A 115,343-nucleotide genomic window follows, 5' to 3' on the forward strand; every position below is an offset into this window, starting at 1 on the left:
AGGCGATGAATGCCAGGTGCTGCTGCTCAGTGCCGGGCTCTCGGGCCAGCGCGATAACGCGCGTATCCTCGTGCAAGAGGCCTGCGCCATCGAGTTGATAGAGGGCAGGAAACAGCTTGCGCAAGGCCAGATCGCCAAGGGCGCCGAACAAGGCAAAGGTGCACGGTTCAACCGTAATCGAAGGCATGATGTTTGTTCTTTTATCAAGTTAAGCTACAAATACCTTTTTTCAAGGCATCGCTCAAGAGAAAATGTAGTAATAACCACAACATTTTCGCAAAATACAGATTCCGAGTGGTGGTCGGTCAGAGCCATCAGTAGGATAGGCCACCGTTTGGGGCCGCATCCAAGGCCCTTTTGGCATAGCCGAACTCTAATTTGCGCTGCTGACCCAAGGAACATATATGGACCGCGTGCGAAATTTACTGGAACAGATCCAGAACCGCCTTGAAGACCTTAACAAGGCTGAACGTAAAGTCGCCGAAGTGATCCTGCTCAACCCACAGCAGGCCACCCGGTTCAGCATCGCTGCGCTCGCCCAGGCCTCAAAGGTCAGCGAGCCGACGGTCAACCGCTTCTGCCGTTCGTTCGGCGTCAGCGGCTACCCGGAACTCAAACTTCAGTTGGCCCAAAGCCTGGCCAGTGGCGCGGCATATGTCAGCCGTGCGGTCGAGGCCGACGACAATCCTGAGGCGTATACAAAAAAGATTTTCGGCAGCGCCATCGCCTCTCTGGACAGTGCCTTGCAGGCGCTGGACCCGAACCTGATCAGCCGCGCCGTCGATCTGTTGATTCAGGCCCGGCAGATCCACTTCTTCGGCCTCGGTGCCTCGGCCCCGGTGGCGCTGGATGCACAGCACAAATTCTTCCGTTTCAATCTGGCCGTCACCGCCCATGCCGACGTACTGATGCAACGCATGATTGCGTCGGTGGCGCACACCGGCGAGCTGTTCGTGATCATTTCCTACACCGGCCGCACCCGCGAACTGGTGGAAGTGGCGCGCATCGCCCGTGAAAACGGTGCATCAGTGTTGGGCCTGACGGCCGAGGGATCGCCATTGGCCAAGGCCAGTACGCTGAGCCTGAACATTCCACTGCCGGAAGACACCGACATCTACATGCCGATGACCTCGCGCATCATCCAACTGACCGTGCTGGACGTGCTGGCGACCGGCATGACCTTGCGTCGCGGTGTGGATTTCCAGCCACATTTGCGCAAGATCAAAGAGAGCCTGAATGCGAGCCGGTATCCGATTGGGGATGAGTTCAACTAACGCCGATCGTTCCGACGCTCCGCGTGGGCATGCAGCCCGTGACGCTCCGCGTTACTGGACGCGGAGCGTCCCTTGAGGCATTCCCACGCAGAGCGAGGGAACGATCACCCCAACCCGCGCCTGCAAACTCAAATGCGCCCTCTCCCCCGGCGCCAGGCTCAGGCTGTCGGTGCCGCCGCTGGCCGCCTCCACACATACAAACTCTGAAATCTCATTCCAGCTCACCCCCAACAATGGCCGCGAGCCTGGATGCCAGACCACCGTGTCCGCCTGATCACCGGTATCGATGCATAACTCACGCTGCCAGGCGTGGTCCTTGAGCTGCAATTCGCCGTCGTGCTGGAACACTCGCTGGCACCCGCCATCGACCCGCAACTCACCTTCTTGTTGACACATCTGACGGTTCAAGTGGTCATAGCCGTGCGCGCCCTCCAGCCCAGACAGCGCTACCTCGCCCACATCACCAATACGCCAATACGCGTGCAACGCCTGACTCAATTGGCACGGCAGGCTGTCCTGATGCTCTGTGCTCAGGCGCAAATCCATGCGTTCGCCAAGGTGGGCATGCAGGTCCACTTGCCAGTCGCACAGCTGCAATTGCCAGTGCAATCGCACGCCATCGTCGTCGTGGCTACTGTCGAGCAGCTTCCAGTCGATCAACCGCGCCCAACCATGGGAAGGCCAGGCGTTTTCGCTCGGATGACGGCCGTACCATGGCCAGCACACAGGCACGCCGCCGCGAATCGCACCGACCTGAGGCCACTTCGCCGCGCACCAGAGCCAGGGTTTTTGACCCTTTGGCTGGAAGTGCAGCAACTGCGCGCCCTGGCGACTGAACACCGCCTGACACAGCGGATGGTCGATCACCAACACGTCGCGCTTCTGATAGCGCTCCCACGCAAACACCGGACGTTCGCGCAGGGATTTGAAGAAGCGTTGTAGCGGATGCTCATGCATGTGCTGCGGTCCTGAAAATCATCTGTCACCCGGGTGCGCCACCCCAAAAAAAAGCGGACAGCCTGGGCTGTCCGCAAATATGCGCACATAGAGGGGAGCTTATCGCAACAACGTTAGAACACCGACTGAATTTTCAGGCCGGCCACCAGCGCGTTATCGACCTCATCCACACCGCCTGGGTGAGTGACGTATTGCAGGTTAGGACGCACGGTTAGCCAGTTGGTAACGTGGAAGCCATAGTTGATTTCGTAGTTGTACTCAGTGGTCTGCAAAGGCGTGAACAGTGGGTTTTCGTATTCAGTGACACCGTTGGCAGCGTTGATCGCTTCTTCGTTTTTCTTCACGTCATCGTTGACATGGATACGGGCGAAACCGATACCCATGTCATCTTTTGGACGCGCATCAAACGGCCCCTTGTACACGAACATCAGCGACTGGTAGTTGTCGACGATGTTGGTTTCCTTGTCGTGGAAAGTGGCGTTGGCAGCAATGTTCAGACCGCGAGACTTGTCACCGTTGTGGCTGGTGAGTTGTTGTTGTGCAACGAACCAGTAGCCGTGCTTGCTGCTGTGTTCGCGATAGGGTTGGCCGGTCGTTGCCGCATCAGTACCGCTGTCGTCTTTAAGGACGTCATTGGCCTCGGCCGTGCTTTTGTAGTAACCGACACGGTATTCGCCCGGCAGGTTATTAGGGTTGGGCAGCCAGACCAGTTCGACGGGCAAGACGGTACCTGCAGTACCACTGCCGCTCAGCTTGAAGCCGTTACCGTGCTCCAGTTGCGATGGGTTCTGGTTGTATGCGCCGATCTGCGCATAGAACTCAGGCGAGATGTTGTACTTAACGCGAATCGCGGCCTGCATGACCGGCCAGTTGTACCAGATGTTGGTGGCCCAGTTACCCACTTGGGAACCGCAGAACGCCAGGTTCTGGAACTCGCACGGGAAGGTGTTGAAGTCTTCGCCTTCGCCGAAGTAACCGGCTTTGATGTCCAGTTTATTGTCGAGGAACTGGTGCTTGATCCACAACTGGGTCAGACGGACCATATGACCACGGCCGTAGACTTCCTGGGAGGAGCTCAACGTGCCGGTACGCGGGTCGCCGACACGGTCGTTGGAGATGTTCTCGCCATTACGGTTGGTGAACTGGACCTTGGCTTGGGTGTTATCCCAACCAAACAGTTTTTCCAGGTCCAGCGCGGCCCCCAGGCCAAACTGGTCGGCGTAACGAGCCGTTGTGTTGTCGTTGAAGCCGCCATGGAGGTTGCTGCCGACTTCACCGACGTAGTCCATTTTGATGTCGATGCCTTGCTCGATCAGCCTGGTCCGCTCGCCACCCCAATCGCCGGTCATCCATTCGGAATCGGCGCTGAACGCGTCAGCTGCATGCACGCTACCGGCCAGCATCATTGCTGCAACTGCTGACAACTGGCAGATAAGCTGAGCGTTGTTGTTCTTCTTCATCCCTACTTCCTCGTTTTATTGTTATTAACTTTTTTTTCTAACGCGGTGACATCAGGTGCGACGGATAGCAGGCCATCCGCCGCGGATTCCCCCCTGTAGGAGCCGGCTTGCTGGCGATGGCTGACTGTCGACATCGATGTTGAATGTCAGACCGCCATCGCCAGCAAGCCGGCTCCTACAGTTTTGATCTTCAGCGGCCTTTGAATTGGGCTACGTTGGCGCTGTGTGTCTCGGTTTTTGGTTCGCCGGCCACACCCAGGCGCTCCCCGGTCTTGGCATCGAACAGCAGCACTTTCGACGGATCGAATTGCAGGGTCAGGGTTTCGCCCGGCGCCGGTGCGACGTCCGGTGCCAGACGGCAGCAGACTTTGGTTTCGTTGAGATTGACGAACACCAAGGTGTCGGGACCGGTCGGCTCGGTGACCTGAACTTCTGCGCGAATGGTCGGCAAGCCGTTCGGCTCTCCGTTCGCCAACACGATTTGCTCAGGGCGCATGCCCAGAATCACTTCGCGGTCTTCGAGCCCGGCGTCCTGCATGCCCAGCGGCAATTCACAACGTGCCTGACCGCTGTCGAGCAGTGCGACCAGACGACCGTCCTTGCGTTGCAAGCGCAGTGGGATGAAGTTCATCGGCGGCGAACCGATGAAGCTCGCCACGAACAGGTTGGCCGGGTTGTTGTAGATGTCTTTCGGCGTGCCGAACTGCTGGATGATCCCGTCCTTCATCACCGCCACTTTGTCGCCCAGCGTCATCGCTTCGATCTGGTCGTGGGTCACGTAGACCGTGGTGGTTTTCAGACGCTGGTGCATCAGTTTCATTTCGGTGCGCATCTCGACCCGCAGCTTGGCATCGAGGTTGGACAGCGGTTCGTCGAACAGGTAAATCTTCGGCCGACGCGCCAGGGCACGGCCCATGGCCACGCGCTGTTGCTGACCACCGGAGAGCTGGCCCGGCTTGCGACTCAGCAGGTGTTCGATCTGCAGCAATTTGGCGACGCGAGCGACTTCTTCGTCGATTTCGGCGGTCGGCATTTTGCGGATCTTCAAACCGAAAGCGATGTTGTCGCGCACGCTCATGGTCGGGTACAGCGCGTAGGACTGGAACACCATGGCGATGTCACGATCTTTCGGGCTCATGCCGCTGATGTCAGCGTCGTCCACCAGAATGGCGCCGCCGCTGATGTTTTCCAGACCGGCGATGCAGTTCATCAGCGTGGATTTACCGCAGCCCGACGGACCGACCAGGATCAGGAACTCACCATCATCGATCTTCAGTTCGATGTTTTTCAGGGTGTCCGGCAAACCGGCACCGTAAGTCTTGTTGACGTTGCGTAATTCGAGAGTTGCCATGTTTCTACCCCTTGACCGCGCCGGACGTCAGCCCACGCAGGAAATACTTGCCAGCGAATATGTAGACCAGGAGTGTCGGCAGCCCGGCGATCATCGCGGCGGCCATATCAACGTTGTATTCCTTGGCCCCGGTGCTGGTGTTGACCAGGTTGTTAAGGGCCACGGTAATTGGCTGGGCATCGCCACTGGCGAAGACCACACCGAACAGGAAGTCATTCCAGATCTGGGTGAACTGCCAGATCAGGCAGACCATCACGATCGGGATCGACATCGGCAGCAGGATCTTCCAGAAAATCGTGAAGAAGCCCGCGCCATCCAGGCGTGCAGCCTTGACCAGCGCATCCGGGATGCTCACGTAGTAGTTGCGGAAGAACAGCGTGGTGAACGCCAGGCCGTAGACCACGTGCACCAGCACCAAACCGGTGGTGGTGTTGGCCAGGCCTAACTTGCCGAGGGTGAACGAGGCTGGCAGCAGAACGGTCTGGAACGGCAGGAAGCAGCCGAACAGCAGCAGGCCGAAGAACAGTTGCGAGCCACGGAAGCGCCACATCGACAGCACGTAACCGTTCATGGCACCGATGAAGGTGGAAATCAGAACGGCTGGCACGGTGATTTTCACCGAGTTCCAGAAATAGCCGCCGACGACGTCCCAGGCCTTGATCCAGCCAATACCGTCAATCACTGTCGGCCAGCTCAGCAGGTTGCCGGTGCGGATGTCTTCCGGGGATTTGAAACTGGTCAGCAGCATCACCACCAACGGGATCAAATAGACCGCAGCCGCCAGCAACAGCGTTGCGTAGATCGCGATACGGCTGAAGCTCAAGGCCGGTTTGCCGAGTTGATTACTCATGGCGCTTGCCTCGCAATTCGGAGTACAGGTACGGCACCAGAATCGCCAGGATCGCGCCGAGCATCATCATGGCGCTGGCCGAACCAATGCCCATCTGGCCACGGCTGAAGGTGAAGGAATACATGAACATCGCCGGCAGGTCGGACGAGTAGCCAGGACCGCCGGCTGTCATCGCCGCCACCAGGTCGAAGCTCTTGATCGCAATGTGCGCGAGGATCATGAAGGCACTGAAGAACACCGGGCGCAGGCTCGGCAGAACGATCTTCATATAGATGGTCGGCAGATTCGCGCCGTCGACTTGCGCGGCACGGATGATCGATTGATCGACACCCCGCAGGCCTGCCAGGAACATCGCCATCACAAACCCGGAGGCTTGCCATACGGCGGCGATCACCAGGCAATACACCACGCGATCCTGATCCACCAGCCAATCGAGACGGAAGCCTTCCCAGCCCCAGTCACGCAGCATCTTGTCCAGGCCCAGGCCCGGGTTGAGCAGCCATTTCCATGCCGTACCGGTGACGATCATCGAGAGCGCCATCGGGTACAGGTAAACGGTGCGAATGAAGCCTTCCTTGCGAATGCGTTGGTCCAGCAGCACGGCGAGAAACACGCCGAGCACCAGGCTGATACCGATGAACATGCCACCGAAGACCGCGAGGTTTTTGCTCGCGACCCACCAGCGATCGTTGTCCAGCAAGCGGGTGTACTGCTGCAGGCCGACCCACTTGTAGCTCGGCATGAAGCTGGAACTGGTAAAGGACAGTACGAATGTCCAGATGATGTAACCGTAGAAACCAACCAGCACGATCAGCATGCTCGGCGCCAGTACCAACTTGGGTAACCAGCGTTGCAGCGCATCGAACGGTGAGGCTTTGCTGAAAACCGCCACAGAGCTCATCGGGATAATCCAGTCAGGAATTGAAGAATCACCTGTAGGAGCTGGCTTGCCAGCGATTCAGGCACCGCCGTGTGTCAGGCACACCACCTTCGTCGGCAAGCCGGCTCCTACAGGGGAAAGCGTCGAATCAGGCCGCAGGCAAGCCTGCGGCCGAGGTTTTACTGGGCCGCTTTGACAGCCGATGCCAGTTGGGCGCTAGCCTTGGCCGGGTCAGCATCCTTGTCGTTCATGAAGTTGGTGACCACGTCGAAGATCGCGCCTTGCACGGCCAGGGAGGTGGCCATGTTGTGCGCCATGCTCGGTTGCAGGCCGCCGGTCTTGTCGTCCGCCAGGAAGTCCTTGGCCGACGCTTGAGCGCAGGAATCGAAGCCCAGGCCGCTCATGTCGTTAAGCATGTCGGTACGAACAGGGATCGAACCCTTGTTGACGCTGAAGATCTTCTGGAAGTCTTTACCCAGTGCGACCTTGGCCAGGTCTTGCTGAGCGGCGATGTCGCCCTTGCGATCGGCTTTCAGCTTGAACACCGCCAGGGAGTCGATGTTGTAGGTGAAGGCTTTTTCGGTGCCCGGGAACGGCACGCACAGGTAATCCGTGCCAGCGACTTTCTTGGCGGCAGTCCATTCGCTTTTTGCCCAGTCGCCCATCATCTGCATGCCGGCCTTGCCGTTGATCACGTCGGCAGCAGCGATGTTCCAGTCACGACCGGCGCGGTTCGGGTCCATATAGCCGGTGATTTTTTTCAGCTCGGTGAAAGACTTGGTCATCTCAGGCCCGGAGAGGGTTTTCTGATCCAGGTCTACCAGGGCTTTTTTGTAACCATCGGCGCCCATGACTGAGAGCACCACGTCTTCAAACACGGTGCTGTCCTGCCAAGGCTGGCCACCGTGGGCGAGCGCGATGAAGCCTGCGGCCTTCAGCTTGTCACCAGCGGCATAGAATTCTTCGAGGGTGGTCGGGGTTTTATCGATGCCGGCTTTCTTGAAGACTTCCGGGTTGATCCACAGCCAGTTCACGCGGTGAATGTTCACCGGAACGGCCACGTAGTCACCTTCGTACTTCACGGTGTCGGAGACTTTCTTCGACAGCAGGCCATCCCAGCCTTCGGACTTGGCAACGTCTTTCAACGCGTCAGTGCTGAGCAGGCCTGTGCTGCCCCACTCCTGGATGTCCGGACCTTTGATCTGCGCAACGCCCGGCGGGTTACCCGCTACGGCGCGGCTTTTGAGCACGGTCATGGCCGTGGAACCGCCACCACCGGCAACGGCGCCGTCCTTCCATGTGAAGCCGTCTTTTTCGACTTGAGCCTTGAGCACATCGACCGCTGCTTTTTCACCACCCGACGTCCACCAGTGAACGACTTCCACGGAACCTTTGGATTCGGCGGCAAGCACACTGAGAGGGAGCGCAGACAGGGAAGCGAGAGAAATGACAGTAGCGAGGCGAGAAATCGCATTCATCTAGAAGTACCTTTCTTGTTGTTATGCATGCAAGTCTGGTGCTTGCGCTGCATAGGATTTTAAACAGGAGTTATCCCCTCGCAGGTAACGAAGGGACGCTTGAATGTCACTGCATGGTTACACAGGAGCGCTCTGGGACAACTGCCCCAAGGCCGTGGCCATGCTCGGTGCCAACGGCAATCGCGGGATCAGTACGGCTTGCCAGGCGTGGTACAGGTCAGGTTTACCGGCCCAGATATCGGCGCTCGGGCGGTTTTGCGGATCGAGCTCGTGATGCCAACTGCCGTCGCATCGGTCGATGAAATGACTGTCACAGAATTCCCAGAACAGCCGATACCAGCACTCGTATTGCTCGTCGCCCGTGCGTTTAAGCAACGCGCTGGCGGCGGCGCTGGCTTCGCAATGGGTCCAGTGCAAACGATGGCGAACCACCGCGCGGTTGTCCCAATCCAGGGTGTAGACAATCCCCGGTGCGCCGTCGACATTCCAGCCGTGACGGCAGTTGTGGTCGAACAGTTTTTGCGCGTCGGTGGCCAGCCAGCCCGGCGTGAGCATCCCGGCCTGAACCCGCGCCGCTTCGAGGTGCAGCAACAGTCGCGCCCATTCAAAACCGTGACCGGGCGTGGTGCCGTAGGGGCGAAAACCGTCGGCCGGGTTATCGAGGTTGTAGTCGCGCAGCGGTTGCCAGGCGCGGTCGAAATGCTCGATCAGCAGGTAATCGTTGGCAGCCGCATGACCATGGATCACCCGCTCGACAATGCGCTGAGCGCGGCACAACCAGCGGTTGTCTTGCGTGACATCGGCCAGCGCGAGGAAGGCCTCGGTAGCGTGCATATTGCTGTTGGCGCCACGGTAAGCTTCTTCTTCGCTCCAGTCGCGATTGAAGGATTCGCGCATCGCGCCCTCCTCCTCGCTCCAGAAATGCGTGTCGATGATGTTGATCGCGTCATCGAGCAAGGCTTGTGCGCCGGGACGTCGGGCGACCACGGCAGAACTGGCGGCCAAGGCAACGAACGCGTGCAGATACGCCGCCTTGCCGGTGTTGCCATCAAGCGCATGGGCCACTGCAAACCAGCCACCGGACTCGGCATCGCGCAACGGGCCACTGAGCGCTTTGACCCCGTGATCCACCAGCTCGGCAAACCCCGGCAAGCCCTGAATATGGGCCATGGCAAAACTGTGGGTCATGCGTGCGGTGTTCATGGTTTCGGCGTGGGCATTGGCCGGGAGACGGCCTTTTTCATCCAGATTGCCGAAGCCTTCGGGAAGTTTTGATGCCTTGGCAAACGCCAGCAGGCGCAGGCCTTCAGCGGCGAGCCATTGCTGATGAGCAGGCGCGTTCAGCCAACTGCTGAAGTCCGGTTGGAAGGTGTCCATGGGGTGCCTTTTTTTTTGTTTTGACTGAGGGCAGTCTAAACAACGGGCGGTGGCGGGCTTGTAACGAAGGAGGCGAGTTATGTCACCGCTTTGTGACATTCGCCTTGAGGAATGTGTTGAATGGTCTGACGCCATCGCGAGCAAGCTCGGCTCCTACAGGTATTGCGCCCATCCCGTAGGAGCCGAGCTTGCTCGCGATGAACGATAACGCGGTCTAACTAATCAACACTGCGCGGCAACTGCAACGTCACTCTTAAACCACCTTCACGCAGGTTTTGCAGGCTAACCTCCCCGCCATGGCTATGCGCAATGTTTCGCGCAATCCCCAACCCCAACCCATACCCCTGCTGCTGCCCGGCCAAGCGGAAGTGCGGTTCGAACACTTGCTCCAGCCGTTGCTCCGGCACACCCGGCCCTTCGTCATCGACGTGCAGGACAAACGCACTGTCATCATCGTCGATGTGCAGGTGCGCGTTCTGCCCATACTTGAGGGCATTGTCGATCAGGTTGCCAATGCAGCGTTTGAGCGCCAGCGGTTTGCCTGGGTACGCCGCCAACGCCCGCCCCTGCTGAGTCACGCGACCATTGCCGGAGGGCGCCAGATACGGTTCCACCAGGCAATCGAGCACATGGTTGAGGTCCACCGGCTCGATGTTTTCGTGAATGTCGGTGTCTTTCACGCATTGCAGCGCGCCTTTGACCAGTAACTCCAGCTCATCCAGGTCACGACCGAACTTGGCTTGCAGCTGCTCGTCTTCCAGCAACTCCACGCGCAATCGCAGCCGGGTAATCGGCGTGCGCAGGTCATGGGAAATCGCGCTGAACAGCTGACTGCGCTCGGTCAGGTAGCGGCTGATGCGTTCGCGCATGGCATTGAACGCCCGGCTCACTTCGACCACTTCACTGCCACCCACTTCGGCCACCGGCTCCACTTCCGCCCCCAGCGACATGTCTCGCGCAGCCCGCGCCAGCCGCTTGAGCGGCCGGCTCTGCCAGTGCACCAGCAGGCCGATGAACAACAGCAAAAACCCGCTGGTGAGGACGATGAACCAGACCTGCTGCGCCGGCAGACCTTTTTCTTCAAGACTGGTATAGGGCTCGGGCAACAACGAGGCGATGTACAGCCATTCGCCCGGCGCCATCTGGATTTGCGTAACCAGCACGGGCGGGTTCACGGGCTCCAGCGTCAAGGCGTAGTGCGCCCAGGAGCGCGGCAATTCGTCGAGTTTCAAGCCACCGTTAAAAATCCGCAGGTCGTCGGGGCTGACGAAAGTCACCGAAATGTCGGTGTCCTGGCCCAGCGACTGGCGCAGCACTTCGTCCACCGCTTTGAGCACGGCTTCCTTGCGTGGGGTGATCGGCAGCACTTCCATGCCCAAGGGTTTGTCGTTGAGCGTCACCACGAATCGGGTGCCGCCCATGCTGCGCAACTGATCCAGAACCAATGGCCTGAAGGCGACCGGCAACGAGCGCAAGTAACTGACGCTGGCCGTCATCGAATGCGCCAGGCTGCGCGCACTGGTGACCAAGCCTTGAAGCTGCGTAGCACGCAGTTGCGACACCCAGATCACGCTCGACAACGTCTGTGCAAACAGCACCGCCAGCAACGTCAGCAGCAACATCCGGCCCAACAGCGAACGGGGCACCGGCACACGGTCGGCGAGCTTGCGCAGGAACTCAGTGGCCATTGCGGGCAACCACATTGGCGGCCAGTTGGTAACCGCTGCCGCGTACGGTGCGGATCAGCCGCGGCGGTTTTTCCGTATCACGCAGGCGTTGGCGCAAGCGGCTGACCGCCATGTCGACGATGCGGTCCAGCGGCATCAGATCGCGGCCACGCGTGGCGTTGCCGATGGTGTCGCGGTCGAGAATTTCCTGCGGGTGATCGAGGAACAGTTTCAGCAGCGCGAAGTCGGCGCCGGAAAGAATCACTTCTTCGCCATCGGTGTGGAACAGCCGGTGGCTGACCATGTCCAGACGCCAGTCGTCAAAGGCCAGCACTTCACCGCCGTTTCGATCCTGACCGAACTGCGCGCGGCGCAACAGGGCTTTGATGCGCGCCTGCAATTCTCGAGGACTGAAGGGTTTGCCGAGGTAATCGTCGGCGCCGAGCTCCAGGCCGATGACGCGGTCGGCCTCATCGGAACTGGCGGTAAGCATGATGATCGGCACCTGAGCCTGACGCGGGTGCTGACGAACCCAGCGGCAGAGGCTGAAGCCGTCTTCGTCCGGGAGCATCACATCGAGGATCACCAGATCGCTCGGCGCCTCGTTCAACGCCTGGCGAAAACCGGCGCCATCGGGCGTGGTGCGGACCTGGAAACCGGCGCGGGTCAGGTAGGTGTCCAGCAACTCGCGTATCTCTTGGTCGTCATCGACCAACAAAATCGACTTGTTGACTGAGCTCACGGGGCGGCGTCCTTGTTGTTTGAATTGGGCGGATTATGCCTGATCGATCGCGGATCTATGTTGTCTGTTCTGGCCTCTTCGCTGGCAAGCCAGCTCCTACAGGGTGCTGCGGTGCTTTTGTAGGAGCTGGCTTGCCAGCGAATGGCGGCGACGCGGTCTCAAGCCTGTTCCAGCGCCACGCCCGCGCCCATCAGCCCGGATCTATGTTGCCTGTTCCGGCCTCTTCGCTGGCAAGCCAGCTCCTACCGGGTGCTGCGGTGCTTTTGTAGGAGCTGGCTTGCCAGCGAATGGCGGCGACGCGGTCTCAAGCCTGTTCCAGCGCCACGCCCGCGCCCATCAGCCCGGATCTATGCTGCCTGTTCCGGCCTCTTCGCTGGCAAGCCAGCTCCTACAGGGTGCTGCGGTGCTTTTGTAGGAGCTGGCTTGCCAGCGAATGGCGGCGACGCGGTCTCAAGCCTGTTCCAGCGCCACGCCCGCGCCCATCAGCCCGGATCTATGCTGCCTGTTCCGGCCTATTCGCTGGCAAGCCAGCTCCTACCGGGTGCTGCGGTGCTTTTGTAGGAGCTGGCTTGCCAGCGAATGGCGGCGACGCGGTCTCAAGCCTGTTCCAGCGCCACGCCCGCGCCCATCAGCCCGGATCTATGCTGCCTGTTCCGGCCTCTTCGCTGGCAAGCCAGCTCCTACCGGGTGCTGCGGTGCTTTTGTAGGAGCTGGCTTGCCAGCGAATGGCGGCGACGCGGTCTCAAGCCTGCTCCAGCGCCACGCCCGCGCCCATCAGCCCGGATCTATGCTGCCTGTTCCGGCCTCTTCGCTGGCAAGCCAGCTCCTACCGGGTGCTTCGGTGCTTTTGTAGGAGCTGGCTTGCCAGCGAATGGCGGCGACGCGGTCTCAAGCCTGTTCCAGCGCCACGCCCGCGCCCATCAGCCCGGATCTATGCTGTCTGTTCCGGCCTCTTCGCTGGCAAGCCAGCTCCTACCGGGTGCTGCGGTGCTTTTGTAGGAGCTGGCTTGCCAGCGAATGGCGGCGACGCGGTCTCAAGCCTGTTCCAGCGCCACGCCCGCGCCCATCAGCCCGGATCTATGTTGCCTGTTCCGGCCTCTTCGCTGGCAAGCCAGCTCCTACCGGGTGCTTCGGTGCTTTTGTAGGAGCTGGCTTGCCAGCGAATGGCGGCGACGCGGTCTCAAGCCTGTTCCAGCGCCACGCCCGCGCCCATCAGCCCGGATCTATGTTGTCTGTTCCGGCCTCTTCGCTGGCAAGCCAGCTCCTACCGGGTGCTGCGGTGCTTTTGTAGGAGCTGGCTTGCCAGCGAATGGCGGCGACGCGGTCTCAAGCCTGTTCCAGCGCCACGCCCGCGCCCATCAGCCCGGATCTATGTTGTCTGTTCTGGCCTCTTCGCTGGCAAGCCAGCTCCTACCGGGTGCTGCGGTGCTTTTGTAGGAGCTGGCTTGCCAGCGAATGGCGGCGACGCGGTCTCAAGCCTGTTCCAGCGCCACGCCCGCGCCCATCAGCCCGGATCTATGTTGTCTGTTCCGGCCTCTTCGCTGGCAAGCCAGCTCCTACCGGGTGCTTCGGTGCTTTTGTAGGAGCTGGCTTGCCAGCGAATGGCGGCGACGCGGCCTCAAGCCTGTTCCAGCGCCACGCCCGCGCCCATCAGCCCGGATCTATGTTGCCTGTTCCGGCCTCTTCGCTGGCAAGCCAGCGCCTACCGGGTGCTGCGGTGCTTTTGTAGGAGCTGGCTTGCCAGCGAATGGCGGCGACGCGGTCTCAAGCCTGTTCCAGCGCCACGCCCGCGCCCATCAGCCCGGAATACGGCGCTGTCACCAGCCACACCGGGATGCCTTTGAAGTAATCGCTCATGCAGCCCTTGTCAGCGAAGCACCGGGCAAATCCGCTTTCAACGAAGAAATCGGCAAACCGCGGGATCACGCCACCGACGATGTACACGCCCCCGCGCGCCCCAGTGGTGAGCACGTTGTTGCCGGCCACGCGGCCGAGCCAGCAGCAGAACTGCTCCAGCACTTCCAATGCAATTGGATCGCCCGCCAGCCCGCCAGCGGTGATCGCTTCCGGCGTTTCAAGCACTGGCGTGTGGCCGTCCACCGCACAAATCGCCCGGTAAACCCGTGGCAGCCCGCCGCCGCTCAGTGCGGTTTCAGCGCTGACATGGCCGATCTCATTGAAGATGTGCTGCCACAGCTGCGTTTCGCGCGGGCTGCTCAGCGGCAAATCGACGTGACCGCCTTCCCCCGGCAACGCGGCAAAACGCCCTTCACCGAGATCCAGCAAAGTACCGACGCCAAGGCCAGTGCCCGGGCCAATCACCACCGCCGGCCGCAACGGCTCCGGGGTGCCTTCGCAGACCACCCGAAACTCGCCCGGCTGCAAACGGGTCATGCCCAGCGCCATCGCCGAGAAATCGTTGACCAGCAACAGTTGCTCAACCTGCAAGGTCTTGCAGAAACCCCTGCGGCTCAGTCGCCAGTGATTGTTGGTGAACTTGAATTCATCGCCACTCACGGGACCGGCCACCGACAGGCACACCGAGCCGATCGAACCCAACGCCAGTCCGAGCCCGTTCAGATAGAGGGCGATCGCCTCTTCGGGGCTGGCGTGGTCGGCCGTCGCCAGCACCTGGACCGATTCCAGTTGCTGGTTTTTCCACAACGCGAAACGAGCGTTGGTCCCACCGATGTCACCGACCAAAGCCAGTTTCAATTAAGCGTCTCCAGGGCAGAAGTAAAGGCGCTGGCGCCCTGCTCTGCGGAGCTGAAGGCCATGCGCATGAATCCAAACAGTTCGCGTCCGCTGCCAATGTTGTTGCCCAACAGGCCCTTGGCAGGTTCGCGCGCTGCAAATTCTTCGGCGTCCACCTTAAGCTCCAGGGTGCCTTTGACGCCATCGACGCGGATGATATCGCCCTCTTGCACCCGCGCCAAAGCGCCACCGACATAAGCTTCGGGGCTGACGTGAATGGCCGCCGGAATTTTGCCCGAAGCACCGGACATGCGTCCGTCCGTCACCAGCGCCACTTTGAAGCCGCGATCCTGCAACACGCCGAGGAACGGCGTCATCTTGTGCAGTTCCGGCATGCCGTTGGAGCGCGGGCCCTGAAAGCGCATCACCGCGACAAAATCCTTCTCCAGCAAACCGGCCTTGAAAGCATCCGCCAGGTCCTGCTGATCCTGGAACACCATGGCCGGTGCTTCGACAACCTGGTTTTCCAGCGCCACGGCCGAGACTTTCATCACACCGCGTCCGAGGTTGCCTTCCATCACCCGCAAGCCACCCTCTGGCGAGAACGCACGGGCGACCGGGCGCAGGATGCTTTCGTCAAGGCTTTCGGTCACGCCTTCGCGCCAGACCAGTTCGCCGTTATCGAGGAACGGCTCCATGGTGTAACGGCGCAGGCCATGACCGAGTACGGTGTTGACGTTTTCGTGGAGCAGTCCGGCATCCAGCAGTTCGCGAATCAGGAACGACATGCCGCCCGCCGCCTGGAAGTGGTTGATGTCGGCTTTGCCGTTCGGGTAGACGTGGCTCAGGGTCGGCACGACTTCGGAGAGGTCGGCCATGTCCTGCCAGGTCAATTGAATACCCGCCGCCATGGCGATGGCCGGCATGTGCAAGGTGTGGTTGGTCGAACCGCCGGTGGCGTGCAGCGCCACGATGGAGTTGACCAGCGAGCGCTCGTCGACGATTTCGCCGATCGGCATGAAGTCGCCGCTCTGCTTGGTCAGACGCGTCACCTGATGCGCCGCTTCGCGGGTCAGGGCATCGCGCAATGGCGTGTTCGGATTGACGAAAGAAGCGCCCGGCAAGTGCAGGCCCATGACTTCCATCAGCAACTGGTTGGTGTTGGCAGTGCCGTAAAAGGTGCAGGTGCCAGGGCTGTGGTAGGAGTTCATTTCCGACTCCAGCAGCTCTTCGCGGCTGGCCTTGCCTTCAGCGTAGCGCTGGCGCACATCGGCTTTCTGCTTGTTGGAAATGCCCGAGACCATCGGCCCGCCTGGCACAAAAATCGTCGGCAGATGACCGAAACGCAACGCGCCCATCATCAGGCCCGGCACGATCTTGTCGCAGATACCGAGCATCAGCGCGCCGTCGAACATGTTGTGAGACAACGCCACGGCGGTGGACATCGCGATCACTTCGCGGCTCGGCAGGCTCAGCTCCATGCCCGGCTCGCCCTGGGTCACACCATCGCACATGGCCGGGGTGCCGCCGGCGAACTGGCCGACCGAACCGATTTCGCGTAGCGCTCTTTTGATCTGCTCCGGGAAGACTTCGTACGGCTGATGCGCCGAGAGCATGTCGTTATATGACGAAACTATTGCGATGTTGGCGGAGTTCATCATCCGCAGGCTGTTCTTGTCTTCGGTGCCGCAACCCGCCACGCCGTGTGCGAAGTTGGCGCATTGCAGCTTGCCGCGCATCGGACCGTCGCTGGCGGCACCGCGAATCAGTGCAAGGTAGGCCTCACGCGTGGCGCGGCTGCGGGTGATAAGCCGTTCGGTGACCTCAAGGACGCGGGGATGCATGTGTAGAACTCCAGGCTAACGGATGTGGCGACCTGATTGTCTATGCTGAACAAGGACCGTTGTGATTGGGATGACAGACGGTTTTCTTGAACGGTCGGACCAGTTGATCAGGTCACTCGTTGTAGATTGAACAAAATATTGCCATTAAAAACGCTTGTTTTCTATTTTTATGCGAATAATCTTGTAATTCCAACAACAAAACGACGGCGGCGCTGTAAATGACTCTTCGAATCGCAATCAATGGTTTTGGCCGGATTGGCCGCAACGTCCTACGCGCACTGTATACCCAAGGCTATCGCCAGGATCTGCAGATCGTTGCCATCAATGATTTGGGTGACAGCGCGATCAACGCTCATCTGCTCAAGTTTGACACTGTTCATGGCACGTTCGACGCGGATGTTCAGCACGACCGCGAGAGTCTGACGGTCAACGGCGACCGCATTGCAGTCAGCGCCATTCGCAACCCGGCCGACCTGCCCTGGGCTGCGGAAAAAATTGATGTGGTATTCGAATGCACCGGTCTGTTCACCGACCGCGCCAAAGCCGCCGCGCATATTACGGCCGGCGCCCGCAAAGTGATCATTTCGGCCCCGGCCCAAGGCGCCGACGCCACTGTGGTTTATGGGGTTAACCACGACATTTTGCGCCAGCACCACCAAATCATCTCCAACGCGTCGTGCACCACCAACTGCCTGGCCCCGGTCGCCCAGGTACTGCACCGCGAACTGGGCATCGAGAGCGGTCTGATGACCACGATCCACGCCTACACCAACGATCAAAGCCTCACCGACGTCTATCACACCGACCCGTACCGCGCCCGATCCGCCACCCAGAACATGATTCCGAGCAAGACCGGTGCGGCTGAAGCGGTCGGCCTGGTGCTACCGGAACTGGCGGGCAAACTGACCGGCATGGCGGTGCGTGTACCGGTGATCAATGTGTCGCTGGTGGACCTGACCGTGCAGCTCAAGCGCGAAGCGTCAGCCGATGAAGTAAACGCGTTGCTTAAAGAAGCCAGCCAGCACTCGAAAATTCTCGGTTACAACACCCTGCCGCTGGTTTCCAGCGACTTCAACCACAACCCGCTGTCGTCGATCTTCGATGCCAACCACACCAAATCCAGCGGCAAACTGCTCAAGGTGCTGGCCTGGTACGACAACGAATGGGGCTTCTCCAACCGCATGCTCGATAACTGCCTGGCGCTCTGTAACGCTGAATAACCCGCCGTGAAAAAGCAGGAGCAGCACCGATGATCGGTATCACCTTTATTCAAAAGACCATGGCAGCGCGCAAGCGTATTGCCTTGGTTGCCCATGACCACTGCAAAGTGTTTTTGCTGGACTGGGCCGAGCGGCAGAAAGACAGGCTCGCACAGCATGAACTGGTCGCCACTGGCACCACGGGGTTGTTGTTGCAACAACGCCTGGATTTGCCGGTGGAGAGCATGATCAGCGGTCCGTTGGGCGGCGACCAGCAACTGGGCGCGCAAATCGCCGAGCAGCGGGTCGACATGCTGGTGTTCTTCTGGGACCCGTTCGAACCACAGCCTCACGACCCAGACATCAAGGCGTTATTGCGGGTCGCGGCGGTCTGGAACATCCCGGTGGCCTGCAACGAATGCAGCGCCGATTACCTGCTGAGCAGCCCCTTGATGGATCAGGCACACGAACATCGAATCCCCGATTACGCGACCTATCTGCTCGGCCGCGCCTGACGCTTCAACCTGTTGCCGGAACAGGCTTGCGTCAGCCCCCCCCCGAATCCCCACCTGACTAAAAAGCGCCCTTCTGCGGGCGCTTGTTCCAGCAGGACGACTTGCCGCCCCCTGCCTCACCCTGCCGCGCGGCCCGAATCACTACCGAGAATCTCCTGAATTCCCAGTCTTTTCAGGGCATTTTCCTGCGCAAACGTTCACCTGCTACCGTTCGTCGGTGTGGGTTCATGCAACCGTCACACGGCGCCGATGTGCATTGAATGGCGCTGAATGGATTTGGCGTACCGAGTCGCTGTCGACTCTTGCCAACACTTCATCCATTTGTGAGTTCGCCCTATGTTCGACTCTCTCTCTATCCGTCTGAAAATCGTTCTGCTGTCCGGTCTTTGTCTGCTCGGCGTGGTCGCCTTGATCGTCGGCATGAACATGTACCAGACCAATCAGAACGATGAACTGGTCAGTGACTCCAGCAGCAAAATGCTCACCACCAGTGTGCAGAACCTGCTGCAATCCAAGGCGGCCGAACAAGCGGTGCGAGTGCAGAAGACCTTTGGCGAAAGCCTGCTGGTGGTCACCGCCCTGGCCGATCAGATCAAGGACCTGCGCACCCTGGCCGCCAAGCGCTCGCTTGACCCCGGCGCCCTGCGTGAAGAGTTGAACCAGAGCCTGAAAACCGCGTTCGAGCGCAACAGCAAGGTGTTGGGGATTTGGCTGGCGTTCGAGCCCAATGGTCTGGACGGCAAGGACAGCGAGTTCGCCAATGATGCCGCGCGCCAGTCCAACGAAGCCGGACGTTTCGCCAGCTACTGGAGCCGTGCCGGTGGCCAAGGGATCAACACGATCATGGTCGAAGACGACATGACCAAAACCACCTTGAGCCTCAGTGGTACCCCCTATAACAGCTGGTACACCTGCCCTCGCGACAGCAAACGCACCTGCCTGCTCGACCCGTATGCCGACACCGTCAACGGCAAGGAAATGCTGATGACCACCATTTCCGTACCGCTGCTGGTGGACGGAAAATCCATCGGCGTGGTCGGCGTGGACATTGCCCTTGATGCACTGCAAGCGGCAGCGGTGGACTCCCAGCGTGACTTGTTCAACAGCGCCGGGCACATGCTGATCGTCTCCGGCAGTGGCGTACTGGCTGGTTACAGCGTTGACGCCAGCAAGCTCGGCAAAAGCATTGGCGAAACCCTGGGTGCAGACGGCAAGGCCATCCTGCAACTGCTCAGCGGCGGCGCACCGAAAATTCTCGAACAAGGTGACTTGATCCGCGCGGTGTACCCGGTCAGCCCGATTGGCGACTCCAAAGCCTGGGGGGTGGTGATTGACCTACCCAAGCAAGTGCTGCTGGCCGACTCGGTGAAGCTGCAAGCGCTGCTCGATGACGCCCAGCAAAGCGGCACAATCAAAGCAGTGCTGGTCGCGGTCATCGCCGGCCTGGTCGGTTTGCTGCTGATCTGGCTCACCGCATCGGGCGTGACTCGGCCGATCAACAGCGTGGCCGAGATGCTCAAGGCTATTGCCAGCGGCGACGGCGACCTGACACAGCGTTTGCACTACAGCAAGAAAGACGAATTGGGTGAGCTGGTGAGCTGGTTCAACCGCTTCCTCGACAAACTGCAACCGACCATCGCGCAGATCAAACAAAGCATCACCGACGCCCGTGGCACCGCCGACCAGTCCTCGGAAATCGCCCGTCAGACCAGCGAAGGCATGCAGTTGCAGTTCCGTGAAATCGATCAGGTCGCTACCGCGTCCAATGAAATGAGCGCCACTGCCCACGACGTCGCCAACAGCGCCTCGAACGCGGCTAACGCCGCCAAAGGTGCCGACCAATCGGCCCGTGACGGCATGCAAATCATCGAGCGCAGCACCCGCGACATCAATCAATTGGCCGACGAAGTCAGCAAAGCAGTGACCGAAGTCGAAGCGCTGGCGGTCAACAGCGAGCAAATCGGTTCAGTACTGGAAGTGATCCGCAGCATTGCCGAGCAAACCAACCTGCTGGCGCTCAACGCCGCCATTGAAGCGGCCCGTGCCGGCGAGAGCGGTCGCGGGTTTGCGGTGGTGGCCGATGAAGTGCGCAATCTGGCCAAACGCACCCAGGATTCAGTGGAAGAAATCCGTCAGGTGATCGAACGCATCCAGAGCGGAACACGCGGCGTGGTCGCCACCATGCATTCGAGCCAGACCCAGGCCCACAGCAACGCCGGGCAAATCCAGCAAGCGGTCCAGGCCCTGGGCAAAATCAGTGACGCGGTCACGGTGATCAGCGACATGAACCTGCAAATCGCCAGCGCTGCCGAACAGCAAAGCGCCGTGGCCGAAGAGGTCAACCGCAACGTCTCGGCGATCCGCACCGTCACCGAGACCCTGACCGGCCAGGCCACCGAATCAGCGCAGATCAGCAGCCAGCTCAACTCGCTGACCACCCACCAGATGAAATTGATGGACCAGTTCCGGGTGTAATTCCCGTTCCTGTAGGAGCAAGGCTTGCCCGCGATGAACGATGACGCGGGCGGCCTGATAAACCGAGGTGTCTCAATCGCGGGCAAGCCTTGCTCCTACAGGTTTCATCTGGCCTGTCAGCTAATTTGATCTATGCTCGGGCTCTCGTTCCGGAGGGCCTTCGATGACTGATTTACTCACGTCCATTCAAGCCGCGCTCGGCTTGCCCCACACCCCCATTCCCTTCACGTCGAGCGGCGCCCTGCCCTCGGCGCTTGCCGTCACTGACCTTGCCTGCGCCAGCATTGCCGCCGCCGGACAAGCTGTCAGCGAGTTGTTGCTACAGCACACCGGTCGCTTGCCCGGCGTTGAAGTCGACCGCCGCCTCGCCTCTTTCTGGTTCGCCACCTCGATCCGTCCCGTTGGCTGGAGCATCCCTCCCCTGTGGGACCCGATTGCCGGTGACTACGCGACCAAGGACGGCTGGATCCGTCTGCACACCAACGCGCCCCATCACCGCGCAGCGGCTGAAAACGTGCTCGGCAGCTGTGTCGACCGCACGGCGATGGCGAGTAAGGTGGCGCAATGGGCCACAAGCGACCTGGAACAGGCCGTGGTCGACGCCGGGGGATGCGCCGCCCAGATGCGCACGTGGGCGCAATGGCAACGGCACCCCCAGGGGTTGGCCGTGAACGCCGAGCCGTTGATTCAGTTCAGCGACGACAGTGGCCAGCTCGCGAAACCGTGGCAAGGCAATGTGGCCCGGCCGCTGAACGGGCTCAAGGTACTGGATCTGACCCGCGTGCTGGCAGGTCCGGTCGCCAGCCGTTTTCTCGCCGGCCTCGGTGCGGATGTGTTGCGCATTGACCCGCCGACCTGGAACGAACCCGGCGTGGTACCGGAAGTCACTTTGGGTAAACGCTGCGCACGCCTGGATCTGCACAACAACGAGGATCGCGCGGTGTTCGAAACCCTGCTCAAGGAGGCCGACATCCTACTGCACGGTTACCGCGCGGATGCGCTGGAACGCCTGGGCTACGGCGTTGCCGAGCGCCGAACGCTGGCGCCGGGCCTGATCGATGTCAGCCTCAACGCTTACGGCTGGAGTGGCCCGTGGCACAACCGCCGTGGCTTCGACAGCCTGGTGCAGATGAGCAGCGGGATTGCCGACGCAGGGATGCAGTGGAAGAACGCGAACAAACCGACGCCTTTGCCGGTGCAAGCACTCGATCACGCCACCGGGTATTTGATGGCGGCTGCGGCGATCAGGTTGTTGGGGCGTGGCGGCTCGGCGCGGTTGTCGTTGGCGCGCACGGCGAAGTTGTTGATTGAAAATGGCGCGGGAACAGCCGAGGCGTTGCGGGCGGAAGATGAAAACGACCAGGGGTTAGTGGTTGAACAGACACCGTGGGGACCGGCGCATCGGCTTCATGTGCCGCTGAAAATTACCGGGACGCCGTTGCAGTGGGTGCTTGCGGCAACCGAATTGGGTTCCCATCGCGCGCAGTGGTGGTGACAGGTCTGGCCCCATCGCCAGCAGGCTGGCTCCCACAGTGGATTTATGTCGATCACAAAACCTGTGGGAGCCAGCCTGCTGGCGATGGGGCCCGAACAGACAACTCAGCCTGTCCGACTCAACGAAGCCCAAAGCAGCTGCGCCGCATACCCCCGGTAAGGTCGCCACGCCTCGGCTCGCACCAGTAACTCCCGCGCCGTCACCGCCCCGCCTTCAAGCGCGGTCAGTGCGTTGATCAACCCCACATCCCCAGACGGAAACGCATCCGGCTCGCGCAACTGGCGCAAGGCAATGTACTGCGCCGTCCAGTCCCCAATCCCGTGCAAGGCGAGTAACCGCGCCACACCCCCCTCCCGACCGGGCTCAAACAACAGCGGATCATCCAGCAACGCCTGCGCTACGCCAGACAAGGTTCGCCCCCGACTTTTCGGCATGCCCAACGTCGCCAGATCCGCTTGCGCCAACACGGCAGGCTCAGGAAACACATGGGTCAAACCCGCCTGCGGCGACTGCAACGGCACGCCATACTGCGCAACCAGTTTGATCGCCAAACGGATCGCCGCGCTCACAGTAATCTGCTGCCCCAGCACGGCACGAATCGCCAGCTCCAGCCCATCCCACGCCCCCGGCACCCGTAAGCCCGGACGCTGGGCAATCAAGCGTTTCATCAAGGGGTCCAAGGCCAACTGTCGGTGAATCGACGGCAAATCCGCCTCCAGATCAAACATCCGTCGCAGTCGCGCCACGATCTCAGGCACCGCCGACTCATCCGCAAAACCCAGCGTCAGTTCAAGCGCATCAGCGTCCGCCGGCCCTATCGAAAACGTACCGTGAACACCGTTCAGCCCGATGCTGCGCGAATACACCCCATCGGCCACGGCTTCCATACCGGCCACCGCCCGTGCCGATAAAAACTGCAACATTGCCGGCCAGTCATACGGCGGTTGATACGCCAGCAACAATCTCACAACGACAGTAACCCGCTGTACAACCCATACGCGGCCAGCCCGGCACCAATCAGGACACCTGTAAAAATGCCCTTCTCGATGTGAGTGAACAACGGCTCACCCTGTTCATGCTTGGCCTTGGCAAACAGAATCACCCCCGGCGCATACAGCAACGCCGACAGCAGCAGGTATTTGACCCCGCCGGCATACAGCAACCACACCGCATATCCCAGCGCGATACCGCCGATCATCAGGTCTTTGGTGCGCTCGGCGCTGGCGTGTTCGTAGGTTTCGCCACGCCCGCTCAACAACACCGCATACGCCGCCGACCACAGGTAGGGCACCAGAATCATCGACGACGCGAGGTAGATCAGGCTGGTGTACGTGCCGGCCGAAAACAGTGTGATAAGCAGAAAAATCTGGATCATCACGTTGGTCAGCCACAGCGCGTTCACCGGCACGTGGTTGGCGTTTTCCTTTTTCAAGAAGGCGGGCATGGTCTTGTCTTTGGCCGTGGCAAACAGAATCTCGGCACACAGCAGGGCCCAGGACAGCAACGCCCCCAACAGCGAAATCGCCAGGCCAACGCTGATCAGCAACGCGCCCCAGGGTCCGACGATATGTTCCAGCACCGCCGCCAGCGACGGGTTCTGCAAATTGGCCAGTTCCGGCTGACTCATGATCCCCAGCGACAACACGTTGACCAGCACCAACAGCGCCAGCACTCCGAGAAAACCGATGACCGTCGCCCGGCCCACGTCCGAACGCTTCTCCGCTCGTGCCGAATACACACTGGCGCCTTCAATGCCGATAAACACGAACACCGTCACCAGCATCATGTTGCGCACCTGGTCCATCACCCCGCCGAAACTCGGGTTGCTGCGGCCCCAGATATCCCGGGTAAAAATGTCGGCCTTGAAGGCGACGGCGGCGATGACGATGAACATGATCAGCGGCACGATCTTGGCCACGGTGGTCACTTGGTTGATGAACGCCGCCTCCTTGATCCCGCGCATCACCAGAAAATGCACGGCCCACAGCAGCACCGAAGCGCAGCCAATCGCAACGGGCGTGTTGCCTTGGCCAAAGACCGGGAAGAAGTAACCGAGGGTGCTGAACAGCAACACGAAATAGCCGACGTTGCCCAGCCAGGCGCTGATCCAGTACCCCCAGGCCGACGAGAATCCCATGTAGTCACCGAAGCCGGCCTTGGCGTAGGCATACACCCCGGAATCCAGTTCGGGTTTGCGATTGGCCAGGGTCTGGAACACGAACGCCAGGGTCAGCATGCCGACCGCCGTGATGGCCCATCCGATCAGCACCGCCCCGGCATCGGCCCGCGCCGCCATGTTTTGCGGCAACGAGAAAATCCCGCCGCCAATCATCGACCCCACCACGAGGGCGATCAGGGCGCTCAAGCGTAGCTTTTGCGTCGGTTGTGACATTCCTGCGTCTCCACTTTTGTCCACGTTCGGCCAAGGGCTGTCACGGTCTTGAAACCATCACATGGTTGGCTTAACTAAATAGATACAGCGTAATTACGTTTATTAGATAACGCCATGCCAGGCTATTTTATTTATAACTGAACACGCTATTAGCGTCATGGCAAAGAGCAATTTCGTGGGTGAATCCTGATAATTCAATACGACTCTGAAAACCGGCGCCAAATAGTTGCGAAAATGCCAAAAAGAACTAATTTAAACATCGCCAGTCAAGCTCGCTTATTTCGGATAGCTATGAGCGATCGCTCTGGATTAGGCGTCTTCGGCCATCCGTGTGTGGCCGGGATAACATCCAAAATTCTTTAATTAACAATGGAATGTCCCATCCACTGATCTAAGTCAGATGTTCGAACAGCTAACAGAACTACTCTGTTGTCTCTCTTCTCCTGCACTGGAGTCATGCGATGTCTGAATCCCCCGGAAAACTGAAACTCGGCGCATTGGTTGCACTGGTTGTTGGCTCAATGATTGGTGGCGGGATCTTCTCGCTGCCACAAAACATGGCCGCCAGTGCGGACGTTGGCGCAGTCCTGATCGGCTGGGCCATCACCGCTGTCGGCATGCTCACCCTGGCCTTCGTCTTCCAGACCCTCGCCAACCGCAAGCCTGACCTGGATGGCGGGGTGTACGCCTACGCCAAGGCCGGATTCGGCGACTACATGGGTTTCTCTTCCGCCTGGGGGTACTGGATCAGTGCCTGGCTGGGCAACGTTGGCTACTTCGTTCTCTTGTTCAGCACCCTCGGCTACTTCTTCCCCATTTTTGGCGAGGGCAACACGGTGGCGGCCATCATCGGAGCATCGGTACTGCTCTGGGGTGTGCATTTCCTCGTGTTGCGCGGGATCAAGGAAGCGGCGTTCATCAACCTGGTGACCACGGTTGCCAAGATCGTGCCGCTGGTGCTGTTTGTGTTGATCGCGATTTTCGCCTTCAAACTGGACATCTTCACCGCCGACATCTGGGGCCTGAAAAACCCCGACCTGGGCAGCGTGATGAACCAGGTGCGCAAAATGATGCTGGTCACCGTCTGGGTGTTTATCGGCATCGAGGGCGCGAGCATTTTCTCGGCCCGCGCCGAAAAACGCAGCGACGTGGGTAAAGCCACCGTCATCGGTTTCATCACCGTGCTGCTGTTCCTGGTGCTGGTGAACGTGCTGTCCCTGGGGATCATGACCCAACCGGAACTGGCCAAGCTGCAGAACCCGTCGATGGCCGCCGTGCTCAAGCATGTGGTCGGTGATTGGGGCGCGGTGCTGATCAGCGTCGGCCTGATCATCTCGCTGCTGGGGGCCTTGCTGTCGTGGGTGCTGCTGTGTGCGGAGATCATGTTCGCCGCCGCCAAGGACCACACCATGCCGGAGTTCCTGCGCAAGGAAAACGCCAACCACGTTCCGGTCAACGCCCTGTGGCTGACCAACGCAATGGTCCAGCTGTTCCTGATCATCACCCTGTTTTCGGCCAGCACTTACCTGTCGCTGATCTACCTCGCCACCTCGATGATCCTGGTGCCGTACCTGTGGTCGGCGGCGTATGCGCTGCTGCTGGCGGTGCGCGGCGAGACTTACGAAAACGACTCCGGCGAACGTTCGAAGGACCTGTTGATCGGCGCCATCGCGGTGATCTACGCGGTCTGGTTGGTCTACGCCGGCGGCACCAAATACCTGCTGCTGTCCGCCCTGCTCTATGCCCCCGGCGTGATCCTGTTCGCCAAGGCCAAGCGAGAACTGGGCAAACCTGTTTTCACCAACGTCGAGAAGCTGATTTTTGCAGCCGTGATCATAGGTGCCGTGGTGGCGGCCTATGGGCTGTATTCCGGCTTCCTGACCCTGTAACACCCGAATAATTTGTCATCTGGAGGATCACTGTAATGACCACGGAAAAAGTTAAGTTCGGTGTACATTCCGAAGCCGGCAAACTGCGCAAAGTCATGGTTTGTTCCCCCGGCCTGGCCCACCAGCGGCTCACTCCGAACAACTGTGACGAACTGCTGTTTGATGATGTGTTGTGGGTCGCCCAAGCCAAGCGTGACCACTTCGACTTCGTCACCAAGATGCGCGAACGCGGGATCGACGTTGTGGAAATGCACAACCTGTTGACCGACATCGTCGCCATCCCCGAAGCGCTGGACTGGATTCTGGAGCGCAAGGTCACCGCCGATTCGGTGGGTTTGGGCCTGATCAACGAAGTGAAATCCTGGCTGCGCAGCCTGGAGCCGCGGCATATCGCCGAGTTCCTGATTGGCGGTGTCTCCGCCGATGACTTGCCGGACAGCTTCGGTGGCAAGACCATCCAGATGTTCCGCGACTTCCTCGGCCACTCCAGCTTCATTCTGCCGCCACTGCCGAACACCCAGTTCACCCGCGACACCACCTGCTGGATCTACGGTGGCGTGACCCTGAACCCGATGTACTGGCCGGCACGCCGTCAGGAAACCCTGCTGACCACCGCTATCTATAAATTCCACCCACAGTTCACCAACGCCGAATTCGAGATCTGGTACGGCGACCCGGACCAGGATCACGGCAGCTCCACCCTTGAAGGCGGCGACGTGATGCCGATCGGCAACGGCGTGGTGCTGATCGGCATGGGCGAACGTTCGTCCCGCCAAGCCATTGGCCAACTGGCGCTCAACCTGTTCAAACACAAAGCAGTGGAAAAAGTCATCGTCGCCGGCCTGCCAAAATCCCGCGCCGCGATGCACCTGGACACCGTGTTCAGCTTCTGTGACCGCGACCTGGTCACCATTTTCCCGGAAGTCGTGAACCAGATCGTCGCCTTCACCCTGCGTCCGGACGAGAAAAAACCGGGCGGCATCGACATCCGACGCGAAGACGGCACGTTCCTCGACACCGTGGCCAAAGCCCTCAACCTGAAAGCGTTGCGGGTCGTCGAAACCGGCGGCAACAGCTTCGCCGCCGAACGCGAACAGTGGGACGACGGCAACAACGTGGTGGCCGTGGAGCCGGGCGTGGTCATCGGTTATGACCGCAACACCTACACCAATACCTTGCTGCGCAAGGCGGGTATCGAGGTCATCACCATCAGCGCCGGCGAACTGGGGCGTGGACGCGGGGGTGGCCACTGCATGACCTGCCCGATCATTCGCGACCCTATCGATTATTAATCGTTGAGCCCTGGCCGCGGCTGCCTTCTACCCGAAGGCAAGCACGGCCAGGGGGATAACCGACACCTAAGGAGATCCATCATGGCGTTCAACATTCACAACCGTAATTTGCTGAGCCTGGAACACCACACCCCTCGCGAATTGCGTTATCTGCTCGACCTGTCCCGCGACCTCAAGCGCGCCAAATACACCGGCACCGAGCAGCAGCACCTCAAAGGCAACAACATCGCGCTGATCTTCGAAAAAACCTCGACCCGTACCCGTTGCGCCTTCGAAGTCGCCGCGTATGACCAGGGCGCCAACGTCACCTACATCGACCCGAACTCTTCGCAGATCGGCCACAAGGAAAGCATGAAGGACACCGCCCGCGTGCTGGGGCGCATGTACGACGCTATCGAGTACCGTGGCTTCAAGCAGGAAATCGTCGAGGAACTGGCCAAGTTTGCCGGCGTACCCGTGTTCAACGGCCTGACCGATGAATATCACCCGACGCAAATGATCGCCGACGTGCTGACCATGCGTGAGCACGCCGACAAGCCGATTCACGACATCAGCTACGCCTACCTGGGCGACGCCCGTAACAACATGGGCAACTCGCTGCTGCTGATCGGCGCCAAGCTGGGCATGGACGTGCGCATCTGCGCGCCAAAAGCCCTGTGGCCGCTGGACGATCTGGTCGAGCGCTGCCACAAATATGCGCAAGAAAGCGGCGCGCGCATCACCCTGACCGAAGACACGAAAGCGGCGGTCAAAGGCGTGGACTTCATCCACACCGACGTGTGGGTCTCGATGGGTGAACCGGTCGAAGCCTGGGCCGAACGTATCCAGCAACTGCTGCCGTATCAGGTCAACGCCGAACTGATGAAAGCCACCGGCAACCCGCGCACCAAGTTCATGCACTGCCTGCCGGCCTTTCACAACAGCGATACCAAAGTCGGCAAGCAGATTGCCGAGCAGTACCCGAACCTGAAGAACGGCATCGAAGTGACCGATGACGTGTTCGAGTCGCCGGCCTGCATCGCCTTCGAGCAAGCGGAAAACCGCATGCACACCATCAAGGCGATCCTGGTGTCGACCCTGGCTGACCTTTAACGGCGCACCCGGCTCCCACTGACTGGACCCAGTCAATGTGGGAGCTGGCTTTTGTGGGAGCCGGGCTTGCCCGCGATGGCATCACCTCGTTGTAACTGATTCACCGAGGCGTCTGCATCGCGGGCAAGCCCGGCTCCCACAATGACCGCATCTCACTGTTTTCTGGAAGGATTGCCATTATGCGTATCGTCGTAGCTCTGGGCGGTAACGCCCTGCTCCGCCGTGGTGAACCCATGACCGCGGACAACCAGCGCGCCAACATCCGGATTGCCACCGAACAAATTGCCAAGGTCCACGCCGGTAACCAACTGGTCATCGCCCACGGCAATGGTCCGCAGGTCGGCCTGTTGTCGCTGCAAGCCGCGGCCTACACCTCGGTGTCCCCTTACCCGCTGGACGTGCTGGGTGCCGAAACTGAAGGCATGATCGGCTACATCATCGAACAGGAACTGGGCAACCTGCTGGACTTCGAAGTGCCCTTCGCGACCCTGCTCACCCAGGTCGAAGTCGACGCCAACGACCCGGCGTTCCAGAACCCCACCAAACCGATCGGCCCGGTGTACGCCAAGGCCGACGCAGAAAAGCTTGCCGCCGAAAAAGGCTGGGCAATTGCCCCGGACGGCGATAAATACCGTCGCGTGGTGGCCAGCCCCAGACCGAAACGCATTTTCGAAATCCGTCCGATCAAATGGCTGTTGGAAAAAGGCAGCATCGTGATCTGCGCCGGCGGCGGCGGCATCCCGACCATGTACACGTCCCCCGGCGTACTGGAAGGTGTCGAAGCGGTCATCGACAAAGACCTGTGCTCGGCGCTGCTGGCCGAACAGCTTGAAGCCGATATTCTGGTGATCGCCACCGACGTCAGTGCCGCGTTCATCGATTACGGCAAGCCGACCCAGAAAGCCATCGGCCAGGCTCACCCGGATGAAATGGACAAACTCGGCTTCGCCGCAGGCTCCATGGGACCCAAGGTTCAGGCCGCCTGCGAGTTCGCCCGCAATACTGGAAAAGTCGCAGTAATCGGTTCACTCTCGGACATTGAAGCGATCGTCCAGGGCACGGCAGGTACGCGCATCAGTACGGCGAAACCTGGCATTACTTACTTGTAGGGAGAGACATCTATGGCACAGTTTCAGCCAGGCCACTTGCACATCGAGCGTCACGCGCTGACCCCGGATGATGTCAGTTACAACATTTGCCTCGACTATGAAGTCAGCAAAAGCCCCAAAGGGGAAAAAGGCATTCAGTTCACCATGCATGGCAGCATTCAGGGAAAGGACATGAAAGAGACCTTCTTCCTGCCCAAAGTGGAGGCCTACAACTTCGCCAGCAACGTGACGAAAATCGCCGAGCAGTACGGCATTCCAAAAACACACAGCCAGATCGGCTCGGTCCACAAGCATTACGATTTGATGTTTGAAGACATTCGGGTGCAGCTCGACATGAAATCCGGCGACCCGGTAGACCTCGAGAAATTCGAATAACCCACATTCCCCTTGTGGGAGCGGGCTTGCTCGCGAAGGCGGTGTATCAGTCGACGTAGAGGGTGACTGACCCACCGCCTTCGCGAGCAAGCCCGCTCCTACAGGGGTTCGGTGCAGGCCTGAAACCCTGCGCAGGATTTCACCATTCGCCCGCCCCAAGGCATACTTGCGCCCCTCCGCACTCCAGAACCAAAAACCGCCCCATGCGTATCCACGTCAGCTTCATCGACCGCGTCGGTATTACCCAGGAAGTCCTGGCCCTGCTCGGTGGGCGCAATCTCAATCTGGATGCGGTGGAAATGGTCCCGCCCAACGTTTACATCGATGCCCCGACCTTGAGCCCGCAAGTCCTCGAAGAGCTGCGCGATGCGCTGTTCAGCGTGCGTGGCGTGCAAGCGGTGACGGTGGTCGACATCCTTCCCGGCCAGCGCCGCCACCTGCAACTCGACGCCCTGCTCGCGGCCATGACCGACCCGGTACTGGCGCTTGACAGTGCCGGCAAGGTGTTGCTGGCCAACCCGGCATTGATTGCGCTCTACGGGCGTGAACCGGCGGGTGAAAGCATCGCCGAGCTGTTTGCCGACCCGGCGCTGCTCGACGCGTTGCTGGAACAGGGCTTTCGCTTGCCGCTGCGGGAAATCACCGTCAACGGCCAGACCTTGCTGCTGGACGCCACGCCGATCACCGACGCGGGCGCCCTGCTGACCCTGTATCAACCCAACCGCATCGGCGAACGCCTTTCGGCGTTGCACCATGATCACGCCGAAGGATTCGATGCGCTGCTCGGCGAGTCGCCGGTGATCCGCACCCTCAAGGCGCGCGCCCAACGGGTGGCGGCCCTCGACGCACCGCTGCTGATTCAGGGCGAAACCGGCACCGGCAAGGAATTGGTCGCCCGGGCCTGCCACGCCATCAGCGCTCGGCACAGTTCGCCATTTCTGGCATTGAACTGCGCGGCATTGCCGGAGAACCTCGCCGAAAGCGAGCTGTTCGGCTACGCCCCCGGTGCCTTTACCGGCGCGCAACGGGGCGGCAAACCGGGGCTGATGGAACTGGCCAACCAAGGCACGGTGTTTCTGGATGAGATCGGTGAGATGTCGCCGTACTTGCAGGCGAAACTGCTGCGGTTTCTCAATGACGGCAGCTTCCGCCGGGTCGGCGGTGATCGTGAGGTGAAGGTCAATGTGCGGATCCTCAGCGCGACGCACCGCGATCTGGAAAAAATGGTCAGCGAAGGCAGCTTTCGTGAAGACCTGTTTTATCGCCTCAATGTGCTCAACGTTGAAGTCCCGCCGCTGCGCGAACGTGGCCAGGACATTCTGTTGCTCGCCCGCTACTTCATGCAGCAGGCCTGCGCGCAGATCCAGCGCCCGGTCTGTCGCCTGGCACCGGGCACCTACCCGGCGCTGCTGGGCAATCGCTGGCCGGGCAACGTGCGGCAATTGCAGAACGTGATTTTCCGCGCCGCGGCGATTTGCGAAAGCACCCTGGTCGACATCGGCGACCTCGACATCGCCGGCACCTCGGTGGCACGCCAGAGCGACAGCGATGTCGACAGCCTGGAGCAGGCGATGGAGGAGTTCGAGAAAACCCTGCTGGAAAAACTCTACGTCAGCTACCCCTCGACCCGCCAACTGGCCAGCCGCCTGCAAACCTCCCACACCGCGATCGCCCATCGGCTGCGCAAGTACGGCATACCCAACAAGCCCTGAAATCCCCCAAACACCAAAGAACCCTGTAGGAGCCGAGCTTGCTCGCGATAGCGGTATGTCAGTCACCATTGATTTCGACTGAAACACCGCTATCGCGAGCAAGCTCGGCTCCTACAGGGCTCTATGCTGAAAACGACCTCTATCTGTACTGAAAGCGCTACAGTGGAACGATATCGCTACACCCCTCTTCAATCACGGCTGCACAAGGCTTTGATCCACCTCGGCTTTCCTACCCGCCCCTGCCCGTATCGATTTCGCTACAGAGCGCGAGCTTCACCCGCCCATAAAACCCTATAGAACATTGATTAATAAGGACAAAACCAACATTGGCCGTGTTCTTGCTAACTAGTTCGTCATAACAGGGCTTATTGCCCACGCATTCAATAGCGTCCACCAGACGAGTCTGGCCCCCTTAGGAGTTCTCATGAGCGATTTGCGTTTTACTGAAGATCACGAATGGCTGCGCACCGAAGCTGACGGCACCGTTACCGTCGGCATCACCGCTTTCGCACAGAACGCTTTGGGCGACGTGGTTTTCGTACAACTGCCTGAGCTGCAGTCCTACGAAAAAGGCGCTGAAGCCGCCACCGTGGAATCGGTAAAAGCCGCCAGCGGCGTGTACATGCCACTGGACGGTGAAGTGCTGGAAGTCAACCCGGCACTCGACAGCAGCCCTGAACTGGTCAACGAAGATCCGCTGGGTGAAGGCTGGTTCTTCCGCTTCCAGCCAAGCGACGCCTCGGCGGTCGCCAAACTGCTGGACCAGGACGCCTACGACCGCCTGATCAAAGCCAACGCTGAAGCCTGAGGAGCGCCTGACATGACCCAAGTGAATCTGACCACCGCCAACGAATTCATCGCCCGTCACATCGGCCCGCGTGCCGGCGACGAGCAAGCCATGCTCAACAGCCTGGGCTTCGACTCGCTGGAAGCCCTGAGCGCCAGCGTCATCCCGGACAGCATCAAGGGCACTAGCGTGCTGGGTCTGGAAGACGGTTTGAGCGAAGCTGAAGCCCTCGCCTCGATCAAAGCCATCGCCGGTAAAAACCAGCTGTTCAAGACCTACATTGGCCAGGGCTACTACGGCACCCACACGCCGTCGCCGATCCTGCGCAACCTGCTGGAAAACCCGGCCTGGTACACCGCCTACACCCCGTACCAGCCAGAAATTTCCCAGGGCCGTCTCGAAGCGCTGCTGAACTTCCAGACCCTGATCAGCGACCTGACCGGCCTGCCGATTGCCAACGCTTCCTTGCTCGACGAAGCCACCGCCGCTGCCGAAGCCATGACCTTCTGCAAACGCCTGAGCAAGAACAAGGGCAGCCACGCCTTCTTCGCCTCCGTGCATTGCCACCCGCAAACCCTCGACGTGCTGCGCACCCGTGCCGAGCCGCTGGGCATCGACGTGGTGGTCGGCGACGAACTCGAACTGACTGACGTGACGCCGTTCTTCGGCGCCCTGCTGCAATACCCGGCCAGCAACGGTGACGTGTTCGATTACCGCGAACTGACCGAGCGTTTCCACGCCGCCAACGCGCTGGTGGCTGTAGCCGCTGACCTGCTGGCCCTGACCGTACTGACCCCGCCAGGTGAATTCGGTGCCGATGTGGCCATCGGCAGCGCCCAGCGTTTCGGCGTTCCGCTGGGCTTCGGTGGCCCGCACGCGGCGTACTTCTCCACTAAAGACGCGTTCAAGCGCGACATGCCGGGCCGTCTGGTCGGTGTCTCGGTAGACCGCTTCGGCAAGCCGGCCCTGCGCCTGGCCATGCAAACCCGCGAGCAACACATCCGCCGCGAGAAGGCCACCAGCAACATCTGCACCGCCCAAGTACTGCTGGCCAACATCGCCAGCATGTACGCCGTGTACCACGGCCCGAAAGGCCTGACCCAGATCGCCAACCGTGTGCATCACCTGACCGCCATTCTGGCCAAAGGCCTGAACGCACTGGGCCTGACCGTCGAACAAGCCAGCTTCTTCGACACCCTGACCCTGAACGCCGGCGCCAACACCGCCAAGCTGCACGAACAGGCTCGCGCCCAGCGCATCAACCTGCGCGTGGTCGACGCTGAACGCCTGGGCCTGTCCCTCGACGAAACCACCACCCAGGCCGACATCGAAACCCTGTGGAGCGTGCTGGCTGACGGCAAAGCCCTGCCAGATTTCGCCGCCCTCGCCGCTGCCGTGGTCAGCGCCATTCCGGCCGCACTGGTGCGTCAATCGCCGATTCTCAGCCACCCGGTGTTCAACCGTTACCACTCGGAAACCGAGCTGATGCGCTACCTGCGCAAGCTGGCCGACAAGGACCTGGCACTGGACCGCACCATGATCCCGCTGGGTTCATGCACCATGAAACTCAACGCCGCCAGCGAAATGATCCCGGTGACCTGGGCTGAATTCGGTGCCCTGCACCCATTCGCCCCGGCCGAGCAAAGCGCCGGCTACCAGCAACTGACCGACGAACTGGAAGCGATGCTCTGCGCCGCGACCGGTTATGACTCGATCTCGCTGCAACCGAACGCCGGTTCGCAAGGTGAATACGCCGGTCTGCTGGCCATTCGCGCCTATCACCAGAGCCGTGGCGAAGACCGTCGCGACATCTGCCTGATCCCGTCGTCCGCCCACGGCACCAACCCGGCCACCGCCAACATGGCCGGTATGCGTGTGGTTGTGACCGCTTGCGATGCTCGCGGCAACGTCGACATCGAAGACCTGCGTGCCAAGGCCATCGAGCACCGCGAACACCTCGCCGCGCTGATGATCACCTACCCGTCGACCCACGGCGTATTTGAAGAAGGCATCCGCGAAATCTGCGGCATCATTCATGACAACGGCGGCCAGGTGTACATCGACGGCGCCAACATGAACGCGATGGTCGGCCTCTGCGCACCAGGCAAGTTCGGCGGCGACGTGTCGCACCTGAACCTGCACAAAACCTTCTGCATCCCCCACGGCGGTGGCGGCCCGGGCGTCGGCCCGATTGGCGTGAAATCGCACTTGACTCCGTTCCTGCCGGGTCATGCCCAGATGGAACGCAAGGAAGGCGCGGTTTGCGCGGCACCGTTCGGCAGTGCGAGCATTCTGCCGATCACCTGGATGTACATTCGGATGATGGGCGGCGCAGGTCTGAAACGCGCTTCGCAGTTGGCAATTCTCAACGCCAACTACATTTCCCGTCGCCTGGAAGAGCATTACCCGGTTCTGTACACCGGTAGCAACGGCTTGGTCGCGCACGAATGCATCCTCGACCTGCGCCCACTGAAAGACAGCAGCGGCATCAGTGTCGATGACGTCGCCAAGCGCCTGATCGACTTTGGCTTCCACGCCCCGACCATGTCGTTCCCGGTCGCCGGCACGCTGATGATCGAGCCGACCGAAAGCGAATCCAAGGAAGAACTGGACCGCTTCTGCGACGCCATGATCCGCATCCGCGAAGAAATCCGCGCGGTGGAAAACGGCACGCTGGACAAGGACGACAACCCGCTGAAGAACGCTCCGCACACCGCAGCGGAAATCGTCGGTGAGTGGACGCATCCGTACAGCCGTGAACAAGCGGTTTACCCGGTTGCATCGTTGATCGAAGGCAAATACTGGCCACCGGTCGGTCGCGTCGACAACGTGTTTGGCGATCGCAACCTGATCTGCGCCTGCCCGTCGATCGAAAGCTACGCTTAAAGCAGTGTGGGGCGGCTAATCCCGCCCCCCTGTAGGAGCAAGGCTTGCCCGCGATGAACGATGACGCGATGTAACTGATACACCGCATCAATCCAATCGCGGGCAAGCCTTGCTCCTACAGGTTCGCGTCGCGTCTATAACAAGAAACCGGAGAACAACCATGTCGTTAAGCGTGTTCGACCTGTTCAAGATTGGCATCGGCCCCTCCAGCTCCCACACCGTCGGCCCGATGCGCGCAGCCGCGCGTTTCGCCGAAGGTCTGCGCCGTGAAGGGCTGCTGACGGCAACCACCTGCGTCAAAGTCGAGCTCTACGGCTCGCTCGGCGCCACCGGCAAGGGCCATGGCAGCGACAAGGCTGTGTTGCTCGGCCTCGAAGGTGAACACCCGGACACCGTGAATACCGAAACCGTTGCCGCCCGCCTGCAAGAAATCCGCGGCAACGGTCGCTTGAACCTGCTCGGTGAACACAGCATTGCGTTCAACGAGAAAGAACACCTGGCAATGATTCGCAAGCCGTTGGCCTATCACCCCAACGGCATGATCTTTCGCGCATTCGACGCCGCCGGCCTGCAGATCCGCAGCCGCGAGTACTACTCGGTCGGTGGTGGTTTTGTGGTCGATGAAGACGCCGCCGGCGCTGACCGTATCGTCGAAGACGCCACGCCGCTGACGTTCCCGTTCAAAAGTGCCAAGGACTTGCTCAGTCATTGCACCACCTACGGCCTGTCGATCAGCCAGGTGATGCTGACCAACGAAAGTGCCTGGCGCCCGGAAGCGGAAACCCGCGCCGGCCTGCTGAAGATCTGGCAAGTGATGCAGGACTGCGTCGACGCCGGTTGCCGCAACGAAGGCATTCTGCCCGGCGGGTTGAAGGTCAAACGTCGCGCGGCGGCACTGCATCGGCAATTGTGCAAAAACCCGGAATCGTCACTGCGCGATCCGCTGTCGGTGCTGGACTGGGTCAACCTGTACGCCCTGGCAGTCAACGAAGAAAACGCCAATGGCGGACGCGTCGTGACCGCACCCACAAACGGCGCGGCCGGGATCGTTCCGGCGGTGTTGCATTACTACATGCGCTTCATTCCCGGTGCTACCGAAGACGGCGTCGTACGCTTCCTGCTAACGGCGGCGGCCATCGGCATTCTCTATAAAGAAAACGCCTCCATCTCCGGCGCCGAAGTCGGCTGCCAGGGCGAGGTCGGCGTGGCCTGCTCCATGGCGGCTGGCGCCTTGTGCGAGGTCCTTGGCGGGACCGTGCAGCAAGTGGAAAACGCCGCCGAAATCGGCATGGAACACAACCTGGGCCTGACCTGCGATCCGATTGGCGGGCTGGTGCAAGTGCCTTGCATCGAGCGTAACGCCATGGGTTCGGTGAAGGCGATCAACGCGGTACGCATGGCCCTGCGCGGCGACGGTCAGCACTTCGTCTCCCTCGACAAGGTCATCCGCACCATGCGCCAGACCGGCGCCGACATGAAAAGCAAATACAAGGAAACCGCCCGCGGCGGTTTGGCGGTCAACATTATCGAGTGCTGATGCTCACGCGCACTGCACCCTTTTTCAGGAGCTGAATATGTCCACCGAACAATTGCTGAAAACCCCGCTGCACGCACTGCATATCGAACTCGGCGCACGCATGGTGCCGTTCGCCGGCTATGACATGCCGGTGCAATACCCGCTCGGCGTGATGAAAGAACACCAACACACCCGTGATCAAGCCGGGTTGTTCGATGTGTCGCACATGGGCCAGATCCGCCTGACCGGTGCCAATGCCGCCAAGGCCCTGGAAACCCTGGTGCCGGTGGACATCATCGACCTGCCGGTGGGCATGCAGCGCTACGCGATGTTCACCAATGAAACCAGTGGTATCCTCGACGACCTGATGGTCGCCAACCTCGGTAACGACGAACTGTTCCTGGTGGTCAACGCGGCCTGCAAGGATCAGGACCTGGCGCACCTGCGCAAGCACATCGGCGACCAGTGCACCATCGAGCCTTTGTTCGAAGAACGCGCGCTGCTGGCGCTACAAGGCCCGGCCGCGGTCACCGTGCTCGCGCGTCTGGCACCCGAAGTGACGAAGATGACCTTCATGCAATTCGCCCGCGTGAAACTGCTGGGCGTGGACTGCTTTGTCAGCCGTTCGGGCTACACCGGTGAAGACGGCTTCGAAATCTCGGTACCGTCCGCCAACGCCGAAGCCCTGGCTCGCGCACTGCTGGCTGAACCTGAAGTAGCGGCCATCGGCCTCGGCGCCCGCGACTCGCTGCGTCTTGAAGCCGGCCTGTGCCTCTACGGCCATGACATGAACACCGACACCACGCCTATCGAAGCGAGCCTGCTGTGGGCCATCTCCAAGCCTCGTCGAGCCGATGGCGCGCGGGCTGGCGGCTTCCCTGGCGCTGAGACCGTGTTCGCGCAACAACAAGGTGGCGTCAGCCGCAAGCGCGTCGGTCTGCTGCCTCAGGAACGCACACCGGTGCGTGAAGGCGCGGAAATCGTCAACGAAGCCGGCGACATCATCGGTACTGTTTGCAGTGGCGGCTTCGGTCCAACACTCGGCGCTCCGTTGGCCATGGGTTACGTCAACAGCGCTTATATCGCCATCGACACACCTGTGTGGGCGATTGTCCGTGGGAAAAAGGTGCCTTTGCTTGTAAGCAAAATGCCATTTGTTGCACAACGCTACTATCGCGGCTGATTGACTGTTTCTATAAGTAACGCGGTTGCGTTAACAGTGCACTAATGTGTAACGCAACCGCCATAAAACAGTGCATATCATTACCTGCAAGCTTCGTTTATGAACGCGGCTTATAACGTTCGAAAACAATTGAACAGCAACAAAGAATAAGAACGTACTAGTAGAGCAGCTAGTGCCCTCAACCTGAGCAAAACCGGGCCTCTGACGGGGCTTGTTTTTTCTCCCGTAGTTGGCGTAGAGTTTGTCCACTGTGTTTGCAAGGGTCGCTTGGAATCGTGACCTGGGCAGTAGCCTACAAGTTAGCTACATCCCGTTCGACGTCTTCTTACTCTCCTGCAACCAGCCCCAGTACTCTTTCATGAGAAGGAGACTGTCATTAATTTTTTGCGTCAAAGGAATAAGAAATGTCCACACGTCAGAGCGGTACCGTCAAGTGGTTTAACGACGAGAAAGGTTTTGGTTTTATCACTCCTGAAAGCGGTCCGGATCTGTTCGTGCATTTCCGCGCCATCCAGGGCAACGGTTTCAAGAGCCTGAAAGAAGGCCAGAAAGTGACTTTCGTTGCTGTGCAAGGCCAGAAAGGCATGCAGGCTGACGAGGTTCAAGCAGAAGGCTAATCTTCTGTTACGAAAAAGCCCCTGATGCTGACATCAGGGGCTTTTTTGTGCGCGTAAATCCGTAAAATGGCTTCTTTTTCTGTCCAGAGGCTGCCATGTCGAAACACCTGCTCAACCCCCAGGGCGAGTTTCCCGCCGCCACCCTGGGTCGTCGCCTGGCAGCGATGTTCTATGACTTCCTGTTGTGTACCGCCCTGCTGATCGTCACCAGCGGCATTTACAAGATGATCCAGATGGCGATCTTCGGCGAAGAGAAAATGCGCACCCTGACCGAAACAGGCGCGCTGGACGGTGATCCATTGCTCTCGACCGTGCTGCTGTTTGTGCTGTTCGGCTTCTTCGCCAAGTTCTGGACCTGGTCGGGACAGACCCTCGGCATGCAGGTGTGGTGCATTCGTGTGCAGAACGCCGACGGCTCGTCTATCAGCCTGTGGCAGGCGCTATTGCGCTTTGTGGTGTCGATTGCTTCTTGGCTGTGCGTGGGCCTGGGGTTTATCTGGCCATTATTTGATAAGCAGAAACGCAGCTGGCATGACATGTACTCCAACACGCAGCTCGTTCGGATCCCAAAGAAAACCAAGTAATACTGGAGAGCACATATCAATGTGGGAGCGGGCTTGCTCGCGAATGCGATGCGTCAGTCTACTTTGATGTTGACTGACGCACCGCATTCGCGAGCAAGCCCGCTCCCACAGGATTTGTGACTTGACTGAAAGTTCTCAGGCGTTGCCGGCCAGTTTCATCCGTGCGGCCTGAGTGAAGTCCAGCATGCGCTTCAACGGCCGAATCGCCTGCGGAATCAACGCCGGATCAACAAATATCTCGTTCGCCCCCTCTTTCAAGCTCTTCAGCGTGCGCTCAAGGGTGTTCATCGCCATCCATGGGCAGTGCGCGCAACTACGGCACGCTGCACCGTTACCAGCCGTTGGCGCCTCGATGAAGACCTTGTCCGGGCACAGCTGCTGCATTTTGTAGAAAATGCCGCGATCAGTGGCGACGATCAGCGTTTTGTTCGGCAGGCTCTGGGCCGCAGCGATCAGCTGACTGGTGGAACCGACGGCATCCGCCAATTCGATCACCGCGGTTGGCGACTCTGGGTGCACCAGAATCGCAGCATCCGGGTACAGCGCCTTCATGTCTTCAAGCTGCTTGGACTTGAACTCTTCGTGAACGATACAGGCACCGTCCCACAGCAGCATGTCCGCACCAGTCTGGCGCTGAATGTAGGTGCCCAGGTGTTTGTCCGGACCCCAGATGATGGTCTCGCCGTTATCCATCAGGCTTTCGACGATCTCCAGCGCACAGCTGGACGTCACTACCCAATCCGCTCGCGCTTTGACCGCCGCCGAGGTATTGGCATACACCACTACCGTGCGTTCCGGGTGCTGATCGCAAAACGCCGAAAACTCGTCCACCGGGCAACCCAGGTCCAGCGAGCAGGTCGCCTCGAGGGTTGGCATCAGCACGCGTTTTTCAGGGTTGAGGATTTTTGCGGTTTCGCCCATGAACTTCACCCCGGCGACCACCACGGTCTTGGCCGGGTGTGCATTGCCGAAGCGGGCCATCTCCAGCGAGTCGGAGACGCAACCACCGGTTTCTTCGGCCAGGGCCTGAATCACCGGATCGCAATAGAAGTGGGCAACCAGCACCGCGTCCTGAGCCTTGAGCTCGGCGGCGATGGCGGCACGGTAATAGGCTTCTTCGTCGGCGGTCAGCGGCTTGGGCTGCTTGGCATCGAGGTGAGCCTGAACCAGAAGGCGTTCGGAAATCTGCGTCATGTTCGCAAGACCTGTAGGCGCATTTGCGCGAAAGTCGAGTATACACCCGGCTCCGGACCCTTCAGGGTACCGCCGGGAGAGTGAGTATTCATCAGGCACGGACAGCGTTGAAGCTGCGCAAGGCTACAGAATATCCCGTGGATGCAAAAGATGATTCTGACCTGCGTCACGCGGAGCAGCCCAGAACCTGGACGACCTTAAATCGCGGGCAAAAAAAAAATCCGGAAATCCTCACTTGCGTGGGCCTTCCAGACTTTTAAAACTGCTACAAAAATGGTGGGTCGTGTGGGATTCGAACCTACGACCAATTGGTTAAAAGCCAACTGCTCTACCAACTGAGCTAACGACCCGCTGTGTGGTGGCGCGTATAATACTGATTTTTAAGGACTATTCAACACCTAATTTATAATAAATCAAAAATAAGGTGTTGGGTCGCTAATTCCGGCCGCCGCAAAGCCTTCTGCGCGCAGACGGCAGCTATCGCATTTGCCGCACGCACGGCCGTTATCGTCGGCCTGGTAGCAGGAAACCGTCAGCCCGTAATTGACGCCAAGCTTCACGCCCGCCTCGACGATCTGCGCCTTGCTCAGGTTCTGCAGAGGCGCCTGGATACGGAAGCCATTGCCCTCTACACCGGCCTTGGTGGCCAGATTGGCCATGCGCTCGAAGGACTCGATGAACTCGGGACGGCAGTCCGGATAACCAGAGTAATCCACTGCGTTGACACCAATAAAGATGTCACGCGCACCGAGCACTTCGGCCCAACCCAACGCCAGCGACAGGAATACCGTGTTGCGTGCCGGCACGTAAGTGACTGGAATGCCCTCCCCCAGCTCCTCCGGAATGTCGATGCTGCTATCGGTGAGTGCCGAGCCGCCCATACCGTTCAGGTTGAGGCCGATCACCTTGTGCTCGACCACACCCAAGTCACGGGCAACGCGTGCAGCGGCGTGCAACTCTGCTTGAGACCGCTGACCGTAATCGAAGCTCATGGTGTAGCAGCTGTAGCCTTCGGCGCGAGCCATGGCCACGACGGTCGCCGAGTCCAGGCCACCGGACAGCAGGATGACCGCCCGTTTTTCGGCAGTGTTCAGTTGTTCCGTCATATCAGCGCCCCGGCTCGTCATTCCAAAGATATTTATGCAGCTGCAATTGCAGGCGCACTGGCAGGTTGTCCGCCACCACCCAATCCGCCAGGTCCCGCGCATTCAGGTCATGGTGGCTTGGTGAGAACAGGACTTCGCCGGCGCGTCGATCAAGACCGTACTGGATCAGCTTGGACACGGCCCAGTCGTAGTCTTCCCGCGAGCAGATGACAAACTTCACCTGATCGTTAGGCGTGAGCAGCTCGATATTTTCGTAGCGGTTGCGGTGTGCTTCCTTCGAACCCGGGGTTTTCAGGTCGACAACGCGACTGACCCGGGAATCTACTGCCGAGATGTCGAGCGCACCACTGGTTTCCAGTGACACTTCGTAACCGGCGTCGCACAACTGCTTGAGCAATGGGATGGCGTTAGGTTGTGCCAGTGGCTCGCCACCGGTGACACACACATAACGCGGGCGAAAACCGGCCACTTGCTCGAGGATGTCGTCGAGTGGGCGAATGGTGCCGCCCGTGAACGCGTAGGCGCTGTCGCAGTATTGGCAACGCAAAGGGCAACCGGTCAGGCGCACAAATACTGTGGGCAGCCCGGCAGTCCGCGTTTCACCCTGCAACGAGTAAAAAACTTCGGTAATTCTCAATGTGTCTTGCATAGTCGCCACGGGCATAACAGCTAAACAGGCTGTCCGCCTCCGTCAGGCACTTCAAGGAACCCCGCCACCGCGTTGATCCCAAAAAGCGTGTTTCATAAAAAGGGGGTGAATTCTAACGAAAAAACCCGCGACAGGCGCGGGTTTCTTCAAAACGGGTATGGCAGGCTTACATGCGCTGCAAGTCTCGCTGGGCCAACTGAGCGGCGGAAGTGCCCGGATATTGCGACACAACCTGTTGCAGAATGCCTTTGACCTTGTCGAGATGACCAAGTCGGCGCTCTACATCAGCCAGCTTGTACAACGAATCAGGCACTTTAGCGTGCTTCGGGTACAGCTGTGAAACTTTGGCAAACGCCTGACCTGCACCTTGCAGATCGCCTTTGGCCAGGTTCACTTCACCCAACCAGTACTGGGCATTGCCCGAGTATTGGCTGTTCGGGTATTTGCGCAGGAAGGCAGCAAAAGCCTGGCTGGCCTTGTCGAAATCCTTGGCTTTGATCAGGTCGAAGGCTGCGTCGTAATAGAGCTTTTCCTTCGCCGGATCAGCCGGCTCACTACCTGCGGCAGGTGCATGAGCGGCAGCGGCAGTGGCAGCGGCTCCTGCACTTGCGCCAGCGGCGGCGGCACCGGGGGCGTTCAAATCACCACTGGTGGAAGAATTTTCAGGAGTCGCGGCAGGTACAACGCCGGTTCCTATGCGCCGATCAAGATCCTGATATCGCTCCAGGTTCTCTTGCTTCATGCGCGCTACATCATTTTGCAGAATTTCGATCACACCCTGTTGGCGTGAGATCTGCTCCTGCATGGATTGCAGTTGGTTGAACAGCTCGCCCTGTGCCGAGACAGGGGTCGAAACCCCTCCCCCGGCATAGGCGCCGTTCGTACCGTAACCCGCAGGCGGATAACTGCTCCCGCTATTGTTATAACCGGAGTTGTTATCGACCACAGGAACCGCAGCCCACACCGCAAGCGGTGCGAGACTGAGAGCCAAGACAGTTACAGCACGACGGCACGTTCGCATGACGAATTACTTACGCAGTTCGACGCGACGGTTTTGAGCCCAGGACTGCTCGTCGTTGCCGGTAGCAACTGGACGCTCTTCGCCGTAGGAAACCAGTTCCAGCTGAGCTGGGGAAACACCTTGCAGTACCAGGTAGCGTTGAACGGCTTTCGCACGACGCTCGCCCAGTGCCATGTTGTACTCACGAGTACCACGTTCGTCGGTGTTGCCTTCCAGAACAACGCGAGCGCCGTTTGCTTTCAGGTCTTTTGCGTGAACGTCCAGAGCGCGCATGGCTTCTGGCTTCAGGTCCGAACTGTCGTATTCGAAGTAGAAGATGGTGATTGCGCGCAGAGCAGCTTCTTCGCTCAGGGAACCGTCAACGGCACCAGTGTTTGCGCCGTAACCAGCGTTTGGATCTACTGCGCCTTCACCGGCATTGTCGCCGCCTTTGGACGAGCAACCTACAGCTACAGCCATGGCCAGAGCCAGCGCAGCAAATTTACCAAACTTCAGCATTTCCATCGTGAAACTCCTAATGAACCCCAATGTGTTAAGTACAACGTGTAGCGCCGCGTCAGTTCAGGTAAGGGGACCAGGAAGGTTCTCTGACTTCGCCTTGTGCGGTAGGAAGCGGGAGCCTTACGCGTCCATTAATGGACACGAGCATCAAGACTCCCCGGCCCTGCTGGCGGGTGGCGTAGATTACCATGGTGCCGTTAGGCGCGACAGTAGGCGACTCGTCCAGAGTGCTATCAGTGAGGATCTTTACACTACCGCGCTGCAAATCCTGGGCCGCCACCTTGAAATTGGTGAAGCCATCCTGGCGGTGAATCATCACCAGGGTCTTTTCATCAGCCGAAAGCTTGGGGTTGGCGTTGTAGTTACCCACGAACGTCACACGCTCCGCACCGCCACCACCGACGCTGGTTTTGTAGATCTGTGGCTTGCCGCCACGGTCGGAGGTGAAGTAGATGGTCGAACCATCCTTACCCCAGAACGGCTCGGTGTTGATGCCGGGACCATTGGTGACGCGAGAGATCTGACGCGAACCCAGGTTCATCACGTAGATGTCCGGGTTGCCGTCCTTGGACAATACGAAGGCCAGGCGATTGCCGTCCGGAGACCAGGCTGGCGCGCCGTTCAGGCCTTCGAAGTTGGTGATCTGCTCGCGGCGACCGGTGTCGATGTTCTGCACGAAAATGCGTGGACGCTTCTGCTCGAACGACACATACGCGATGCGCTTGCCATCCGGTGCAAAACGCGGCGACAGAATCGGCTCGCGCGATTGCAACAAGGTCACGGCGCGGGCACCGTCATAGTCCGAACGTTGCAGCGTGTAGCGCGTGTTCTTCTCGGAGAAACGCTCAGCCGTCACGTACAACAGACGCGTCGAGAACGCACCTTTGATACCGGTCAGTTTTTCAAACGACTGGTCAGCGATGTAGTGCGCCATGTCGCGCAGTTGATCAACGCTGCCCGACACGCTGCCGGTCAGCACTTGCTGCTCGGTGGCGACGTTGAACAGAGCGTACTGCACCTGCAGACGACCGCCTGCTGGAACAATGCTGCCAACCATAATGTACTGGGCGCCAACCGCCTTCCAGTCACGGAAAATGATTTCGCTGGCCTGGCTCGGCAGGCTGATCATGTTCTGCTTTGGAATCGGCGAGTAGTAACCCGAGTTGCGCAGGTCGTTACCGATGATTTCGGCCATGTCGTCCGGCAGGACAGTACCGCCCTGGAAAGCGAACGGCACGACTGCAATCGGGGTAGCCCGATCACTGCCACTGGTAACCAGAATGTTTTTTTCATCTGCCGTCGCTAACCCTGCCAAGCAGCAGATAACGACAAGCATTCCTCGAAGAAGGTTTCTCACAAGGCTAAATCCTCAGGTGTGAATGTCATCTTGAATGAACGATACGGAGCGAAATCGCTCGGCTTCATTCCCTGCATTTCTATCAAACGCCCAATATTCTTGACCGCCGCTACAGCAGACGCGTCAAACGGACCGTCACCGCTGGACTTGGCCACGTTGACCGAAGTCACCGTACCATCCGGCAACATGCCGATTTGCAGCACGACTGTCATACCTTTGCGTGCCGAAGGTGGACGAGCCCAGCCTTCCGCCGCACGAGCACGAATCAAATCATCGAAACTGCCGGCGACTTCGTCACCCTGTTCATCCGCCAAGGCCTGCTGGCGCTGCGGCGTGTCGGAAAGCAAATCAGCCAAGGCCTGAGCCTTTTTGTCTTCGGTCGATTTACGTGCCGCATCCTGCGATTTTTTCTTCGCAGCATCGGCAGCAGCTTTCTTCTTCGCGTCTTCGGCGACTTTCTTCTTCGCCTCTTCAGCTTCAGCTTTCTTCTTGGCGTCTTCGGCGGCTTTCTTCTTCGCGTCTTCGACGATTTTCTTCTTCGCTTCTTCAGCGGCCTCCTTCTTGGCCTCTTCTTCAGCAGCTTTCTTGGCTTCTTCTTCGGCTTTCTTCTTGGCTATATCAGCCAATTGTTTCTCTTCGGCCTTTTTGGCTTCGGCGGTCTTCTTCGCTTCATCGGCTTTCTTGGCTTCATCAGCCTTTTTCGCCTCATCCGCTTTCTTCGACTCGTCGGCCTTCTTGGCTTCCTCGGCCTTTTGAGCCGCTTCTTCTTTCTTTTGTTCCGCAGCCTTCACCGCTTCCTGCTCGACCTTCTTCTGTTCCATCTGTTCGACTTCGGTCTGACGCGCAGCAGATTTCTGCGCTTCACCCGCAATCTTCTGATTGGTCTGGGTGGTCGCCCGACTTTTCGATTTCAGCTGGTACAGCGTCGCCTGGACAATCGGCTTGGCCGGCGGCAACTCAGGCGTCATGGCAAAACTGACGAACAGCATGCCGAACACCAGCACGTGCAAGCCAATCGCCCAGACACTAGGCCAGAAGTAGCTTTCCGAGGCTGTTGGCTCTCGTTGTTGCTGCATCAGGGCGCCTCGGTAATCAAGCCAACATTACCGACCCCGGCCTTCTGCAACCCGCCCATGGCGCCCATGACCGAACCGTAGTCGACGGTTTTGTCGCCACGAATGAAGACCTGGGTGTGCTTGCCGCCTTCGTTGCCGGCACGAATGATCTTGGTCACCGCGTCAGTCATCTGCGGCAACGTCATGGCCTTGTCCTGCTGCTTTTCGGTGTCGACTTCGCTGCCAAGGTTCCAGTAGTAGGTCTTGTCAGCCTTGATCGAAATGGTCAGGACCTGGGTGTTGTTGTCCTGCGGCAAGGCTTCGCTGGAAACCTTGGGCAGATCAACTTTCACGCCCTGATTGAGCATTGGCGCGGTCACCATGAAGATGACCAGCAGTACCAGCATCACGTCGATGTAAGGCACTACGTTCATCTCGGCAACCGGCTTGCGCTTTTTGCGAGCTCGAGCGATTAAAGCCATTGGAAATTACCTGCTTATTCTTCGCTGGTGTGCACTTTGCGGTGCAGGATCGCCTGGAATTCATCGGCGAAGGTGTAGTAACGGCCCAGCAGGGTTTCGCTGCGAGCAGCAAAACGGTTGTAAGCGATTACGGCCGGGATGGCGGCGAACAGACCGATCGCGGTAGCAATCAGTGCTTCGGCAATACCAGGGGCCACAGTGGCCAGGGTCGCTTGCTGGGCAGATGCCAGACCACGGAAGGAGTTCATGATGCCCCAGACCGTACCGAACAGACCGATGTACGGGCTGACGGAACCGACGGTCGCAAGAAATGGCAGGCTCTGTTCAAGCTTTTCTTCTTCGCGGGAAATGGCAACGCGCATGGCACGGGCCACACCTTCCATGACCGCTTCCGGATCAACGCCTGGCTGCTGGCGCAGACGGGAGAATTCCTTGAAACCGGCACGGAAGATCTGCTCGACCCCCGAATCCGGATCAGGGTTGCTGCCAGCCTGACGGTAGAGTTTGGACAGGTCGATACCCGACCAGAAGCGCTCTTCAAAGCTCTCCAGGGCACGTCGACCGGCGCGCAGCAGATTGCTGCGCTGAAAGATCATGATCCATGAGGTGACCGATGCGGCTACCAGGATCAGCATTACCAGTTGCACCACGATACTGGCATTGCTGACCAGGCTCCACATGGAGGTATGGTCGACGACGTTAGCTTCCACGCTTAATCTCCTGCTTTGAGTGTGTACCCGCGCCGCTCACGTCGGCAAAGGCCGCACGTAGAGCTTCGGGAATGGCCCGGGGTTTTAAACTGTCAGTGCGCACACAGGCCACCAAAAACTGCCCTTCGCAGAGCAGCACATTATCCGTTGCCCGCCTGACCTGCTGTTTGAAGCGCAGGCTGACACGGTTCAATTCGATTACTTCAGCGCTTACCAGAAGCTCGTCGTCCAGTCGCGCCGGCGCGTGGTAACGCGCTTCGCTGGAATGCACGACAAACAACAGGTCCTCCCCTGCCAGCGCCGATTGGGCAAAGCCCAGATCTCGGAGCCGCTCGGTTCGAGCCCGTTCCATAAACTTGAGGTAATTGACGTAATACACGATGCCGCCGGCATCGGTGTCCTCGTAATAAACGCGACAACGATGTGCGAACGGCTCAAGCCCGTTTTGCGCGCGCATACTCTAGTGCTTACTCCTCAGGTTGCCAATCCGGTCAGGCAACTGTTTTTCATTGATCTGCGGCTTCGCGGCAAAAGTACGGTCCTGGGACCGCACAAACGCCGAATATATCAGTGCGCAAAGATTATTAATCGTCCACGGCATCAAGGAACTCGTCTACGACGGGCATTTCGCCCATTCGTGACGGAATGTTTAAACCGAAGTGCAAATACGCATGCCGGGTCACCACTCGCCCCCGCGGGGTGCGCATGATGTAGCCCTGCTGGATCAGGTATGGCTCCAGCACGTCTTCAATGGTGTGGCGCTCTTCGCTGATGGCGGCGGCCAGGCTGTCCACTCCGACCGGACCACCGTCGAACTTCTCGATCATGGTCAACAGCAGACGCCGGTCCTGGTGGTCGAAACCACGTTCGTCGACGTCTAGCAGGTTCAACGCGAGGTCGGCAATCGGTTTGGTAATGTGCCCCTTGGCGCGCACTTCGGCGAAATCGCGCACCCGACGCAACAGACGGTTGGCGATCCGTGGCGTACCGCGGGCACGACGGGCGATTTCAAAGGCGCCTTCCGGGTCCAGCGGCAAACCAAGAATGCTCGCCGAACGGCTGACAATCGTGGCGAGGTCAGCGGTACTGTAGAACTCCAGGCGCTGCACGATCCCGAAGCGGTCACGCAGGGGATTGGTCAACATACCGGCACGCGTGGTTGCACCGACCAGGGTGAATGGCGGCAGATCAAGCTTGATCGAACGCGCGGCAGGCCCTTCGCCGATCATGATGTCAAGCTGGAAATCTTCCATGGCCGGGTACAGCACTTCTTCGACAATCGGTGACAGGCGATGGATTTCGTCGATGAAAAGCACGTCATGGGGTTCAAGGTTGGTCAACAGCGCCGCCAGGTCACCCGGACGCTCAAGCACGGGCCCCGACGTGCTTTTGATCGACACCCCCATTTCCTGGGCGATGATGTTCGCCAAGGTGGTTTTCCCCAAGCCCGGCGGACCGAAGATCAGCGTGTGATCCAGCGACTCGTTACGCCCACGGGCGGCCTGGATGAACAACTCCATTTGCTCGCGAACAGTCGGCTGGCCGATGTATTCGGCCAGGCTGACAGGACGAATCGCCCGGTCCTGGACTTCCTCGCGATCACGAGGACCGGGCGCGGCGGTAATCAGACGATCAGCTTCAATCACTTAAATCATTCCCTTCAGGGCACGACGAATCATGTCTTCACTGCTCAAACCTTTCTCCTTGATCGCAGAAATCGCCTTGCTGGCCTCCTGTGGCTTGTAGCCCAGGGAGATCAGCGCGCTGACCGCGTCATTTTCGGCGGTGGCGACCGGAGTCGGCGCGTCTGGTCCACCCGGCTGGTTTGGCACCAGAGCGAACATCGCCGGTACGGTATCCCAGGCTTTGAAGCGATCCTTGAGTTCCACCAACAAACGTTCGGCGGTTTTTTTGCCCACGCCTGGCACCTTGGTCAGCGCCGAGGTGTCCTGGGACTGCACGCAACGGACCAGCTCATCGACTTCCAGACTCGACATCAACGCCAGCGCCAATTTTGGCCCTACGCCGTTAAGACGGATCAACTCGCGGAAAAAGTCTCGTTCACGCTTGCCGAAGAAACCATAGAGTAACTGCGCGTCTTCGCGTACGACCAAGTGGGTGTGCAAGGTCAGCGGTTCACCGACCGACGGCAAGCGATACAGCGTGGTCATGGGCACTTCCAGCTCATACCCCAGACCGTTTACATCCAGAATCAGATGCGGCGGCTGTTTTTCAGCCAGTGTGCCGCGCAAGCGTCCAATCACGTTTCAGATCCTTGAGCGTTGGCCAGATCAATGCCTGGCGACGAACAGAGCAAGGGGTCGCGTCGACGACTCAGACACGACAACCCTCATTCCATAAAAAAGACTGTTGATGCTATCAGAGACGCAAGCGCCCGCCACGACTGCGTGCCGTCCCCAAGCCATGAGGCAACAGGCTGGAGCGGGTGTGCGCATGGCAAATGGCAATGGCCAGGGCATCAGAGGCGTCGATTTGCGGCTTGCTGGTCAATTTCAGCATGTGCATGACCATCATCTGCACCTGTTCTTTATTTGCCGCGCCGGTGCCGGTCACTGCCTGCTTGACCTGGGTTGCAGTGTACTCAGCGATTTCCAGGCTTTCTTCGGCACCGGCGACGATTGCAGCACCGCGCGCCTGACCCAGTTTCAGCGCGGAGTCGGCATTGCGCGCCATGAACACCTTTTCGATGCCCATGGTGACCGGGCCGTAAGTCTGGATGATTTCACGCACGCCGCGATAAACGATTTGCAGACGCTCATGCAATTCTCCCGAGCCCGTGCGGATGCAGCCCGACGCCACGTACACACAGCCACGCCCGGTATCGCGCACCACGCCATAACCGGTAATACGCGAACCGGGGTCGATACCAAGAATTAAAGTCATAACGCCTGCGGGTTAGGTAAGAGCACTTCAATACAGCAAATAACCAATGTGGGAGCTGACCCCCACATTTGATCTTAGTCACCCTTAACCGAGCTGTGCAGCCACCGACTCCGGAATATCCGCATTGGAATAAACGTTCTGCACGTCATCCAGGTCTTCAAGCATGTCGATCAGCTTGAGCACCTTCTCGGCGCCTTCCAGGTCCAGCTCGGCACTGGTGGTCGGCAGCATGACGATTTCTGCGTCTTCACCTTTGAAACCGGCCTCTTCCAGCGCATTGCGCACGGCATAGAAGCCAGCGAAAGATGTGAACACGTCAATCGAGCCATCTTCGTGGGTGACCACGTCATCGGCGTCGGCTTCCATGGCCGCTTCTATCAGCGCGTCTTCATCAACGCCTGGCGCGAAGGAAATTTGCCCTTTGCGCTCGAACAGATACGCCACGGAACCGTCGGTGCCGAGGTTGCCGCCGCATTTGCTGAACGCGTGACGAACAGCAGCGGCAGTGCGATTACGGTTATCGGTCATGCACTCGACCATCACCGCCACACCGCCCGGGCCGTAGCCTTCATAGCTCAACTCGACCATGTCGTCGGTGTCGGCAGCACCCGCGCCGCGTGCGACCGCGCGATCAATGATGTCGCGACTCATGTTCGCGCCGAGGGCCTTGTCCAGCGCCAGACGCAGGCGCGGGTTGGAGCCCGGATCACCGCCACCCTGACGGGCAGCAACAGTCAGTTCACGAATCCACTTGGTGAAAATCTTGCCCTTCTTGGCATCCTGACGTTCTTTGCGGTGCTTGATGTTCGCCCACTTGGAATGACCCGCCATAACTCGCTCCGAATTATCTTTGAAACATTGCCCGCCCCACACAGTGTCGGCCAGCAACAAAAAATCTCGACCTAAAGAAAAGGCGCACCCAAAAGGATGCGCCTTTGCGGTCAGCCTTACTCAGCCTTTGGTGTTTCGCGCAGACGAATGTGCAGTTCGCGCAATGCCTTGGCATCCACTTGACCCGGTGCCTGCGTCATGACGTCCGCCGCGCTCTGGGTTTTCGGGAAGGCGATCACTTCACGGATTGACTGGGCGCCGGTCATCAGCATCACCAGACGGTCCAGACCGAAGGCCAGGCCACCGTGCGGCGGCGCGCCGTACTTCAGGGCGTCGAGCAGGAAGCCGAATTTCTCTTCCTGTTCCGCTTCGTTGATACCCAGCAGGCGGAACACGGTCTGCTGCATTTCCTTACGGTGGATACGGATCGAACCGCCACCCAGCTCGGTGCCGTTCAGAACCATGTCATATGCACGGGACAGCGCGGTCGCCGGATTGGCTTCCAGTTCTTCCGGAGTGCACTTCGGCGCGGTGAACGGGTGGTGCAAGGCACTGAAGCTGCCGTCGTCGTTTTCCTCGAACATCGGGAAGTCGACGACCCACATTGGCGCCCACTTGCAGGTCAGCAGGTCCAGGTCGTTACCCACCTTGATCCGTAGCGCGCCCAGGGCTTCGCTGACGATCTTGGCTTTGTCGGCACCGAAGAACACGATGTCGCCGTCAACCGCACCAACGCGATCGAGGATTACATTGAGGTTGGCCTCAGGGATGTTCTTCACGATCGGCGATTGCAGACCTTCAACGCCTTTGGCGCGCTCGTTGACCTTGATGTACGCCAGGCCCTTGGCACCGTAGATGCCGACGAACTTGGTGTAATCGTCGATCTGCTTGCGCGGCATGCTCGCCGCGCCTGGAACGCGCAAGGCAGCAATACGGCACTTCGGATCATTGGCCGGGCCGCTGAACACTTTGAAATCGACTTCTTTGAGTTGATCGGCAACGTCGACCAGTTCCAGCGGGTTACGCAGGTCTGGCTTGTCGGAACCGTAACGACGCATGGCCTCTTCGAAGGTCATGTGCGGGAAGTCACCGAATTCCAGATCCAGCACTTCCTTGAACAGGTTGCGGATCATGCCTTCGGTGAGGCCCATGATGTCTTTTTCATCGAGGAAGCTGGTCTCGATGTCGATCTGGGTGAATTCAGGCTGACGGTCGGCACGCAGGTCTTCGTCACGGAAGCACTTGGCGATCTGGTAGTAACGGTCGAAGCCGGCCACCATCAGCAGTTGCTTGAACAGCTGCGGCGATTGCGGCAAGGCGAAGAACGAACCGGCGTGAGTACGGCTCGGCACCAGGTAGTCGCGAGCGCCTTCAGGGGTGGCGCGGGTCAGGATCGGCGTCTCGACGTCGAGGAAGCCGTTCTCGTCCAGGTAGCGACGGATGCTGGTGGTCATGCGCGAACGCAGACGCAGCTTCTCGGCCATTTCCGGGCGACGCAGGTCAAGGAAGCGATAGCGCAGGCGGGTTTCTTCGCCAACATCGGAGAACTCGTTCAGCGGGAACGGCGGGGTTTCCGATTCGTTCAGCACTTCCAGCTCGTAGCCGAGGACTTCGATCATGCCCGACGCCATGTTGGCGTTGGTGGCACCGGCCGGACGCAGGCGAACCTTGCCGGTGATCTTCACGACGTACTCGCTGCGCACGCGATCGGCGGCGGCGAAGGATTCAGCGCGGTCCGGGTCGAACACCACCTGGGCCAGACCGTCACGATCACGGATATCGAGGAAAATCACCCCGCCGTGGTCACGGCGACGGTGAACCCAACCGCAAAGAGTAATTTCCTGGCCTTCCAGGCTTTCGTTCAGTTGGCCGCAATAATGGCTGCGCATCATGGTAGTGGTTTCACTTCTCGTAATTCGAAATTCGGTTGGAGCCCTGCACATCCTGCCCTTGATAAAGGTGCCCGATGATGCAAACGCTCACGCGTGTCGTTCAACTCAGGCCCTGGACCCTAGTCAGCTTTGTCGCCGCCGGCCAGGTTCTTCTTCGAGCCGGTCTTGAAATCGGTTTCGTACCAGCCAGTGCCGCTGAGGCGGAAGCCTGGCATGGACAGCATCTTTTTAAGCTCTGGCGCCTGGCAGGCAGGGCAGTCGACCAGCGGTGCTGCGCTGATCTTTTGAATGGCTTCCAACTGATGACCACAGGAAGCACATTGATAGTCGTACATCGGCATGGGGGTTGTCTCGGCGATCAGATTGCTACCGCACACGCTGGGTTTTGCGGCAAAGAGCGGGATTATATCCATTAAATGCAGCCTGTGCAGCCGTAAGACTGCACAGACTGACACTCAATCCTTCACGCCACTACGACTAGGGCATCACAATGCTGCCCCCTTCCTTCAAGCTGCGCACGACACAGACAACCCGCACCAGCCCGGTGAAGTTCTTGACTCCGCCGTGACGTAAATGCACTTCGCGGTCCACATGGGACAGCAGCGCACTGACAGAACAGCAATTGACCTTGGCCATATCGCCCAAAATATCCCAGTAGACCTGCTCAAGCCGCAAGCAGGTCGCAAAACCATTCAAACGCACCGAGCGGGATAAAGGCCGGGCCAGCCCCATATCAAATTCGCTGACGAACGGATCAACCCTAATATCCTTGGTTGGGCCAAGACTCCCTTCGCCCGGCCTGTCTTCGTAAACCATATCGCTGACACTCCTTTGCCATCCATGCCTTCTATAAGAGCTACATCTGTTGCCTTATAAAAGCGCAGGTGCAAAGGTATATCCAGATGACTTTATGACCATCGACGTAGGATAAGCCAACAGTTGAATGGGGATCATGGAGCCCGTCCTAGGCCGGCCATTTTCCTACGCACTCAGGTGCGTTTTACCCTGCACAAAAGAGACCTGATGAAGTAGGAAGCCAGAAAGAGAACAAAACCCAAGGACCTAACTGCCTCCCGCCCCCTCGGGAAGCTGCCTGATCATGTCTTCGGTGCCGGGCACGCCGGCTTCTTCTTTAACAAAAGCCATGACCCGCGACAAATCGAGCACCAGAGCACCGCCGGACTGCCTGATTTGAGTAGCCGCAGGCTTTGCTGTTAAATAGGCAGTGTGTCGTTACCGCCTATTTTTCCGGGGGCTGCGCATAGGCTGATACCGGGTACGTGCCCAACGCCTCTTATTGTTCTGAAGCGAACCGTGCTCCATCAGCTCTTCCTTGTGATCCGTCTTAACGCGAGTTAATCAAAATGTTGAAAATCGTCCACCTGCTAACGGGCGCAGCCGCCCTGCTGCTGTCCTTCATCCCTAGCCTGCGAGCTGAAGCGGTCCCTTACCTGCAACAACCCGATGCGCTGTACCTGGCGTTTTTCGGCCTGCTGAACCTCACCCTTGCTCCTGTTATCCCTTACTGGAACAAAGGCCCGCGCCACCAACTGCAAAACCTGGTCAGCGTGCTGCTGGTTCTGGCCGTCTTCCTGCAAGTTCTGACGTTGCTCGCGCCGATGCCTGTCATCGCCGGTCAACCTGCCGTTCTGTTCAGCCTGTTAGCTGCCCTCTCCGCCGTTTTACTGCACCTGGGTGTCAGCTTCTACAAATCTTCACCGGCCGCCGCCTCGCCAAGCTATGACATGAGCAACCGAGATACCGGCACCGTCAAGTGGTTCAACACCTCCAAAGGCTTCGGCTTTATTTCCCGCGATTCCGGCGATGATATTTTCGTGCATTTCCGGGCAATTCGTGGCGAAGGTCACCGCGTTCTGGTCGAAGGCCAGCGTGTGGAGTTCTCTGTCATGAATCGTGACAAAGGCCTGCAAGCCGAAGATGTGATCGCCGCCCTGCCGCGTCGCTGATTCAAGGCTAAAAAAAAACCGCGAACAGCCGGGCTGTTCGCGGTTTTTTATTGCCTGCTGTTAATAATGCGGCGGTGGCGCTTCCTCTTCGAAGCTTTCGAATTGGCCGGCCATTTCCTCCTGCCGCTTGAGCAATGCAGCCATTTGCAGCTGCAGGCGTTCAACTGCACGCTGCTGCGTCGCCAGCACATCACTCAATGACTGAAGGGCGTCATCCTGAAACGCCAACTGGCTCTCCAGATCGGTAACGCGTTCTTCCAGGCTCATGATTCAACCCTCCAGAAACGTAAAGTCTTGGGCTAGTACCAAACGCAGGCGTTCGCGAATCGCTGCGATCTGCTCCGCAGTGTAAGGCGTGGCCGGGAGCTTGCCCCAGACCGGAGCAGGCCAGGCGGCGTCGTCACGTTTGCGCACAATCACATGCATGTGTAGCTGACTAACTACGTTACCCAAGGCCGCGACATTCAACTTGTCGGCATCGAACGAATCCTTCAGCGTTTCTGCCAACGCAGTCGTCTCCTGCCACAGCTGTTGCTGCTCCGAGACACTCAACTGAAATATCTCGCTGATATCGTCACGACGAGGCACCAGGATGAACCAGGGGTAATTCGAATCGTTGGACAACAGCAACCGGCAGAGCGGGAAATCCCCGATCGGTAGCGTGTCTTGTTGAAGCCGTGGATCTAAAGCGAACACTGTGCGCACTCCCGCTTGGTCTCATTTTTCAGCTTAGCGCCCCTTCCGAAGGACGGCGCACCAAGCGACAGGACGGCAGCATACCTGCGAACGGCGCTGGCTTCACGAACAGACACACGCCCCGACATGAGGCATTTTTACCAATTCGCACCATCACAGAACCAACGATCAGGGTAAAAACACCGAAATGACTGATTAACCACGAGGTGTTCGATTCGGACAAATGACAGCACTGTATGAATTCGGTACAGCAGTTAAAATTTTCTGCACCAAAATCGCACAGTTCGTCTACGCTGAGCGCGTCAGCATCCGCCATCTACTCACTTGCGGGGTGGACCGGTAACGTTTTACATTGTCACGCTGGCGACCCGCATGCTGAAACACGATGCAAACCTTTGCGTCAAGTCGAATAAAAACGTGCTTGAAACGCCCGGTTTTATGAGGTTTTTACAGCTAAAGGCAGGCCAGAAGAAAAAAAGCCATCAAACTGCCGATTTGTGCACGTTTGTTGCATTCACACCCACATCGCCTTGGATACCTCTGCGGGATGTGGAAGGCTCAAGGCAAATAAAAACAGCGGCAGGGTTGCCCGATGGAGATTCAAACGTTTCACCAAGGACTCTTTTTACCGAAGTTCAAGCCCTGGAAAACAACGCTAAAGTTGCCGGTTCGCTTGCATTGACGCTGTAAATTTGCGACATCTACCGAGCTGTTTGCGACAGGGTCGTAAAGAAGCCGAAAGGATGGATACGCAAGTATCGCCAATAGAGTCGGCGTGATATAAGTTTGCGCCGACACAAAAAGAAAGAGCCGCCCAGATAATAAATCAGGTGGGACGGCAGTACTCTTCTAAAACCAAAGGAGCAAATCACGATGCGCGTGATGAAGTGGAGCACCATCGCACTGGCAGTTGCAGCAGCAGCCAGTACTCAGTTGGCTACGGCCGCACCTTTCGTAAGTGACCAGGCTGAAGCCAAAGGTTTTGTTGAAGACAGCTCGCTGAACTTGCTGGTTCGCAACTACTACTTCAACCGTGACAACAAAAACGGCAACCCAGACCAGAAAGACTGGACCCAGGGTATCTGGGGCAACTACAGCTCCGGTTACACCCAAGGCCTGATCGGCGTTGGCGTAGATGCATTCGGTTACCTGGCCATCAAACTGGATGGTGGCGACGGCACCAGCGGCACCGGTAACATGAGCCGTAGCGATACCACCAATGCTAATGGTGGTCGCAATGTCAATGACAGCCAAGGCAAATCCGGCGGCGCGGTAAAAGTACGCATCTCCAAAACCGAGCTGAAATTCGGTGAAATGCAGCCAAGCACTGCTCCAGTGTTCGCTGTTGGCGGTTCCCGTATCCTTCCTCAAACTGCCACCGGTTTCCAACTGCAGAGCAGCGAAATCACCAACCTGGACTGGGAAGGCGGTCACTTCTACTCGGCGTCCAGCCAGGACAAAAACGCCAGTGACGGCGGCCTGTTCGCAACCTACGCTGGCGTAGAAGCCAACACCATCGATTACACCGGCGGCAAATGGAGCGTTACCGATGCTCTGAGCCTTTCGCTCTACGGTGCCAAGCTCGATAACATCTGGAACCAGTACTACGCCAACGCGAACTACACCCTCGCACTGGGTGGCACTCAGTCGTTGAACTTCGACGGTAACATCTACAACACTCAGGACACCGGCAACGCTAACGCAGGCGAAATCAGCAACACTGCCTTCTCGCTGGCTGCTGCTTACTCGTTCCTGAATGCGCACACCCTGACCCTGGGCTTCCAGAAGGTTAACGGCGAAACTCCGTTCGACTACATCGGCGTGGGCAAGAACAACCGCGGTGGCGACTCGATTTTCCTCGCCAACTCCATCCAGTACTCTGACTTCAACGGTCCTGGCGAGAAGTCGGTACAAGCCCGTTACGACCTGAAAATGGCTGAATACGGCGTTCCTGGTCTGAGCTTCATGACCCGTTATGTCAATGGTTGGAACATCGACGGCACCAACACTCCAGCGGGCAGCGCCTACGCTGGTCTGTACGGCGCAAACGGCAAACACCACGAAACCAACGTGGAAGCCAAGTACGTCATTCAATCCGGCCCAGCCAAAGATCTGTCCTTCCGCATCCGTCAAGCATGGCACTCTGCTAACACCGCTCAAGGCGAAGGCGATATCAATGAGTTCCGCCTGATCACCGACTACCCGCTCAACATTCTGTAATTGCAGAAAGTCAGCACCCGGTAATCAAAGAAAGGCCCATCTTCGGATGGGCCTTTTTTGTTGGCTGGAACATTGCGTTCAAACAATCAGATCTGTGCAGAACATGCCTGACCAAAGCAGTCAGACATTGATCAAAAAACAATCACTGCACTGCAGATTCCTGAACCACCCGAATAACCCGCTGTGGAAACGGGATGTCAATACCGGCAGTTTTCAAACGATCGCGGGACTGTTCGTTGAACATGAACATTACATCCCAGTAATCGGCTGTCTTTACCCAGACCCGAAGCGAAAGAGTGATCGAACTGTCACCCAGAGTAGAAACCACCGCCTGAGGTGCCGGATCTGCCAACACTCGCGGATCTTTGGCCAGTTCTAACAAAACTTCACGAGCCTTCTGCAAGTCCGCTTCGTAATCCACCCCCACGTCAAACACCACTTTGCGCGTTGGTTGACGGTTGGTATTGGTGATGATGCCATTCGACAAGTTGCCGTTAGGTACGATGATGGTCTTGTTGTCGCCGGTGCGCAGTACCGTGTGGAAGATCTGAATGCTGTCGACTGTGCCGGCAACACCCTGGGCTTCGATCCAGTCACCGATACGGAACGGACGGAACAACAGAATCAACACGCCGCCGGCGAAGTTGGCCAGGCTGCCCTGCAAGGCCAGACCGATGGCCAGACCTGCCGCACCGATGGCCGCGACGAACGACGTGGTTTCCACGCCGATCATCGACGCAACGCTGACGATCAGCAAAACCTTGAGAATAATGTTCGCCAGGCTGCTGATGAACCCTTGCAACGCAAGGTCGGCGTTACGCAACGCCAGCAGGCCGCCGAGCTTTTCCGTCACTTTATTGATCAGCCACCAGCCGACGGCCAGGGTGATCACCGCCAGCAGTACACGGCTGCCGTACTCCATGATCATTGGAATCCAGGCTTGGGAAGCCTTGACCAGATTGTCCACTTCAGCATTTAAGTCCATCTACGTTCTCCTTGATTTACCGGCAATCCGGCATACAAAAAATAAAACGGCAGAAAAACCGAGCCGTCTCCGGCCCGATCGTTTCTGCCGCTGCTTGGCCCTCGGACGCCGAAAGCGCCGAGAGGTTCCCGCGCTAGAGGTCAGTCGCGGAAGTTGTTGAACTGAAGCGGCATATCAAACGTCTTGGCGCGCAGGGCCGCGATGGCTTCCTGCAAATCGTCACGCTTCTTGCCGGTAATGCGCACTTGCTCACCCTGAATGGCGGCCTGGACCTTGAGCTTGGCGTCTTTGACGTGAGCGACGATTTTCTTCGCCAGTTCCTTGTCGATGCCTTCCTTGAGGACCGCTTCCTGCTTCATCAGCTTGCCCGACGCGTAGGCATCCTTGACTTCAAGGCACTGCACGTCGATTTTGCGCTTGACCAGCGCCAGCTTGAGGATCTCGATCATCGCTTCGAGCTGGAAATCGGCTTCAGCGGTCAGGTTGACGGTCAGGTCCTTTTCCTTGAACTCGAACGTGCCCTTGCCCTTCAGGTCATAACGACGATCGAGTTCCTTGACGGCGTTTTCGACCGCGTTGGTGACTTCGTGTTTGTCCAGTTCGGATACCACGTCGAACGACGGCATGTAATCTCTCCAATAAAAAGGCGCACTCGATTGCGATGGCGCGCGCTTGGCTTGCGGTTAAAATCGGGCTCATTATAACGGGTCTTTTCCAACCCATACTGCGAGCGTCACATGCCTGCATCAACCCGAGTAAAAAGCTGATGTCGACCCCTTGGCATGTATTGGGTGCCGGCAGCCTCGGCACGTTGTGGGCCACGCGCCTGGCGCGGGCCGGTTTGCCGGTCAGGCTGATCGTTCGCAATGAACAACGCCTGCACGCCTATCAGTCGGCGGGCGGGCTAACGCTGGTGGAACAGGGCGAAGCCTCTACTTATGACATTCCCGGCCAGACACCGCACGGCCATGAACCGATCCGTCGCCTGCTGGTGGCCTGCAAGGCCTACGACGCCGAGAATGCCGTCGCGCAACTGGCGCCACGCCTGACACCCGATGCTGAATTGATCCTGTTGCAGAACGGCCTCGGCAGTCAGGACGCTGTCGCAGCGCAGGTGCCGCAAGCCCGTTGTGTGAGTGCATCGAGTACTGAAGGAGCGTTTCGCGATGGCGACTGGCGTGTAGTGTTCGCAGGTCACGGTTACACCTGGCTGGGCGATGCAGGCCATCCGGTTGCGCCGATCTGGCTGGATGATCTGACGGCCGCCGGGATTCCCCATGAATGGAGCACCGACATCCTCACACGACTGTGGCGCAAGCTGGCACTTAACTGCGCAATCAACCCATTGACCGTCCTTCACAACTGCCGCAATGGCGGGTTGCAGGCGCATCAGTGCGAAGTCGCTACCCTTTGCGGTGAATTGACCGAGTTGCTGGAACGTTGTGGTCAGCCCGCGGCGGCGGAAAACCTGCAACAGGAAGTAGAACGCGTGATCCATGCCACGGCAGCCAATTACTCCTCGATGTACCAGGATGTAGCGAATATGCGCCGCACTGAAATCACCTACTTGCTGGGTTACGTCTGCAAAGTAGCCTCGCGTCATCAACTCAACCTGCCCCACCTCCATCAATTACAGCAACGGCTGATCGGCCATCTGCACAGCCTTGGATTGCCCAGCGACTGAGCAGCGGCTACGCTGGCCACTTGTTCCTTTTCAGCGACGAACCTGATGCCATTGCGCCAGCGCCTCGAAAACCTCCCCGTCGGCCAAAAGTTACTGGCTGCCCTGCTGGTGCTGTTGATCACCATACTGCTGGTCGCCAACCTGACGTTCATCAGCGCGGCGTATTACATTTCCCAGGAAAGCATGGCGCCCCAAGCCTTGCAGACCATTGGCCGACTGGTGTCGAACCCCAGCCTGGTGGCCGATGCCTTAAAGTCGCCACAAAACGCCGAGCGCCTGCTCAACGAACTCGACAGTTACTCACCCCTGCGTGCGGCAGCCCTTTATGACGGCAAGGGCGAACGGCTGGCGCAGTTGCAGCATGGCGACAAACTTAGCCTGCCGGGGCGCTATCAGCACATTGAAGCCTGGCAAGCGACCGAGTTTCGCAGCAATCAACTGATCACCCTGCCCCGTCCCGGCACAGAGCCCGGCCATTTACTGTTGGTGGCCAGCAGCGAATTGCCAATGGCGTTCTACACCGGCACGCTGACCGCCAGCCTGGGCATTCTGATCTTCAGCGTGCTGTTGTGGCTGGTGATCGCCCGGCAAATCAAACGCCTGATTACACGGCCTATCCATGAGCTCGAAGAGCTGTCCCGGCAAGTGACCCGCGAAGAGAACTACGCGCTGCGTGCCTCCCGTGGCAACCACGACGAAATCGGCAGCCTCGCCGAAGCGTTCAACACCATGCTCTCGCGGATCGAGGCCAGGGAGCAGCAACTCAAGCGTGCCCGGGACGACTCCCAGGCCGCTTATGACCAGGCCCAAGGCCTGGCCGAAGAAACGCGCCATACCAACCGCAAGCTCGAACTCGAAGTTCAGGTGCGCAGCAAGATCGAGAAAAAACTCACCGGCTTCCAGAACTACCTCAACAGCATCATCGACTCCATGCCATCGGCGCTGATCGCCCTCGACGAACAGCTCTATGTGACCCAGTGGAATCAGGAAGCCAGCGCTCTGTCCGGCACGCGCCTGGACGAAGCCCTGAACCAGCCGATCTTCCTCGCCTTCGAACCGCTGAAGCCGTTTCTGCCGCAGCTCAAGCAAACCGTCGAGCAGCACACCGTGGCGAAGATCGAGCGGGTAACGTGGTTCAAGGATGATGAGCCCAAACATTACGCCCTGACTTTTTACCCGCTGATGGGCGGTGCCGGGCGTGGCGTGGTGATCCGGATCGACGACATTACCCAGCGTCTGTCCCTGGAAGAAATGATGGTGCAGTCGGAAAAAATGCTCTCGGTCGGTGGCCTCGCCGCCGGCATGGCCCACGAAATCAATAACCCTTTGGGCGCGATCCTGCATAACGTGCAGAACATTCGCCGACGCCTGTCTCCTGATCTGCCAAAGAACATGGAGCAGGCCGAGCAGATCGGCGTCGAACTGGACACGGTCAACCGCTACCTGAAAGTGCGTGAAGTGCCGCAATTACTGGATGGCATTCAGCAGGCTGGCGCTCGCGCGGCGAAAATTGTCACGCACATGCTCAGCTTCAGCCGCCGCAGCACCCGGCAAATGGCCCCCTGCGACCTGCCCGCACTGATCGATCAAGCGGTGGAAATTGCCGGTAATGACTTCGACCTTGCGATCGGTTTTGACTTCAAGGGCCAGGCGATCATTCGCCAGTTCGACCCGGCTCTGGGCCCGGTGCCCGGCACGGCCAACGAACTGGAACAAGTGCTGCTCAACCTGTTGAAAAACGCGGCCCAGGCCATTCACCAGCGTGAGGACGACAGCGAACCGGGGCGGATCATTCTGCGGACTCGACTGAATCCGCCATGGGCGGAAATCCAGGTCGAGGACAATGGCATCGGCATGAGCGAAAGCGTGCGCAAACGCACGTTCGAGCCGTTTTTCACCACCAAGGAAATTGGCCAGGGCACCGGCCTGGGCCTGTCAGTCTCCTATTTCATCATTACCAACAATCACAAGGGGCAGATGGAAGTGCAGTCGACGCCGGGCCAAGGCACCTGTTTCACCTTGCGCCTGCCCTTGTCGGGCACGGCCGTCGCCTCTCAAGAACTCAATCAGCTATCGAGGTAACCCATGGGCTTTCGCTTGTCGAAGATTTACACCCGCACTGGCGACAAAGGCGAAACCGGGCTCGGAGATGGTCGCCGAGTGCCCAAGGACCACCCGCGAATCGAGGCCATTGGCGAAGTCGATTCGCTGAACAGTCAAGTCGGCGTGCTGCTGGCCGGTCTGGCCGAACAAAGCGTCACTAATCCGGGGTTGAACGAGGTGATCGAGGTTTTGGCGCCTTGCCAGCACCGGTTGTTTGACCTGGGTGGCGAACTGGCGATGCCGGTGTACCAGGCGCTGGACGCGGCGGAAATCGAACGCCTGGAAGCGGCGATTGATCGGTGGAATGAAGAGTTGGGGCCGCTGGAAAATTTCATTTTGCCGGGCGGTTCAGCGCTGATCGCTCAGGCGCATGTGTGCAGAAGCCTGGCGCGCAGTGCAGAGCGACGGTGCCAGCAGTTGAATGCGATTGAACCGCTCGCCGGGGTTGGGTTGGCGTACATCAATCGGTTGTCAGATCTTTTGTTTGTGGTGGCGCGGCTGATTGCCAAGCGCCAAGGAGTTGCCGAGATTTTGTGGCAGCCTGCCGCTAAACCTCAGCGTTAATCAGCGCCTGTCAGGACGCCTTCGCGGGCAAGCTCCTACATTGGATCGAGTGTACTCAGATTAACTGTAGGAGCGGGCTTGCCCGCGAAGAGGCCGGTGCCTCACGCAGGATCAAGCCTCAGGCCAGAATGCCCGAATCCCTGCCACACCCTGTGCCCCTGCTTCCCAGGCTTGTTGCCGCTCTACCGGACCAACACCGCCCAACAGGAACACCGGCTTGCTGAACCCCTCGATCAACACCGAAGCCTGCTCCCAACCCAACGGCTGCGCATCCGGATGAGTCTGGGTCTTTTGCACCGGCGACAGGGTCACAAAGTCCACGCCCATCTGCTCGGCCAACGCCAGTTCTTGCGCGTTATGGCACGACGCTGCCAACCAGCGCGACGCGGGTAGTGGCCGCCCCGCCGCCGCGTACTTACGCAACTGGGCCGAGGTGATGTGCCAACCGGCGGACGGGAAATCACCCAACCATTCGAATGGCCCCTTGATCATCAGCTGCGCCTTGCCGGCACACAGCCCCGCCGCGTCCACCGCCAGGTCGCGGTACTTGGGATCGTAGCCGTTGGGCGCTCGTAGCTGGATCAGTTTGATCCCCCCCGCGATGGCTTTCTGGATACCGCGCAGCAAGGCCGGGGTTTCCAGGTCTTCAGGGGTGATCAGGTACTCGGCCGGTAACCGTGCAGCCGCGACGATTGGCTGGTTAGCCGCCGGGAACTCGTAGTTCAACAGATCGCGCGGTGACACCCATTCCAACGGCTGGCCTTCAGCACCGTGGGGTTCGCCGGTAAAGGCCGAGACTTCCCAGACATCCAGCAACACGTGCTTGTCCGGGTAGTCGTGATGAACCTTGATCAGCGGTCGCGCAGCGCTGACCACAATGCCCAGCTCTTCCTGAAGTTCACGGGCCAGCGCGGTTTCGACGGACTCGTCGCCCTCGACCTTGCCCCCGGGAAACTCCCACAAGCCACCCTGATGCTGAGTGTTGGCACGGCGTGCAATGAGGATCTTGCCACTCTGATCACGGATGACGGCAGCGGCTACGTGGACTCGTTTCACTGCCCAACCTCCTCCAGGCCTGCTTTCTGCCAGGCCTTGAAAGCCGGCCACTGGTAAATCGTTTCGACGTAGGCCTCGTCCGCTGCCGGCAGTTTCACCTGATAGGTGCGCAGGCGTACGGCAATCGGTGCGAAGAAAGCATCGGCCAGGGTCGCGCCGCCGAACAGGAAAGGACCGGTGTCGGTCGCCGCCTCGCGGCATTCAGCCCACAACGCCAGCATGCGCTGGATGTCGGCCTGAACATCATCAGGCGCTTGCGACAGCGGTGCATCGCGGCTCAGGTCGAACGGCATGTTGCCACGCATGGCAAAAAAACCGGCGTGCATCTGCGCACAGGCCGAACGCGCCTGCGCACGGGCGGCGGTGTCTTTTGGCCAGAGACCCGCCTCGGGAAATTGCTCGGACAGATACTCGGCAATCGCCAGGGAATCGGCGATGGTGCCGTGTTCGGTTTTCAGCAGCGGGACTTTACCGGTCGGCGAATGCTTGAGCAGGCGCTCACGGGTGTCCGGTTGCCCCAGCTTGATCAGTTCTTCGGTGTAGGCAGCGCCGGTCAAGTCGAGGGCCAGTGCGCCGCGCAGGGACCAGGAGGAATGCAGTTTGTCGCCGATGATCAGGTGAAGGCTCATGTTCGGGACCTTTTTGATGAGGGGTACAGACCGGAATCTACAGTGTCTGGTCGTCCGTTATCGCGGGCAAGCCTTGCTCCTACAGGGTTGATGTTGTTCACGGGGGTTGTGAACGACACAAAACTGTAGGAGCAAGGCTTGCCCGCGATTGCAGCGACTTGGTCTTAAGTACGGTACTCGGCGTTGATCTTCACGTACTCGTGGGACAAGTCAGTGGTCCAGATGGTTTCGCTGCAATCGCCGCGGCCCAACTCGATACGGATGGTGATCTCTTCCTGCTGCATGACCGCAGCGCCTTGGGCTTCGGTGTACGTCGCAGCACGCGCGCCTTGGCTGGCAATGCACACCTCGCCGAGGAACACGTCGATCTTGCTCACGTCCAGGTTCGGTACGCCGGCACGACCGACGGCAGCGAGGATGCGGCCCCAGTTCGGGTCGGAGGCAAACAAGGCCGTCTTGATCAGCGGCGAGTGCGCCACGGTGTAACCGACGTCCAGGCATTCCTGGTGATTGCCGCCGCCGTTGACTTCAACGGTGACGAACTTGGTCGCGCCTTCGCCGTCGCGAACGATGGCCTGGGCCACTTCCATGCACACTTCGAATACCGCTTGCTTCAACTTGGCGAACAACTCGCCTTCGGCACGGGTTATCTCTGGCAGCGCAGCCTGGCCGGTAGCGATCAGCATGCAGCAGTCGTTTGTCGAAGTGTCGCCGTCGATGGTGATGCGGTTGAACGACTTGTTGGCACCATCCAGCAGCAGGTTTTGCAGTACGTCACGGGAGACTTTGGCGTCGGTGGCGATGTAGCCGAGCATGGTCGCCATGTTCGGACGGATCATGCCCGCGCCTTTGCTGATGCCGGTGACGGTGATGGTCACGCCGTCATGCTGAAACTGGCGGCTGGCACCCTTTGGCAGGGTGTCGGTGGTCATGATGCCGGTGGCGGCAGCTTCCCAGTTGTGGATCGACAGATCATCGAGGGCCGCTTGCAGCGCGCCTTCGATTTTCTCGACCGGCAGCGGCTCGCCGATCACACCCGTGGAGTACGGCAGCACCAGGCTGGCATCAACGCCCGTCAGCTCAGCCAGTTTGGCGCACGTACGCTCGGCGGCGGCCAGGCCAGGTTCGCCGGTGCCGGCGTTGGCATTGCCAGTGTTGGTCAACAGGTAGCGCACCGGGCCTTGCACGCGTTGCTTGGCCAGGATCACGGGCGCTGCGCAAAAGGCGTTGAGCGTGAAGACGCCAGCGACGGTGGAGCCTTCGGCGCAGCGCATGATCACAACATCCTTGCGCCCCGGGCGCTTGATGCCGGCCGAGGCGATACCGAGTTCAAAACCGGCAACCGGGTGCAACGTTGGCAAAGGACCAAGACCAACAGCCATGAATGCGCTCCTTAAAAATGTAGTCATCACCGTCATGCGATGAACGGCGGTATTAAATGGCAAAACGCCGCGACGGCTGATGCCGGTCGCGGCGCGGGTATTTCAGCGTTTGAAACGGGTTTTACTGGATCTGCCCGTGGCAATGCTTGAATTTCTTGCCCGAACCGCAATAGCACAGCTCGTTACGGCCCAGCTTCTGCTCGTTGCGAACCGGTGCCACGGCGAGGGCGACATCAATTTCCTCACCCAACGGTTCAACTTGCTCAAGACCCGGTGCTTCTTCGTGATGGAACTGCATGCGTGCGGCCAGTGCTTCGGCTTCCTGACGCAGGCGTTGCTCTTCGGCTTCCGGGTCTTCGCGGCGAACCTGAACGTGGGACAGCACACGGATCGAGTCGCGCTTGATCGAATCCAGCAGCTCGGAGAACAGCGTGAACGACTCGCGCTTGTACTCTTGCTTCGGGTTCTTCTGGGCATAGCCACGCAAGTGAATGCCGTGACGCAAGTGATCCATGGTCGACAGGTGGTCTTTCCACAGGTCGTCCAGCACGCGCAGCACGATTTGTTTCTCGAAGCTGCGCAGCGCTTCGGCGCCCGCCTGGTCTTCTTTCTCGTTGTACGCCGCAATCAGCTCTTGCATCAGCTTCTCGCGCAGGGTCTCTTCGTACAGGTGATCGTCTTCGTCGAGCCATTGCTGGATCGGCAGCGCCACACCGAAGTCGCTCTGTAATGCAGCTTCCAGACCGGCCACGTCCCACTGCTCAGGCAGCGATTGCGGTGGAATGTGCGCGCTGACGGTAGCGTTGAGCACGTCCTGACGGAAATCGGCGATGGTTTCACCAATGTTGTCAGCGGCCAGCAACGTGTTACGCATGTGATAAATCACTTTACGCTGTTCGTTGTTGACGTCGTCGAACTCAAGCAGTTGCTTACGAATGTCGAAGTTACGGCCTTCAACCTTGCGCTGAGCCTTCTCAATGGCGTTGGTCACCATGCGGTGCTCGATCGCCTCGCCCGGCTGCATGCCCAGGGCCTTCATGAAGTTCTTCACCCGATCAGAGGCGAAGATGCGCATCAGGCTGTCTTCCAGGGACAGGTAGAAGCGGCTGGAACCGGCGTCACCCTGACGACCGGCGCGACCACGCAGCTGGTTGTCGATACGGCGCGATTCGTGACGCTCGGAAGCAATCACCTGCAAGCCGCCCGATTCGAGCACTTGCTGGTGGCGCTTCTGCCAGTCGGCCTTGATCTGGGCAATCTGTTCAGGCGTTGGGTCTTCCAGGGAAGCCACTTCCACTTCCCAGTTACCGCCCAACAGGATGTCGGTACCACGACCGGCCATGTTGGTGGCGATGGTCAGTGCGCCTGGGCGACCGGCCTGGGCAATGATCTCGGCTTCCTTTTCGTGGAACTTGGCGTTCAGAACCTTGTGTTCGATGCCTTGTTCCACGAGCAGGCGGGACATGTGTTCGGAGGTTTCGATGGTCGCGGTACCCACCAGCACCGGACGGCCCGCCGCCATGCTTTCCTTGATGTCCGCCACGATGGCCGTGTACTTCTCGTCGGCCGTCAGGAACACCAGGTCGTTGTAGTCTTTACGTGCCAGCGGCTTGTTCGGCGGAATGACCATGACCTGCAGGCCATAGATCTGATGGAACTCGAACGCCTCGGTGTCGGCCGTACCGGTCATCCCGGACAGTTTGTTGTACAGACGGAAGTAGTTCTGGAATGTGGTCGATGCCAGGGTCTGGCTTTCGGCCTGAATATTCAGGTTTTCCTTGGCTTCGATGGCCTGGTGCAAGCCTTCGGACAAACGACGGCCCGGCATGGTACGACCGGTGTGTTCGTCGACCAGGACAACCTGACCGTCCTGCACGATGTACTCGACGTTGCGATGGAACAGTTTGTGCGCGCGCAGACCGGCATAAACGTGAGTCAGCAGGCTCAGGTTGTGTGCCGAATACAGGCTTTCGCCTTCAGCCAGCAGGCCGATGCGGGTCAGTGTTTCTTCGACGAACTGGTGACCGGCTTCGTTGAGTTCGACCTGACGGGTCTTCTCATCAACGGTGTAGTGGCCGGCCTTGGTGACTTCGCCTTCGACTTCTTCGACGTGCAGTTCCAGCTGCGGGATCAGTTTGTTGATCTCGATGTACAGCTTGGAGCTGTCTTCGGCCTGACCGGAGATGATCAGCGGCGTACGGGCTTCGTCGATGAGGATGGAGTCGACTTCGTCGATCACGGCAAAATTGAGTTCGCGCTGGAATTTTTCTTCCATGCTGAACGCCATGTTGTCGCGCAGGTAATCGAAACCGAATTCGTTGTTGGTGCCGTAAGTAATGTCGGCGGCGTAAGCCAGACGTTTCTCTTCCGGCGGCTGGAAAGGCGTGACCACGCCGACCGTCATGCCGAGGAACTCGTAAAGCGGACGCATCCAGTTGGCGTCACGGCGGGCCAGGTAGTCGTTCACCGTTACAACGTGCACGCCCTTGCCGGACAGTGCGTTAAGGTAAACGCCCAGTGTTGCCACCAGGGTCTTGCCTTCACCGGTACGCATTTCCGCGATCATGCCTTCATGCAAGGTCATGCCGCCGATCAGCTGGACATCGAAGTGGCGCATACCCATGACGCGCTTGCCGGCTTCGCGGGCGACCGCAAAGGCTTCCGGTAGCAGCTTGTCGAGGGATTCCCCTTTGGCGATGCGGGCCTTGAACTCATCTGTCTTGGCACGCAATTGATCGTCCGAAAGGGCCACCATTTGCTCTTCGAAGGCATTGACGAGTTGCACCGTCTTGAGCATGCGTTTGACTTCACGCTCGTTCTTGCTTCCAAAAAGTTTCTTTAACAAAGGCGCAAACATATCGGCAGGATCTTCCACACTAAAGGGATGGAGGGCGGCCCCGTGAGTCGCCCGTGCAGCCCTCATGGCCGCATGCGAACGAGCATTCTACCCGGAAACGATGGTGAGGAAAGTGGCGTTATTCCACGATGCATGCACTGCGCTGTAACGGGGCTCACTTAAAATAAGGGCTTTTTGCTGAACTTCAAGCCATTCACGGCAGAAGTTACTCGTTGATTTAATGGGTAAAGCGCGCGCAAAGCAATGGCTCAGGTGCACGTGGTGCTTTCTGCTACCATGGCGGCTCTGTTACTTCAGGTGTCTGATCATGGCATTTCGCCCCCTTACGGCCAGAGCCCCCGCCGTTCTGCTTCGCGAAGCCAAGCCGCTGAAAGCTATTTTTGGCCACGCTCAACGCCTGGGTCATTTACAACGTCTGCTCGAAAGCCAATTGCAGCCCGCCGCTCGCGAACACTGTCATGTTGCGTCGTGGCGCGAAGGCAGTTTGTTGTTGATCGTCACCGACGGACATTGGGCAACGCGCCTGCGTTATCAGCAAAAGCGTCTGCAACGGCAATTACAGATGTTTGATGAATTCGCCAGTTTGACGCGGATTTTGTTCAAGGTTCAGCCACCGACCGTCCAGCAAGGGGCGGCGGGACACACCATCAGTTTGTCGACGGATGCGGGCGCGACCATTCAGGCGACGGCCGACGGGATCAGCGATCCGAATCTGCGGGCCGCGCTGGAACGCCTCGCGGCGCACGCCAAACCCAAAACCTGAGATCACCGATATCTGTAGGAGCATGGCTTGCCCGCGATGGGAGCGCCGCAGTGCAACAGATATACCGCGTTATCGTTCATCGTGGGCCAGCCATGCTCCTACAGGGTTCAGCGGCTTTTTTTGCCACCGAGCAACGAGCCCATCAACCCGCGCACCAATTGTCGACCCAATTGATTGGCCGCCTGTCGCATGGCCGATTTCAGTGCCTGACCGGCTGCCGTCCCGAGAAACTCCCCAGCCTGTTCGGTAAAACCTGGCTCTTCGGGTGCAGGTTTGGCCGGCGCCGCATCCGGATCGGGTGCCAGCCCCTTGCGCCCCATCAGCACTTCATAAGCCGATTCTCGATCAATCGGCTTGTCATATCGCCCCTGCAACGGCGAACCGGCGATCAGTGCCGCACGTTCGGCCTCGCTCAGCGGTCCGATCCGCGATTGCGGTGGCGCAATCAATACACGCTGGACCCTCTCGGGCGTGCCTTTTTCGGCCAGCGTCCCGACCAGCGCCTCGCCAATCCCCAATTCGGTCAATACCGACAAGGCATCGAACGCCGGGTTCGGCCGGAAACCCTCGGCCACGGCGCGCAAGGATTTCTGTTCCTTGGCCGTGAACGCGCGCAAACCGTGCTGGATGCGTAACCCCAACTGAGCCAGCACGTCATCCGGCAAGTCACCCGGCGATTGGGTGACGAAATACACGCCGACGCCTTTCGAACGAATCAGCCGCACCACTTGCTCCAACCGGTCCTGTAACGCCTTGGGCGTACCGGCGAACAACAAGTGCGCTTCGTCGAAAAACAACGCCAGCAGCGGCTTGTCCGCATCACCGCGCTCCGGCAACTGCTCGAACAGTTCAGCGAGCAGCCAGAGCAGGAAGGTCGCGTAGACCTTCGGCGCTTCGTGAACCAGACGACTGGCATCCAGCAAGTGAATGCGCCCGCGACCGTCGGCGGTCGGCTGCAAAATATCTTCGAGTTGCAGCGCCGGCTCGCCGAACAGCGCTTCAGCGCCTTGTTGTTCCAGCGTTGCCAAACGCCGCAACAGCGCCTGACTTGAGCCGGTAGTCATCAACGCGGCGTCATCCCCGAGCAATTCCGGGTTGTCACGCAGGTGATTGAGCAACGCCTTCAGATCCTTGAGATCCAGCAGCAATAGCCCTTCGCGATCCGCCACCTTGAACACCGCGTAAAGCGCCGACTGCTGGCTGTCGGTCAGTTCCAGCAGACTGCCCAGCAGTAACGGGCCCATTTCACTCAAAGTGGTGCGCAATGGATGACCGGACTGGCCATGAATGTCCCACAGGGTCACCGGATACGCCTGAGGCTTGTGCTTCAGCCACGGCATGCCGGCGATGCGCTCGGCGATCTTGCCTTGCGGGTTGCCAGCGGCACCAAGGCCACACAGATCGCCCTTGATGTCGGCGGCAAACACCGCCACGCCCGCGTCGCTGAAGGCTTCGGCCATGCGCTGCAACGTGACGGTTTTACCCGTCCCGGTAGCGCCTGCGACCAGACCGTGACGGTTGGCCAGACGCATGGCCTGGGCGATGGACTGGCCGGCAAGGTCGGCGCCGAGAACGAGTTGCAATGAGTCAGGCATTTTGTCACCCATGGTTAATCTTTGATCCGGCACGGCCGATACAAAAACCGAGACTGCACAGAAATCAGCGTCGGTAATTCCCTAAGGAAAGAACGGAAATATCAGCTTGTTTACAACATTGCCCACTTTGCGTGCCTTTATAAAAGCACGCCCTGGACATTAAGACCTTAGCGGAACCCCAAGCCATGAACAAAAACCTGCGCTTCAGCCATAAGATTTTGCTTGCCGCCGCGCTCATTGTTATTGCCGCCTTCGCCTCGTTCACACTGTACAACGACTATTTACAGCGCAACGCCATCCGCGAAGACCTGAACAGCTATTTCAATGAGATGGGCGATGTTACCGCCAACGACATCCAGACCTGGCTAACAGGCCGTGTGCTGCTGATCGACAACCTTGCCCAAAACATCGCCATCAATCCAGAACCGTCCACCGTCGCCAGCCTGCTTGAGCAGAAAGCCCTGACGTCGACCTTTATGGCGTCCTATCTGGGCGACGCCACCGGCAGCTTCACGATCCGTCCGGACGCCAAGATGCCCGCCGGCTTCGACCCCCGGGTTCGTCCTTGGTACAAAGGCGCCGAAAGCAGCAGCACAGCGACCCTGACCGAACCTTACGTGGACGCCGCCACTGGCCAAACCATCATTTCCATCGCCACCGCCTCGAAAAAAGCAGGGCAGAACGTAGGTGTGGTGGGGGGCGACCTGAGTCTGCAAACCCTGATCGACAATTTGAGCGCCCGTGACTTCGGCGGCATGGGCTATGCGTTCCTGGTCAGTGCTGACGGAAAAATCCTGGTTCACCCGGACAAAACGCTGGTGATGAAGTCGCTGAGTGAAGCTTACCCACAGAACACGCCTCGCATCAGCAGAGACTTCAGCGAAGTGCAGGTCAACGGCAAGACTCGCATCTTCAATTTCACCCAGATAAAAGGCCTGCCATCGGTCAACTGGTACATCGGCCTGTCGGTGGATAAAGACAAAGCATTCGCCATGCTCAGCGAGTTCCGGACGTCGGCAGTGATTGCGACGGTGATTGCCGTCGCAGTCATCATCATTTTGCTCGGCATGCTGATACGCATCCTGATCCAGCCACTGCACATCATGACCCGCGCGATGGAAGACATCGCCGACGGTGAAGGCGATCTGACCAAACGCCTGACCATCCAGAACAACGATGAGTTCGGTATCCTCGGTACCGCGTTCAACCGTTTTGTGGAGCGTATTCATACCTCGATTCGCGAAGTGTCCTCCGCCACCGGGCAAGTCAACGAAGTGGCGCTACGTGTCGTGGCCGCCTCGAACTCCTCGATGTTCAACTCCGACCAGCAGGCGTCGCGTACCAGCAGCGTCGCCGCAGCGATCAATCAACTCGGGGCCGCCGCCCAGGAAATCGCCCGTAATGCCGCGCAAGCGTCAAGCCAGGCCAGCGATGCCCGCAGCCTGGCCGAAGACGGCCAGCAAGTTGTGGACCGCAGCATTGCTGCGATGAATCAGCTGTCGAGCATGCTCAGCGCATCAAGCACCAACATCGAATCGCTGAACAGCAAAACCGTGAACATCGGCCAGATCCTCGAAGTGATCACCAGCATTTCCCAACAAACCAACCTGCTGGCGCTCAACGCGGCCATCGAAGCGGCCCGCGCCGGTGAAGCAGGTCGCGGTTTCGCGGTGGTGGCGGATGAAGTGCGCAACCTGGCGCACCGCACTCAGGAATCGGCGCAACAGGTGCAGACCATGATCGAGGAGCTGCAAGTCGGCGCCCGCGAATCCGTCAGCACCATGAGCGACAGCCAGCGCCACAGTCAGGACAGCGTGGAAATCGCCAACCTGGCGGGCGAGCGGTTGAACAGCGTGACGTTGCGCATCGGTGAAATCGACGGGATGAACCAGTCGGTGGCCACGGCGACTGAAGAGCAGACTGCAGTGGTGGAGTCGATCAACGTCGACATTACCGAGATCAATACGTTGAACCAGGAAGGCGTCGAAAACCTGCAATCGACCTTGCGCGCGTGCTCCGATCTTGAGCAGCAGGCTTCGCGTCTGAAGCAGTTGGTAGGCAGTTTCCGTATCTAGCGTCCGATAGGGCCTCATCGCGGGCAAGCCCGGCTCCTACATGGTATTCACCGCCCCTGTGGGAGCCGGGCTTGCCCGCGATAGCGGTCTCAAATCACTGCACAACCCCGCTGACACCCCGCCACAAACCCCAACCGAACATCTATCCTTCATAAAGGTCAACCAAGGGAGAACAACAGGCCCGGAGGACTGTTAATCGTGCATATCGCGGACATCACCATGTTCTACGCCCCTGCCAGCGGTGGCGTGCGCACGTATCTGGATGCCAAACACCGTCGCCTGAGCACCAAGCCAGGCATTCGCCACAGCCTGTTGATTCCGGGCGCTCAACTGAGTGAAACGGATGGCGTTTACACGGTTCCGGCCCCTGCCCTACCCTTTGGCAAGGGTTACCGCTTCCCCCTCCGTCTCGCCCCTTGGCGAAATGTCCTGCAGGATTTACAGCCCGATCTGATCGAAGTAGGCGACCCTTATCTCACCGCTTGGGCAGCACTGGATGCGCGACGCCAACTGGATGTGCCGGTCATCGGTTTTTATCACTCGGACTTGCCGCTGCTGGTCAGCAATCGGATGGGCAACTGGGTCACACCGAACGTCGAAGCCTATGTCAGCAAGCTCTACGGCAACTTCGACCGGGTTCTGGCACCGAGCCGGGTCATGGCCGACAAATTGAGCGGGCTGGGGGTGAAGAACGTGTTTGTCCAACCCTTGGGCGTCGACTTGCAAACCTTCCACCCCGATGCCCGGGACCCTGGCCTGCGAGCCGAATTGGGCATTGATGAAAATACTCATCTGTTGATTTTCGCCGGACGCGGTTCCAAAGAAAAAAACCTGCCGGTACTGCTCGATTGCATGGTGCGTCTAGGGCCCCGTTATCACCTGCTGCTGGTGGGGTCGTCGATGCCGGCTGCTGTGCCGGACAACGTCACGGTAGTCGATGGGTTCTGCCCGACCGCACAAGTAGCGCAACTGATGGCCAGCGCCGATGCATTGCTGCACGCCGGCGACCAGGAAACGTTCGGGCTGGTGATACTCGAAGCCATGGCCAGCGGTATTCCGGTGGTGGCAGTGGCCGCCGGAGCCTTTCCGGAAATTGTTACCGAGCAATGCGGTTTGCTCTGCTCGCCGAACAATTCCACGGCCATGGCCAATGCCGTTCGCGAGTTGTTCAGTCAGGGCAGCGTGGCGCTGGGCAAAACAGCGCGCAGTCACGTCGAGCGGCAATACAGCTGGGACACGGTGGTCAACAGTCTGCTGGGGCACTATCACGCCGTACTCGGCAGCCAATCGCTGCTGACTGCCAATGGTTAATCCGATGAGCCCGCCCAGCGTGTTACTGGTGTTGCACGACGTTGCACCGCAAACCTGGGCCGATTATCAACCCTTCGTTGAAGCGGTCGACGCATGGGGCGACGTACCGATGACGTGGTTGGTGGTCCCGGACTTCCACAAACACAACAGCCTTGACGCTAACCCGGAATTTCGACGAGTGCTCACCCACCGTGTCGCCCGAGGGGACGAACTGGCATTGCACGGCTACTTTCATTGCGATGAGGGCCCACCACCCGATAATGCACGAGACTGGTTCATGCGCCGTATCTACACCCACGAAGGCGAGTTTTACAGCCTGTCGCAACACGCCGCGCTCGCCCGGCTGCGCACCGGAATCGAGGTCTTTGATCGTTGCAACTGGCCGCTGAAAGGTTTCGTCGCCCCGGCCTGGTTGATGAGCGAAGGCACGCGCCAGGCGTTGCGCCAATTGCCGCTACGCTACACCAGCGATTCGCAGCATTTGTATCGACTACCGGATTTCACGCCGATTGATGCGCCAGGGCTGGTCTGGAGCGCTCGCAGTGCCTGGCGGCGGGGATTGTCGAAATTGCTCAGCGATCAACGCGAGCAGCATTGGCAGCACGCGCCGGTCATTCGCCTGGGCCTGCACCCGGTGGACATGCGCCATGCGTTCTCGCGCAACTACTGGTTGCGAACCCTCAAACGCTTGCTCGACGAGGGGCGCGTGCCGATGACCAAGTCCCAATGGCTGGCTTTGCAACACGACCCAGTCGGCCGCGCAGCATGAGCCGGGGGATTGTGCTGTTCGTTACCCTGCTGGCTGCGGTGCTGATCCCGCTGTTGCTGGGCGGTAACCAGACCTGGTCGCGACTGCAAAGCTTTCCATTGAACTGGCTGCTGATCATGTTCGGCCTGATTCTGTTGTGCTGGGTGGTGAACACCCTGCGCTTGCGCTTGTTGCTGGGCGATCAGCGCGATAAGGTCAGCCCGGTCAAAAGCCTCGGCGTGGTGATGGCCACCGAGTTCGCCTATTGCGCCACCCCCGGCGGCAGCGGCGGACCGCTGGCGATCATGGCGTTACTGGCGCGCAATGGCGTGCAACCGGCCAAGGGCACCGCGGTATTCGCTATGGATCAACTGAGTGATCTGCTGTTTTTACTTTGTGCACTGAGCGGGATTTTGATTTATGCACTGTTCCAGCACCTCAGCGAACGTATGGAATGGCTGCTGACTGTCAGCGTCATTTCGACGTTCGGCGGGTTGATTTGCTGCGTGTTGGTCGCCCGCTACCATCGGCTGCTGATTCGCCTGAGCGGCCGATTTCTGGTTCGCCTGAATGTAAAAAGCACTACGCGCCTGCGCTGGGCACGAAAACTTCTGCACTTCCTCGCCGCGTTCACTGACACATTGAAGTTGCCTTTTCAGACATTGATCACGGTGTTTGCACTGACCTGCCTACATTGGGTCCTGCGCTACAGTGTGCTGTATCTGGCATTACGCGGTCTGGGGGCGGATTTGCAATGGGCCTGGTGCTTTTTGATCCAGATGGTTTCGCTCAGCGCAGGGCAATTCAGTTTGCTACCGGGTGGTGCCGGGGCGGCGGAGTTGACGTCGGCGGCCTTGCTGGCGCCCATGGTGGGGAAGTCGACCGCTGCGGCGGCCATTTTGATCTGGCGGGCAGTGACTTATTACTTCTACCTGATAACGGGTGGCCCCGTGTTTTTGCTGATGCTGGGACGACCGCTACTGAGGAAGTTGATGAAGTTCAAGCAGGCTTGATCGTGTCTTCACCGTCTTGCTGTAACTGCTCCCACAACTCGGCAGCACCGGGAAACTCCGTGCCGTCTTCGGGGCTCATGTCATCCGGGTCATATCGACTCAGACAACCCTCGCCCACTGTTGCCGGTGCTTTTGAAGTGGCTTTGTCGAGTGGATCGGCCATGTTCAATATCCTCAGTGCAGAAACGGCGAAGGGCCTGAAGCGATTGAACGCCCAGGCCCTTCGAATTTCAACTGCATTGCGGTGTTATCAGAACACGACCGTCTTGTTGCCGTGGACCAACACCCGGTCTTCCAGGTGATAACGCAGACCGCGCGCCAACACCATCTTCTCGACATCACGGCCGAAACGCACCATGTCTTCAATACTGTCACTGTGGCTGACACGCACCACGTCCTGCTCGATGATCGGGCCAGCGTCCAGTTCTTCGGTCACGTAGTGGCAGGTTGCGCCGATCAACTTCACACCCCGCATGGAAGCCTGGTGATACGGCTTGGCGCCGACGAACGACGGCAGGAAGCTGTGGTGAATGTTGATGACCTTGTGCGCATATTCGCTGCACAACGCCGGCGGCAGGATTTGCATATAGCGGGCAAGTACGACCACTTCGGCATCGTGCTGTTTGACCAGACGCGAGACTTCGGCAAACGCCGGCTCTTTGTCCTGAGGATTGACCGGCACATGGTAATAGGGAATGCCGTGCCACTCGACCATGCTGCGCAAGTCGTCATGGTTGGAAATCACGCAGGAGATTTCACAATCCAGTTCATCGCTGTGCCAGCGGTGCAGCAAGTCGGCCAGGCAGTGAGACTCGCGACTGGCCATCAACACCACGCGTTTCTTCTGCGCGGTATCGGTGATGCGCCAGTCCATCGAGAACTCTTTGGCAATCGGCGCAAAGGCTTCGCGAAAGGCTTCGATACCGAAAGGCAGCGAGTCGGCACGAATTTCGTGACGCATGAAGAACCAGCCACTGAGATTGTCCGAGTGATGGCTCGCTTCGGTGATCCAGCCGTTATGTGACGCCAGAAAGTTACTGACTTTAGCAACGATGCCGACGCGGTCCGGGCAAGCAATCACCAGCCGAAAAGTGCGCATGAGGGGGAAACTCCAGAACTTCGCAAAGTCCGCCATTCTAGCGATTGCGCAGCAAAACTACAGTATTGATCACGGTTTGCCCGGTACACCGGTCGTGGACCCGACTCTGAAAGCGCACGCTCCCCGCGCGTTGGTGATCTTTTAGTCGATATCAAGAGTCCAATTGTGAATATCTGTGTTGTCTGCGCTCACCGTTTAATGACCTCTTCAATTTTCGCCCTGTTTATCGCCAGTAAATTAATTAAAACACCGGTTAAATGTTTACTTGATGAAACACCCTGACTATTATTGCCACACTGTTCCCTGCCATCCAGCCTCCAACATAAGGTAGTCCTCATGTCCTTGATCAACGAATACCGTGCCACCGAAGAAGCTATCAAAGAGCTACAAGCCCGTTTGAAGAACCTGTCCCAAGACGACAAACTGCAAACCGAGCTGGAATTCGAAGGCAAACTGCGCACCCTGATGGGCGAATACTCCAAGTCCCTGCGTGACATCATCGCGCTGATGGACCCAGAATCCAAAACCAAAGCACCTCGCGGCGGCGCAGTAAAAACTACTGGCACCAAGCGCGCCCGTAAAGTTAAACAATACAAAAACCCGCACAACGGCGAAGTCATCGAAACCAAAGGTGGCAACCACAAAACTCTGAAAGAGTGGAAAGCCAAGTGGGGCGGCGACGTGGTTGAAGGCTGGGCTACTCTGCTGGGCTAAACCGCAGAGCTTGTCGCAGATGAATCCGTGAAAAAAAAGAACGCCAGCGAATGCTGGCGTTTTTTTATGCCCGTGATGGGGGCATGACTATTTTCGTTTTCAAAGATTCAAACGTTTTCGTAATACATCGACATAATTTTGCCATTCATTCAACACTGCTCGCTGAAACGGTGTAGCAGTTTCGTTCAATTGGGCCGCGGCTTCTGCAAAAGTATTCAGCGTATGAGGTGCCCCCCACTCGGGTGCTGACAAACGTTTCTGACAGAATAATCGCCAGCGCTCTTGCTCCTCGGAATTCAACGTATCGGGGAAGTTGCGTGCGCGATATCGAAACAATAATTCAGGTAAACGTTCGTCATCGAAAGGCCATTGTTCTTGTGCTAGTTGCGCAGGGTCCGCAGTTCTGACTTGCTCGCAAAGACGCCGATCCCGGTCACCGATAAAACCATCGTATAACTGTTGTTCGGGATCCTGGCTTGGCGTGAAATCTTCGCTGCTATAAATTGCCTGCACTTTATCTCGCCAAACTTGTTGTGCGTCGATTAGCCGCAGCGACCTTTCCTGATAAAGCGCCATGTCCAGCCCCAGGCGTTGCTGATCATCGGGGCGAAGTACCGACAACGGTGCGACTACCGGGCACTTGTTGATGTGTATGAGTTTAAGCGGCACGGGCAGTTCGCCATCGGCCAGATCATCACGACGGGTGTACAGCCGCTGTCGCAAGGTCTCGGCATCCAGATCCAGCAAACCCTGGGGATCCAGGTGCAGGTCGCAGACAATCAATGCATTCTTGTTACGCGGGTGCCAGACCAGTGGCAGCACTACACCGACGTAGCTGCGGGCCGCCGAAAAGCGCCCGGAAATATGCACCATCGGTTGCAACAGGCGAATCTGGTCCATCACCTTTTGTTTGCTGCGCAACTTGAATAGCCAGTCATACAACTTTGGCTGTTTTTCACGAATCAGACGGGCCAGCGCGATGGTGGCGCGCACGTCCGACAACGCTTCGTGGGCATTTCCGTGATCAATTCCGTTGGCGGCGGTCAGGCGTTCGAGTTTGAGCGTCACTCGGCCCTCGTCGTCTGTGGGCCAGACGAGCCCATCCGGACGCAAGGCATACGCCGCACGCACCACATCAATCAGGTCCCAGCGACTGTTACCCCCCTGCCACTCCCGTGCATACGGATCGAAAAAGTTTCGATACAGGCTGTAACGCGTCATCTCGTCGTCGAAGCGCAACGTGTTGTAACCCGCACCGCACGTGCCAGGCGCCGCCAACTGGGCATGCACCCGGGTCATGAAGTCGGCTTCGCTCAAGCCCTGTTCGGCCAGGCGGCCGGGCGTAATACCGGTGATGGCGCACGCCGCCGGATGCGGCAGGATGTCATCACTGGGTTGGCAGTAAAGATTGACTGGTTCGTCTATTTGATTGAGATCGAAGTCGGTGCGAATCCCCGCGACTTGCAGCGGACGATCGCATCGGGGGTTGATGCCAGTGGTTTCATAGTCGTACCAGAAGATCGAGGTCACGGGCTGTTCCTGAACTGAAGATCGACGAAGTCTAGGCGCTCACATCCCGCCCCGGCCAGTAACTTGTCATTCAATCACCTCTGGCCACTCACCGAGCAATACATAGTTATGTCGTTTTCCCCCGAGAGGCTGCTAGCATCGAACAGACATCGAATCCCGAACAGGCCACACAGGTTGCCCATGCTCGAGACCACAGCACTGCCAGGGAAAGCGACGCTGTACCCGCCACTGGACACGCGGTATCAAGTCGAAACGCCCGAAGGCATCGACTTGCCACTGCGTCCCGCCGGGTTGATGGTGCGTGCGCTGGCCTTCGCCATCGACCTCGGGTTGCGCGGACTGGTCCTCGGCCTGCTGTTTATCGTGCTGGCGTTTCTCGGAAAGCTTGGCGCCGGGCTGGGCTCGCTCCTGCTGTTCGGGGTGAGCTGGTGGTACATGGTCCTGTTTGAAGTGCTCAATCAGGGCCGCTCACCCGGCAAACAGTGGATGGGCTTGCGCGTGGTGCAGGACGACGGCACGCCGGTCGGTTGGTCCGCTTCGCTGCTGCGCAACCTGCTTAGATTTGTCGACATGCTGCCCTTCGGCTACTTCCTCGGTGCCATCAGCTGCCTGCAACATTCCACCTTCAAACGCCTCGGCGACCTCGCTGCCGGCACGCTGGTGATCTACCGCGAACAACCGCTCACCCGACCGCAACTGCCCGAAGCCCAGCTTGTGCGCCCGGTTTTTGCCCTGACACTCTCCGAACAACGCGCCATCCTCGGTTTTGCCGAACGCCAGCGTGAACTCTCCGAGGCGCGCACCCTTGAGCTCGCCTCGATTCTCGCTCAACCGTTGCAAGTCTCCGCGCCGCGAGCCGTGGCAGAACTCAACGGCATCGCCCGCGGTTTGTTGGGTCCGGCATGAAGCAAAGTCTTTTCGAACAGCGCCACAAGGCCGAGTGGGAACAGTTTTCCCTGATGCTGGGTCAACTGGAGCACGGCAAGGCCACGTCCCGGACCGGCAGTTTCCCCAAGGACTATCGTCGCCTTTGCCAGCATTTGGCATTGACTCAGGAGCGTGGCTACAGCAGTTTTCTGATCGACTCATTGCAGCAGCTCGCGCTGCGCGGGCATCAACAGCTGTATCGGCATCGCATTCGACTGGGCGCCAACGTGGCGGACTTTATCCTGGCCGGTTTTCCGCGATTGGTGCGCGAACAATGGCGCTTTGTGCTCGCTGCCGGCCTGATGTTTTTTGGCAGCCTGATCGGCTTCGCGCTGTTGGTATACCTGTTCCCGGACCTGGTCTACAACCTGATTCCGGCCGAGCAGGTCAGCGAATTGCAGAGCATGTACGACCCGGTCGCCGGCCATTTGGGGCGCACAACGGAACGCGCCGCCAGTGAAGACTGGGTGATGTTCGGTTACTACATCATGCACAACATCGGTATCGCCTTTCAGACCTTCGCCAGTGGTTTGCTGCTGGGTCTGGGCAGCGCGTTTTTCCTGCTGTTCAACGGTTTGATGATTGGCGCAGTGGCCGGGCACCTGACGCACGTCGGCTACGGGCAAACATTCTGGTCATTCGTGATCGGGCACGGCGCTTTTGAACTGACGGCCATCGCCCTGGCCGGTGCCGCCGGCCTGCAACTGGGTTGGGCGCTGATTGCACCGGGACGCCTGCCGCGCGCCGAAGCATTGCGACTGTCTGCGGGCAAGAGTGTGTCGCTGATCTGCGGCGTCATGTTGTTCCTGTTGATTGCGGCGTTTATCGAAGCTTACTGGTCGTCGATGACCGCTCCGGCGCCGATGACCAAATATCTGGTCGGCGCTGCGCTCTGGGCGTTGGTCGCAACCTATCTGCTGTTTGCCGGACGGGCTCGCCATGCGCCTGAGTGATGCCACGGTCGTGATCCGCCCGCGTACCACCTGGGAAGCCATGGACCTGGGCGTGCTGCTGAGCCAGCGCCATCGACGCCTGTTGATGACCAGTTGGGCCATCGTGACCTTGCCGATCTTCGTCTTGCTCAGTGCGATTTTCTGGGATTCGCCGTCCCTGGCCGTGTTTATCTTCTGGTGGCTCAAACCGGCGTTCGAGCGCTTGCCGTTGTTCATCCTGTCGAAAAGCCTGTTCGGCGAAACACCGACGTTGAAACAGGCGTTGCGCGAATGGCCGCGCCTGCTCAAGCCACAACTGCTGGCCAGCCTGACCTGGCGCCGCCTGAGCCTGAGCCGCAGTTTTGTGATGCCGGTGGTGCAACTTGAAGGCCTGAGTGGCGAGGCGCGACAACAGCGATTGCAGGTACTGCTGCAGCGCCACGCCGGCGCGGCGCAATGGCTGACGATCATTGGCGTGCATCTGGAGAGCGCGCTGTGGATTGGTTTGATGGTGTTGTTCTACCTGTTCCTGCCGCAACAAGTAGAACTCGACTGGAGCTGGCAGACCTTGATTACCGCCGCCGTGCAGGACTGGCGCTGGCTGGAACACCTGACCAATGCTTTTTACGTGCTGGTGCTGATTGTCTGGGAGCCGGTCTATGTCGCCTGCGGTTTCAGCCTTTATTTGAACCGGCGCACGGTGCTGGAGGCCTGGGATATTGAATTGGTGTTTCGCCGATTACGCCAACGTCTCAATACAACCGCCCTCACCCTGCTGCTGGCGGCAATCCTGTTGGTGCCTGGCGCGCAACACGCCTGGGCCAGCGAGCCGATCATCACCCCGGACAGTCCTCGTCTGCTCAATCAACCGCTGACCAGCCAGGCTTCAAAAGTCAGCATCAAAGCCCTCCTCGACAAACCACCGTTCAAGAATAAGGAAACGGTCACCCGCTATCAGTTTGACGAAGACAAACCCGAGAGCAAAAGCCCGGATGACGGCAAAACACCCGAATGGCTGAAGGCGTTGTTGGCGCTACTCGACAGCCAGCGTTTCGGCGTCCTCGCCAGCCTGATTGAACTGCTGCTGTGGGGCGCGGTGATCGGCGGTTTGGGCTTATTGATCTGGCGTTACCGTGACTGGTTGCAGGCGTTCGTCAGCCGTCGACTCGCGCTGACAAGTAAAGTCGCTCAGCCGTTACCGCAGCAGGCTTTTGGCCTGGATCTTAACCGCGAAACCCTGCCCGCCGACATTGCCGCCAGCGCTGAAAGTCTCTGGAAAACCAACCCGCGCGCAGCCCTCGGCTTACTCTATCGCGCCCTGCTCAGCCACTTGCTGCACGACCACCACATGGTGTTGAAACCCTCCGATACCGAAGGCGAAGTACTCCAGCGCGTCGAACAATTGCAGCAACCGGCGTTGCTGGCTTTTAGCAAAACCCTGACCGGTCACTGGCAAAACATGGCCTACGGTCATCGCCTGCCACCCGAGTACCTGCAACAAGAACTCTGTGACGGCTGGCGAACATTGTTCGGCCCGCAGGCTGCCCGTTGAACCGGCGTTCAGGGTGGTCGGTCGGCGTGCTCATCGCTGTACTGGTCGGTGCGCTGAGTATTTATCTGTACCTGAAAGCCACGCCCTATCAGGCAGAAATCGATCACGGCCCATCGCCTGAAGCGCTGGCCAATCCCTACCTCGCCGCTGAACATTTTTTGCGCAAGCAGGGCCTGACCGTCAGCCATGCCAATGGTCTTGACGTACTACCCACCCTCGATCCCCATGAGCACAGCCTGTTGCTACTCGGGGATCGCTACAACATGACCCCGCGTCAGATTGATCAGGTCTTGAACTGGACCCGGGCCGGCGGGCGTATTTTATTTGTTGCCCAATCCCTTTGGGATGAAAAGACCGGTCAGAGTAACGACCTGCTGCTCGACCGGGTGCAGTTGCACCAGTCGCTGAGCAAAGACCTCAAGGAGCCGCCGCCCGACATCCTCGACGATCGCTATCCCAAACTGACCAAGCTGTATCTGGAAGATGAAGTAGCACCGGCCTACGCGAATTTCGACACGGCATTCCATCTCGACGATCCAAAAAACCTCGCGCAAGCCTGGGCCAACAGCGGCAAGGCCACGCACATGATGCAGCTCAATCACGGGCTCGGTTCGATCACCGTGGTCACCGATGCCGACCTGTGGAAAACCCCGGCCATCGACCAGTACGACAATGCCTGGCTGCTCTGGTATCTGACAGCGAACACGAGCGTGACGCTGCTGTTCAACACCGGCCACGACAGCTTGCTGACCTTGCTGTGGCGTTATTTCCCGCAGGCTCTGGTGGCCCTGATTGCGCTGATCGGACTCGGCTTCTGGCATGCGGGGGTGCGCCAGGGCCCGTTGTTGGAGCCCGCTGCGAAAGGCCGCCGTCAATTACAGGAGCACCTGCGCGCCAGCGCCGATTTCATGTTGCGCCGCAACGGTCAGCATCACCTGCTGCAAGCCTTGCAACAAGACATCCTGCGCCGCGTGCGACGTCGTCATCCCGGTTTTGAACAACTCGGCGTTGCCGAGCAATGGCTGGTGCTCGCACGCCTGACCGGCCAACCCACACGCGCTATCAGCCAGGCCATGAGCCCGCGACCGAAGCAGCGGCTGTCCAGCGCTCACTTCAGCCGTCTGGTCGCCCACCTGCAAACCTTGAGGAACGCCTTATGATCAGGGGCTTGGAAAAGGTTAAATAGCCGTGATATTAGAAACAGACACTTAGAAGCTCATGCGCTTTAGGGTCGATCTAATGCCCTAACTGGTCAGAGCAGACAAAGTGATTTGAGTTTCTGATTAATACAGAGGGCGGCAGATGGAGCTTGTGTGGGCTACTGCGGATTTGGTGATCGCTGGGCAACCCTATTCAGGGTTCCCCATTTTACTATTGGACTCGATGGAGAGTTGCGTCGGTACAGTTGGTGTCACCAGGGTGGCTCAACGGCACCGGCGACTGGCGCATGGAAAGACGACTGGAAGTAGCTCGAAGTCAAGATGGGACTTCGTTGCGGTATACCCTCATTGACGGCCGGCATTACTACTTCCCTGAGGCGCAGCCAGGCTCTTCAGCAACATTTAGCGTACTGATGTTTCCTTGTCGGCAGGACGACGGGACGTAGCCTTAAGTTTTCTGAGCATTGGATAAGACGAATGAAGAATTTTGACAATGCGCGCCCGATTCAACCTGGCAATCCGAAGCCTCGTGTCAAAAAGAGCAACTGCAACACAGTTACCGTGGTGCACGAAACAGCCCGTGCTGGCGACGAAGATTTCGCCTACTTCGTTACCATTGGAAAACTCCGGTCTGAAACGATCACCAAGAGCAGCAATCCATTTCAGAGCAGAACTCGGGGAGAGTGATCATCACGTCTTTCGAGTTGTCGCCATTCCAATTGCCGTCGAGCCCAACAATCCAACCGTTCGGACATTAGGTTTGTTGCAGTTCGTTCGAGATATCTTCGCCTATAGGGTGAACGCTACCTGTCGTAGAGGTCAGCTATCGGCCCAAGCTGTGTGAAAACGTTTTTGAGCGAGTTTGGCAGGTGGGCACGCAACAGAAATCGCGTTCCTACGCAAATTTCAGTTTTGCTTACCAGACAAACGCCAGCAGATTTTACCTAGCAACGCAGACTTTAAAACGGTGCATGTGTTTTCACACAGCCTGGACCCAAAGCAGGCTGTCAGCACAGATAGAACCCACTCATTTCCCGTCAAAATCAAGGAGGGCACGCTGGCTTAAGCGCGCCTGAATGGGTACTTCACTCCTCGCGCCGGCAGCGTTCATCGCTTCGGACCGGCCGCCATTCGCAAGCCCCCTGACACTTCGGTACGTCCCCCATTATTGCTTAGCAACGATTTCAAAAATAGTGACAAAAACTTCAATATTGATATTTGTCTCAATTTTGCATACCTTGACCCTGCCTGACGATGAGTGCTGTGCGCCTCACGACTTCAATCACAACAAGGGCTCGAGATGAACAACAACAAGAAAGATTCCGAATTGCCTCCCTACGCTGTCGATGTGCTGGTCGTCGGTAACGGTCCGGTAGGTGCGACAATCGCGGCGCTGCTCGGCCGCTACGGGGTTACGACCCTGGTGGTGGACAAGCTCCACGACATCGTACTGATGCCTCGTGCCATTGCCCTGGACAACGAGGCCCTGCGTATCCTCCAATTGGCCGGATTGTCAGAGGACGCTTTCGAGAAGATCGTGATCCCTGAAGTGAAGATGCACTCTCCAATCCTCGGCCAATTTGGTCGCGCCAATACCGAAGGATGCATCGACGGCCATCCCAAGCTTGTGACCTTCTATCAACCCGATCTGGAACGCGCGATGCGTGGGCAGGTTTCCCGACTGAAATCAGTGACCAGCCTGGGTGGTTTCGAGCTGGAGAGTCTGGTCGAGGAAGCGGAGTGCGTGGTCGCCACCTTACGGGATCAAAATGGGCAATCACATTCTGTTCGCGCCCAGTACCTGATCGGTGCGGACGGCGCCAGTTCCAAGGTCAGGGGGCTGATCGGCCAGGAGTTCGAAGGGCAAACCTATGCAGAGGATTGGCTGATTGTCGACGCCAAGAACCGGCATCAGTCGGCCATTGATCACATTGAGTTTATCTGTGATCCGCGGCGGCCAACACCGCACATGCCCGCTCCCGGTGGAAGGGAGCGCTGGGAGTTCATGCTACATCCCGGCGAATCCCGGGAGGAGCTGGAAAGCCCGGAAAGCATCGCCCGGCTCATTGCGCCATGGATCAATCCGCAGGAGCTGGAAATCGAGCGCAAGGCGGTGTATCGATTCCACGCGCGTTGCTGCAACCGATTCAGCAAGGGACGTACTTTCCTTGTCGGCGACGCCGCACACATCACCCCCCCCTTTGTCGGGCAAGGTCTCGTAGCGGGCCTTCGTGATGGCGCCAACCTTGCCTGGAAGCTGGCCTGGGTCCTTCGTGGCCACGCCGCTCCTGCAATACTCGATAGCTATGACGTAGAGCGCCGCCCGCATGCTCAGGCGATGATCAATCTGGCAAAACTCATGGGCCGTCTGGTAATGCCCAAGAACAAAATCGCGGCTTTCTTCATCCACGGCCTGATGCGTATGCTGGCGTTGACTCCCGCTACCAGAAGGTACTTCGAGCAGTTGGATATCAAGCCGAAGAACACCTTTAAGGACGGTCTGTTCGTGCAGCATCGTCGAGGTGACAAGCTGGTACGTGGCAGCCTGTTTCCCCAAGCTTGGATTCGCACCCTGCAAAAGCAGATCAAGCTGAGCGACGATACACTGGGAGACAACCTGACCTTGGTTGGATTCGGTGTTGACCCATTGTCACTGCTCACCACTGATCAGATCGTTTCCTGGGAAAAGATGGGCGGTCACTTCTTAGAGGTCAGACCCCGCGGCCAACGCTCCGGCGGCAGCTGTGACTTCATCGAAGACATGAACCATGAGATCTTGCCACTTGCTGCTAAAGGAACGCTTGTCGCCGTTCGTCCTGACCGTATCATCATGCACCACGCCCCTGGCACAGAGGCCAGCAAACTCCTTCGAGACTGTCGGGGTCTGCTGATGAGTGATGACGCCACTCCTGACGGCGTTTCCATTACTATCAACGAGCCGATTAGATTACGAGCTTGATCATGGATTCCCCCACACCTCCTTTAGAAGCTGCTGCGCCAGAACCTCTCACCAGGGGGCACAAGAAGCGTGAGCGCACCCGTCGCGGCCTGGTGGACGCGGCATTGCGACTTGTCGCACGTAAGGAGGTGGGGGATATCGGATTATTTGAAGTCGCCGCCGAGGCGGCCGTATCTAACGGCACCATCTACAACTATTTCCGAACGCGCGACGAAGTACTCGAAGCGGTGGGCATTGCCATGGCCGCCGAGTTCTCTGACGCCATTTCCGCCTTGAACGCGGACGTGCAGTGCGGAGCACAGCGGCTTTCGATTGGCGTACGCATGTTTGTTTGTCGGGCCGCCGCTGACCACCAATGGGCGAATGCGTTGCTGCGCATCATCCATTTCGACCAGGCCATGCGCTCGCGATTGGCAACTCATGTAATGGGCGATCTGCGTGAGGGGCTGCGTGCGGGGACTTTTGCTTTTGAGGACGAGGGGATCGCCCTGGACTTAGTCTTATCGTGCACAACCGGAGCGATGCGCTCAGTTGTCGAGGGACGTGCAGTGATTGAGCACGATGTGCGGGTCGCCGAAATGATTCTCCAGGCCCTGGGCGTAACGCCTGCCAAAGCCCGAAGAATCGCCGTAAAGCCACTACCCGCCTGATCTGATGTCTTTCTTGATCGGTCAGGCGTTATTAATCCATTGCCGATAACGCTTCGCCTGGCGTCGAGATTTCAGCTGGTTGCTGATCAATGCCAGGAACGGTGACATCCCAGGTCGAGTTCGCTTCCCTTGGCTAAGCAAGCCAAGCTGCTTTTTGATCAACGACGCCACTGCAAGCGACGCCAGCGCCTTGTTCTTCCAGCGGACGACGATGGGCTCCACTTCGGTGTCCTGACCTGCCATCCACTGGCTGGGCAAGGTCGGCTCAATGGCCAACGCCGTGGCAAGCCCGACCATCGACACCGAGCCGCTCACCACTCGCTCCGCGACTTCCTTTCTGCGCACTCCACCCGTGACCATCAGCGGCATGTCTGCGATTTTTCCTATCCTTTCCGCGAATTCGAGAAAATAGGCCTCTCGGGCCAAACTGCTGCCATCGCGAGTCTGTCCCTGCATTGCCGGGCTTTCGTAGCTGCCACCCGACAACTCGACCAGGTCGACCGCCTTGGCGTTAAGCATTTCCACCACACGAGCCGCATCCTCGGCATCGAATCCGCCGCGCTGAAAGTCCGCGGAATTGAGCTTCACCGCGACACAAAAGATCGGTGCCACGCGCTGACGTATGGCGTCGATGGTTTGCAGGAGAATTTGCGCACGATTTTCCAGGCTGCCGCCCCAGCGGTCGTCACGCCGGTTGGTCAAGGGCGACAGGAATTGGCTGAACAGATAGCCATGCGCCGCATGAATCTCCACACCCGTAAATCCGGCGCGCTCTGCCAGCACCGCCGCTTGGGTATAACGCTCAATCAGTTCCTCGATCTCCTGCTCATCCAAAGCCCTGGGCGGCACGAAAGCTTTTGAAAGTCCGGGGATATCGACCGCAATGGCGGAGGGGCCTCTTGCCGGCTGCCCCATTGAGGCCAGTAGCTGTCTTCCGGGATGATTGATCTGCATCCAGGCTTGGGCCCCGCGACTGCGGCAAGCTTCGGCCCATAACCGGAAATTCCGCAGGTTCCGATCATCCTCAAGTACCACACCCGCGGGTCCGGTCAAGGCGTGGCGATCAACCATGACGTTGCCCGTGATGATCAGACCCGCCCCACCTTCCGCCCAACCCCGATAAAGCCTGGCCAACGCTTCCCCCGGAGCGTGATTCTCATCGGCAAGGTTTTCCTCCATGGCTGCCTTGGCGATTCGATTGGGAATCACTACACCATTGGGCAATCGAAGCGGTTCAAAGAGCTTGGAGCCGGTCATGTTGTATCCTTCAGTTAACGATAAATGGGCGGTCTTCATTCAAAGGGCAACGCTTCTGGCGAAACGTCATCCTCGGGCTACGTCGGTCTACCTGGGGCTAGGGAATACCCCGATAGACGGCTTTGAATGAGGCATTCAGCAACGGCACCCGCTCACGCAAAGCTGAACACGCATGTTCAATTGAGTCAATACACAGGTATCGGAAACGTGTCGGACGGCCTCGCGAACCTTTTGCCAAATACGATAAATAAAGGGCATACGCGGTTTTTATTCGAAAAAATAGCTGTGCGTTGAAAAAACTGGATTGACGCCAATCGAACACGCGTGTTCAATTGACCCATAAGGCAATCCTGGAGAGAGACCCGTGGAACTCCTGAATCCAACACAGCGCCGCATTCACCAAGCCGCTTTTCGCCTGTTCGCGGAAAAAGGCACCTCGCAAGTGAACATCCTCGACCTTGCGCAAGAGGCAGGGGTGGCGCGCGGCACGGTTTATAGCAACATCGAGAGCATGGAAGGCCTGTTCGAGGCGGTCGCCAGCCATCTCGCGAGAGAGATGCATGAACGGGTCAACAAGAGCTTCAACTCCCTCTCCGATCCCGCTCAGCGCCTGGCCAACGGCATCCGGTTCTTCATCCGTCGAGCTCACGAAGATTCCCACTGGGGGGCGTTCATCCATAAGTTCGCCATGAGCAACGCTTCGTTGCGTGAAATGTTTAGCAGCCAAGCGACTACGGATCTTCTGAGTGGTCTTTCCAGTGGTCGCTACGTGTTTCAGCAAGAGCAGTTGCTCTCGGTCATGACGCTGATATCGAGCAGCGTCCTCGGATCTATTTTCCTGGTTCTGGAAGGGCACAGAACGTGGCGCGAGTCGGGAACTGATACAGCCGAACTCGTGCTGCGGGCCTTGGGTGTGCCTCTCGAGGAGGCTAGAGCGCTGGCGACCGTAGAGTTGCCGGTGCTTCCCCCGATCGACTAAGCGCGGTAACCGACACAACAACAAAACCCCTGGCGTTTTCAGGGGTTCAGGGATCGCTTTGCCCTAAAAACTGGATAACAAGAACAATGAACAACAAAAATGAAATGCCTCAGTTGGAGACGCCACAGCCTGCCCGACATCCGCAACCGACGGTGAAGGCCCAAGGTTTGACTCACCTGATTTTTCAAAGGCCGGACTTGAATGAGGCGGCGCGTTTCCTGATCGATTTCGGCCTGACCGCCAGTCATCAGAATGCCGATACGCTGTATCTGCGCGGCACTGAGCCAACTGCCTACTGTTATCGCGTGCACCGCTCAGAAAAGGCAGGCTTTGTCGGTTTCGGCCTGGCAGTCCAATCGCTCAGGGATCTGAAAAAGCTGACGCAAATTCCAGGTGCATCCTCGGTCGAGGCCTCGATACATCCTGGCGGCGGGCACTACGTCAGACTGACCGACCCTTCAGGCTTTATCGTCGAAGCGGTTTACGACCAGACGCCCAGTAAAAGCCTGGAACACAGGGCTCCACTTCCTTGGAATCTGGCGCAAGAGCAGCCGCGAATCAACGCCACACAGCGCCCGCCGATTGCACCGCCTGAAGTGCTCAAACTGGGTCACATCGTCATTGAAGTGGCCGACTATCAGGCGACCTGTGCCTGGTACACCCAGCACTTCGGGTTCATTCCCAGCGATGTACAGGTACTCCCCGACGGCACCCCCATCGTCGCTTTCTTGCGCCTTGATCTCGGTGACAAGCCGGCAGATCACCATACGCTCGCGATCGCGCAGGGGTTCATGGCGACCTACAGCCATAGCGCCTATGAGGTCGTCGATGCAGACGCGGTGGGCATGGGGCAACGGGTCCTGCGAGAGCGGGGTTGGGAGCACGCGTGGGGAATCGGCCGGCACATCCTGGGCAGTCAGATCTTCGATTACTGGCAAGACCCTTGGGGTGATAAGCACGAGCACTACTGCGACGGGGATATTTTTACCGCCATACAACCTACGGGCATCCATCCCGTGAGTCCCGAAGCAATGGCGCAGTGGGGGCAGTGCATGCCCAAGAGTTTTACAAAACCCAACATGAGCTTCAGCAATGTACGAGCGCTGATCCGCAACCTGCGACGCAGCCCGGACTTAACGATTCGCAAGTTGATCACGCTGATGCGGATGTTCGGGTAGAGCGGCCGCCATGTCGGGCATCACTACACGGTATAGCCGGCGAGACGTGCTCAAAACCTGTGCCTTGATCACCGGCGGCTCGTTGATCTACAGCGTCGCCAGCCCACCTTCAGAACAACACCACAGTTCTCGCGCCATCGAGCGCGGGACAAACGCTGCTCCAGGAGTACCTTCAATGTCTGCTGTACACGTAGTCCGCTTTGAGTTTGAGAACGGTATCCACTGGGGCGTGTTACGCCAAGACCGTATCACGATTGTCCCAGGTACTTTTGAGACCACGGGTGACTTCATCAGCCAGAACCGTATTGATGACCTGGCTCAACTGATAGGTACTCAGTTGGATGCGCACAAAGTGAAACTGCTGTCGCCGGTGACCCGCAATCAACAGTTCGTCTGCCAAGGGGCCAACTACCGTCAGCATATGATCGAGTCGGGCATGGACCCGGATGCGAAGAAATACAACATGATGTTCACCAAGGCGACCAGTTGCCTGGTGGCCGCTGACAGCGTCCTGATCAAGCCGCGCGCAGTACGTTTCCTTGATTATGAGATCGAACTGGGGCTCGTCATGAAACGCGCGATCAGCGGCGCAGTGACCGTCAACGATGCCAACCTGCACGAATTCATTGCCGGTGTGGTCATTGTCAACGACTACTCGGCACGCGACATTCAGATCCCGCAGATGCAGTTCTACAAGGGCAAGAGTTTCCGCACTTTTGGTCCGGTTGGCCCCTACCTATGCCTGCTGGATGCCCAGGACATGCATTACCTGAAAGCATTGCAGTTGCGCCTGACGGTCAATGGCGAAGTGCGACAAAGCGACAGCACGGCCAATCTGGTGTATGGCCCCGCTGAAACACTGACCGAACTCTCCTCCGTCCAAGATCTCGCCCCGGGCGACCTGATCGCCACTGGTACTCCTGCGGGATGCGCGCTAACCATCCCTTCGCCTGCCAAACAGCGCATTGCGGCCCTGATGCCAGAAGCCACCAAGTGGAAGCTTTTCCTCAAAGCGCAAGAGGGTCGGTCTCAGTACCTCAAGCCCGGGGACATAGTCGAAGCGCGCATTCGTAGCGCGGATGGCGTGATCGACTTGGGCGTGCAACGTAACCGAGTCGTAGAGGAAGCCTGACGATGATGGTGCGATCTCTGAAAGACATTGAAAATATCGAGCAGGTCCCTTTGGCCGAGCGTGGCTTGGCTTCCAGCACCTATGAAGCGCTGACACGGGCAGCCGAGCTTAGCCCCAACGCGCCTGCACTGAGTTTCTTCGCCGACGCTACCTGCTTCAGGAACACCCACCACTGGAGCTATGCCGATCTCGTCGAAGATATCACTCGCGCGGCGAATGCCTTCCACGACCTGGGCATTAGCCCGGGTGAAGTGCTGGCTTTCATCCTGCCCAACCTGCCGGAAACCCACTTCACCATTTGGGGGGGGGAAGCGGCGGGTGTCGTCATGGCGATCAATCCGCTGCAAGAGGCCAAACAGATGGCTGCCTTGCTACGGGCCGCCAAGGCCAGTGTGGTGGTAACGCTCGCACCGACGCCGGGCAGTGACCTGTGGCCTAAGCTGGCCTCGCAGCTGGATCAACTTCCCGAGATCAAGCACGTCGTTTGGGTTGGCATGGGACCCTATGTTGATATAGCTCAGCGTGAATCCCTTGAATCCCTGGCAGAGAAGGAACGTGAGTTGCACAGGGGGGCCACGATTCACGAATTACGAACGTTGATGGATGCTCAGCCAGGCACGCACCTGAAGAGCGAGCGGCAATTCCGCCCTGAGGAGCGTTCCTCTTACTTCTGCACCGGTGGCACCACCGGGCTGCCCAAGATTGCGATGCGTACTCATGGGGCTGAGGTATTCAACGCGTGGGCCGTGACCGCACACTTGCAGCCACGTTGTGGTGGCCAGGTCATTTTCTGTGGGTTGCCGCTGTTTCATGTAAACGCTCAGCTGGTGACTGGCTTAATGCCTTGGACCCAAGGTGATCATGTCATCCTCGGCACGCCGCAGGGCTATCGCGGTGAGGGTGTTATCCCACGTTTCTGGGAGATGGTTGAACACTTCGGTATCAACCTATTCTCTGGCGTTCCAACCGTCTATTCCGCGCTTTTGCAAAATGAACTGGAGGGTCGCGACCTCTCCAGCCTTCGTTATGCCATGTGTGGCGCCGCACCGATGCCGGTTGAGCTCTTCCGGGAATTCGAATGCCGGACCGGAGTGAAGATCCTCGAAGGCTACGGCCTCACGGAAGGCGCGTGCGTCTCCTCAATTAATCCGCCCCATGGCGAGCGCTACATCGGCTCCATCGGTATACGGATTGCCTACCAGGACATGCGCGCAGTCATGCTCGATGACGCTGGAGAGTATTTGCGCGACGCCGACATCGACGAAATTGGCCTGATCACCCTCACGGGTCCGAACCTGTTCGAGGGCTACGTTGAGGAAAGCCATAACCGGGGCCTGTGGATCGAGATCAATGGTCAGCGCTGGCTGAATACGGGCGATCTGGGGCGCCAGGATGAAAATGGCTACTTCTGGCTGACCGGGCGCAAAAAGGAGCTGATTATCCGCGGTGGCCACAATATCGATCCCAAGCAAATCGAGGAGGCTCTGCAAGCCCATCCAGCGGTGGCTTTGGCTGCTGCCATCGGCAGCCCCGACGCCTATTCGGGTGAAGTGCCGGTCGCCTACGTGCAACTGCGACCAGGCCATATCTGCAACGTTGAAGAACTTGAGAAGTTTGCTCAGCGCCACATCAGTGAGCGAGCGGCCATTCCCAAGCGGATCGAAATCCTCGAAGCACTGCCATTGACGGCGGTTGGCAAGATCTTCAAGCCCGCCTTGCAGCAGCGCGAGGTGGCCAGGGTAGTCCGGCAGGACGTGGATCGCATGTGTCTGAAGGACATTGCGGTCGAGGTGATTCAGCATGAGCAACGTGGATTGGTCGCCTGCATCCGGGCCGGGAGACATCAAGAGTCCGTGGCCCTCCTTCTAGGTCGCTATAGCTTTCAGGTGGAGTGGCTTAAATGACCCTGACTTCGTAAGTTCGGCACCCCGGCCCTGGCAGGACTCCGCCAGGGTCTTTTTCACAACTTCGATCAACTCCAACTGGCACTGCCAAGTGCACCGGAAGGCGAAGCTTTGCCTGCGCACCAATCAATAAAAACAATACGAGGTGGGAAATGAAACTGAGCAACCGTGCAACCCCGTGTCTCTCGGCTGTGCGAGAAGTATCTTCCTGGATTAAATTGGCAGGTGCCGCGGCAATACTCAGCGCTTCCACAAGCGCGGGGGCCAATGGCATTGCCTTGAACGAACAAAGTGCAAGCAGCGCGGGAACTGCTTATGCGGGAAGATCGTCTTCCGCGTTGGACGCAAGCACCATCTTTGGCAACCCTGCGGGCTTAACCAAATTGAAACGTACTGAGATTTCCGGCGGAGCTGCGGTCGTCTCGGTGAGCGATGACATCAGTGATGCGCAGAGCAGTGCCCCGGGAACGAATAAAGGAAACTCGGTACCGTTGGGGGTTGTGCCCTTCGCTTATATGTCGACGCCACTTGATGATCGTTTCTCGATTGGCCTGGGTCTCTATGCTCCGAGTGGTCTGATCAATGATTACGAGAGCAGTTTTCAGGGCCGCTACCATGGCTCCTATAGCACGACTAAGGAAATAACCCTTCAGCCCACCATTGCCTATCGGATCAATGATTACGTGTCCATTGGTGGCGGACCGACCATAAACCGTTTTAATGCAAAGCTTCAGAATTACCTGGCCACCGGCGCCCTTAACAACGGCGAGGACACACTGGTCACCATCAAAGGCGATGACACCGCACTTGGCTACAACGTCGGCATCTTGGTTGACTTTACTGAGGCTACCAGTTGGGGGATTAACTATCACTCGAAGGTGGACTATGAACTCAAAGGGCATACTGAGGTTTCCGGCTCCCCGAGCGTTATCCCGCTGGACGGAAACTATGACAACAAGATAGACCTTACTATGCCCGAATCCGTGGACACCTCCATCACCCATCATTTCAACAGTCGCTGGACAGGTTACCTGGGAACTACCTGGAAACGTTGGAGCCGGATCCAGAAGGTCGAGGCTGTCAACAGCGGTCTTTCCCCCCTTGGCCAGGCGGCTGGCCTGGGAAGTGTGACCGAAGAAATGAACTGGCGTGACACTTGGTCAACTGCCGTGGGCGCATCCTATCAATTGAACCAACAATGGCTGTTGCGCGCAGGCTACGCCTATGATCCTTCGCCAATCAGGAATGCCGATCGCAGCGTGCGCATTCCGGTTGGGAATCGCCAAGCCGTGACCTTGGGTGGTGCTTATTCGCCGAACTCCGATCTGACGATAGACTTTGCTTACGGTTACCTCTGGGATTCCAAAGTCTCAGTAAAACAGTCGAACAACTCCGGTCTTCAACCGGAATACAGTGCCAACTACGACAATAGTGCGAATGGAATTTCAGTGCAGGCAACCTATCGGTACTAATCGGCCTAACCCTGAGCATTTCGATTACGAATGGATTTATTGGTTTTTCCAGCGCCCATTACTGAACCCGTCATGGGGGCTCTTTACAGCGGGCGGACGCTACGCGTTCCACGGCGTTAGTAGCCATGCCTGATCGAGGCGCTTTACCAAGCTCCTTGCTGTCGGTGCACTCTCCACAAGAGGGTCTCTGCTTTAACTCTGCGCCTGTCTGAAGGTCGTCGCTATCCGTGGCGATTTGGAAGACCCCGAACTCGCGCTCCGCGAGTTCGGGACGGCGCCACCGAATTACGCAAATCAAAGTCTGGAGGGTCAAGTCAGTGCAATTACCCAACGAAAGCTCGACCACTCAAACTGGATTTTCTTCGTTTACGTAATCGATTCTGAAATCGCGTGCCCTCAGACCGTCATAGACTAACCTCCACCTCTGACGAACGCTCAAATGAGGGGTTGCCATGGGATTGCAATGAGGCAGATTGGCAGTCACACACTCGTTCCACGCGTAAAAATACGTAAAAAAGTTAGATTAGGTAAGTGACTGATTTATGGAAGATAAAACACATGTAACTGTTAGCAAGGCTCCGGAATCCATGAGTGAACAGATCGAGCCCGGCGCACAGACTCGCGCCGCCCAGCAACGCCAGCGCGCCAGTCAGTTAGCCCAGGCGGTGCGTACCGAATTGCAGAAAGCCGTGATCGGCCAGAACAGCGTGATCGACGACGTCCTCACCGCGCTGATCGCCGGCGGCCACGTGCTGCTCGAAGGCGTGCCGGGGCTGGGCAAGACGTTGCTGGTACGCGCCCTCGCCCGCTGCTTCGGTGGCGAATTCGCGCGCATCCAGTTCACCCCGGATTTGATGCCCAGCGACGTCACCGGGCACGCGGTGTACGACCTGAACACCGAGCAATTCAAACTGCGCAAAGGCCCGCTGTTCACCAACCTGCTGCTGGCCGACGAGATCAACCGCGCCCCGGCGAAAACCCAGGCCGCGCTGCTCGAAGCCATGCAGGAACGCCAGGTCACCCTCGAGGGCCGTGCCCTGCCCATCGTGCAACCCTTCATGGTGCTCGCCACGCAAAATCCGATCGAACAGGAAGGCACGTACCCCCTGCCCGAAGCCGAGCTCGACCGGTTCATGCTCAAGGTACGTATGGATTACCCCGACGCCGAGCAGGAGTTGAACATGGTCCGGCAGGTCAGTCGTTCGACCCGTGCCGACATGCTCGACGTGCAACCGCTACGCACGGTGTTGCAGGCCAAGGACGTGCTGGCCTTGCAACGTATTGCCAGTGATTTGGTGTTGGATGATCAGGTGCTCGATTACGCCGTTCGGCTGGCGCGCAGCACCCGCACCTGGCCGGGCTTGACCCTCGGTGCCGGGCCGCGCGCATCCATCGCTTTGGTGCGCTGCGCCCGAGCCCGTGCGTTGTTGCGCGGTGGCGAGTTTGTGATTCCGGACGACATCAAAGGTTGCGCATTGGCGGTGCTGCGCCATCGAGTGCGCATCGCGCCGGAGCTCGATATCGAAGGTCTGGATGTCGATCAGGTGCTCAAGCAACTGCTCGATCAAGTTCCGGCGCCACGATTGTGAATCCGTCCCGCCTGCTGTTGAGCTGGCTCGCGATCCTGCTGGCCATCGGCATTGTGCTGGGCACACTGCGGGCACTGGAAATCGACGTTCCATCAACCCTGTTATCGATCAACTGGGGATTGCTGCTGGCATTGCTGGCATTGGCAATACTTGACGTCATTCGCCTCAAGCGCCTGCCCTCGCCTCGTGTGCAACGGCAGATGCCTGGCAGTCTGGCGCTCGGCCGATGGAGCGAAGTGCGGCTGGAGGTCGAGCATGACTTTGCTCAACCTCTCAATGCCGACATTTTCGATCATGTTCCGGATGGCCTGAGCTTCGAAAACCTCCCGCTCTCGGTAGAACTGCAACCCGGTCAGCAGAGTGAGATTGGCTATCGGCTGCGCCCACTCAAACGCGGACACTTCGGTTTTGAATATTGTGAAATCAGTCTGCCGAGCCCGCTGGGTTTATGGTCCGACAAACGCCTGATGAACGTGGCCGACAACACCCGCGTCTACCCTGACTTCGCCCGCCTTTACGGCGGTCAGCTGCTGGCGGTGGACAACTGGCTCAGCCAACTCGGCGTGCGCCAGCGGCAACGTCGCGGGTTGGGTCTGGAGTTTCATCAACTGCGCGAATTTCGTGAAGGCGACAGCCTGCGCCAGATCGACTGGAAAGCCACCGCCCGGCAACGCACGCCGATTGCACGGGAGTATCAAGACGAGCGCGACCAGCAGATCATTTTTATGCTCGATTGCGGTCGGCGCATGCGCAGTCAGGATGACGAACTCGCGCATTTCGATCATGCACTCAATGCCTGCCTGTTGCTCAGCTACGTCGCCCTGCGCCAGGGTGATGCCGTGGGCCTGAGCACCTTCGCCAGCGACCGACCGCATTACCTCGCACCGGTCAAAGGCACGGGCCAACTGAACGTAATGCTCAACAGCGTTTACGACCTCCAGAGCACTCAACGCCCTGCCGATTACCAGGCGGCTGCCACTCAACTGCTGGCCCGCCAAAAACGCCGGGCGCTGGTGGTGATGCTCACCAACCTGCGCGATGAAGACGATGAAGAACTGCTGACCGCCGTGAAACGTCTGAGCAAGCAGCATCGGGTGCTGGTGGCGAGTTTGCGCGAAGGCGTGCTCGATAACCTCCGACACGCGCCGGTGCAAACCTTGCCGGAGGCGCTGGTCTATTGTGGGGCGGTGGATTACTTGAATGAACGCGCGGAACTCCATGAGCGGTTGAGCGCTCATGGAGTGCCGGTGGTGGATGCTCGGCCCCAAGAATTGGGGGCCGAGTTGGTCACTCGGTACTTGAGTTGGAAAAGGGCAGGCGGTATTTAGTGACATCTACCGCTTAGACAGGCCGCTTCCGTCACATCCGCAGTCGTTAACTAAGTACTTTCAAAGTAAGGGACATCTTAAAAGTAGAACTCTGGTTTTCGAGAACGCCCTCAATTTTTACGTCTCCAACCTCAGTGGCATGGTAATTAAATTTGGCTATGCCGCCGACATCTGTATACGTTGATGGCCAGGGTTGACCGTTAACGTTCCAGTCGACCTTACGCCCCACCAACAGAGCTGCAGGCGGCAGTAACTTCACAACTCGTGCCGTAATCACCGAAGACCGACCTACTTGGGTGAACGCAGGTGCGGCGAAGAAAAGATCGAATTTCGCCTGTTCCAGAGGATTCACCGTGATCACCTGTGACTTCGAACTTGGCAGACCGGAATCCAGAGTCGCCACCAATTCATATTCACCGACGCCCGGTGTCACTAGCGCAACCAAGGCGACACCCTCACCATCGGAAACGCCGTCAGGCACGGATTGCCCCGCAAAACTCCACTTGATTTTGATGCCCTCCAAAGGCTCGCCTGTGGGAGCACCTATCACCGAGACACGAGCGTTTACTTCATACCCGGGATAGGTGTCGGGTCTGTCGCAGGTGAGTGACTCGATGACAGGATTAACCACATTAAAATCCAGCTCCGATCGAGCACCAAAACCTACGGTAGCGGTCAATCCAAGCGTCCCTGTTTCAACCGGCGTGAAAGATATTCGCGAAACGCCGTTCGCGTCTGTCGCTGTCGGTGGCAAGGACAAGCCGGGGAATGTCCAGACAACCTCGATCCCCACAAGAGGCTGGCCGTCGGTACGAGACATAACCTTCACTTCTGCGCTGGCTTCCTGACCCAGTTCAATATTCACATTCGCACTGGTCAACGACTCAATCACCGGCACCACCCCGCCATACAACAACCCTTTGGTATCCCAGCCAGGCATACCGCCTTTCACCGTGGCCCACAAAACCTCTTCCCCCTGCGCAACCACCGCAAAGGTCAAACTGGCGATGCCATCGGCGTCGGTCAGCGAAGGTGCGAGTACACGTCCGTCGAACTCCCACCCAACTTCAACCCCGACCAACGGCAACCCGGTCAATGCCGAAACCACTTTGGCCTTGGCATAAGCCTGCGACTCGTCAGGAGGCTGTCTGGAGTCGATCGGCTCATACAGTTCAACTATTTCCCTCGGTTCATTGAGCGTGAAAGTCAGGGCAATCGCATCCGAATTCTGCTCATTGCCTACCGTCGCAATGACCCCAGCCACGCCGGGAGTGGATGGAACAAAGCGCACTTTCGCCACACCATAAAAATCGGTCACAGAAGTCACAACCCCAAGGTCGGGACTACGCCATGTCACCGTCCACCCCGCCATCGGCCTGCCACTGATGACCGACACGACGGTGACTTGCCCAAAATATTCCTGCCCCCAATCCAGCGTCTGATAAACGCTGCTGTTCCCGGTGATTTTCACCACCTGCGAGCCTTCACCCAACGACATCGCGTTCGCCGGCGACAGACGCGCCAGTCGCTGCGACGACAATCGCAACGCAAAACTTGCGTCCTTCAGATCGCCCGCCTTGAACGTGTAGTGCAATCCCACCACGTCGTAAAACTTTCGAGGCACTCCCAGCGCATCCGGCAAGAACTGGATGTCCAGATCTCGAGGTCCGGTCCCGGTCATCCCGAGTGCCAAATCACGATCAAACAAGGGGCTGTTTTGGAGTGCCAACAGCTCAAACGTATGTTCGCCCTTGCGTCGCGGGAAGTAGGTCTTTTCACCCCAGGCTTGAGCCGATCCGCCATCAAACTTGACCATCAGCCCCTGCCACGGATCGCTCGCCAACACCGGGACCGTCATGGTGCGTTTCTCTTCAAAGTCGTCGTAAGGACTGGCCACCCACACATCCACCTCATGTGTTTGGGCGACGGCTGGCACAAAACCAAATCCGGACCAGCCGTCGGCATCGGTTTGCACCACACTCGGGCTCCCCGACGCGCTCCATGTCACGGGCACTTGATTCACTGCGCGCTGGGTGAAATGAGAAAACACCTGAACCCACAGCCACGCAGGGTCCTGCCCCACCACCGGATCCACCGGCGATTCGCGCCACGCCTCGATCCGGACTTTGTTATGCGCCAACACCATCGGTTTGGCGGTGGCGACGAAATTCAACTGAGGCAATTTCAACGTCAGGGCAAACTGGCCCGGTTGCTGACTGGCGGTAAAATCCAGCGTCCAGAGGGCCCCGGCGTCGCTGATGGGTTGAGGTTGATCCAACGCGGGCAGAATCGTTGCCCCCAACTCCTCGACAGGCGTCCCCGACCCTGTCAACGATGTCAACAGCCCCACCAGCGGGCTCAGCGCATTGGGCAAAACGATGAAGCGATGAAGCGCACCCAGACATGGATAGAGCGGCTGAGCGTCCACTACCGCCGGTACCTGATCGAGCCTCAGACTCAGTTCTTGCGTCAGATCCGCAGATACCAGACGACCGGACAGCTCTCGAAAGGTTGGGACACTCTCAAGGCGTAGCTCCAGCTCAAACAGACTGCTGATACTGGTACTGACTTGCGAGACGAGTGACCACTGCGCACCAGCAGCCAATAAAGGTTTGCCTGTTCCAAGGTCGCTGGGCACCAGCCCGATATCCGGTGCTACTCCACGCCAGTGCAAACTGATGTTTTTACCGATCCACGAACTGCCGGCGACCGGCACAACCTTCAAGGTATGTGCCTGGCCACGCCGGCAGAGCACGCCGAGCGTATTGCGCTCGACTTCCACCTCATCCAGCAGGATCTTGACTTCATTCTTCCAGGGGCTGGTCGCAATCGCCTTCACATTAAAAGGCTGTTCAACCGCAACGGCCTCTGCATGGGCCTTGATGCTGGCCTTGACGACCTGATCCCCGGCGACTTTTGGCGTGTACAGCACACTGGCCCAGCCACCGGCACCGGATCGGGTCGGGATCGTGCCTTCAGGGGTTATCCAGTCGACCCACGCGTTGTTCACCGGATCACCGTCGCCACTGACCACGACATGCACCACCTGCACCCGCAACAGCACACTTTCGTTTTCATCCACCACGGGAAACTTGTTGGCCTCGCGCACCTCGCCGACCTTGACCAGATTGCGCGCCAGCGACATGGTTTTTTTCGATGACGGCAGCAGCAGTTTCGAGCAGACCAGTTCCAGAAAAAACTGGCCGTCAAGACGATCCTCGCTCGTCAGGGTCCAGGCCATTTCGACGCCGATGACCGGCACCGGTTCCTCAAGCGCGGGGCTGACATCAACACCCAACTGCTTATGGGAATCGCCGCTCCAGTGCAACGACAGCTCCGTGCCCAACAACGGGCTGCCTGCAGGCAGTTTCACCATCACGGGATAGTCCGAGCCCCGATTGGGGTAACCGATTTTTTCCTCCCAGCTTGTCTCAACCCCGTCGGCATTCGCCAATACGTCCTTCCACGGATCCGTGGCCAGTACCCGGACGTCCAACGACTGAGTGACCACCCCGGCGGCGTAATAAAGGCTGTCGACAGAGGCCTGAATGACCACGTTACCCGCTGCCACCGGTTCAAAATAGAAGTACACCCAGCCTTGGTCATCCGTGATGCCAACACCTTTAACCCCTTGGCCGGCAAGCGTCCAGGTCACTGTTCGTCCGCCAAGGGACTGGCCGGTGTAATACGACGCCACTTGAACGCCCAGACGCACACCCTGCCCGTATTCAAGCACCGGGTAATACGCCGCCCAAAGCACCTCGCGGAACACCAATCGATGATGCCCCAGCGACACATTCACCGGGTAAGGCTCGGCCGTGAACTGGTTAAGCAGATTCATCGAGAAAAGGTAGGGCCCCTCCTCGCCAATCAACGGGCAATCAAACTGCCATGAATCCTCCAGCGGATGATCTACGCCCCAATCCGGCGCTGCGACAACCGCGCCAAGCGGATTGTCGTCACTGCTCAACGCTGCGTGGGTGTCCCGCCAGGCATTGTCTGGCGCGGGGAGGAATTTCAACCGGTGAGCAAAGTTCACGGAGGCCCCCTGGCACATGTACAGCGTCGCAGCGGGTGCCACCGGTTCTTCATCCAGCATCAGGCCTTGCATCACCGCTGGCTCCAGATGCAATTGGAGATTGATTCGGGTGATGCAGATGCCCGAGATGGGGTCATTGGGGGCATTGGCCGGGCTGGACACGTCGACGGTGAGCGTGTCCCCGGCTTTGAATGGCAGGGCCAGCTCGACTTCGTACTTGATCGGCGTGAAATCCAGCGGCTGACCGCTCCTCAGCCGTACCTGATCCTCCTCGACATCCCGTGATGCACCCGGCCGCAACGGGATCTCCAATATTTCTTGCTGCCCGTCGATGCTGATCTTCAGCATGCCCGCTTCGGTGTGCCGGGTCTCGCACCAGAAACCGAGGACATAGCGCGCTTGCGCGCCCGGATCCTTGGGGACCCTAAAAGGCTGACTGACCGAAGACTTGTTTCCAGCCTTCAGAAAACGAACAAATTCGCCTTCATGGAGTTCACGCGCTGTACTCAACCAGCCTTTATTAATCGGACCTTCCCTCCAATCGGTAAACCCCTGCACGAAATCGCCATTGAGGATCAGACTTTCATTGCCCTGGATGATCGGTTCATTCATGACGGACGGCTCCTTCGACGGTTGGGTTTTGCTCCGGGTTTTCGGCTTGGGTCACCAGGTCTTCGACGGTTCGCGCGAAGGTCGGCTTGCCAGCTTTGGCCGTGAAACGGATCCGCAGAATGACGTCCGTCAACGAGAGCAGCATGGCGGGCTGCGACTCTTTTGTCGGCCTTGGAAAGTTCAACGTCCAGGACGACACTGCCCCGGTGTTTTCGAAGGGGCTGAGCAACCCTTCATCAGGTTTCATGGCGGTCATGCCATTGTCGGCAGTCCCTATCGACAAGACGATTTGTTGACCGCTGCGCAGGTTGACCTGCACGTCGGAGGGGGCTGTGGCGCCGTCCGGGTTGTGCAAATACCTCACAGACTGAGACGATTCCTTGGTCGCGATCATGCTGCTGATCTGCAACAAGGTTGCTCGTACATTTTCGTAAGGACCGGTCAGCACCGGCAGATCGACCTCGACCGAGCTGATTTGTCGGCAGTAATGCCCCGGATGATCGCGATCGAACAGCAGCTGGGTAAGCTTGAATTCCAGTGTCCCCCGGTGCTGCAACTGCCGCAGCGCAGACGTCCAATTGTCGATCCCCACTTGCGGTTCGACCTTGTCCTCAAACAATTGCCGCAAGGATACGGTTTTGACCAATTCCAGCCGACGCTCATGGCGTTGCAGGTATTCACGCTCCATGCGCAACAAATGCCCGCGCAGGTGTTCGCCTGCGGTCAAGCCGTGACGGTTATCCAGCCAGACCTGGGGCATGGGGAGATGCGTGTCGTAATCGCCGGTTTCCGCGTTCAACGAAGCCTGGGCGCTGAGACACAAACTGACCACCGCATCGTACGCCTGATAGTGCAGAGCCTTGAACTGGCCCAGCAACCAGCCGAACAGTTCGGCATTGGTCGCACGCGTCTTGAGGAAGTTGTAAACCGTTAGCGCCTGACTGTTGGCCGTGAGGGTTTGCTGCAGGCTGGTTTTGGCCGCCTCGACGGCATGCTTCTGGGCGCCGATCTGCTCGTCGATCGCCCGGATCTCTGCTGCCGCTTGACTGCGTTGCAGCGCCCATTCGTTACGGCGACGGCGGTAAGCCTCGGTGGTGGCTTGTTTGTCCGCATCCAGTTGCTTGACCGCCGAGGCGATGTCCAAGCCGAAGCACACCGCATTGATGAGTTCGTCGGGGCGAAACCCACCATTGGCCAAACCGAACACATTGGGCAGCGCAGCCAGCACCCCGGCTGCCGGCTTGATGCTTGAGGACAGCAGTGACAGTTTTTTTGACTCCTGCAGACTTTCCATGACCTCGTATTCAACCGCCGACACATTTTCGTCGTAGAGTGCCGAATAGGCGTCGGCCCGTTCCGCCGCCACGGCCCGGCTTTGCTCCAGCGCGACCACATTCGCCTTTAACTGGTCGATGGTATATTCCTGCACGGTCTGGGCATAGGTGCCCAGTTTCACCAGATTGTCTTGCTGCATTTCATCCTGCTCGATCCGATCGCGCTGCTCAAGCAAGCGCAGCACCTGGTTACCGTATTCCTGCAGGGTTTGCACCGCACGCAACGCCGCCTCGAACGTCACGCGCCAACGGAAAGCACCGACCACCAGCCGCCCGCCCATGGGTCTCGGCGCGCCAACGCCCCCGGCCGCCAGGTCTTTCAGCAATTGATTGGGATCGGTGGGAGGGCTGAAAAGCAGGATCTCCATCGATTTGCCGTCAAGGGTGAGGTTATTGCGCAGGTTATGCAGGCGCTGGCCGGGCACGTCGTACATCGCGAGCAACTGCTCATTGATCGGGATTTTGAAAGGATTGTTCGCCAGCAACCCGAGCTCGGGCGGTTCTTCGGCACAGGCAGGAAAGTCCGCCAGGCTGTATACGATAGCGCGTTCAAACTGCTCAAGCGCCGGTCGCGACAGGCTCTTGGTCAAGAGGCCCTCCACCGTGTCGGTTTCCCAACGGTTCACTGTCCGTACCGTGGGGGCCTTACCCATGAAGAACTCGGCCTGGACGTAACACAACTTGGCCGCTACCAGGCTGTCACGGGTGAGCTGGCGGTAATACCAATCGCCCCAGGCGACCAGGTTCTTGACGTATTCGGTAAACACCAGAATCTGGAAATGGCAGGGCGCGGAATAGCCGATGGCGTCCGGATCAGTCAGTGCGCGGGTTTCGAAGCCCACATTGCCTTTGACGACATTCAACGGCCGGCAGCGCCAATACAGGGGTTTAGGATTTGGGCGCACAGTTGATTCCGGATCGGCCGGCGCTTGTGGATCAAACAGGTAATGCAGCCATTTTTGCGCCTCCAGAAAACGATCCTCCATGCGCAGACGCGTTGCGACCAGGTGAGGCACATGAAAAAACAGCTCCCAGAAAAACAAGCCATTGGCGCCGTTGAATGCACCGTTCGGCTCGCTGATCGTTGCAGAACCGGGCGGCGGTTCAGACAGAAACTGGGTGTCCCAATCCAGTACAGCGTCCACGGAAATATTGGAACGTTGCACCAGCTCGGGGCCGAAAAGCGAATTCAGACGGGTGAATTCAAGCGTCCAGTCTGGCTGGTTGAAAGCAATAAACTGCGCGGCATCGGAAGTGTTTTTGAGCAATGCCGCCGGGTTGAAGTCCGTTACGTTGACAATCGTCAATGCAAATTCTTTAAGTCCATATCCACCCGTGGCACTGCCAAAAGTAAAGGTCGGCGTCCCCCATGCACCTCTCCCCCGCGTGAAGACTTGCCATTCGGTGCCCCAGCCACCGGCAAGCGGTTTGGAGGTTTTAATGGGTGCCGGGTCGTCGTTGGTTTTGTTTTTCAACGTCAATTCCAATTCAACGTTATCGGTACGGGTTTCTCCCGTGGGCCTCAAAAGTCCCTGGACAATCAGTACATCGTCGTTACCGACGCGAAACGCCACGGCCTGCACATCCAGGTAAGGCGTCAGGGACCCCGGCGTGGGCACACTGGCGACGAGGGTCGGCTGGTTCAGCATCGGATGCTGCACCGTCTCGGCGGCGACAAAGCGTTTGTCCGCGGCGTACTCCAGCCAGCCGCCATCATCTTCGGGCAAGGGACGGAAAAGCACATCGCGTACCGCTGTCACATTCAGACCGGGTTCACTCCCGTCCCCTTTGCGGTTCGTCAACAACACCCCCAACTTGCCCTTGGGGTTGTAATGATCGGCCCACACGGTCGCAATCAGTCGAACGTTTTTGTCCTGGGAGTGATCTGCCGTCTGCGCGGAGCTGTGCATGTTCAGCGGTGCCGACCACTGGCCGTTTTGACTCATGAACGCCAGATTGATGTCCAGCCAGGGCGGTATGCTTTTGCCATCCGCTCCCTCGACCTTGTCCCGCCACTCGGCCCACACCAGGCACAACCGCCCGCTCCAGAACACGGGGCGAATGTCCAGCACCTTGGCTCCTGCGGGAATATCCACCGGCTGCCATTCATTCCACACCGCGGGATTGAGGGCGACATCGGCTGGCGAGAGTTCTACCTCAGCCTTGCGCCAGAAATACTGGTAAGGCGGCACCCGCTGGCGACCGACAAAGTAATAATCAGCGTGTGCCGGCAAGGCACCGTCCATGTAGCTGCTGATCACGTCCAGGTTGCAGGTCTGCTCGAACGTTTTCAGGTAGTCCTGCAGGGCTGCCTGTACCGAATCGCTGTTCAGGCGGGTCTGATTGAGATTGTTTTCAAGGGTTTTGAACAGGCTGGTCTTGCGCTGTCGCACAAAGGGGGTCATGAAATTTTCCGGGTAGATCGCGATCAGTTGTCGCGCGGCCCAATCCGGGTAATTGCTGTAAAGCTCCCAAATCGCCAGATCTCTCTTATCGAACTCGATCGTCGCATAGCCCGGCTCCAGCTTGCGGTACGCGGCATGGATAAACTGCTGGGCGCAGCTCGTCGCTTCGGCCACCCGGGAACTCTGAACCGGGTAGGTGTCCAGGGGATCCATGCGCAGCAGTTCAAACAGGTCTGCCGGAGTATTCAGGAAGCTGTACTTTGGCGATTCTCCGCTCCCGAACGTCCCGATGCAGTACTCGACGAGCGCATTACGGCGCTTTTCGAGCAGGCCAGCCATCTTGTTCAGTGCCATAGTCCTTCCTCCTGAGGGTGAGAGCCGGGAACGCACGACCAGTCAGCGATAGCGATCATTGACCTGCCTCCTCGCCGTCGAACGTGATGGGATTGAAATCAGCCATGGTTTCTCCTGCTTCGGACAGAACACTGATCACAAACTTTCCGCCGGTAGGGCTGGAGACAAACATTTGCGTCACGCCCTCCTGGTTGGATTTGGAGGTCTGCTCCGGTCGGATAACCAGCAAAGGCAGTTTGGTGTCGCCCACAACCTCGTAGCTCCATTGCACGCGGCTGTTTTTCCCGAGGTTTAGATACCGGTCCATCAGCGTGGCATAGAGTTCGACTTCCTGACCGTAGGGCACGGTGCCCAACGGCACCGGCGACATGAGCGAAGGCGGAAATTGCAGGGACTGCGCATCAGCGACAACATTGAGGGTGGGGGCGTACTGCGGCTCGAACAGATCCAGCCAGAACTGCGGGGTGTCCGTGCCCATGACCTTGCCGGGCAAGAACTCTGCCCTGACCACGCCTTGGGTATCCGTTTCCTGGGTGGCGATGTTGCCCAGGTTGGCACGCCAGTAAACCTTGACGCCGCTCAACGGCTTTGCGTCGACATCGTTGAGGGTCACGGTGAAGGTGATTTTATCGTCTGTCTTGTTGGCCACCACCTCGGTCTTGTCCAGCACACAGGTCACGGTAACGAGCCGCTGCAGATCCTCGGTGAACGCCATCTGGGGCTCAGGGGATTCGGAGAAGCTCAGCAACGCGTGCTCGGCAGCCTCCTTGTACTTCAACTTGTCTACTGCCTCGGGCAAGGTGCCGATCAAGAAAATCGTCAAGGCATTCATGCCTGTTTTCGCTGCCATGACCCGAATGCGCATCAGCAGATCCAGCTGGGTCAGGTTTTTCAGGATCTTGAGTGCCGGGTCGATGCGACTGACACACTCGCGTACCTCTTGAACACTCCAGTCGAAAAACTCGGCCAGGCGAATCGCAGCCGCTTGCTGGGCCAGACGCTCAGCATCAACGCTAAGGTTGTCAGGCAACGCATTGACCTCACGCAGATAATCGAGCAGTTGCTGCGCGGGCTTCTCGCTCAACTCAAACGCCCGGGTGAGGGCCGTCAGGTAGTACAACGTCCTCACGGTGAACGCATGTTTGTCATCCTGATCCAGCCAGGCCTTGTGGCCGTATGTCAGATAGTCCTGCAACAGCTGGGCATCGAGATCCAGTTTCGCCACCACCGCACTGCGACGGCGTACATCGGCCAACAGGTCGAGCAAGGGGTCAGGCTGCTCGTTGCGTCCGCGCAAGGAATCTTCCCGATCCGACAGGGTGCGTTCGAACACCTGGCGCAAAAATTGGTGCACCGTCGCATTGGCCCAGGCCAGCACTTGAAACGCTTTCTCGGCGTTGACGCCCGCATAAACCGCCAGCGATTCCTTGACCACCGACGCCTGAGCCTCTTGGGCCTGCAAAAGCACGGCGAGCATTTTCTCGACAATGGCAGCGCGTGCGACTTCATCACCGCCACCGAGGCCATCCTTCACCGCCCCGTCGAGCGCCCTCCGGGCAAAGGCCAGGTACTCGGTTTGCGTACCCGCATGCGCCAGGACCAGCCCGTCCGCATCAACCAGCATCGTCAGCAAATCCAGCCAGCTGGCGCCCGCCAGTGGCGGCACACCCGCCATCAGTAACGCCGAGTGGGTGAACTGTGCGCCTGGCAACAGGCTGCGCACTTTTTCAAACAACTGGCGCTCCTCGTCAGAGGCGGTGGCCAACGCCTGGGGTTGCGAGATCTGTTGCAACATCCAGAGCACCGCAAACTTGCGGTCTGCGCACCACCCCACACAGGAATGCAAGGCGTAAATGAGGTTCAGCACATCGGGCGTGTCAACTGGGGTCGAATGGATCCGGGGAGTACCCGCCAGACCGTAGAGCCAGTCTTCCCCACCCAATAACGTCAGCATCAGGACGCCTTCGACCGGCGTCATGCCCAACAGACGGGGCAGCTTCACCAGGCGGTAAAAACTGGAAATGACTGCGGGGGTGCGACTGAGTTTGTTGCCGGTGACGCCATGCGCACCGGCAATCGCCATGGCCAGGTATCGGTAGGTCTGCAGGTCGATCCCCAGCGCACTGCACAATTGGGTGACCGTCAATTCGGAATCGCCCTGGACCGGCAACACCGAGAACTCACCGTCATCGAGTAACATGGGTTGGCGGTAGTCGCCCTGCCCATTGAAGACTTGGTCAAACTGCGAGAGCGCTTCACCGCGACCGTAAATCGACAACTCGTCGATAAACGCGGCAAAGTCTGGCGCCGTACACCCATAGCGCTCACGTAATGACTGAAACAGACCCAGCGCATGCACGACTTTTTCCGTGATCAACCAGGCATTGTCTGATGCGCTACTGCGCGATTCAGCCTTGATGGCCGCCACCAACAACGCATCTACCTGATCGCTGGGCAGCTCCAGCCACTGATCCAGACGCAACTTGCGGTTCATTCGGTCGTAACGGCCAAGACCAATTGCACTTGTTGGATCCACTGATAATTTATGCATAAATGAAGGGCCGGTTCCGGTACCCGTAATGCTGACCGCAGGGTCGCTATTGGCATTGAGGTAAACCGAACCGGAGCGCCAGCTTTCCGGCTCAACAGGCTTGTTTTGCGCGTACGTCACGTTGGCAGAGCGCACGGGGGCGAAACCTCGTACCGACAGCAAGTCCTCCAGCCCCGGGGTGTGGAGTTTGGTTCGTTCACCGAAGAATGGCACCTGGTCAAGGTTTTGCCATGCCACGTCCTTGGCACCGAAGTTCTGCAAATAGAAAGCCTCACGACTTTCGTAGTCTGCGGGCTTCTCCGTCAGCAACCGCCGCTGATAAGGCCCCAGCCGTGATGCGTGGGCCAGAGCACGCCCCGCGTCGGCATCCCAAGCGTGGCATAGCAAAAAATAAGGGAAGGAAAAGTCCACCACATGCGCAAAATTGCCGACCGAAAGCCCATGGTGATGGGCAACCGCATCCAGGGTCACCCAGTGCTGGTAGTAAGGCAACCCGTTGGGATACCGCGCCTCGATCATCGTGTCTTCAACATGCTGTTTGGCGTCGTGCTCGGTGATGAAGGTTTCCAGCACCGAGACGATGATGTCGACCGAAGACACCGATCGATACACCGCATTGAAATCGACCGACAGCGGTTTCAGGTCCTTGCGTCGGTCATGCAGCGGCAGCTTTTCGTTGCCGCTCGGAACGGACTCGATACGCTGCTCGATCCACCTCAACAGCTCGATCAGATACGCCACTGGCGAAGCAAGAGACTCCAGAGCCCGCGGCGGGCAAAAACTGTCGAATGGGGGGTTGAACAGAGTCCCGAAACTGGGTCCCGAAACCATCGACAACAAACCACTGGTCGTCCCTGCCTCATCTGTTTTATGACTGCGCAAGCTGTGCTCGATGAATTGTCGGCGCACATAAATGGCCAAGCTGTTGGCCCGCCGCAAAAACCGGCGGGCGTCATCGGGGCTCACGTTGAAGTCCCTCACCAGCCCCTGCACACCCTTTTCCACCAGTGGAAAAATCGACCCTCCGTCTTCGATGTAAGTGTTGAGAGCCGCGTACCTCGTGCGTTGTTCTTTACTAAAGACCTGGTTCAGCAGTTGCGAGGCGGGGCGGGAGTCAGCCATGGTCAGGTTCCTGGGGTCGATAACGGTCCTGAACAGCCTGACAATCCTGTCAGGCCGTGCGATTGATGGAAGAGATTTGACGCCTGAAGCCGATCACCGTCTACTGTCACAAATGACAGTTCAATAACCGCTCATCGGAGGATCGTTATCAGGCTTTCGTGGGTGGCGCACGCCCGACTTCGAAGCGTTCGCTGTCCGCCCAGTCAGAAACCGTCGCGCCATCTTCACTGTCGGTGAGGGATTGTTTGAACCGGCACCAATTGCCACCGTCGGGCAACGGCTGCGCCGCACTGCCCTGCCAACCACTCGTGCTGACGGGAACATCGGACGACCATTTTTGATCAGGGTTGAACCAGCTCGTGACCTCCCCGACTCCCGGTTTACCCTGACCTTTGAACAGCACCGGATCACTCACCCAGCGTCCCGCCGCCGGTACATCGATGGAAGGCAGAAAAGCACCCAGCACGACCGACCGTTCAGGGGAGTCGGCCGATTCAAAGCCGTCGCACGACGCCACAGCCACCAGGTCGCAGCGGCCACCAGGCTGATCGAGCATCAGCGTGACCGACCAGGTGCGATCCTCCAGCACCGGGCTTCGCCCCAGCACCGTACGTGTGGCATTGCCCAGTTTCACCGCGACGGTGTCCCCCGGCACGCCGAAGCCTGACACCACCACCCGCCGACCGATGTGCTCGCCTGTGGCCGGGGTTTCGATAAACGGTGCCGCGGGTACGACGTTATAGATCAGCGGCGGGCTGTCCTTGGACGTCTGACCCTCAAAGGTTTGTCTCGCCCAGATGCTTTTGGCCCCCACCGGCAAGGTCACCTCGCCTTTCCAGTGGCGGTCTGCGCCCACCGGAATGTTCGTGAGTAAAGGCTCGGCAACGCCCGCCAGCCAGACCTCAATCCGCCCGTTCGGCATGCCCTCCCCCTCAAGCGTCGCGGTTCGTGGCAGATCGCCGTTTTCCGTTGGCTGCGTAAAGACCGGTGGCAGCAGCACCACCTCGAAATCGAGCATGTCGCTGCGGGGGGATGGCCGCTCATAACGCGTTTGTTGCGCATCAATGGTGTACTTTCGAAAGCTCAGACCGGTGAGTTCGATTGCCCATTCACCGTTGACGGTCAGCAATTTGGGAGCGCCCAGATCTCGGCCGGTTTGAGCATCACGCAGTTGCATCGTGGCCCCGGCCATGCCGTCCTGCCCTTGGACAATCACATCGCGACCGACCTCCTCCCCTGGTTCGGGGTGGGTAATCACCGGTTTGAGCATTGGTGTATAAACCGTGAAGTTTACGGACGCAGCGGGTGACGTTTGCGAGGCAGCCGTCTGGGTGACGGTGACCGTGTGAGGAACATCCGGAGCAAACGGTGTCTCGCGCTGAAAGGTCCAGCTTGAACCGACAACTGTGGCTGGATGCTTGGTGGGGGCGTCGCTGAACGTGAGTTCAACGGCCGCATTTAACCAGCAGGTACCGGAGAATTTTGGAGAGAAGCCGTCCTCTTGCACCGGGCCGATGACAGGTGCCAATGGTGGGATGGTGACTATGAGGGAGACCCAGGTTGGCGACTGTTGACCATCCAGATATTGCCTGAAATAAACATCCCGATTGAGGGTCGGGCCCCACTCCCGGGATGCCCGGCTCGACCATTGGCCGTTGGACACGCGCGCGTCGGGGGCGGGGAAAGTGCTGCCACCAGGATCAGCGATCTTCACCATAGCGCCGTTAGTGCCTTTGCCGGAAAAGGTCGGCTGGTATTCCTTTGTGAATACTACGTCGCTCGGGTCTTGCAGCACCCGACTGTAGGAAAAAGTGTAGGGCTGCGACTCAATCCAGCCATTGGCATTGTCCGAGACTTTCTGAATCGCTTTCAGGGTGTACGTGCCAAACGGCCAGTTGGTGACGGTGGTTTCCCACCGGCCTCCTGTCACCGTGGCAGCGGACGGTGCCGTCCCACCAGGCCCGCTGACGATAGTGATCTCGACCGTTGCGCCGGTGTGGCCGGCGCCTGAGAACTTGAGCGAAGTTTCGGTTGGGTATGAAGTGGTGACGGCGGTCAGTGCGGGGGGGCGGATTTTGAACGAGCGGACTTCACTCACATCAGAAGGCACAGTTCCGACAATTTGTCGCGCCACAATAGAGAACGGACCGGGGGGCATATCCATGACGAACCTTGTTACGTTCCACTCCCCGTTCGCCCCTACATCTCCCTCCCCGATTTTGAATGAGTGTTCAAAGTCTTTGAGTACTTCGACAATGGCCCCCGATACCCCTCCAGCACCAGATATCCGCCCCTTTACATCGGTGATGTCGCCGTTTTCCGGGAATTGAATAATTGGCTTGCTTGCCCGTAACCGAAAGGTTCGCGCCTCTGACCATTGACCATGCGCATCGTGCGCAGCCTGAATCGTAATCGTGTCTGGCAGATTTCGGATATCCAGCGTCTTGCTCCAGGATCCATCGCGTGCAGCAGGTTCAGACAGTCCAAAATCATGCCAACCACCTTGCGTCATAATCCGAACGCGAAAACCGGGGGTAGCCGTTCCTCCTACGGTGAACGGCTGGCTAATATCAATCTCCTCATCTCTGGGCAGGGTGATCCGTGGAACGGTAAAAGCCACCCGAACTGAAAACGTGACACGTTCGGACATATTGGATTCAAGACCAACACAAATGGTGTACGAACCATCAGTAAAAAACACAGGCACTTCCCAATAACCACCCGGCGTTACCGAGCCACCTAATAATTCTAATGTGTTGTCGGAGAGCACCTTGTATGCGTTGACCCAGATACTGCCGTCATAGCCCTTGATGGAAAAATAGCCGGACGTCATGACCTGTCCCGCGGACGGCTGCGTGATGACGACTTGGGGGTTAGGAAACAGGGGATCATTCTGTTCATCAGCCATGATGCTCAACTCCGCAAGGTGCTTTGGGTGATGTGGGTTCTACCATCCGGCTCTGTTACCTCACACCTGTAAGATCTGACAGTCCCGACGAGTGGTGTAAGCCGCTGCCGCACCGTTCGCGCTGAGTCCTACAGACGTCAGTCGAGTGACTACAACGCCTTGCGCAACGGACTACACATCCGCCAGAATCCGCCGGCTTGTGCACCTTGGCCTTGCCCCGTAACTTGATCCGCGTCGCTGCCCATCAGCGATCGGGTTTAGTCGCCCGGGTAGGTGATATGAATGTGCATAAGCGTCATCCAGTCGGGTATTCCCATCCCCGCACTCGATGGTGGCTGTACGCAGGGCGCCCTCGGGCGCGCCGGTTTTTCATGTCTCCTCCCGGTCGACTAACCTGCGTACAGCCGCCACCCCCCTCGTTTAGTCGCGAGTCGGTGGTAGCTCCAACAAGGAGATTTACCATGTTCAAACCAACACCCAATCCACCCCCCGAAACCGACCCGGTTTCCCCCTACGCCACCCTCGATTCAAGAAAACTCCACGCTGCCGCCGACAAGGCGCTCGACCATTACCTAAAACCCGACGTCGAATCCCTTCGCACTGCCCAGGACCGC

At 58.7% G+C, this 115,343-nt stretch carries 92 protein-coding genes, 1 tRNA gene and 2 pseudogenes (2 of these 95 only partly in view); 46 read left to right on the forward strand and 49 right to left on the reverse strand.

The genetic code is table 11. The features are described 5' to 3' along the window. On the reverse strand, nucleotides 1–187 hold the start of the coding sequence (gene zwf / locus ACA048_RS22280; protein ID WP_497626310.1) for a glucose-6-phosphate dehydrogenase. It extends 1,283 nt beyond the left edge of the window; the window shows 187 of its 1,470 coding nt (coding positions 1–187); its start codon is at nucleotides 185–187; its stop codon lies beyond the left edge, outside the window. 226 nt (nucleotides 188–413) lie between these two features. Here zwf and ACA048_RS22285 point away from each other — a divergent pair, with 226 nt between their 5' ends. After that, on the forward strand, nucleotides 414–1,274 hold the full coding sequence (locus tag ACA048_RS22285) for a MurR/RpiR family transcriptional regulator (RefSeq protein WP_177318169.1): 861 nt from the start codon (nucleotides 414–416) through the stop codon (nucleotides 1,272–1,274). Nucleotides 1,275–1,325: 51 nt separating this feature from the next. Here the strand turns inward: ACA048_RS22285 and ACA048_RS22290 are convergent, their stop codons facing one another. From ACA048_RS22290 to edd, 11 genes are all read right to left on the reverse strand, one after another. Then, complete coding sequence (locus tag ACA048_RS22290; protein ID WP_497626311.1) at nucleotides 1,326–2,231, reverse strand: D-hexose-6-phosphate mutarotase; 906 nt, start codon at nucleotides 2,229–2,231, stop codon at nucleotides 1,326–1,328. A 113-nt stretch (nucleotides 2,232–2,344) separates the two neighbouring features. Further along, a complete protein-coding gene (locus tag ACA048_RS22295) occupies nucleotides 2,345–3,691 on the reverse strand; it encodes a carbohydrate porin (protein ID WP_497626312.1) in 1,347 nt (448 codons plus the stop codon). A 190-nt stretch (nucleotides 3,692–3,881) separates the two neighbouring features. Then, the gene (locus ACA048_RS22300) at nucleotides 3,882–5,042 is read right to left on the reverse strand and encodes an ABC transporter ATP-binding protein (protein ID WP_497626313.1); all 1,161 of its coding nucleotides are present in this window, start codon (nucleotides 5,040–5,042) and stop codon (nucleotides 3,882–3,884) included. 4 nt (nucleotides 5,043–5,046) lie between these two features. Continuing rightward, on the reverse strand, nucleotides 5,047–5,892 hold the full coding sequence (locus tag ACA048_RS22305; RefSeq protein WP_223511882.1) for a carbohydrate ABC transporter permease: 846 nt from the start codon (nucleotides 5,890–5,892) through the stop codon (nucleotides 5,047–5,049). Beyond that, nucleotides 5,885–6,793: a carbohydrate ABC transporter permease gene (locus tag ACA048_RS22310; protein WP_497626314.1), complete on the reverse strand. Its 909-nt coding sequence runs from the start codon at nucleotides 6,791–6,793 to the stop codon at nucleotides 5,885–5,887. Before ACA048_RS22310 ends, ACA048_RS22305 begins: the two co-directional genes overlap by 8 nt. A 158-nt stretch (nucleotides 6,794–6,951) precedes the next feature. Beyond that, a complete protein-coding gene (locus ACA048_RS22315; RefSeq protein ID WP_497626315.1) occupies nucleotides 6,952–8,250 on the reverse strand; it encodes an ABC transporter substrate-binding protein in 1,299 nt (432 codons plus the stop codon). A gap of 117 nt (nucleotides 8,251–8,367) precedes the next feature. Next, nucleotides 8,368–9,627 (reverse strand): D-mannose isomerase, encoded by a 1,260-nt coding sequence (locus ACA048_RS22320; RefSeq protein ID WP_497626316.1) that lies wholly within the window; start codon nucleotides 9,625–9,627, stop codon nucleotides 8,368–8,370. Between the two features lie 218 nt (nucleotides 9,628–9,845). Then, complete coding sequence (locus ACA048_RS22325; protein ID WP_497626317.1) at nucleotides 9,846–11,315, reverse strand: ATP-binding protein; 1,470 nt, start codon at nucleotides 11,313–11,315, stop codon at nucleotides 9,846–9,848. Then, the gene (locus ACA048_RS22330) at nucleotides 11,305–12,036 is read right to left on the reverse strand and encodes a response regulator (protein WP_497626318.1); all 732 of its coding nucleotides are present in this window, start codon (nucleotides 12,034–12,036) and stop codon (nucleotides 11,305–11,307) included. The genes ACA048_RS22325 and ACA048_RS22330 overlap by 11 nt, the downstream gene beginning before the upstream one ends. A 1,764-nt stretch (nucleotides 12,037–13,800) precedes the next feature. Beyond that, the gene (locus ACA048_RS22335) at nucleotides 13,801–14,751 is read right to left on the reverse strand and encodes a glucokinase (RefSeq protein WP_497626319.1); all 951 of its coding nucleotides are present in this window, start codon (nucleotides 14,749–14,751) and stop codon (nucleotides 13,801–13,803) included. Further along, nucleotides 14,748–16,574: a phosphogluconate dehydratase gene (gene edd / locus ACA048_RS22340; protein ID WP_497626320.1), complete on the reverse strand. Its 1,827-nt coding sequence runs from the start codon at nucleotides 16,572–16,574 to the stop codon at nucleotides 14,748–14,750. Before edd ends, ACA048_RS22335 begins: the two co-directional genes overlap by 4 nt. Before the next feature lie 218 nt (nucleotides 16,575–16,792). Between edd and gap the strand changes: the two genes are divergently transcribed. The 5 genes and pseudogenes from gap (at nucleotide 16,793) to ACA048_RS22365 (ending at nucleotide 22,258) form a co-directional block, all read left to right on the forward strand. Then, on the forward strand, nucleotides 16,793–17,794 hold the full coding sequence (gene gap, locus ACA048_RS22345) for a type I glyceraldehyde-3-phosphate dehydrogenase (protein WP_497626321.1): 1,002 nt from the start codon (nucleotides 16,793–16,795) through the stop codon (nucleotides 17,792–17,794). Between the two features lie 29 nt (nucleotides 17,795–17,823). Next, on the forward strand, nucleotides 17,824–18,288 hold the full coding sequence (locus ACA048_RS22350) for a methylglyoxal synthase (protein ID WP_497626322.1): 465 nt from the start codon (nucleotides 17,824–17,826) through the stop codon (nucleotides 18,286–18,288). A gap of 477 nt (nucleotides 18,289–18,765) precedes the next feature. Then, nucleotides 18,766–19,905, forward strand: a pseudogene (locus ACA048_RS22355) (methyl-accepting chemotaxis protein); the annotation flags it as partial. A 102-nt stretch (nucleotides 19,906–20,007) separates the two neighbouring features. After that, nucleotides 20,008–20,763 (forward strand): methyl-accepting chemotaxis protein, encoded by a 756-nt coding sequence (locus tag ACA048_RS22360; protein WP_411741830.1) that lies wholly within the window; start codon nucleotides 20,008–20,010, stop codon nucleotides 20,761–20,763. A 163-nt stretch (nucleotides 20,764–20,926) separates the two neighbouring features. Further along, nucleotides 20,927–22,258 (forward strand): CoA transferase, encoded by a 1,332-nt coding sequence (locus ACA048_RS22365; RefSeq protein ID WP_497626323.1) that lies wholly within the window; start codon nucleotides 20,927–20,929, stop codon nucleotides 22,256–22,258. A gap of 104 nt (nucleotides 22,259–22,362) precedes the next feature. Here the strand turns inward: ACA048_RS22365 and ACA048_RS22370 are convergent, their stop codons facing one another. After that, on the reverse strand, nucleotides 22,363–23,226 hold the full coding sequence (locus ACA048_RS22370; RefSeq protein ID WP_497626324.1) for a DNA-3-methyladenine glycosylase family protein: 864 nt from the start codon (nucleotides 23,224–23,226) through the stop codon (nucleotides 22,363–22,365). After that, nucleotides 23,223–24,650, reverse strand: a complete 1,428-nt coding sequence (gene arcD, locus ACA048_RS22375; protein ID WP_497626325.1) for an arginine-ornithine antiporter — start codon at nucleotides 24,648–24,650, stop codon at nucleotides 23,223–23,225. The genes ACA048_RS22370 and arcD (ACA048_RS22375) overlap by 4 nt, the downstream gene beginning before the upstream one ends. A 461-nt stretch (nucleotides 24,651–25,111) precedes the next feature. On the opposite strand from arcD (ACA048_RS22375), the gene arcD (ACA048_RS22380) reads away from it, so the two are divergent. From arcD (ACA048_RS22380) to ACA048_RS22435, 12 genes are all read left to right on the forward strand, one after another. Next, on the forward strand, nucleotides 25,112–26,539 hold the full coding sequence (arcD, locus tag ACA048_RS22380) for an arginine-ornithine antiporter (protein WP_497626326.1): 1,428 nt from the start codon (nucleotides 25,112–25,114) through the stop codon (nucleotides 26,537–26,539). Nucleotides 26,540–26,574: 35 nt separating this feature from the next. Next, nucleotides 26,575–27,831 (forward strand): arginine deiminase, encoded by a 1,257-nt coding sequence (gene arcA / locus ACA048_RS22385; protein WP_497626327.1) that lies wholly within the window; start codon nucleotides 26,575–26,577, stop codon nucleotides 27,829–27,831. A gap of 81 nt (nucleotides 27,832–27,912) precedes the next feature. Beyond that, the gene (locus ACA048_RS22390) at nucleotides 27,913–28,923 is read left to right on the forward strand and encodes an ornithine carbamoyltransferase (protein WP_497626328.1); all 1,011 of its coding nucleotides are present in this window, start codon (nucleotides 27,913–27,915) and stop codon (nucleotides 28,921–28,923) included. 179 nt (nucleotides 28,924–29,102) lie between these two features. Further along, nucleotides 29,103–30,032, forward strand: a complete 930-nt coding sequence (gene arcC, locus ACA048_RS22395) for a carbamate kinase (protein ID WP_497626329.1) — start codon at nucleotides 29,103–29,105, stop codon at nucleotides 30,030–30,032. A gap of 12 nt (nucleotides 30,033–30,044) precedes the next feature. After that, the gene (locus ACA048_RS22400) at nucleotides 30,045–30,407 is read left to right on the forward strand and encodes a DUF5064 family protein (protein ID WP_497626330.1); all 363 of its coding nucleotides are present in this window, start codon (nucleotides 30,045–30,047) and stop codon (nucleotides 30,405–30,407) included. A 203-nt stretch (nucleotides 30,408–30,610) separates the two neighbouring features. Next, entirely contained in the window at nucleotides 30,611–32,119 is a 1,509-nt protein-coding gene (gene gcsR / locus ACA048_RS22405; protein WP_497626331.1) for a transcriptional regulator GcsR, read from the forward strand. A 424-nt stretch (nucleotides 32,120–32,543) separates the two neighbouring features. Next, a complete protein-coding gene (gene gcvH, locus ACA048_RS22410; RefSeq protein WP_223511857.1) occupies nucleotides 32,544–32,927 on the forward strand; it encodes a glycine cleavage system protein GcvH in 384 nt (127 codons plus the stop codon). 12 nt (nucleotides 32,928–32,939) lie between these two features. Further along, the gene (gene gcvP, locus ACA048_RS22415; RefSeq protein WP_497626332.1) at nucleotides 32,940–35,792 is read left to right on the forward strand and encodes an aminomethyl-transferring glycine dehydrogenase; all 2,853 of its coding nucleotides are present in this window, start codon (nucleotides 32,940–32,942) and stop codon (nucleotides 35,790–35,792) included. Between the two features lie 160 nt (nucleotides 35,793–35,952). After that, nucleotides 35,953–37,329, forward strand: coding sequence for an L-serine ammonia-lyase (locus ACA048_RS22420; protein WP_497626334.1), 1,377 nt, complete (start codon nucleotides 35,953–35,955; stop codon nucleotides 37,327–37,329). 37 nt (nucleotides 37,330–37,366) lie between these two features. After that, nucleotides 37,367–38,491 carry a glycine cleavage system aminomethyltransferase GcvT gene (gcvT, locus tag ACA048_RS22425; RefSeq protein ID WP_497626335.1) on the forward strand — a complete coding sequence of 375 codons (1,125 nt, stop codon included), beginning with the start codon at nucleotides 37,367–37,369 and terminating at the stop codon, nucleotides 38,489–38,491. 404 nt (nucleotides 38,492–38,895) lie between these two features. Continuing rightward, the gene (locus ACA048_RS22430) at nucleotides 38,896–39,108 is read left to right on the forward strand and encodes a cold-shock protein (RefSeq protein ID WP_003237709.1); all 213 of its coding nucleotides are present in this window, start codon (nucleotides 38,896–38,898) and stop codon (nucleotides 39,106–39,108) included. 95 nt (nucleotides 39,109–39,203) lie between these two features. Continuing rightward, nucleotides 39,204–39,692, forward strand: a complete 489-nt coding sequence (locus tag ACA048_RS22435) for an RDD family protein (RefSeq protein ID WP_497626336.1) — start codon at nucleotides 39,204–39,206, stop codon at nucleotides 39,690–39,692. A gap of 135 nt (nucleotides 39,693–39,827) precedes the next feature. Here ACA048_RS22435 and nadA read toward each other — a convergent pair whose 3' ends face one another. From nadA to ACA048_RS22525, 18 genes are all read right to left on the reverse strand, one after another. Then, nucleotides 39,828–40,886 carry a quinolinate synthase NadA gene (gene nadA / locus ACA048_RS22440; protein ID WP_452627896.1) on the reverse strand — a complete coding sequence of 353 codons (1,059 nt, stop codon included), beginning with the start codon at nucleotides 40,884–40,886 and terminating at the stop codon, nucleotides 39,828–39,830. A gap of 274 nt (nucleotides 40,887–41,160) precedes the next feature. Next, nucleotides 41,161–41,236, reverse strand: a tRNA-Lys gene (locus tag ACA048_RS22445). Between the two features lie 63 nt (nucleotides 41,237–41,299). Beyond that, nucleotides 41,300–41,992, reverse strand: coding sequence for a 7-cyano-7-deazaguanine synthase QueC (gene queC, locus ACA048_RS22450; protein ID WP_494374385.1), 693 nt, complete (start codon nucleotides 41,990–41,992; stop codon nucleotides 41,300–41,302). Between the two features lies 1 nt (nucleotide 41,993). After that, nucleotides 41,994–42,641 (reverse strand): 7-carboxy-7-deazaguanine synthase QueE, encoded by a 648-nt coding sequence (gene queE / locus ACA048_RS22455; RefSeq protein WP_046032066.1) that lies wholly within the window; start codon nucleotides 42,639–42,641, stop codon nucleotides 41,994–41,996. Between the two features lie 166 nt (nucleotides 42,642–42,807). Beyond that, on the reverse strand, nucleotides 42,808–43,662 hold the full coding sequence (gene ybgF / locus ACA048_RS22460; RefSeq protein ID WP_497626337.1) for a tol-pal system protein YbgF: 855 nt from the start codon (nucleotides 43,660–43,662) through the stop codon (nucleotides 42,808–42,810). A gap of 6 nt (nucleotides 43,663–43,668) precedes the next feature. Then, complete coding sequence (pal, locus tag ACA048_RS22465) at nucleotides 43,669–44,166, reverse strand: peptidoglycan-associated lipoprotein Pal (RefSeq protein WP_007945836.1); 498 nt, start codon at nucleotides 44,164–44,166, stop codon at nucleotides 43,669–43,671. A 52-nt stretch (nucleotides 44,167–44,218) separates the two neighbouring features. Further along, nucleotides 44,219–45,520 (reverse strand): Tol-Pal system beta propeller repeat protein TolB, encoded by a 1,302-nt coding sequence (gene tolB, locus ACA048_RS22470; protein WP_411741829.1) that lies wholly within the window; start codon nucleotides 45,518–45,520, stop codon nucleotides 44,219–44,221. Beyond that, nucleotides 45,517–46,596: a cell envelope integrity protein TolA gene (tolA, locus tag ACA048_RS22475; protein WP_497626338.1), complete on the reverse strand. Its 1,080-nt coding sequence runs from the start codon at nucleotides 46,594–46,596 to the stop codon at nucleotides 45,517–45,519. Before tolA ends, tolB begins: the two co-directional genes overlap by 4 nt. Next, complete coding sequence (tolR, locus tag ACA048_RS22480; protein ID WP_170219116.1) at nucleotides 46,596–47,048, reverse strand: protein TolR; 453 nt, start codon at nucleotides 47,046–47,048, stop codon at nucleotides 46,596–46,598. The genes tolA and tolR overlap by 1 nt, the downstream gene beginning before the upstream one ends. A gap of 23 nt (nucleotides 47,049–47,071) precedes the next feature. After that, nucleotides 47,072–47,767 carry a protein TolQ gene (gene tolQ, locus ACA048_RS22485; protein WP_007945840.1) on the reverse strand — a complete coding sequence of 232 codons (696 nt, stop codon included), beginning with the start codon at nucleotides 47,765–47,767 and terminating at the stop codon, nucleotides 47,072–47,074. Further along, nucleotides 47,757–48,224: a tol-pal system-associated acyl-CoA thioesterase gene (ybgC, locus tag ACA048_RS22490; RefSeq protein WP_497626339.1), complete on the reverse strand. Its 468-nt coding sequence runs from the start codon at nucleotides 48,222–48,224 to the stop codon at nucleotides 47,757–47,759. The genes tolQ and ybgC overlap by 11 nt, the downstream gene beginning before the upstream one ends. 127 nt (nucleotides 48,225–48,351) lie before the next feature. Further along, entirely contained in the window at nucleotides 48,352–49,413 is a 1,062-nt protein-coding gene (ruvB, locus tag ACA048_RS22495) for a Holliday junction branch migration DNA helicase RuvB (protein ID WP_007945842.1), read from the reverse strand. Then, on the reverse strand, nucleotides 49,414–50,031 hold the full coding sequence (ruvA, locus tag ACA048_RS22500) for a Holliday junction branch migration protein RuvA (RefSeq protein WP_497626340.1): 618 nt from the start codon (nucleotides 50,029–50,031) through the stop codon (nucleotides 49,414–49,416). It lies immediately after the preceding gene. Nucleotides 50,032–50,146: 115 nt separating this feature from the next. Beyond that, complete coding sequence (ruvC, locus tag ACA048_RS22505; RefSeq protein WP_007945844.1) at nucleotides 50,147–50,671, reverse strand: crossover junction endodeoxyribonuclease RuvC; 525 nt, start codon at nucleotides 50,669–50,671, stop codon at nucleotides 50,147–50,149. A gap of 84 nt (nucleotides 50,672–50,755) precedes the next feature. Further along, entirely contained in the window at nucleotides 50,756–51,502 is a 747-nt protein-coding gene (locus tag ACA048_RS22510) for a YebC/PmpR family DNA-binding transcriptional regulator (RefSeq protein ID WP_497626341.1), read from the reverse strand. Between the two features lie 116 nt (nucleotides 51,503–51,618). After that, complete coding sequence (gene aspS, locus ACA048_RS22515; RefSeq protein ID WP_497626342.1) at nucleotides 51,619–53,394, reverse strand: aspartate--tRNA ligase; 1,776 nt, start codon at nucleotides 53,392–53,394, stop codon at nucleotides 51,619–51,621. A gap of 119 nt (nucleotides 53,395–53,513) precedes the next feature. Beyond that, nucleotides 53,514–53,735 (reverse strand): FmdB family zinc ribbon protein, encoded by a 222-nt coding sequence (locus ACA048_RS22520; RefSeq protein WP_010457489.1) that lies wholly within the window; start codon nucleotides 53,733–53,735, stop codon nucleotides 53,514–53,516. 136 nt (nucleotides 53,736–53,871) lie between these two features. Further along, complete coding sequence (locus tag ACA048_RS22525; RefSeq protein WP_497626343.1) at nucleotides 53,872–54,210, reverse strand: ribbon-helix-helix domain-containing protein; 339 nt, start codon at nucleotides 54,208–54,210, stop codon at nucleotides 53,872–53,874. A gap of 548 nt (nucleotides 54,211–54,758) precedes the next feature. Between ACA048_RS22525 and ACA048_RS22530 the strand changes: the two genes are divergently transcribed. Beyond that, complete coding sequence (locus tag ACA048_RS22530) at nucleotides 54,759–55,361, forward strand: cold shock domain-containing protein membrane protein (protein WP_317849322.1); 603 nt, start codon at nucleotides 54,759–54,761, stop codon at nucleotides 55,359–55,361. Between the two features lie 60 nt (nucleotides 55,362–55,421). Here ACA048_RS22530 and ACA048_RS22535 read toward each other — a convergent pair whose 3' ends face one another. Next, on the reverse strand, nucleotides 55,422–55,628 hold the full coding sequence (locus ACA048_RS22535; protein ID WP_223511838.1) for a SlyX family protein: 207 nt from the start codon (nucleotides 55,626–55,628) through the stop codon (nucleotides 55,422–55,424). A 3-nt stretch (nucleotides 55,629–55,631) separates the two neighbouring features. Further along, complete coding sequence (locus ACA048_RS22540) at nucleotides 55,632–56,057, reverse strand: HIT family protein (protein WP_497626344.1); 426 nt, start codon at nucleotides 56,055–56,057, stop codon at nucleotides 55,632–55,634. A 372-nt stretch (nucleotides 56,058–56,429) separates the two neighbouring features. On the opposite strand from ACA048_RS22540, the gene ACA048_RS22545 reads away from it, so the two are divergent. Both ACA048_RS22545 and ACA048_RS22550 read left to right on the forward strand, forming a co-directional pair. Next, the gene (locus tag ACA048_RS22545; protein ID WP_497626345.1) at nucleotides 56,430–56,747 is read left to right on the forward strand and encodes a hypothetical protein; all 318 of its coding nucleotides are present in this window, start codon (nucleotides 56,430–56,432) and stop codon (nucleotides 56,745–56,747) included. A gap of 183 nt (nucleotides 56,748–56,930) precedes the next feature. Then, nucleotides 56,931–58,277, forward strand: coding sequence for an OprD family porin (locus tag ACA048_RS22550; RefSeq protein ID WP_497626346.1), 1,347 nt, complete (start codon nucleotides 56,931–56,933; stop codon nucleotides 58,275–58,277). 142 nt (nucleotides 58,278–58,419) lie between these two features. On the opposite strand, the gene ACA048_RS22555 is transcribed toward ACA048_RS22550, so the two are convergent. Together ACA048_RS22555 and ACA048_RS22560 are read right to left on the reverse strand one after the other, a co-directional pair. Beyond that, complete coding sequence (locus tag ACA048_RS22555) at nucleotides 58,420–59,262, reverse strand: mechanosensitive ion channel family protein (RefSeq protein WP_497626347.1); 843 nt, start codon at nucleotides 59,260–59,262, stop codon at nucleotides 58,420–58,422. 140 nt (nucleotides 59,263–59,402) lie between these two features. Further along, a complete protein-coding gene (locus ACA048_RS22560; RefSeq protein WP_007906601.1) occupies nucleotides 59,403–59,888 on the reverse strand; it encodes a YajQ family cyclic di-GMP-binding protein in 486 nt (161 codons plus the stop codon). Nucleotides 59,889–60,028: 140 nt separating this feature from the next. Between ACA048_RS22560 and ACA048_RS22565 the strand changes: the two genes are divergently transcribed. From ACA048_RS22565 to ACA048_RS22575, 3 genes are read left to right on the forward strand one after another with little or no spacing between them, the layout of a single operon-like run. Then, nucleotides 60,029–60,946, forward strand: coding sequence for a putative 2-dehydropantoate 2-reductase (locus ACA048_RS22565; RefSeq protein WP_497626348.1), 918 nt, complete (start codon nucleotides 60,029–60,031; stop codon nucleotides 60,944–60,946). Between the two features lie 45 nt (nucleotides 60,947–60,991). Beyond that, nucleotides 60,992–63,028, forward strand: a complete 2,037-nt coding sequence (locus ACA048_RS22570; protein WP_497626349.1) for a sensor histidine kinase — start codon at nucleotides 60,992–60,994, stop codon at nucleotides 63,026–63,028. A 3-nt stretch (nucleotides 63,029–63,031) separates the two neighbouring features. Next, nucleotides 63,032–63,613: a cob(I)yrinic acid a,c-diamide adenosyltransferase gene (locus tag ACA048_RS22575; protein WP_497626350.1), complete on the forward strand. Its 582-nt coding sequence runs from the start codon at nucleotides 63,032–63,034 to the stop codon at nucleotides 63,611–63,613. A 111-nt stretch (nucleotides 63,614–63,724) separates the two neighbouring features. On the opposite strand, the gene ACA048_RS22580 is transcribed toward ACA048_RS22575, so the two are convergent. The 4 genes from ACA048_RS22580 to secA all read right to left on the reverse strand — a co-directional run bounded on the left by ACA048_RS22580 (nucleotide 63,725) and on the right by secA (nucleotide 69,537). Beyond that, nucleotides 63,725–64,669, reverse strand: a complete 945-nt coding sequence (locus ACA048_RS22580) for a Nudix family hydrolase (protein ID WP_497626351.1) — start codon at nucleotides 64,667–64,669, stop codon at nucleotides 63,725–63,727. After that, the gene (locus ACA048_RS22585; RefSeq protein ID WP_497626352.1) at nucleotides 64,666–65,298 is read right to left on the reverse strand and encodes a glutathione S-transferase family protein; all 633 of its coding nucleotides are present in this window, start codon (nucleotides 65,296–65,298) and stop codon (nucleotides 64,666–64,668) included. Before ACA048_RS22585 ends, ACA048_RS22580 begins: the two co-directional genes overlap by 4 nt. 164 nt (nucleotides 65,299–65,462) lie before the next feature. Beyond that, nucleotides 65,463–66,680 carry a bifunctional glutamate N-acetyltransferase/amino-acid acetyltransferase ArgJ gene (argJ, locus tag ACA048_RS22590; protein WP_497626354.1) on the reverse strand — a complete coding sequence of 406 codons (1,218 nt, stop codon included), beginning with the start codon at nucleotides 66,678–66,680 and terminating at the stop codon, nucleotides 65,463–65,465. A 121-nt stretch (nucleotides 66,681–66,801) separates the two neighbouring features. Then, nucleotides 66,802–69,537, reverse strand: a complete 2,736-nt coding sequence (gene secA, locus ACA048_RS22595; protein WP_497626355.1) for a preprotein translocase subunit SecA — start codon at nucleotides 69,535–69,537, stop codon at nucleotides 66,802–66,804. A gap of 307 nt (nucleotides 69,538–69,844) precedes the next feature. On the opposite strand from secA, the gene ACA048_RS22600 reads away from it, so the two are divergent. Beyond that, nucleotides 69,845–70,300 (forward strand): DUF721 domain-containing protein, encoded by a 456-nt coding sequence (locus tag ACA048_RS22600; RefSeq protein WP_008147416.1) that lies wholly within the window; start codon nucleotides 69,845–69,847, stop codon nucleotides 70,298–70,300. Between the two features lie 107 nt (nucleotides 70,301–70,407). On the opposite strand, the gene ACA048_RS22605 is transcribed toward ACA048_RS22600, so the two are convergent. Beyond that, nucleotides 70,408–71,895: a helicase HerA-like domain-containing protein gene (locus ACA048_RS22605; protein WP_497626356.1), complete on the reverse strand. Its 1,488-nt coding sequence runs from the start codon at nucleotides 71,893–71,895 to the stop codon at nucleotides 70,408–70,410. 185 nt (nucleotides 71,896–72,080) lie between these two features. Between ACA048_RS22605 and ACA048_RS22610 the strand changes: the two are divergent. The 5 genes and pseudogenes from ACA048_RS22610 to gpgF form a co-directional block, all read left to right on the forward strand. Beyond that, nucleotides 72,081–73,112: pseudogene (locus ACA048_RS22610) on the forward strand (HAMP domain-containing protein); the annotation flags it as partial. A 93-nt stretch (nucleotides 73,113–73,205) separates the two neighbouring features. Continuing rightward, nucleotides 73,206–73,970 carry a methyl-accepting chemotaxis protein gene (locus ACA048_RS22615; protein ID WP_411736823.1) on the forward strand — a complete coding sequence of 255 codons (765 nt, stop codon included), beginning with the start codon at nucleotides 73,206–73,208 and terminating at the stop codon, nucleotides 73,968–73,970. A gap of 189 nt (nucleotides 73,971–74,159) precedes the next feature. Continuing rightward, entirely contained in the window at nucleotides 74,160–75,281 is a 1,122-nt protein-coding gene (gpgS, locus tag ACA048_RS22620; RefSeq protein WP_497629917.1) for an N-acetylglucosaminyl phosphatidylglycerol synthase, read from the forward strand. Beyond that, nucleotides 75,274–76,050: an N-acetylglucosaminyl phosphatidylglycerol deacetylase gene (gpgD, locus tag ACA048_RS22625; RefSeq protein ID WP_497626357.1), complete on the forward strand. Its 777-nt coding sequence runs from the start codon at nucleotides 75,274–75,276 to the stop codon at nucleotides 76,048–76,050. Before gpgS ends, gpgD begins: the two co-directional genes overlap by 8 nt. Then, entirely contained in the window at nucleotides 76,047–77,042 is a 996-nt protein-coding gene (gene gpgF / locus ACA048_RS22630; protein ID WP_497626358.1) for a glucosaminyl phosphatidylglycerol flippase, read from the forward strand. The genes gpgD and gpgF overlap by 4 nt, the downstream gene beginning before the upstream one ends. On the opposite strand, the gene ACA048_RS22635 is transcribed toward gpgF, so the two are convergent. Continuing rightward, nucleotides 77,029–77,205 carry a hypothetical protein gene (locus ACA048_RS22635; RefSeq protein WP_497626359.1) on the reverse strand — a complete coding sequence of 59 codons (177 nt, stop codon included), beginning with the start codon at nucleotides 77,203–77,205 and terminating at the stop codon, nucleotides 77,029–77,031. The genes gpgF and ACA048_RS22635 overlap by 14 nt on opposite strands. A gap of 87 nt (nucleotides 77,206–77,292) precedes the next feature. Next, nucleotides 77,293–78,141 carry a formyltetrahydrofolate deformylase gene (gene purU / locus ACA048_RS22640; RefSeq protein ID WP_007945871.1) on the reverse strand — a complete coding sequence of 283 codons (849 nt, stop codon included), beginning with the start codon at nucleotides 78,139–78,141 and terminating at the stop codon, nucleotides 77,293–77,295. A 336-nt stretch (nucleotides 78,142–78,477) separates the two neighbouring features. Here purU and mvaT point away from each other — a divergent pair, with 336 nt between their 5' ends. Further along, nucleotides 78,478–78,855 (forward strand): histone-like nucleoid-structuring protein MvaT, encoded by a 378-nt coding sequence (gene mvaT, locus ACA048_RS22645; RefSeq protein ID WP_497626360.1) that lies wholly within the window; start codon nucleotides 78,478–78,480, stop codon nucleotides 78,853–78,855. A gap of 99 nt (nucleotides 78,856–78,954) precedes the next feature. On the opposite strand, the gene sbcB is transcribed toward mvaT, so the two are convergent. Continuing rightward, on the reverse strand, nucleotides 78,955–80,385 hold the full coding sequence (sbcB, locus tag ACA048_RS22650; RefSeq protein ID WP_497626361.1) for an exodeoxyribonuclease I: 1,431 nt from the start codon (nucleotides 80,383–80,385) through the stop codon (nucleotides 78,955–78,957). A 180-nt stretch (nucleotides 80,386–80,565) separates the two neighbouring features. Between sbcB and ACA048_RS22655 the strand changes: the two genes are divergently transcribed. The 7 genes from ACA048_RS22655 (at nucleotide 80,566) to ACA048_RS22685 (ending at nucleotide 88,565) form a co-directional block, all read left to right on the forward strand. Then, nucleotides 80,566–81,291, forward strand: coding sequence for an RDD family protein (locus ACA048_RS22655; protein WP_497626362.1), 726 nt, complete (start codon nucleotides 80,566–80,568; stop codon nucleotides 81,289–81,291). After that, nucleotides 81,288–82,265, forward strand: a complete 978-nt coding sequence (locus ACA048_RS22660; RefSeq protein ID WP_497626363.1) for a stage II sporulation protein M — start codon at nucleotides 81,288–81,290, stop codon at nucleotides 82,263–82,265. Before ACA048_RS22655 ends, ACA048_RS22660 begins: the two co-directional genes overlap by 4 nt. After that, nucleotides 82,252–83,796: a DUF4129 domain-containing protein gene (locus ACA048_RS22665; protein WP_497626364.1), complete on the forward strand. Its 1,545-nt coding sequence runs from the start codon at nucleotides 82,252–82,254 to the stop codon at nucleotides 83,794–83,796. Before ACA048_RS22660 ends, ACA048_RS22665 begins: the two co-directional genes overlap by 14 nt. Beyond that, a complete protein-coding gene (locus tag ACA048_RS22670; protein WP_497626365.1) occupies nucleotides 83,793–84,956 on the forward strand; it encodes a DUF4350 domain-containing protein in 1,164 nt (387 codons plus the stop codon). Before ACA048_RS22665 ends, ACA048_RS22670 begins: the two co-directional genes overlap by 4 nt. Nucleotides 84,957–85,433: 477 nt before the next feature. Next, complete coding sequence (locus tag ACA048_RS22675; RefSeq protein WP_497626366.1) at nucleotides 85,434–85,643, forward strand: hypothetical protein; 210 nt, start codon at nucleotides 85,434–85,436, stop codon at nucleotides 85,641–85,643. Between the two features lie 613 nt (nucleotides 85,644–86,256). Then, nucleotides 86,257–87,915: a bifunctional 3-(3-hydroxy-phenyl)propionate/3-hydroxycinnamic acid hydroxylase MhpA gene (mhpA, locus tag ACA048_RS22680; protein WP_497626367.1), complete on the forward strand. Its 1,659-nt coding sequence runs from the start codon at nucleotides 86,257–86,259 to the stop codon at nucleotides 87,913–87,915. A gap of 2 nt (nucleotides 87,916–87,917) precedes the next feature. Next, the gene (locus ACA048_RS22685) at nucleotides 87,918–88,565 is read left to right on the forward strand and encodes a TetR/AcrR family transcriptional regulator (RefSeq protein ID WP_497626368.1); all 648 of its coding nucleotides are present in this window, start codon (nucleotides 87,918–87,920) and stop codon (nucleotides 88,563–88,565) included. 21 nt (nucleotides 88,566–88,586) lie between these two features. Here ACA048_RS22685 and ACA048_RS22690 read toward each other — a convergent pair whose 3' ends face one another. Continuing rightward, the gene (locus tag ACA048_RS22690; RefSeq protein WP_497626369.1) at nucleotides 88,587–89,822 is read right to left on the reverse strand and encodes an NADH:flavin oxidoreductase/NADH oxidase family protein; all 1,236 of its coding nucleotides are present in this window, start codon (nucleotides 89,820–89,822) and stop codon (nucleotides 88,587–88,589) included. A 364-nt stretch (nucleotides 89,823–90,186) separates the two neighbouring features. On the opposite strand from ACA048_RS22690, the gene ACA048_RS22695 reads away from it, so the two are divergent. From ACA048_RS22695 to ACA048_RS22725, 7 genes are all read left to right on the forward strand, one after another. Then, the gene (locus tag ACA048_RS22695; RefSeq protein ID WP_497626370.1) at nucleotides 90,187–90,801 is read left to right on the forward strand and encodes a TetR/AcrR family transcriptional regulator; all 615 of its coding nucleotides are present in this window, start codon (nucleotides 90,187–90,189) and stop codon (nucleotides 90,799–90,801) included. An 86-nt stretch (nucleotides 90,802–90,887) separates the two neighbouring features. Further along, nucleotides 90,888–91,979: a VOC family protein gene (locus ACA048_RS22700; protein ID WP_497626371.1), complete on the forward strand. Its 1,092-nt coding sequence runs from the start codon at nucleotides 90,888–90,890 to the stop codon at nucleotides 91,977–91,979. 175 nt (nucleotides 91,980–92,154) lie between these two features. Beyond that, nucleotides 92,155–93,111, forward strand: a complete 957-nt coding sequence (locus tag ACA048_RS22705; RefSeq protein ID WP_497626372.1) for a fumarylacetoacetate hydrolase family protein — start codon at nucleotides 92,155–92,157, stop codon at nucleotides 93,109–93,111. Between the two features lie 2 nt (nucleotides 93,112–93,113). After that, nucleotides 93,114–95,015: an acyl-CoA synthetase gene (locus tag ACA048_RS22710; protein WP_497626373.1), complete on the forward strand. Its 1,902-nt coding sequence runs from the start codon at nucleotides 93,114–93,116 to the stop codon at nucleotides 95,013–95,015. Nucleotides 95,016–95,167: 152 nt separating this feature from the next. Continuing rightward, a complete protein-coding gene (locus ACA048_RS22715; RefSeq protein WP_497626374.1) occupies nucleotides 95,168–96,487 on the forward strand; it encodes an outer membrane protein transport protein in 1,320 nt (439 codons plus the stop codon). A 587-nt stretch (nucleotides 96,488–97,074) separates the two neighbouring features. Continuing rightward, entirely contained in the window at nucleotides 97,075–98,076 is a 1,002-nt protein-coding gene (locus ACA048_RS22720; RefSeq protein ID WP_497626375.1) for an AAA family ATPase, read from the forward strand. Then, the gene (locus ACA048_RS22725; RefSeq protein ID WP_497626376.1) at nucleotides 98,073–99,404 is read left to right on the forward strand and encodes a DUF58 domain-containing protein; all 1,332 of its coding nucleotides are present in this window, start codon (nucleotides 98,073–98,075) and stop codon (nucleotides 99,402–99,404) included. Before ACA048_RS22720 ends, ACA048_RS22725 begins: the two co-directional genes overlap by 4 nt. Before the next feature lie 46 nt (nucleotides 99,405–99,450). Here ACA048_RS22725 and ACA048_RS22730 read toward each other — a convergent pair whose 3' ends face one another. From ACA048_RS22730 to ACA048_RS22745, 4 genes are all read right to left on the reverse strand, one after another. Next, nucleotides 99,451–104,055: an MSCRAMM family protein gene (locus ACA048_RS22730; protein WP_497626377.1), complete on the reverse strand. Its 4,605-nt coding sequence runs from the start codon at nucleotides 104,053–104,055 to the stop codon at nucleotides 99,451–99,453. Then, complete coding sequence (locus tag ACA048_RS22735) at nucleotides 104,048–108,148, reverse strand: Tc toxin subunit A-related protein (RefSeq protein ID WP_497626378.1); 4,101 nt, start codon at nucleotides 108,146–108,148, stop codon at nucleotides 104,048–104,050. Before ACA048_RS22735 ends, ACA048_RS22730 begins: the two co-directional genes overlap by 8 nt. Before the next feature lie 55 nt (nucleotides 108,149–108,203). Continuing rightward, nucleotides 108,204–111,821 carry a Tc toxin subunit A gene (locus tag ACA048_RS22740; protein ID WP_497626379.1) on the reverse strand — a complete coding sequence of 1,206 codons (3,618 nt, stop codon included), beginning with the start codon at nucleotides 111,819–111,821 and terminating at the stop codon, nucleotides 108,204–108,206. Nucleotides 111,822–111,969: 148 nt separating this feature from the next. After that, on the reverse strand, nucleotides 111,970–114,729 hold the full coding sequence (locus ACA048_RS22745) for an Ig-like domain-containing protein (protein WP_497626380.1): 2,760 nt from the start codon (nucleotides 114,727–114,729) through the stop codon (nucleotides 111,970–111,972). 461 nt (nucleotides 114,730–115,190) lie between these two features. On the opposite strand from ACA048_RS22745, the gene ACA048_RS22750 reads away from it, so the two are divergent. Beyond that, on the forward strand, nucleotides 115,191–115,343 hold the beginning of the coding sequence (locus tag ACA048_RS22750) for a DUF6124 family protein (RefSeq protein ID WP_497626381.1). The gene runs 222 nt beyond the window's last position; only the first 153 of its 375 coding nucleotides appear in the window; its start codon is at nucleotides 115,191–115,193; the stop codon falls past the right edge of the window.

This window comes from Pseudomonas sp. LBUM1659 (assembly GCF_059716045.1).

Coding starts and splice junctions, on each gene's coding strand:
- gcvP (WP_497626332.1), top strand. CDS start 32,940: ATGACCCAAGTGAATCTGACCACCGCCAACGAATTCATCGCCCGTCAC.
- ACA048_RS22550 (WP_497626346.1), top strand. CDS start 56,931: ATGCGCGTGATGAAGTGGAGCACCATCGCACTGGCAGTTGCAGCAGCA.
- ACA048_RS22545 (WP_497626345.1), top strand. CDS start 56,430: ATGCTGAAACACGATGCAAACCTTTGCGTCAAGTCGAATAAAAACGTG.
- ACA048_RS22295 (WP_497626312.1), bottom strand. CDS start 3,691: ATGAAGAAGAACAACAACGCTCAGCTTATCTGCCAGTTGTCAGCAGTT.
- gcsR (WP_497626331.1), top strand. CDS start 30,611: ATGCGTATCCACGTCAGCTTCATCGACCGCGTCGGTATTACCCAGGAA.
- argJ (WP_497626354.1), bottom strand. CDS start 66,680: ATGGCTGTTGGTCTTGGTCCTTTGCCAACGTTGCACCCGGTTGCCGGT.
- ACA048_RS22320 (WP_497626316.1), bottom strand. CDS start 9,627: ATGGACACCTTCCAACCGGACTTCAGCAGTTGGCTGAACGCGCCTGCT.
- ybgC (WP_497626339.1), bottom strand. CDS start 48,224: ATGCGCGCGCAAAACGGGCTTGAGCCGTTCGCACATCGTTGTCGCGTT.
- gcvT (WP_497626335.1), top strand. CDS start 37,367: ATGTCCACCGAACAATTGCTGAAAACCCCGCTGCACGCACTGCATATC.
- ACA048_RS22690 (WP_497626369.1), bottom strand. CDS start 89,822: ATGACCGGCTCCAAGCTCTTTGAACCGCTTCGATTGCCCAATGGTGTA.
- aspS (WP_497626342.1), bottom strand. CDS start 53,394: ATGATGCGCAGCCATTATTGCGGCCAACTGAACGAAAGCCTGGAAGGC.
- ACA048_RS22520 (WP_010457489.1), bottom strand. CDS start 53,735: ATGCCGATGTACGACTATCAATGTGCTTCCTGTGGTCATCAGTTGGAA.
- ACA048_RS22720 (WP_497626375.1), top strand. CDS start 97,075: ATGAGTGAACAGATCGAGCCCGGCGCACAGACTCGCGCCGCCCAGCAA.
- ybgF (WP_497626337.1), bottom strand. CDS start 43,662: ATGCGAACGTGCCGTCGTGCTGTAACTGTCTTGGCTCTCAGTCTCGCA.
- ACA048_RS22605 (WP_497626356.1), bottom strand. CDS start 71,895: ATGCCTGACTCATTGCAACTCGTTCTCGGCGCCGACCTTGCCGGCCAG.
- queC (WP_494374385.1), bottom strand. CDS start 41,992: ATGACGGAACAACTGAACACTGCCGAAAAACGGGCGGTCATCCTGCTG.
- ACA048_RS22655 (WP_497626362.1), top strand. CDS start 80,566: ATGCTCGAGACCACAGCACTGCCAGGGAAAGCGACGCTGTACCCGCCA.
- queE (WP_046032066.1), bottom strand. CDS start 42,641: ATGCAAGACACATTGAGAATTACCGAAGTTTTTTACTCGTTGCAGGGT.
- nadA (WP_452627896.1), bottom strand. CDS start 40,886: ATGACGCAGATTTCCGAACGCCTTCTGGTTCAGGCTCACCTCGATGCC.
- mhpA (WP_497626367.1), top strand. CDS start 86,257: ATGAACAACAACAAGAAAGATTCCGAATTGCCTCCCTACGCTGTCGAT.
- ACA048_RS22300 (WP_497626313.1), bottom strand. CDS start 5,042: ATGGCAACTCTCGAATTACGCAACGTCAACAAGACTTACGGTGCCGGT.
- ruvC (WP_007945844.1), bottom strand. CDS start 50,671: ATGACTTTAATTCTTGGTATCGACCCCGGTTCGCGTATTACCGGTTAT.
- ACA048_RS22325 (WP_497626317.1), bottom strand. CDS start 11,315: ATGGCCACTGAGTTCCTGCGCAAGCTCGCCGACCGTGTGCCGGTGCCC.
- ACA048_RS22685 (WP_497626368.1), top strand. CDS start 87,918: ATGGATTCCCCCACACCTCCTTTAGAAGCTGCTGCGCCAGAACCTCTC.
- ACA048_RS22390 (WP_497626328.1), top strand. CDS start 27,913: ATGGCGTTCAACATTCACAACCGTAATTTGCTGAGCCTGGAACACCAC.
- ACA048_RS22400 (WP_497626330.1), top strand. CDS start 30,045: ATGGCACAGTTTCAGCCAGGCCACTTGCACATCGAGCGTCACGCGCTG.
- ACA048_RS22525 (WP_497626343.1), bottom strand. CDS start 54,210: ATGGTTTACGAAGACAGGCCGGGCGAAGGGAGTCTTGGCCCAACCAAG.
- ACA048_RS22435 (WP_497626336.1), top strand. CDS start 39,204: ATGTCGAAACACCTGCTCAACCCCCAGGGCGAGTTTCCCGCCGCCACC.
- ACA048_RS22705 (WP_497626372.1), top strand. CDS start 92,155: ATGTCTGCTGTACACGTAGTCCGCTTTGAGTTTGAGAACGGTATCCAC.
- arcA (WP_497626327.1), top strand. CDS start 26,575: ATGACCACGGAAAAAGTTAAGTTCGGTGTACATTCCGAAGCCGGCAAA.
- ACA048_RS22535 (WP_223511838.1), bottom strand. CDS start 55,628: ATGAGCCTGGAAGAACGCGTTACCGATCTGGAGAGCCAGTTGGCGTTT.
- ACA048_RS22565 (WP_497626348.1), top strand. CDS start 60,029: ATGTCGACCCCTTGGCATGTATTGGGTGCCGGCAGCCTCGGCACGTTG.
- tolA (WP_497626338.1), bottom strand. CDS start 46,596: ATGCAGCAACAACGAGAGCCAACAGCCTCGGAAAGCTACTTCTGGCCT.
- ACA048_RS22710 (WP_497626373.1), top strand. CDS start 93,114: ATGATGGTGCGATCTCTGAAAGACATTGAAAATATCGAGCAGGTCCCT.
- ACA048_RS22430 (WP_003237709.1), top strand. CDS start 38,896: ATGTCCACACGTCAGAGCGGTACCGTCAAGTGGTTTAACGACGAGAAA.
- ACA048_RS22745 (WP_497626380.1), bottom strand. CDS start 114,729: ATGGCTGATGAACAGAATGATCCCCTGTTTCCTAACCCCCAAGTCGTC.
- ACA048_RS22555 (WP_497626347.1), bottom strand. CDS start 59,262: ATGGACTTAAATGCTGAAGTGGACAATCTGGTCAAGGCTTCCCAAGCC.
- mvaT (WP_497626360.1), top strand. CDS start 78,478: ATGTCCTTGATCAACGAATACCGTGCCACCGAAGAAGCTATCAAAGAG.
- ACA048_RS22615 (WP_411736823.1), top strand. CDS start 73,206: ATGTTCAACTCCGACCAGCAGGCGTCGCGTACCAGCAGCGTCGCCGCA.
- ACA048_RS22315 (WP_497626315.1), bottom strand. CDS start 8,250: ATGAATGCGATTTCTCGCCTCGCTACTGTCATTTCTCTCGCTTCCCTG.
- ACA048_RS22585 (WP_497626352.1), bottom strand. CDS start 65,298: ATGAGCCTTCACCTGATCATCGGCGACAAACTGCATTCCTCCTGGTCC.
- ACA048_RS22510 (WP_497626341.1), bottom strand. CDS start 51,502: ATGGCGGGTCATTCCAAGTGGGCGAACATCAAGCACCGCAAAGAACGT.
- ACA048_RS22290 (WP_497626311.1), bottom strand. CDS start 2,231: ATGCATGAGCATCCGCTACAACGCTTCTTCAAATCCCTGCGCGAACGT.
- arcD (WP_497626325.1), bottom strand. CDS start 24,650: ATGTCACAACCGACGCAAAAGCTACGCTTGAGCGCCCTGATCGCCCTC.
- arcC (WP_497626329.1), top strand. CDS start 29,103: ATGCGTATCGTCGTAGCTCTGGGCGGTAACGCCCTGCTCCGCCGTGGT.
- ACA048_RS22665 (WP_497626364.1), top strand. CDS start 82,252: ATGCGCCTGAGTGATGCCACGGTCGTGATCCGCCCGCGTACCACCTGG.
- ACA048_RS22575 (WP_497626350.1), top strand. CDS start 63,032: ATGGGCTTTCGCTTGTCGAAGATTTACACCCGCACTGGCGACAAAGGC.
- ACA048_RS22735 (WP_497626378.1), bottom strand. CDS start 108,148: ATGGCACTGAACAAGATGGCTGGCCTGCTCGAAAAGCGCCGTAATGCG.
- ACA048_RS22310 (WP_497626314.1), bottom strand. CDS start 6,793: ATGAGCTCTGTGGCGGTTTTCAGCAAAGCCTCACCGTTCGATGCGCTG.
- gcvH (WP_223511857.1), top strand. CDS start 32,544: ATGAGCGATTTGCGTTTTACTGAAGATCACGAATGGCTGCGCACCGAA.
- ACA048_RS22635 (WP_497626359.1), bottom strand. CDS start 77,205: ATGGCCGATCCACTCGACAAAGCCACTTCAAAAGCACCGGCAACAGTG.
- ACA048_RS22570 (WP_497626349.1), top strand. CDS start 60,992: ATGCCATTGCGCCAGCGCCTCGAAAACCTCCCCGTCGGCCAAAAGTTA.
- ACA048_RS22360 (WP_411741830.1), top strand. CDS start 20,008: ATGCAGTTGCAGTTCCGTGAAATCGATCAGGTCGCTACCGCGTCCAAT.
- ACA048_RS22740 (WP_497626379.1), bottom strand. CDS start 111,821: ATGGCTGACTCCCGCCCCGCCTCGCAACTGCTGAACCAGGTCTTTAGT.
- ACA048_RS22675 (WP_497626366.1), top strand. CDS start 85,434: ATGAAGAATTTTGACAATGCGCGCCCGATTCAACCTGGCAATCCGAAG.
- gpgF (WP_497626358.1), top strand. CDS start 76,047: ATGAGCCGGGGGATTGTGCTGTTCGTTACCCTGCTGGCTGCGGTGCTG.
- ACA048_RS22660 (WP_497626363.1), top strand. CDS start 81,288: ATGAAGCAAAGTCTTTTCGAACAGCGCCACAAGGCCGAGTGGGAACAG.
- ACA048_RS22700 (WP_497626371.1), top strand. CDS start 90,888: ATGAACAACAAAAATGAAATGCCTCAGTTGGAGACGCCACAGCCTGCC.
- pal (WP_007945836.1), bottom strand. CDS start 44,166: ATGGAAATGCTGAAGTTTGGTAAATTTGCTGCGCTGGCTCTGGCCATG.
- ACA048_RS22560 (WP_007906601.1), bottom strand. CDS start 59,888: ATGCCGTCGTTCGACGTGGTATCCGAACTGGACAAACACGAAGTCACC.
- ACA048_RS22600 (WP_008147416.1), top strand. CDS start 69,845: ATGGCATTTCGCCCCCTTACGGCCAGAGCCCCCGCCGTTCTGCTTCGC.
- ACA048_RS22530 (WP_317849322.1), top strand. CDS start 54,759: ATGTTGAAAATCGTCCACCTGCTAACGGGCGCAGCCGCCCTGCTGCTG.
- arcD (WP_497626326.1), top strand. CDS start 25,112: ATGTCTGAATCCCCCGGAAAACTGAAACTCGGCGCATTGGTTGCACTG.
- ACA048_RS22350 (WP_497626322.1), top strand. CDS start 17,824: ATGATCGGTATCACCTTTATTCAAAAGACCATGGCAGCGCGCAAGCGT.
- secA (WP_497626355.1), bottom strand. CDS start 69,537: ATGTTTGCGCCTTTGTTAAAGAAACTTTTTGGAAGCAAGAACGAGCGT.
- gpgD (WP_497626357.1), top strand. CDS start 75,274: ATGGTTAATCCGATGAGCCCGCCCAGCGTGTTACTGGTGTTGCACGAC.
- ACA048_RS22305 (WP_223511882.1), bottom strand. CDS start 5,892: ATGAGTAATCAACTCGGCAAACCGGCCTTGAGCTTCAGCCGTATCGCG.
- edd (WP_497626320.1), bottom strand. CDS start 16,574: ATGCATCCCCGCGTCCTTGAGGTCACCGAACGGCTTATCACCCGCAGC.
- ACA048_RS22715 (WP_497626374.1), top strand. CDS start 95,168: ATGAAACTGAGCAACCGTGCAACCCCGTGTCTCTCGGCTGTGCGAGAA.
- ACA048_RS22365 (WP_497626323.1), top strand. CDS start 20,927: ATGACTGATTTACTCACGTCCATTCAAGCCGCGCTCGGCTTGCCCCAC.
- ACA048_RS22730 (WP_497626377.1), bottom strand. CDS start 104,055: ATGAATGAACCGATCATCCAGGGCAATGAAAGTCTGATCCTCAATGGC.
- gap (WP_497626321.1), top strand. CDS start 16,793: ATGACTCTTCGAATCGCAATCAATGGTTTTGGCCGGATTGGCCGCAAC.
- ACA048_RS22420 (WP_497626334.1), top strand. CDS start 35,953: ATGTCGTTAAGCGTGTTCGACCTGTTCAAGATTGGCATCGGCCCCTCC.
- purU (WP_007945871.1), bottom strand. CDS start 78,141: ATGCGCACTTTTCGGCTGGTGATTGCTTGCCCGGACCGCGTCGGCATC.